Here is a 115,343-nt window from a genome sequence, read left to right as displayed (position 1 = left end):
GATCGAGGCGTGGTTGTGGACCCTCCCGCCGCCGAAGTGGCCGGAGGGCTGGAAGTTCGACGCGGGCCTCGCCGAGCGGGGCGCGCCGATCTATCGCCGTTATTGCGCGGACTGCCACGGCCTGCCCGAGGAGGATTTCCAGGGGCGTCGCGTCGGGACGGTCGTGCCGATCGGGGAGATCGGGACCGACCCCGAGCGGCTGAAGTCCTACACCGTCGACTTCATGAACAACCAGTACTCGCTCGGGGTCGACCAGGACTGGCGGTTCCATGCGTTCCGCAAGACGGGCGGCTACGCGAACCAGCCGCTGGACGGGATCTGGGCCCGAGCCCCCTACCTGCACAACGGGTCGGTGCCCACGCTGCGGCACCTCCTCTCCCCCGCCGCCGAGCGCCCGGGGCGCTTCCACGTCGGCGACGATGTCTACGACCAGGACGCCCTGGGCTTCTCGTGGGAGCGGGCCGGGCGCGGGGGCGTGACGTTCCCCGAGTTCGACGCGACCAGGCTGGGAGACTCCAACGCCGGGCACGAGGGCCCCGCCTACGGGACCGACCTGCCCGAGGCCGACAAGGCGGCCCTCCTCGAATACCTCAAGACCCTCTGACCCTCGCGCGCGCGACGCGGGAAGGAAGCCTGGCGATGAATGGGCCTCATGCTTGGTTCCGGCGGGCGATCTGGCTGGGGATCCTCGCGAACTGGTCCCTCGCCCTGCCCGCGATCTTCCTCCCGAACGCGGTCCTCTCGCTGGGCGGCCTGCCGTTGGCGCTGGAGACCCCGGTCTGGCCGGCGTTCGCCGCGCTGCTGCTGGCGCTGCTGTCGTGCTTCTACATCCCCGGGGCCGTCGACCCCGACCGCTACCGCGCGACGGCGATCATGTCCGTGCTGGCGAGGCTGGCCGGGGTGGTGTTCTTTTTGGTCCTCTGGCCGGATCGCTACCCGGCCTTCGGCTATCTCGACCTGGTCATGCTGCTGATCCAGGCCCCCCTGCTCTACCTGACCCTACGCGGGCGGCCGGAGGTCGTCCCCCCGGCCCTCCCGAGCGCGTATCCCGCCGAGGCCCGACCATGAGCGAGGAACCGAAGCCCCTGATCGTCCGCCCCGAGCGCCCGTTCCCCACCCGATGGGCCCTGGCCCTGACGACCCTGCTGATCGTGGGCCTGATCGGCGGGTTCGCGTGGTACCGGTTCTTCAGGACGGTGACGCCGCGCTACGACGACGACCTGGAGAACTACAAGTACGGCTCGATCGGCAACGTCCCGGCGGCGGGCGTCCCCTACTACATCTGGATGGTCCTGCCGCGCGTCTTCCCGGAGCACCTCCCCGGCAACGGCGGGTACGCCTCGCTGGGGATGCTCTGGGAGCCCGGCCACGAGGCCCCGGTCGGCTTCACGAAGATGACGGTCGGCTTCCCGAGGATCGCGCACAACTGCGCCGCCTGCCACACCGGCTCCTTCCGCAAGCAGGGCCAGGAGACCCCGACCATCTACCCCGGCGCCCCGGCCCACCAGTTCAGCCCGCAGGCCTACCTGCGCTTCCTGACGGCCTGCGCGCGCGACGATCGGTTCAACGCGGACGTGATCCTCCCGGAGATCGAGTACTTCGTCCCGCTCTCGGCGATCGACAAGATCCTGTATCGGTACGTCTTGATACCGCGAACCCGGGACGCCCTGCTGGAGCAGGGGAGGATCAACGCGTGGCAGGACAGCCGGCCCGATTGGGGCAACGGGCGGATCGACCCCTTCAACCCGGTCAAGTTCGGCACCCTCGGGGCCGACTACCACCAGGACAACGACGGCGTCTCTCGTTACGACACGGTGGGGAATTCCGACATGCAGCCCCTCTTCGGGCTCAAGGGCCGCGACGGCGGGCCGCTGCACTGGGACGGCCTGACAAGCTCGCTGGAGGAGGTCGTCATCAGCGGGGCGCTCGGCGACGGCACGGCGCTGAAGGATCTCGACTACCCGGCGATGAAGCGGCTGGAGCGGATCATCCTGGCACTCCCGACGCCCGCGTTCCCGTACGAGGACGACCCCGGATCGCCGTACAGGCGCGACGAGGAGGCGATCGGCCGGGGGGCCGAGGCCTATCGTAAGGCCGACTGCGCCCGCTGCCACTCGCCGGGGGGCGAGTTGACCAACAAGGTCGTCCCGCTGGAGGAGGTGGGCACCGATCCCGAGCGGCACAAGCTCTGGGGGCAGGCCGACGCCGATCGGTACAACTCTTACGCCGACCGCTACCACTGGGATTTCTCGAAGTTCGTCGGGACCAACGCCCCCGGCAAGGGCAACGGCTACGTCGCGCACGAGCTGGGCGGCATCTGGATCCGCGCCCCCTACCTGCACAACGGCTCGGTCCCCACGCTCCGGGACCTGTTCGAGCCGGTCGAGAAGCGGCCCAAATCGTTCTACCGAGGGTACGACGTGTATGACCCGATCAAGGCGGGCTGGGTCAGCGACGTCCCCGCCTCGCCGGACAACGACGGCCGCCCCTTCTTCCTCTTCGCCGTGGCGGACGAATCGGGCAACCCGATCAAGGGCAACGGCAACGGCGGCCACCTCTGGGGGGTGGACCTGTCCGACGCGGAGAAGGACGACCTGGTGGAGTATCTCAAGTCGCTATGAATCGGTCCCGCCGCCCGACGCCCCGCGCCGCGGGGAAGGCGGCGGGGCGGGTGCCGACAGGGCGGGCCCTCCCACCCTTCAACCACGCCGAAGCGATCGAGGAGCCGACGATGAGCAGCAGGCGGATGCGGCGAGCCTTGAAAGCGGCCTCCCTGGCGATGTTGCTCCCGTTGCTCTCGAACCCCCGCGCCGGCGCCCAGCCGGCGAGCGGCCCGGAGGACCTGGGACCGCGATTCGTCAAGGCGATCCAGGGGCCCGAGGACTTCGAGGCGGCGCGGGCGGCGCTCGTCGAGTCGGTGCGGCCGGACGCCCGCGCGGAGGACGGGGCCGCTCCCGTGGCCCGCCTGACCGAAGCCGTCTCCCCCTTCACGTTCCGGTCGCGCGGGATGCTCGACGCGCCCACCGCCATGGCCGCCGCCCCCGCGGCCGAATCGGACGAGGAGGCCGCCCTCCCCCGCGACGTGGAGGCCCTCTCCCGCGACCTGGCCCGGCTGGCGCCCCACCCGGTCAAGCAGGCGGTCAACGCCGCCGCGGTCCGGCGGGTCGGCCGCGCGGTCCCCGAGGCGCGGGCGTTCGCGCTGGTCCTCGGCGGCGAGCCGACCGAGGAGGCGGCTGTCGTCCTCGACTGGATGACCCACCCGTCGGTGCTCGTCTGCGGAGTCGCCCTGAACGATCGGGTCGGCGTCTGGCAGGAGCCCGTGGAGAAGGCGTCCGATCGCCTGGCGAGGACGTTGCGATCGACGGGGGCGATCTCGGTCCGGCAAGGGGGGACCGAGATCCAGATCGGGACGGGCTGGGTGATGGCCCCGGGGGTGGTGGCGACGAATCGCCACGTCGCGCTCTTCTTCGCCTCGCGGGCCTCGGGCGCGCCGAGCGGGTGGGCGATCTCCACCGGCGTGGACGGCACCCCGGTCCGGCCCACGATCGACTTCGGCCGGTTCCAGCCCGGCTGCGCCGAGGGGAGCCGGGCGTTCGACGTCACCGGCATCCTCTACGTCGAGGATAGCCAGAATCCCGACGTCGCGCTGCTCCAGGTCCAGGCGAGGAACGCCGCCGGCGACGCGATCCCCCCGCCCCTGCCGCTCGCGACTACGCAAGACAGGGACGCCCTCCGCGACCGGCTCGACAAGCGGACGGTCTACGTGGTCGGCTATCCCCAGAAGTCCAACTACTTCCAGACCGAGGAGGAGCGTCAGATCTATCAGGACGTCTTCGACGTCAAGCGGATCTCCTTCGGCTATCTCATGGACGGGAGCAGCGTGGACGGCCCCCTGCTCCACGATTGCCAGACGCTCGGCGGGAGTTCCGGCTCGCCCCTCTGCGACTTCTCGACGGGCGAGGTGGTCGGCCTGCATTTCAACGGCCAGTTCCGGGTGGCGAACACCGCCGCCACGATCTGGTCGATCCTGGAGAGGCCCGCCGTGGCGGCGATGTTGAGCGGCGTGGTGACGACCCCCAATCCGGTCGTCGGGCCGGCGGTCCCGCCCGAGACGCCCGGCTACGAGCAGCTCCCGACCCGACCCGAGCAACCCCCGACCCGGCCCGAGCAACCCGCGACCCGGCCCGAGCGGCCCGCGACGGGCGGCGTGCTGTCCACCCCGCCGACGGCCGACGGGCCGGCGGAGGCGGGCGAGGAGGGCGCGCACAAGCCGGCGGAGGCGGGCGAGGAGGGCGCGAACAAGCCGGCGAAGGCAGGCTCTAACAAGCCGGCGAAGGCCGAAGCGAGTTCGTCGGCCGTCGAATCGGACCCGCCGCGGGCGGAGGAGGCTGGCGCGGTCTCCCCTCCGAGCCAACCGGCCGCAAACGAGGCGGGCGCCTCGGCGCCGTCGATGGTGGCCTTCGACGAGTCGGGGGGGATGGTCGATCCGGCGGCGTTCGAGGCGATGCTGAACGGGTTCGGCGCGCCGCCGACCGACGTCTTCATCCTGGCGCACGGCTGGAACAACAGCCCCGCCGAGGCCCTCTCGTCCTACACCCGGATGATGGCCCTGGTCCGTCAGGCGGCCGACGCCGACGGCTCGCGCCCCGCCGGGTATCGCCCGATGGTCCTGGGCGTCCGCTGGCCGTCGAAGGCCTGGATCAACGACGACCGGGAGGAATCGGCCGTCGCGGGCGTGCTCGAGGCCGGGGCCGGCGGCCCGGCGGGGCGTTCCATCGACCCGCGGATCGTCGCGGCCCTGTACGAGAACATGCCCCGGAGCAAGGCGACGGAGGCGCAGTACAGCCGCGACATCCTCCGGATTCAAGAACTGCTGACCTTGCCCGAGCCGACCGCCGACGACCGTGGCGAGGCGTTCGCCATCTTCCGGCGCTACGCGATCGAAGGCCGATTCGTCGACGACGTGGACGGGGGCCAGGGAGGGCTGGAGTCGGGGCCCGCGCCGTTCGCGGACCCACGCCCCGAGGGGGGATTCTCGCTGCTGGACTCGGCGCGGGTCTTCACCTACTGGCAGATGAAGGGGCGGGCCGGCCTCGTGGGCCGCAACGGGGTCCGGGTGATGCTGGCCAGGCTCCAGGCCCGCTATCCCGGGGCTCGCATCCACCTCTTCGGCCACAGCTTCGGGACGAAGGTCGTCCTGGCCGCGGTCGCGGAGCGCGACCTCGGGCTCCCGCGGCCGGTCACCACGCTCGTGCTGATCCAGGGCGCCGTCTCCCTCGAGGCGATGTCCGAGCGGGTCACGGGGCGTAACGTCCCGGGCGCCTATCGGATGGCCCTCGACGATCGCCGCGTCGCCGGGCATGTCATCGTCACCTTCTCGCGGAACGACTCGGCGCTGAATGACTTCTACCCGATCGCCTCGCGGGCCGCCGGCCAGACGGGGGAAGTCGACGAGGCCGCCGTATCGAGGTTCGACGCGCTGGGCGCCGTCGGGGCCTACGGGGCCAACTCGGGGCTGATGCCGATGCAGCTGAGCCGGCAGCCGTACACCTTCGCGAGGAAGGTCGTCAGCGTCGACGGCGGCGCCTCGGCGGCGTTCATCGGCGGTCACAGCGATTTCTTCAACGCGAACGTCGCCTGGTTGTTCTGGTCGGCCGTGAAGGCGTCGTTCTGACCCCGACGCCGCCAGCGCCGGATGACCCGGGCGCTGGCGGCCGGCTCATCCCGGCTCGCCATCCCGGGCGATGGGCGAGCCCGTCCCCCGGCGAGGTCCCGATCAGGTCGAGAGCCCGTCCGACCTCCCTACGGATCGAGGAGTCACCGATGCGACCGTCAACTTTGAGAATCGTGGCGGCGGCCCTCGGCGCCCTCCTGACCGGCTGCAACGGCGGCGTCCCCCCGGACGAGGCGCTCGCGCGTGCCCGGGCGCGTGGTGGCGAGTTCTCCGACCTCGGGCCGGACTCGGATCCCGAGAAGTGGCGGAAGGCGGCCGAGGCCTACTACCCCCCCGCCTATCGCGACTACTTCGAGGACATGGACGCGATCGGGGCCACCGATCAGGTCGGCGCCCGCCCGCTCGGCCTCAAGGCCGAGGAGATCAAGGGGCGCAACGCCTGGGTAATGTGGACGGCCGGGAACGAGGCCTGGTGGGACTGGCTGGCGCGATACGGCTACGGCACCGTCGACCTGCTCAAGCTGATCGACGACCGCGAGCGCGAGACGCGGTTCGCCCGAACCGGCCTGATCAACGAGCCCGGCACCCGCCCGCCGACCCCGGAGGAGACCGAAGCGGCGCATGGGGTCCGCTACGCCAGGCCCGTCACCGAGCCGACCCCCGGCCAGGACGTCCACGTCGAGTATCGCAAGGACCGGGAGGACTGGGCGCCCCCCGATCCCTACGTGTACGGCTACCCGACCGGCGTGGTGGGCCTTCGCCTCTTCCCGAACCCCGATTTCGACGAGGGCGCCAGGCGCTCGTGGGATCCGAAGCTCTACTACTCGGACACCCCGGAAGGTCGCGAATACGCCACCCGCCCCGACACCGTCCGGCCGTTCCGCGTGGGCATGAGCTGCGGCTACTGCCACATCGCCCCCCACCCGCTGAAGCCGCCCCCCGACCCCGAGTTCCCGAAGTGGGGGAACCTGTCCAACAACGTCGGCAATCAATTCCTGAGGATGCGAGTCGCGTTCGGCAACGTGCTGCGCCCCGACAACTACCTCTACCACGTGTTCGACTCGTACATGCCGGGCGCGGTCGACACCTCCGGCCACCCGTCGGACAACAACAACAACCCCAACACGGTCAACTCGTTCTACGGGCTGCTGGGGCGGCTCGCCCGCGCGCGGAACAACCCGGCGGAGACGCTGGGCCCGGACTCCCTCGCCTACGTGGCCCGGTTCACGGACGAGGGGGCCTTCAACCCGAAGCACCTCGCGAGGGTCCTGCTGGACGGGTCGGACAGCGTGGGCCTGCACATCGCGCTGGCCCGGGTCTATCTCAACATCGGGACGCATCATCAGCAGTGGATCCGCACGATCAACCCGCTGCTCGGGTTCGCCGAGCAGGGCCAGTTCAAGCTCAAGGACATCGCGGGCAACTCGCTCTACTGGCACGCGATCCGGATCCGGATCAATCCCCTGGCCGCGTTCTTCAAGGTCTCGACCGACCCGATGCGGCTCAAGGACGTCCAGATCACCGGGCGGGATGGCGCGCCGCTGGACGAGGAGAGGCGCGAACTCTTGACGGCGCACCTCCGGGGGACGGGGCTCCCCTGGTACACCAAGCCGTCGGGAGACGGCGGGGACGCCGCAAAGGAAGACGGGCCGCCCGTGGTCGGCGACGCCGCGAAGGACTACTCCGTCGGCCGCCGGGTCTTCGCCAGGGGATGCATCGCATGCCACTCTAGCGTCCAGCCGGGCGACCTGCTCGCCCTCGAGGAGAAGCTCGTCCCCGGCGAGGACACGAAGTACCTCCCGCCGCTCGGCGAGCCTCCCCCGGCGGGCTGGGTGGGGACCCAGGCCGCCTGGGACGAGATGACGGGGGCGGCCCTCGCGGGACGGCGTCGCCTCCGGCTGACCCTGGACGACCGGGCGCGACTCGCCCGGGGGGACGGCACCCTCCCCCCCGCCTATGCCGAGTGGGCCGCCATGGCGGTCGAGCAACGCGAGTTCTGGGAGCATCAAGACCGGCTCTGGGACGCGGAGGGGAACCCGGTGCTCGACGCCGAGGGCCGCCCGAGGCTCGTGACCGTCCATAATTACATGTCGATCGACGAGCGGCTCCCGATCACGATCCCGCGCACGAACTCCGGCAGGGCGACCGCGACGAACTCCCTGCATGGCAGGGTCTGGGAGGACTTCGCGTCGGCGACCTACCAGGGGCTCGGCGAGGTCGGCCCGATCGAGTACCGAGATCCGTTCTCGGGCGCGACGAGGACATTCTCGCCCCCGGGCGGCGGGCCGGGTTACTACCGGGTGCCGACGCTCATCAGCATCTGGGCGACCGCCCCGTTCCTGCACAACAACGCGCTCGGCCTGTTCAACAACGACCCGACGGTCCGAGGGCGCCTCGCCGCCTTCGACGACGCGATCGGCCGCCTGCTTTGGCCGGACCGGCGCCGGTCGCCTTCCGATCAGGCCTACTGGCCCGGCGCGGGCTCCGCGACCGTCGTCTCCGACGCCTGGCATCGCGACAAGGACGCCGACGCGGCCGTCGCCGTCCCCGGTCGGCCTAGCTCGGCCGACCGCGCCGCGGCGGCCGACCAGCGCGAGCGCGACGGCGGCTGGATCTGGAGGACCACCGAGGAAAGCTGGCTGATGTTCTCCGCGCCGCACGTCCCGATGCTCGTCGGCGGGGTGGCCGGGCTCACTCGGTATCAGATGATGATCCTCGCGTGGGTCCCGGCGCTGGTCTTCCTCGGCCTGGGGGTAGCCCTGTTGTTGAGCGGCCGGACGGACCCCGCCCGCGAGCGGCGCGGGGCCACGTGGCTGGGGTGGCTGTTCGGACCATTCCGCTGGATCCTCGCCGTCGGTAGCTTCCTGCTGGCGATCGGGTCGGTCTACCTGGTCTGGCGATTCTGGCCGGCGGTCGTCCTCCTGGACCTCGGGACCGGCAACGCCATCACCGGTTTGAGGCTCCAGGCGATCCTCTTCCCGCTGGTGCTGTTCGGCTCGACGGGCCTGCTCCTCTCGCTCGGCCGGATCCGGGCCGGACGGGGGCGAGCGCTCCTGACGCGATGGGTCGGCGTCCTGTGCCTGGTGCTGTCGGTCGTCGCCGTGCTCGGCGTGGGCCGGACGCTCTCGGGCGTCGGCGAGTCTGTCAAGATCGGCCCGGTCCCCGAGGGCGTGCCGGTGAACGTCATCGCCAACTTCGACCCCCGGGCACCGAAGAAGGCCCGGCTCGACGCCGCAAGGGCCCTGGTCGACTACTTTTCCAGGCACCAGGAGGAGGCGCTCGCCGATCGATCCCAGGAGGCCAGGGACCGTCGCCGGGTGGAGTTCGAGCAGCGGGTGGCCCCGGTCCTGATGCGGGCGAGCAAGTGCCCGGACTTCGTCACCGACCGCGGGCACGACTACGCGTTCATGCGCGACCTGACCGACGGGGAGAAGGCCGAGCTGATCGCCCTGCTCAAGACCCTGTGACGCCGACTGGCGCGGCCGGCGGCCCGCCTCCACCCCCGGTTGCGAGCGACCGATCCATGAGCGACCTCCGCGACGACTGGAAGGACCCCGCCCGGACCCCGATCGACTTCCTGGTCGTGGGCGCCGGGGCGGGGGGCGCGCCGCTCGCGGCCAGGCTCGCCGAGCGCGGCTACACCGTGCTCGTGCTGGAGATGGGGCCGGGGGCGCCGGCCCATCCCCCCCCGGACTCGCGGGTCGACGTGACCGAGGTCCCCCTGCTCCACCCGGCCGCCAGCGAGGACCCTCGGCACGGGTTGCGATTCTTCGTCAAGCACTTCAACCACGATCCCGAGGGCAGCCGGGATTGGAAGAAATACCCCCGGCCGGAGGACGGCCCGCCGAGGGGCCGCGACGAGGAGGGGATCTTCTACCCGAGGGGCCAGGGGCTCGGCGGGAGCACCATCGTCAACGCCATGATCACGATCTGCGGCCCGCCCGAGGACTACGACGAGATCGCCGAGGCCACCGGGGACGAGAGCTGGCGCGGCGAGCGGATGCGCGCCTATTTCCAGCGGGTCGAGCTCTGCCATTACGCCCGCCCGTCCCTCTGGGCGCGGATCAAGGCCTTCTTCGGCAAGGGGGACGGGTGGGAGGAGGGCCGGCACGGGTTCCGCGGTTGGCTGGACGTCACGCTCTCGGACCTCCTGTTCCTGAAGCGCGACCGCGTCCTGCTGCGGGTCGTCCTCGCCGGCGTGGTGGGCGGCACCCGATCTGGGGCCGAGCGGATCGGGGAGCTGCTCCGGGCCGCCATCTCCGGCCGCTTCTTCCCGGCCCTGGACCCGAACCACTGGGAGACCCTGCGTCGCAGCGCCGAGGGAGTCTGCCGCATCCCGGTGGCCATCACCCCCAACGGCCGGCGTTCCAGCGCCAGGGACCGGATCCTCGCGGTCACAGACGCCCGCTCGCCGCACCGAGACCGGCTGATCGCGCGGTCCGGCTTCTGCGTCACCGGCATTATCCTGGAGGAGGGGCCGGCCGGAAGCCCCGGACCCAGGGCCGTCGGCGTCCGCGGCCTCCCCCGCGAGCACGTCTACGAGGCCGACCAGCGGGCCCCGCTCGGGGATCCGTATCCGGAAGACATGGAGGTACCCCTGTACTGCCGCCGCGAGGTGCTGCTATGCGGCGGCGCCTTCAACACGCCCCAGTTGCTCATGCTCTCCGGGATCGGCCCCGCGGACCACCTCCAGCAAGTCGGGGTCCAGCCCCGGGTCGACCTGCCCGGCGTCGGCCGGAACCTCCAGGACCGCTACGAGGTGCCGATCGTCACCACCGTGACCGACCGGTTCCGCAGCTTCGACGGCCTGGGCCTCTCTCCCTCGAACCCCGATCCGCACCTCCTCCGATGGATCGAGAACCCGGAGGAGTCGGCCTACCGACGCGGCATCTACTCCACCAACGGCGGCCTCCTGGGCATGTTCGTCCGCTCCCAGATCGAGGACTCCGCGGCCGACCTGTTCATCTTCGCGCTCGCGGGCCTGTTCGAAGGCTATTACCCGGGCTACTCCGACCCGGCCGCCCTGCTCCGGCGGCGCCCCGACGACTCGAACGCCTACAGCCGGACCATCACCTGGATGATCCTGAAGGCGCGGACCCGGAACCGGGAGGGGTACGTGCGACTGCGATGCAGGAACCCGCTGCGGCGGCCGGAGATCAACTTCCGCTTCTTCCCCACGCGCCCGGACGGGGAGCGGGATACGGACCTCGACGCGCTCATGGAGGGGGTGGGCGTGGTCGACCAGATCTACCGCGCCGGCAGGGAGCGAGGCGCGTTCGAGGAGCGAATCCCCCCGCGGAGCCTCCAGGAGGAGTTCGGCGGCGACGTCCGGGAATGGATCAAGCACACCGCCTGGGGCCACCACGCCAGCGGCACTTGCCGGATCGGCGCCGACGACGACCCGCGCGCGGTGCTCGACAGCCGGTTCCGGGTCCGCGGGGTCTCGGGCCTGAGGGTCGTCGACGCCTCCGCGTTCCCGCGGATCCCGGGGTTCTTCCTCGTCTCGAACGTCTTCACGATCGCCGAGAAGGCGGCGGACGCGATCTCCGAGGACCACCCGATCCCCGCCGGCGAGCTGCCGGCCGAGGCGAGGGCCGAGCTGGACCGCGTCCCGATCATCCCGTCGCGGCCCGACCTCGTCGCGCGCCGGGCCTACCCGGCCCGGATGGAACGGGCCGAGGCCGAGCTGGTCGCCGCGCGCCGTCGCGCGGCCGGGCTGGGCGAGCGGACGCATTGACACGCACCTTGCCGGGGGACGACCTTGGACCCATCACCACCACTCGCCGCGTCGGCCGCCGATCGGCCCTGGCTCCTGGACCTCCGGACGCCAGGGGCCGCCGGTGGGACGTCCGGGACGCCCGCCGAGGCCGTCGGCGCGCCCGCGGGTCTGCCCCCGGACACCCTGGGCGTGGCCCTCTCCGGGGGGGGCGTCCGGGGGGCCGCCTTCTGCCTGGGGGTGCTCCAGGCGCTGGCGCGGTCGGGCTGGCTCCGCCACGTCGACTATCTTTCGACGGTCTCCGGGGGCGGGTACGCCGGCTCGTTCCTCGGGCGGTATTTCGACGCGGCTCGCGGGCGGCCAGGCGAGCCGGAGCTGGTCCCCGGGGCCGTCCATCAACGCGTGGTCCGAGGGCTGGGCGACCACGACTCGGCGCCCGTCCGGTGGCTGCGAGAGCACGCCAACTACCTGGCTCCGGCGGCCCCGGGGGACGTGGCCGTCAAGGTCGCCGGGTTCCTGCGGAACCTGCTGACGGTCCACCTGGTGCTGGGTGTGTCGCTCCTCGCCCTCTTCGGGCTCCTCAACGCGGTGGCCTACAGCGACGCGTTCGTCGCGCTCGCGACCCGCGCCGACGACCTGATCGGCGGTCTCGCGCCGCTGGTCCGGCTGCTCCCCGGGGACGGGCCGAGGCCCTGGCTGGTCCTGTCGGAACTCTCATTGTGGCTCGCCGCCGCGCCGCTCATGATCGCTTACTGGCTCGTCTCCCAGGACGCGCCCGAGGCGTTCATCGCGGCCGTCCTCTTGGCGGCGGCGGTGATCGCCGCCGCGCTGACCGTCATGACCGGCGGCCCGCTGCCGCTGGCGGTCCTGGCCGCGGCGGTGCTGTGGGCGATCGGCTCGTGGGCCGCGGTCCGCCGGGCGGAGGGGCCGGCCGACCCCCGCAATCCCTACCGGCTGGCGATGGCCCGGGAGCACCTGACCCGGCGGCTGGCGACCTGGCTCGGCGTCACGCTCGGCCTGGCGGCCCTCGGCGTCGTCGACTGGGGGGGGCGATGGCTGGCCCTGCGGCTGATCGAAGGCGGCCCGACCGTCCGCCAGGTCGCCGCGTGGCTCGCCTCGGCCGGGACCATGGTCCTGGGATCGGCCACGCTTTTGAGGGGGGCGGTTCTCTCCCTGGCCGCTCGATCGCCCCGATCGGCGACCCTCCGACGCGCCGCGCGCCGCTATCTCTGGGCGGCGGCGCTGCTGCTCGGGTTGCTCCCGCCGCTGGTCGCCTTCTCCTTCGTCAGCCACGCTTCCTACGAGGCCGGGAAGGCCTACCACCAGGGCCTGGCGGTCACCGTCGTGGCCCTGGTGGTGAGCCTGCTCCTCGGATCGCGCGAATGCGTGCCGTTCGTCAACCGCTCGGGCCCGCTGGCCGACCACGCCGGCCGACTGGCCCGGACTTTTCTAGGGGCCGTCAACCCCGCCCGACGCCTGCACCCCGAGGGGAGGGACGTGACTCGAACGGCCGCCGGGGACGACGTGCCGCTGTCCCGATATCGTCCCCACCTGGCCGGCGGGCCCTTGCACTTGATCAATTGCGCGGTGAACGAGACGGTGGACGTGGCCTCCCATCGGTCGGCCCGCGACCGGCGGGCGGAGAACATCGCGGTCGGCCCGGTCGGGATGAGCGTGGCCCGAGACTGGCACGCCTTCTGGGTGGACCACCAGCCGCCCGACCGCGACCTCGATCCCCTCGACCCGGACGGCCCGCATCCGTTGCTGGGCCAGGCCGGCGGCCCTGTACCCGCGGAGTCGCTCGGCCTCCAGGACTGGATGGCGATCTCCGGGGCGGCGGTCGGCCTGGGTAAAGGCCGCGAGGCCGGGACGAGGAACAACCTCCTCCACATCCTCTCGAACGCGCGCCTTGGCTACTGGTGGGACTCCGGGCTGGACGCCCGCGATCGCGCGGATTCGCCGGTCAAGCGGGGGCGGGTCGCTCGCCTCGGAGGCCTGCTGGCGAGGCTGTTCCGGACCCAGCGGCTGCTCCTGGCGGAGCTGACCGGTCGGTTCGGCGGCCCGTGGAATCGCCATTGGTATCTGTCCGACGGCGGCTCCTTCGAGGTCACGGGTGCCTACGAACTGCTCCGTCGCCGCCTCCCGTTCGTCATGGTCTGCGACGCGGGCGGGGACGCCGCGCATCCCGGATCGGGCCTCGCGACGCTCGTCAGGCTCGCCCGGATCGACTTCGGCGCCGAGGTGATCGAGGTCCAACCGGACCCCGAGACGCTCCGGGCGCTCGGCGTCCCGGAGCGGGCGGTCGATCGACTCGGCGCGCCCGACGACCTTGTCGCGCCGGCCGACGGGCTGGCGCGCAAGCACGCGGCCCTGCTCCAGGTCCGGTATCCCGAGGCCCCTCCGGGGACCTCGCCCGCCCTCGACCCCTGGCTCGCTCGCCGATTGACCTGGGTCCTCTACCTCAAGGCGACATGCACAGGCGACGAGCCCGCCGACGTGAGGAGCTTCGCCGCGTCCCACCCCGGCTTCCCCAATGAGTCGACGCTGGACCAGGTGTTCGACGAGCCCCAATGGGAGAGCCATCGGAAGCTCGGCGAGCATGTCGGCGATCTCTTGTTCATACCCGGGGAAGGAGGTCATGCCCCCGCCCGCCGTCCCGCGGACCTCGGGGAGGCTTGCTCGCCCGATCATGCCCGCGAGGTGGAGCCGGCCAAGCTCCATTAGGGCGGATTCTCGTCGCTGGGCGTCTAACGAAAGCGACCCCCGCTCCTGGCGGGGGTCGCGTCGTTGCTGGCGGGGCGGCCAGTCGGAGGTGGTCGCGGAGGCCGCGGTCCAGGGCCATCATCGGTCGGTGGCGAAGCCGCCGGTTCACACGCCGATGACGCCGGTGCCGGTGCCGGTGCCGGTGCCGATTCCGATGCCGGTCGTCGGGACCGGGGTCGTGATGATCGGGCCGGTGATCCCGCCCAGGCCGTTGGCGTTGCCGATGAAGTTGTTGAATCCGGTCCCGAAGGCCGAGTTGAAGCCCGTCGGGGCCGTCCCGAAGCCGGGGAAGCCGGTCCCGGTCGTGGCGAAGCCGTTGTTGAAGCCGCTATTGAACGTCCCGCCCGTGAACTGCGGGCCGAAGACGCTCGGGAAGGTCGCGCCGTTCTGGAAGAACCCCGTGGGCAGCTGCGTGCCGCCGCCGGGCGTGGTGCCCAGGAAGGGGCCGACCACCCCGTTGAAGTTCTGGAACGCGCTCGTGAACCCGTTCTGGAACCCCGTGATGAACTCGTTCATCGTGAACGGGGTCGTGGACGGGCCAGTGCCCGTCGGGAAGACGCCGGTGAGCGCGTTGAAGAAGTTGCCGGTCGGCGTGCCGCCGGTCCTCGTCCCGAAGAAGCTGGACTGGAGCTGTGACCGGATCGGAGAGGAGTTGGGCAGGATCGACAGGATCCCATTGGCCTGATAGGCGGCCGTATTCAGGGCGTTCGCGTACTGCTGTTGGAACGCCTCGACGCCCTGGGCGTTGAACGCGCCGGTGGGGTCGAACAGGGTGCCCTGGGCGATGCCGCCGACGCTATTGGCCAGCGTGCCGAACGTGTTGTTGAGCTGCAACGCCGCCTGGTTCCCGAGGAACTGGGAGAGGGGCACCTGCAGGCCGGTCGTGGGATCGATCGCCTGCGAGGCGAGCCCCGGGGAACGCAGGAACGCCGAGACCTGCCGCGAATTCGCGGCGAAGTTCGAGTTGATCAGGCGGTCGAGCGAATTCTGGAGCAGGCGCGGCGAGGACGTCCCCCAGGGCGTGCCGAGCTGGCGGCCGATGCGGCCGGTCAGGCTGCGCAGGTCGTCGCCCATGAGCGACTGCTGGAGAGCGGGCAGCAGGCTCTGGGCCGAGCCCGGCAGGAGCGCGACCTGCGATGACAGCCCCAACGCGGTGGCGTTCAGGGCGCCGCCGACGTTGTTCCTGAAGTCGTCGATGGCCTGCTGCGTGGGCCGGCCGTTCGGGCCGAGATTGCCCGCCCCGTAGAGCGTGGCGATCTGGTCGTTGACGTATTGTCGCAGCGCGGTCTGGGCCGCGGTGAATTGCTGGCCGTAGGTCGTCGCGAGCTGTCTCGCCGTCAGATCGGACGGGGTGGACGGGCCGCCGGGTCCGCCGGGGCCGCCCGGGCCTCCGAGGGAGCCGCGAAGGATCGTCATCCAGCTCGGGATAGAACTCAAGACGACGCGCTCTTCCAGTGACGCGCCGACGATGCTCGGGCGGAAGGCGTTGCGATTGCTCCGGGGCTTGGCGCTCATGGTGGACTCCTGGGGGAACAACGGGCCATCCTTGAATACGAAGCGAGTGCCGACGCGTGGATCGCGCCGTCCCGATGATCGTTCGAAGTCGGGAAGCTCCATCGGCCGGCGAAGCGCCCGCCGGCCGATGGACGAGGATTCCGTCCAAGCACTCCGCGCGCCCTGGTCCTCCAAATGCGGGGCGATCCTCCGGCTTCGGCTCGCGAGCGAGGGGGGTTACATCGACTTGCCGAAGATCCTCCGCGCGGCTTCCTGCACGAACCCGGGCTCGACCTCGTCGGCGGCCGGCGAGGCGAGCTGGGGCTCGGCCGGGAGGGCCGGCAGGTCGGCGATCGTCGGTATCGGGTCGTTGGTGACGGTCAGGTCGGGGGCGCCGTCGGGATGCGGACCCTTCCAGATCTGGGAGATGGCCGAGATGTCTTCCTGGGTGAAGTTGTACAGGGTGTTGTAGAGGCCCTGCTCGATGTACTTCTGGGCCTCCGGGAAGGCGTGGTTGCTCAACTCCGGGATCGGGAAGAGCTTGACGACGTTGACCCCGGACAGCTCCTCGAGCGCCTTGGCGTAGGCGATGACGTGCGTGCTCCCGCGGACCAGCAGGAAGCCCGTCAGCTCGCGCACCGTCGGGTCGCTGGTGGTCTCGTAGACCTTCAGCTTGGTGGCCCGGGCGGCCGTCTCCAGGAAGAAGTTGTGCACCAGGTCCAGCCTGAGGTTGCCGCTCGACTGCACGTAGCTGCCATTCCAGTAGTTGCCCATCGAGTCGACGGGCAGGGCGCACTGGCCTGCATTGAAGAACTGGTACTTGTTATGAGCCTTCAAGGCCTCGGCCAGCGGCGCGGCGGTGGGGTCGTGGCCGCGAGTGGTGGTGCCCGTCAGCAGGAGGTTGATCGCGGAGGCGACCAGCTCGACGTGGCCCCACTCCTCGGCGGCGATGTTCGCGACCAGCTTGTAATAGGGCCCGTAGGCCTCGCGGTCTCGGAAGTTGATCGTCTGGAAGAAGTAATTCATCAGCGTGGACATTTCGCCCGCCTTCCCGCCCATCAGCTCCTGGACGGCCGCGGCCGCCTCGGACGATGGGTGCTTGGGGACGGGGAGTTGTGTCAGCAGCTTGTCGGCGCGGAAGATCATGGAAACGGCTCCTCGGGGGCGGGGCGTGGCTGCCGCGGACGCGGCGGAAACCTGGGATCGTCGCCCATTCGCCTAGCAAGCCAGGTTCCAAAGCCCGCTCCCACCGGGGCGTTTCCCCGGATTCCGGGATAATCCCAGCCTCCCCGGCCGAGGCCTCGCGACGGGATGCGGGGCCGGCGCTCGCCCTCTTGGGCTTCCCGGCGAGCCTTCGTTGGCGAGGCTCGGGCGGCCACGCCGCGGGATTCGTTGCCTATCGCGGCCACTCGCGGTTGACGCGGGGCCATCGCGCTCATAGAGTATTAAAGTTCCTTCACTTTCCGCGGAGGCCTCAAGGCCGATGACCCGGCGTGGCGTCGATTACGGGATCCTGATACTGGCGGCCCTGGTGGTTCTGCTGGGGTCGTTCGCCTCGCCGGCGCTTCAGGCCCTCGCGCACCCCGGGTCCGGTCGGGTGAAGGCGCCGCGGAGGGATCTGGCCCTCGCCGCGATCCGTCGCGCGTCGCAGTCGTGCGTCGTCCACGTCCCGCGCGTCGATCGGCCGTCGCCGGTCGGGCTGAAGGTGGAGTCGGAGGTCCGGGCCGAGGTCGACCCGACCGAGGAGTCCTCGTCGGCGTTGCCGCGTCTGGACGCGATCACCTCCTCGCGGCGCCGGACGAAGCGCGTCGCGACCCGCCCCGCCGAGGCCGTCGCGGCGCGGCCATTGCGCTGCTGACCCTCCCCCCGCCGACGCCTCGCCGTCGGCGCCGTCCTCGCTCCATCCCGGGCTTCCGCCACGCGCCCCGTCGCGTCGCGGCCTGAGCGTGGGGCTTGCGGTCGCGACCTCCCTCCCCGGGTCTCGACCTGGCTATTGGCCCCGGGCGACCTCCCCCGCCCGCCGACGTCACCCGTCCTCATATCCGCGCCGCGGGCCTCCATGGCTCGCGGTCCGTCTCGGAGCGTCCCGACCCATGAAGCGCCTGGTGCTCGCCTTGCTTTACCCGTTCCGCATGATCGCCCGGCGGCCCGTCACGACGCTGGCCCTGGGGGTCGCCCTGGCCGCGGGGGCCGTCGTCGGGGCCTCCAAGATGGGGGTGGAGGTCTTGCCGCCGGCGCTCGCTCGCGAGATGCACGCCTACACCGACGACCTGGGGGGGACCGCCGGGAAGTTGAAGGCCTACCTCGCGGCCCGGTACGAGCAGTACTTCGGGGAGTCTCACGAGGCCGCCCATCACGAACCTCACAAGATCGTGGTCACCAGCCCCCAGGTGAAGAACGTCACCCTCACGCAGAGTTACGTCTGTCAGATCCACTCGCAGCGCCACATCGAGGTTTGCGCCCTGGACGGGGGCTACCTGCAGGAGGTGCTGGTCAAGGAGGGCCAGGCCGTGAAGAAGGGGGATCTCATGTTCAAGATCCTCCCGGTGCTCTACCAGGCGAAGGCGGAGGCCGAGCAGGCGGAGGCCGAGCTGGCCAGGCTGGAGTACAACAACACCAAGATGCTGTCGGCCTCGCGGGTCGTCTCGCAGAACGAGGTGCTGCTGCTCCAGGCCAAGCTGGCGAAGGCCCAGGCCAAGGCCGACCTGGCGAAGGCCGAGCTGGACTTCACCGAGATCCGGGCGCCGTTCGACGGCATCGTCGACCGCCAGCAAACGCAGCTCGGGAGCCTGATCAAGGAGGGCGACGTCCTGACGACCCTCTCCGACAACGGCGTGATGTGGGTCTACTTCAACGTCCCGGAGGCCCAGTACCTGGAGTACATGGCCGCCCAGGGGCGCCACGAGCCGGAGCCCAAGATCGAGCTGGAGCTGGCCGGCGGCCGGAAGTTCGAGCAGCCCGGCAAGATCGGGGCGATCGAGGCCAACTTCAACAACGAGACCGGCAACATCGCCTTCCGCGCCGACTTCCCCAACCCTCACCGGCTGCTTCGACACGGGCAGACCGGGAAGGTGATCCTCAGCGAGGTCGCCTCGGACGCGGTCGTGATCCCGCAGCGGGCGACCTTCGAGATCCTCGCCAAGCGCTACGTCTACGTCGTGGACGAGGAGGGCAAGGCGAGGCAGCGCGAGATCCAGATCGAGAACGAGCTGGAGGACGTCTTCGTCGTCGACAAGGGGGTGGGCGCCGGCGACAAGATCATCCTGGAAGGCGCCGGGCAGGTGCGCGACGGCGAGAAGATCGAGTACGAGTTCGCCGCCCCCGAGCTGGTGCTGTCGAAGCTGAAGGACCGGGCGGAATAAGCCGCGCCCGCGCGGAGTTGCCATCGATTCGGGCCGGACGTCCGGCGCGGAACCACTCCCGACCCCACGAGTGCCATGTTCGCGAAGATCCTCCACCGTCCGGCGCTGGCGATCGTCATCTCGATCATCATCCTCTTCCTGGGGGGGCTGTCGATCGCCACGCTCCCGATCTCGCAATTCCCCTCGGTAGCCCCGCCCAGCGTGGTGGTGGCGATCTCCTACCCCGGCGCCAGCGCCAACGTGCTGGTCGACTCGGTGATGATCATCCTGGAGCAGGCGATCAACGGCGTCGCCGACATGCGCTACATGGTGTCGGCCGCCACGAGCGCCGGCGAGGCGGCGATCACGATCGTGTTCGAGCCCGGCACGGACCCGAACGTGGCGGTGCTGAACGTGCAGAACCGCATCCAGACGGTGAAGAACCGGCTCCCACCCCTCGTCGAGCGGGAGGGGATCATCGTGATGCAGAACATGTCCAGCATGCTGATGTACGTGAACGTCTACAGCACGCAGGAGGGGCAGGACCAGAACTTCCTCTACAATTTCGCCTTCGCCAACCTGGTGCCCGAGCTGAAGCGGGTGCGGGGCGTCGGCAGCGCCACGATCCTGGGGAACCGCCAGTACGCCATCCGGGTGTGGCTGGACCTGGACCGCATGCGGGCCTACAACGTCTCGGCCGAGGACGTCGTGAAGACCCTCGGCGAGCAGAGCATGATCGGCTCGCCCGGCCGGCTCGGGCAGGCGACGGGCGTCCGGTCCCAGGCGAAGGAATACGTCCTGACCTGGGTCGGGCGGTACAACCGGCCGGAGCAATACGAGGACATCGTCCTGAGGGCGAACCCGGACGGCGAGATCCTACGCCTGAAGGACGTCGCCCGCGTCGACCTGAGCGCCGCGTACTACGACATCTACTCGGACATCGACGGCCATCCGTCGGCGGCGATCGTCCTGAAGCAGCTCCCGGGCACGAACGCGTCGGCCGTGATCGAGGAGGTGAAGGAGAAGCTCAAGGAGATGAAGGAGGAGTCGTTCCCCTCCGGGATGACGTACGAGGTGAGCTACGACGTCTCCAGCTTCCTGGAGGCGTCGATCGAGCAGGTCGTCCACACGCTCTTCGAGGCGTTCGTGCTGGTGTCTCTGGTGGTGTTCCTCTTCCTGGGGGACTTCCGATCGACGCTGATCCCGACGCTGGCGGTGCCGGTCTCGCTGATCGGGGCGTTCTTCTTCCTGCAGGTGTTCGGGCTGTCGATCAACCTGATCACGCTCTTCGCGCTGGTGCTGGCGATCGGCGTCGTGGTCGACGACGCCATCGTGGTGGTGGAGGCGGTCCACGCCAAGATGCACGAGAAGCACCTCACGCCGTACCTGGCCACGCGGGAGGTGATGGGGGAGATCAGCGGCGCGATCATCGCCATCACGCTGGTGATGACGGCGGTGTTCGTCCCGGTGACGTTCATGACCGGGCCGGTCGGGACGTTCTACCGCCAGTTCGGGATCACGATGGCGACGTCCATCGTCCTCTCCGGCCTGGTCGCGCTGACGCTCACGCCGGTCCTCTGCGCGATGATCCTCAAGCCCCACACGGGGCGCAAGAGCTACTCGCCGCTGGCGATCTTCCTGAGGATGTTCGACCGGGGCGTCGAGAAGGTGACGGGGGGCTACGCCGCGTTCCTGCGCCCGGTGGTGCCGAGACGGCTGCTGACCATGGGGGTCGTCGGGGCGTTCGGGGTCGGGATCTTCCTCGTGAACTCGCACCTGCCGGCCGGCTTCATCCCGCTGGAGGACCAGGGGATGATCTACGCGGTGCTCCAGACGCCGCCGGGCTCGACGATCGAGTACACCAACAGCAAGTCGCACGAGCTCCAGCGGATCGCCAGGGACATCCCCGGGGTCGGCTCGATCTCCTCGCTGGCCGGCTACGAGGTGCTGACCGAAGGGCGCGGATCCAACGCGGGGACGTGCCTCATCAACCTGAAGCCCTGGGGCGAGCGCAAGCTGACCTCGAAGGAGATCATCGAGCGGCTGGAGCACGAGTGCCGCCAGATGTCCAACGTGAAGCTGGAGTTCTTCGAGCCCCCCGCGGTGCCGGGCTTCGGGGCCGCCGGCGGCTTCTCCACGCGGGTGCTGGACAAGACGAACTCGATGGACTACGCGCGGCTCGGCGAGGTGACCGACAAGTTCATGGCCGCCCTGGCGAAGCGCAAGGAGGTCAAGGGGCTGTTCACCTTCTTCGCGAGCAACTACCCGCAGTACGAGATCGTCATCGACAACGACGTGGCCATGCAGAAGGGGGTGTCGATCGGCAAGGCGATGGACAACCTCTCCATCGCCATCGGCAGCACCTGGGAGCAGGGGTTCGTCCGCTTCGGCCAGTTCTACAAGGTGTTCGTCCAGGCCCTGCCGGAGTTCCGCCGCTACCCGTCCGACCTGGAGAACATGTTCGTCAAGAACGACAAGGGGGAGATGGTCCCCTACTCGGCGTTCATGACGCTGAAGAAGGGGCAGGGCCTCAACGAGATCAACCGCTACAACCTCTACACGTCGGCCGCGATTCAGGGCGCCCCCGCGCCGGGGTACAGCAGCGGTCAGGCGATCCAGGCCATCCAGGAGGTGGCCGCCGAGACGCTCCCGCCGGGCTTCGGCCTGGGCTGGGAGGCCCTGTCCTACGACGAGGCGACGAAGGGGAACCTGGCGGTCTACATCTTCATGGTCGTCGTGGTCTTCGTGTACCTCGTGCTGGTCGGCCAGTACGAGAGCTTCCTGCTGCCGCTGTCGGTGATCATGTCGCTGCCGATCGGGATCTTCGGCTCCTTCCTGTTCCTGCGGCTCATGGGGCTGTCGAACGACGTGTACGCGCAGATCGGCCTGGTCATGCTGGTCGGCCTGCTGGGCAAGAACGCGATCCTGATCGTCGAGTTCGCGGTCCAGCGGCGGAGCGAGGGGGCGAGCATCGCGGAGGCGGCGATCGAGGGGGGCAAGCTGCGGTTCCGGCCGATCCTCATGACCTCCTTCGCGTTCATCGCCGGCCTGATCCCGCTGGTGCGCGCCACGGGCCCCGGCGCGATCGGGAACCGGACGATCGGCACCACCGCGGTCGGGGGCATGCTGCTGGGCACCACGATCGGCGTGCTGGTCATCCCCGGCCTCTATTACATCTTCGGCAAGCTGGCCGACGGCAAGAAGCTGCTCCAGGACGAGGTGGACGGCCCCCTGACCGAGGCGCTCAGCCACGGCGGGACGCCCGGCCACGACCCGGAGCATGGGACGGCCGGGCACGGCCTGGACGGCATGGAAGACGACGGGGAGAGCTACGACGAGGAGGGCGCGTGACGCGGCATCCCAACCCGTCTTGACCGCGCGGTCGGGATGCGTTAGACCGGCGACGATTCGATGTTCGTCGATGAATCGCCGGGTCCCCTCGCGCCTCGGGGCCGGTCCCCGTCCCCATCTCGACCGGCCCCCCACGATCAACCCACGGCCCGCCCGGCGCGCGACCCCCGACGGGGATCGCCGCGGGCGGCGCGACCAGGAATCCCCGCCCGGAGGGCGGGAAAGTCCGATGCCCATGGCTTCCTTGATCCCGCGGCGGAGCGCGGGCGGGGGGCCGGGCGGCGGAATTCTCCAAGGATGGAACGGATGAACCAGCCGGTGAGCCAGTCGGGTGGGAAGCTCTGGATGCGGGCGGCGGCGCTCGCCGTCGCGTGCGGCTTCTCGCTGATCCTGCCGTCTTGCGCGATACCCGCGCTGCGCAACGCCAAGCCGGGGCCGGGGGCGCTGCCCACCTACGACCTCCGCAAGACGGACCCTCAATCCGACCTGCCGCCGGTCTTCGAGGCGGCCGACAGCCCGGACAACTCGGGGCTGCTCCGCGTCGAGGAATTCTTCGACGACCCGGCCCTGGTCGGACTCGTGCGCTCCGCGATCGGCGGCAACCAGGAGCTGCGGATCATCACCGAGGAGATCCAGGTCGCCAGCAACGAGATCATGTCGCGCAGGGGGGCGTACCTCCCGTCGATCGACCCCGGCGGCCGCATCGCGATCGAGAAGACCAGCCTGTTCACGATCCCCGGCGTGACGATCCTGAACGACCCGTTCGAGCGCGGCCGCTTCCTCCCCGACCCCATCCCCGACTTCCTCTTCGCGCCGGCGATGATCTGGACGCCGGACATCTGGTGGCAGTTGCACAACGCCAGGGACGCGGCGATCCTGCGCTACTACGCCGCCGGCGAGGCGCGGAACGCGTTCGTCACCAACCTGATCGCCGAGGTCGCGAGCAACTACTACCGGCTGATGTCGCTCGACAATCGGATCGTCATCCTGGACGAGACGATCAAGATCCAGGAGCAGGCGCTGGAGATGGCCAGGTCCGTCAAGGAGGGCGCCCGCGGCACCGAGCTGCCGGTCCAGCGGTTCCTGGCCGAAGTCCGCAGGAACCAGAGCGAGAAGGAGATCGTGCGGCAGGACATCGTCGAGACGGAGAACCGGATCAATTTCCTGCTGGGGCGCAACCCCCAGCGCGTCGAGCGCTGGACGGGGGATTTCATCGACCTGAAGCTGCACCCGCTGAGCGTGGGCTTCCCCGCGGAGCTGTTGAGGAATCGGCCGGACATCCGCCAGGCCGAGCGCGAGCTGGAGGCGGCCGGGCTGGACGTGCTGGTCGCCCGAAAGCAGTTCTACCCGAAGGGCTTCATCGGCTCGAACGTCGGCTATCAGGGCTTCGACCCCCGGTTCATGTTCCTCACGCCCGAGGGGCTGATCGCGGGCGCCGCCGGCAACCTGGTCGTCCCGTTCATCAACCGGAAGGCGATCAAGGCCGAGTACCTCACCGCGAACGCCCGCCAGTTGCAGGCCGTGTATCGATACCAGCGGATCGTGCTGGAGGCGTTCGTCGACGTGGTCAATCGCCTGTCCCGCGTCGACTACTACACCCGCAGCATCGAGATCCGGCGCGAGCAGCTCGCGGCGTTGGAGGAATCGGTGCGGGTCGCCACGCGACTCTTCCAGTTCGCCCGCGCCGACTACGTCGACGTGCTGTTCGCCCAGCGGGACCTCAGGGACGCCCGGACGACGCTGGTCGAGACCAAGCAGGAGCAACTGGCCGCGGTCATCGAGACCTATCAGGCCCTCGGCGGCGGCAGCTACCTCTACTCGATCCCGGTCCCCAGGCCGATGCTGCCGTTCTGGGAGCGGATCCGGACGCGCAAGACACCGGCGCTCGATGTGAAGCCGGAGCCGATCGGCGAGCCGGTCACGCCGTCGATCCCCGGGCCCCCGCGGAGCCCGGCGGCCGAGCCGTTCACCGACCCGCTAGCGCCGTCGCCGGCCGACGACGCGCCCCCTCCCCCGCCGCCGGACGATCCGGACGAGCGCCAGGGCGGGCTCGGCCCCGCGGACCGGATCGAGATCCCGCCGCCCTCGCCGCCCGGAGGCCTGCCGGACGCGCTCCCGCCCGACTGATCCTCGGGAGAACGGCCCGAACCGTCGGGGGCTAAACGTCCCCGCCGGCCGGGGCGCGATTGCCGCGGGGGTCGTCTCCTGATAAGATAATGGAATGCAAATCACCTCGAAGATCGGGACGGCGACGCTCGCCTCCGGATTGACGGAACGCGACCCGACAAGTCGATCGGTCGAACCCGGCGAAGATCGGAGATTTGACGTGGACCATGCGCCCGAAAGCCCCTCCTCGGCGATCGGTCTCAAAGTCTTGATCGTCGACGACAACGTCGACTCGGCGACCTCGTTCGCCATGCTCTGCCGGATCGACGGCCATGAGGTCCGCACCGCCCACGACGGTGCCGAGGGGCTCGCCTTCGCCCGCGAGTTCGAGCCCGACGCCGTCTTCCTCGACATCAGCCTGCCGGACATGAACGGCTACCGCGTCGCCGAGCAGATGCGCCGCACCCCCCCGCTCGACAAGACGTTGCTCATCGCCATGACCGGCTACGGCGACGCCGAGCACGAGCACCGCTCGCAGCAGGCGGGCTTCGACCACCACGTCGTCAAGCCGGCCGACCACACTTACATCAAGCAGCTTCTCGACCGCCGCGCCGCGACCGGCTGCTGCTGAAGCCAAGCCGGGCCGGCCATCAACGCGACGCCTTCAGGGCATCGCGGGCCAATTCCAGCGCCCCGTGGACCACGACGGCCTCGCCTAGCTCCGCCGCGACGATGTCGAACGAGCCCCGGAACGGCGCGAACGCGCCGGCGTCGACCCGCGACCGGATGGGGGCGAACCACAGGTCCTCCCCCATCAGCGAGACGCCCCCTCCCAGGATGATGCGCGCCGGGGCGATCAGGGCGACCGCCTCGCACAGCGCGTGCGCCATGGCGTCATGGGCCTGCCCCAGCACCCGGAGGGCGTTCGGATCGTCCCGACGCGCCGCGTCCGCCACGTCGACGGCCGTGATGCTCGCGGGGTCGCCGCCCGACTCGTCCTGGACACCCCAGCGGCGGCCTTCGGCGTCGAGAGTCCGGGCGAGGTCCCTGGCGACGGCCCCGATTCCCCAGCCGGAGGCCACCTTCTCCAGCTCCGGCCACTCCGCCCCCGCGGGGGCGAGGTCGGAAGGGGGGACGCGCAGGTGGCCGATCTCGGCCGCGCCCCGCCCCGCGCCGCGATAGATACGGCCGTCGATGATCAACGCCCCGCCGATGCCGCTGCCGATCGTCAGGTACAGGATCGGCGAGCGGCCCCGGCCCGCGCCCAGGCGAGACTCGGCCAGGCCGGCGACGTCGGCGTCATTGTGGACCGAGACGAGCGGGACGCCCAGGGCCTCGCGGAACCAACCGGCCAGGGGGAAGCCGGTCCATCCCTCGACCTGGAACGAGGTCTCCGTCCGCCCCGACTCGGCGTCGACGGGCCCGCCGAAGCCGACGCCGACGGCCCGGACGTCGCCCGGCCGCAGGCCGTGTTCCTCGCCCAGCGCGGCGAAACCATCCTCGATCTGGGCGAGGATCCCCCGCGCGCCGTCGGCGGGGACGATCGTCCGCCGGATCAGGCCGTCGAAGCCTTCGGGGTGGCGGCTCAGGCCGAGCTGGAGCTTGGTGCCGCCGATCTCGACGCCGACGGCCCAGGGGTGGTGGCTTGGCATGTCAGGCGTGGGCCGTCGCGCGGTGCTTGGCGGCGAATCGGCGATGGAGGTCGTCGATCAGCCAGTGGAAGACGACCTGGTGGAGCGATTCCACGATCCCCATGTCGTCGATGCCGACGTGGAGGTTGTGCCTCCCCATCTCCTGGAGCTTGCCGCCGGAGAAGCCGGTGAAGCCGACGGTCTCCAGGCCGTTGGCCTCGGCCCACTCCACGGCGCGGAGGATGTTGGGGCTGTTGCCGGAGCCTGAGATGGCGATCAGGACGTCGCCGTGGGAGGCGAGGTTCTTCAGCTGTTCGATGAAGATCCGCTCATATCCCTCGTCGTTGGCCCAGGCCATGATGCCGGCGGTGTTGTCGGTGAGGCTCAGGACCTTCAGCCGCTTCTGGCCCTCGAAGTCGACCAGGGTGCACTTGGCGAGGTCCTCGCAGAGGTGCGAGGCGTTCGCGCCGGAGCCGCCGTTGCCGATGATGAAGACGAACCGGCCGGCGTCATAAGCCCGCTCGATCACGTCGCTGACGTTCTCGACCGAGCGGAGGTCGAGCCTGGCGATCTCGTCGCGCACCCGCGACAGGTAGTCCCCGGCCGAAAGCGTCTGTCCCAGCATTGTCGCCACTCCTTCCGGCGCGGTCTCCGTCCTTCTCCAGCGGCGGGATCATAGCAGCCGGGTCGAAAGCGTGTAAAGTGGACTCGGCCCCGCCCCACGACCCGCCCCCGGGAGATCGACGCCTAAGATGAGCGCCTGGTCCTCGATCGTCAGCCTCGCCGTCGTCGCCCTGGTCACCTTCGGGGGGCTGGCTTGCGGCCGGCATGCCCTGGCCCTGCCGCGCGGGCTGCCCCGCGCGCTGGCGGCGGCCGTGCTGGGATGGGCGTGGATCACCGTGGCGATGCAGCTCCTCGGGGCGCTCGGCCAGCTGCGCCTCGGCTGGATGGTGGGGTGGTCCGGCGTGCTGGCGCTGGCGGCGGGCGCCTGGGCGACGCGGCTCCGGGAATCCGACCCCGCCCCTCCCGCCCCGGCCGAGCCGACGGGATGGGAGGGCTGGGTCGCGCTCGGTCTGCTGCTCTGGACGGCGATCGTCTTCGGGCTCCCCTCGCTCCTCCTCCCGGTGAAGGTGGTGAGCGACGGCCCCATCTATCACCTGTACTTCGCGGCGAAATGGTGGAAGGCGGGGGGCCTGGACCTCGTCCCCGTGCCGTTCGGCGAGAGCGCGGCGACCTACTTCCCGGCGAATGGCGACGTCTGGTTCGCCTGGCTGATGGCGACCTGGGGGGGCGACCGGCTGGCGAGGGTGGGGCAGGCGCCGTTCTACGTGATGGCGTGCCTGGCGGCCTACGGCTGCGCCCGCGAGCTGGGGGCCGGGCGGACGGCGTCGCTGGTGGCGACCTCGCTGTTCGCGACCGGCGGGCCGCTGGTCTCGTTCAACTTCGAGGCCAACGTCGACACGATCTTCATGGCCGGCTATCTCGCCGCCGCTTACTTCTTCCTGCGGCACGGGCTCGGTCGCGACGGCTGGCCCGCGCTGCTGTTCGGGGGGCTGGCGGCGGGGCTGGCGCTGGGGACGAAGTCGGTGGGGAACCTCTTCGTCCCGCCGCTGGCGCTGGCGGGGGTCGTCGCGGCATACTGGAATTCCCGAAGGCTCAGGCCGACGCTCGCTGGCGCGGGGATCATGCTTGCGAGCGTCGCGACGCCCTCGGCGTTCTGGTTCGCCCGGAACGCGATCCTGACCGGCAACCCGTTGTATCCGCTGACGTTGAAGGTCGGCGGGGCGACGCTGCTGTCGGGCTGGTACGACCGCGACGCCATGACGCAAAGCGTCTACTACGTGCCCGTCGACCAGTGGCGGGCGTTGGTGGACATCCTGGCCGGCGTGCTGGACGCCCGGACGGTCCCGCTCTGGCTGGCGGCCGTGCTGGGGGCGTGGGCGATCGGCCGGGGGCGGCGGCCGGGCGACGGCTGGGTCTGGGTCTTCGCGGCCGGCGCGGTCCTCAACGTCGCGCTCTACTGGCTGTTCATCCCCTATCGGACGCAGCAGCGGTTCATGCTCCAGGGGGTGGGGCTGGCCGTCGTGCCGCTCGCGCGGCTGCTCGATCGCGGCCGGTGGCTGTCGATCCTGGCGACGGCCCTGCTGGCGCTCCACCTGCTGACGCCACAGACGTGGCCGTTCGGCCCGACGGACGCCGACGTGCCGTGGGATCTCCACCCGCGCATCCCCAACGCGGTGCCGTCGATCCTCGGGGTGTCCTCGGCTATGAACAGCGCGTCGGCGGCCGGACGGCTGGCCCTCGCGGGGCTGGCCGCGGCGCTAGCGACCTGGGCGTGGTCGCGTTGGCGATCCGCCCGGCGCGGCGCCCGGACGTGGACGGTCGCGACGGCCTCGGCGCTGGCCCTGGCGGGGTTGGGGGCGTTGTGGACGGCCCCGTTCGCGGGGGACCCTCGGCTCCTGTTCTTCCCGGCGTTCGGGGACTTCTACCTGGGCTGGATGGAACTGGACGCCCGATCTGGCCCAACGGGGTCGCGGGTGGCCTACGCGGGGACGAACATCCCTTACTATCTGATGGGGGCGAGGCTGCGGAACGACGTCCGGTACGTGAACGTCCAGGGCCCCCCCGACTGGCTGCTGCACGACTTCCACCGCCGGGCCGTCGCCGAGGGCCGAGGCTCGTGGCCCAACCCCCGGCCGGGCTGGGACCGCGAGGAGCCCGACTTCGACGCATGGCTTTCGAACCTTCGCGACGCCGGGATCCAACTCCTGGTCGTCACGCGCGTCAACCCGGCCGAGGGTGCCCATAACGTCGCCGACACGGAAGGGTTCCCCATCGAACGCCGCTGGGCCGATACCCGCCCCCAGGTCTTCGAACCCCTCTACGGAGCCCGCGAGGAAGACCCCTGGTTCCGCCTCTACCGCGTCCGTCCCCCGGCCGATTCGCGATGATCGGGCTCTGGCTCCGTTTGGCTTCGTTCGCGCGCCGGCGGTTCGGGTGAATTTGAATTAAGATGTTGACGATCAATGGCTTGCGAGTTCGCGGAGTTGGCTTCGTTCGTCGTATTCGAAGTGGTTTTCCAATCCCGCGAACGTAAGACGCGCGTCCCCTCTCCCGCCGGGAGAGGGTGGCCCAAAGGGCCGGGTGAGGGTCATCGGACGGTCGAGATAGCGGCGGTTCGCCCGTTCCACGCGCCGACATGCCGTCTGCGCTCCGACGACCCTCACCCGCCGCTGGCGCGGCTGGCCTCTCCCGGGGGGAGAGGGGACGGGATCGGGCCGGTGCCCTCGTCATGTCCTCGGTATCGGCCTTCATGCGGGCGGGCCGTCCCCGGGTCATCGATGCTGGCGAATTTTCAAAGAACCTCCGACTTGGGGAATGATCCGGGGGAGGTTCGGCGGGATTTCATGTTTCGAAAAGAATTCCGCGAGGGGGCCGGGGCTATCAGCCGCCGCGGCGGAGTTCGTAATACTGGTCGATGGCCTTGATGCGCTTGACGATCCGGGCGACGACGTAGCCGGCCAGGGCCAGGCAGGCGATGAAGACGTTGGCGAAGGGGAGCGCGTCCGGGCGGGACCATCCTAGCTGGCCCTGGCGCCATTCCAGCCCGGCCAGGGCGTGGAGGCCGGCGTAGCCAGCGATCGCCAGCGCGGTCGTGAGCCAGACGATCCCCTCGCGGAACCAGAGGCCGGACGCCGCGACCATCAGCGGGTAGCCGATCAGCAGCGGCGTGTCGAGGTCGCCCATGATCCAGACGAGCAGCGTCAGGCAGGTCATGTCGCCGAGGATCCAGGCCCCTCGCGTCGCGTCCGATTCCCGTCCCCGCCGCTTGAGTTGCTGGAACAGGAGCGTCAGCACGGCCCAGAGGCCCAGGACGACCTGGACCCAGGCGCGGGCGGTGGCGTCGGGCTCCAGGGATAGGAAGTGGTAGTTGACCTCGGTGAGCACGCTCATCAGGCCCAGGCCGGCGAGCCGGGCGGCGATCTCGGGCTCGCGTCGGACCCAGCGGCGGAGCTTCTGGACCGGGCCGGACGCCGCGATCACGTCCCCCTGGATGTACCGGGCCAGCTCGTCGGCCAGCGCGGCGGGGGTCGGGTAGCGGTCCGAGGGGGACTTCTCCAGGCACTTCAGGCAGATGTGCTCCAGCTCGCGGGGGACGTCCGGGCGGAGCTGGTGGGGGGGGATCGGGTCGCAGTAGATGGCCTGCATCACCGTCTCCATCGTGGTCCCCATGCGGAACGGCGGCCGGCCGGCGAGGATCTCATAGAGGATCGCGCCCAGGCCGTGGACGTCGGTGGCCGGGCCGATGGCCTTGCGGTCGCCGGAAGCCTGCTCGGGGGCCATGTAGCTGGGCGTCCCCAGGACCGCGCCCGAGGCCGTCAGTTCGCTGGACTGCGACGCCTGCCGCGCCAGGCCGAAGTCGGTGACGCGCGGGGAGCCGTCGCGGTCGATCAGGACGTTGGAGGGCTTCAGGTCGCAGTGGATGAACCCTTGCTCGTTGGCGTATCGCACGGCGCGGGCGAGGGTCTCGATCAGCCCGGCAGCGGCGATCGGGTCCTCGCGATACGTCTCCATGTGGTCGGCCAGCGTCCCCCCCTCCACCAGGCGCATGGTGAAGTACAGGAAGCCGTCCTGCTCGCCGACCTCGTGGATCGGCACGATGTTGGAGTGGTCGAGCCGGGCGGCGAGCGCGGCCTCGCGGCGGAAGCGCTCGCGGTCGGCGTCGCCGGCCAGCGCGCCGGAGAGGATCATCTTGAGGGCGACGGGGCGGTTCAGCGCGGTGTCGTGGGCGCGGTACACGATCCCCATGCCGCCGCGCGCCAGCTCCGCGACGAGTTCGTACTTGCCGAAGCGCTCGCCGCCGGCCGGCGGGGCCGACGACGAGGGGGAGGCAGGCCGACGCGGCTCGTCACCGGGGCGCAGGCCGACGGTCGCCTCGAAGGGCTCGCCGTCGGCCGCTCCCTCGTCGGCCCCCGAGTCGGTCTCCTCGCGGAAGAGCGGGCGCAGGGCGTCGGCGTGGGGGGGGAAGCGGCGGAGGTATTCGCGGAGGGAAGGCTCCTCGCCGACCGTTTGACGCAGCTCGATCTCCAGGGCGGCCAGCTCCTCGACGAGCGCCGGGCGGTCGGGATCTTCGGGGGGGCCGAGGTAGTCCTCGACGCGCGGCCGGGGGCGGGCCTTCCAGTCGGCCTCGAAGCGCTCGCAGGCGTCGTGGACCTTCCGCGCCACGGCGAGCGGGTCGGCGGCGTCCTTGCCGGGGGGCTTGGTCATGAGGCGTCCTCGTCCCGTTGCGACCAGGTCTTGCGGATCAGGTCGAGGCGTCGGGCGACGGTCCGCCGCGCGCAGCCGAGGCGCTCGGCGATCTCGTCGCTGGTGTAGCCCTCCATGCGACGGAGGGCGACCTCGCGCAGGCCGTCGTCGGGGAGGGCGTCGAGCAGGCGCTGGAACTCCTCGGCGACCATCGCGGCGAACTCCGGCGTCGGCTCGTCGCCGGCGATCAGCTCGAGGCCGCCGTCGCGGTCCAGCTCGCTCGCCTTCCGTCCCCCGCCGCGCTTGAGGCGGCGTTCGCGCCCGACCTGGGCGAACGCCTTGCGGGCCGTGATGACGACCATGAGCTTCCAGAGATCCTCGCGGTCGTCCAGCTTGGGGAACCGCCCCTTCGCCGCGCCCTCGCAGAAGCTGTTGAACGCCGAGAGCGCCGCGTCCTCCTCGTCCTCGTCGGCCCCGGCCTTGCGGAGCCCGCGCAACTTTGCCCGGGCCAGGACGACGAGCTTGCCGAAGTAGCGCTCCCAGAGCGGCTGCGCCGCGGCGAGGTCGCCGACCTTGAGGTCGCCGATCCAGTGCGTCACCGATCCGCGGTCGACCTCGTTCATCGCTCGGCCCGTGTGAGAGTTGATTGGAGTCGGGGAGCGGCTCGCCGCCCGACGCGAGTTCCCCCCTTCTCCCCTCGTGGGAGAAGGCGGCCGAAGGCCGGATGAGGGGGGCGTCGCGGCGGCGTCCGGTCCCGCGTCCCCCTCATCCGCCCCTCCGGGGCACCTTCTCCCACGATGGGAGAAGGGATCATGGCATCGGATTGGAGGGGGGTTCGAGTCCGCTCGCGCGCCGGCTCGCGCCATCCCTGGCATTCTACGCCACGGTTATGTCATCGGGTCGCCCGTCAGAATTCCTCGACGTGATTCTCGGCGACCTCGGCGGGGGCGAGGGGGCGTAGCGAGGCTTTGCGGACCATGCCGGCGGATTCCCAGGTCGCGAAGCCCAGGGGCTCGCTCGCCCGGACCTGGATGCGGGTGGAGAGGACGCGGTCGCGGATGTCGACCTTCACGACCTCCTTGTCGTCGATCCAGCAGCGGACGGCGTCGGCGGTGACGCGGACGCGGAAGCGGTACCAGACGTCGTCCTTGTAGCGGTGGCCGGTGGTGGTCTGGTTCTCGGAGGCGTCGGCGCCGTCGAGGCAGGAGAGGCCGGTGATGTTCCCCCCCCAGCCGCCGTTGACCAGCGTGACGAAGCCGTCGCCGACGGGGAACGTCGCGGCGGCGAAGAAGTCGTTGCCGGCTGTCCGCTTGGCCTCGTAGGTCAGCTCGTAATCGACCTTCGGCAGATCCTCGCGCGTGGAGGTGACGCCGGACATCGACCTGCCTTCCGGCAGCACGATCGCGCCGTCCTCGACGCGGACGTCCACGACGTCGGCCCCGTAGAACGGCGTCTTCTTCCAGCCGTCGAGCGTCTTGCCATCGAACAGCTCGATCGTCCCCGGCGGCTCGTCGGCGGCGATCAGGCCGAGGCAGGCGAACAGGACCACGGAAAAGGCTCTGGACATGATCGACTCCGTCGCGCGTTCGGGCTCGTTCTGTCGGCTCCGTTTAGCATCGACGATGCTACCCGAATCGGCGGCGGGGGTCGATTTCGCTCCGCGTCAAGCCGCGCGGAGCCCGGCGCGGATGCTCTCGGCGATCACCCTTCCCAGCCGCACCGGGACGGCGTTGCCGAGCTGCCGCATGCTCTCCGTCCAGGAGCCGAAGAAGGCGTAGTCGTCCGGGAAGGTCTGGATGCGGGCCGACTCGCGCACGGTGTAGTAGCGGACCCGGCCGTCGGCGAAGGACATCATGTTCTCGCCGCCGGGGACGCCGTGGTCGCCCGCCTTCAGCGTCTTCGACGGCTCGTCCAGCGGGCTGCCGGTATGCCCGGGGTACGACCTTGCGCCCGGGACGAGGCGGTGATTCAGGAACGATTCGGCCTCCCCGTGGGTCTCGGGCTCCGGGAGCCCCGCCAGCGCGTCGCGGACGGTCGACCAGGGCTCAAGCGGGGGGCCGGCCCCGGCGCGCGCGAGCTTCCCCAGGACGCGGGCCGGCGCGGTGGGACGTTCGCTGGTGGCGACCGAGTGACGATCCCAGTATTCGCCGGTCACCCACTTGTCCCGGAGGAGGGCGGCCTCGGAGTGGGTCGGCCCGGGGAACGACCAGTCGCGTTTCAGGTCGGAGCGGAAGCCGACGATGATCACGCGCTCGCGCCGTTGCGGCACGCCGTAATCCGCGGCGTTCAGGAGGCGGAAGACGACGCGATAGGAGAGGCCGCCTCGGCCCCCTTTTGTATGGTGCCGCTCCAGCCTTGAGAGGTGCGATCCCCATTCCTCGTCGGGCTTGTGGACGACCTCGGGATAGGTGATCTGGAGGAGGATGTATTCGAAGTACTTCGCGAAGGACTGCCGGAGGAGCCCCTTCACGTTCTCGAAGAGGATGGCCTTCGGCCTCAGCTCGCGGATCGCCCGGATGGCCTCGGGGAACATGTTGCGCGAGTCGTCGTGGCCCTTGTGCTTGCCGCCGATGGAGAACGGCTGGCACGGCGGCCCTCCCGCGAGCAGGTCGACTCCCTCGCCGTAATCCGCGTAGCGGACGGCCCGCGCGTCGGTCTCGAGGAGGGGCCAGGCGATCACGCCTCGGTCGTTGTTCGCTCGGATCGTCCCGCAGGCGTCGCGGTCCCGCTCGACGACCGCGTCATGCTCGAAGCCGGCCTGCGAGACCCCAAGGGCTAAGCCGCCCGCCCCGGCGAATAGCTCGATCGAACGCATGACTCATCCCAGGAAATCGCGGACGCGACGGGCGATCTCGTCGCGGTCCTTCAGCTGACATTCCCAAACGATCAGATAAGTCCAGCCCAGGGCCGACAGCGCCGCCTCGTTCCGACGGTCCCTCTCCTCGTTCCCCGTCAGCTTCTTGCCCCAGAATTCCTGCCGCGACTTCGGCATCCTGGTGCGCGAGCAGCCCGCCCCGTGGCGATGCCAGAAGCAACCGTGAATGAAGATTACCTTGCGGCGGCGTTTGAAGACGAGGTCGGGCTTCCCCGGCAGCGTCCGGTCGTGCAGCCTGTATCGATACCCCAGGGAATGCACGAGGCGTCGGACGACCATCTCCGGCTTCGTGTCCGTCGACCGGACAAGGCCCATCTGTTTGCTCCGCTCCTCCGGCGTGAGCGAGTCCGCCATGACGCACCTCCCGACGGGCCGAGAATCCACCGGGGCATTATAGTGGAAGGGGCGAGCCATCAGGGGAACGCGATCCCACCGGGAGGGAGACGATGCGGGGCGAGTCGATCGATCGTCGGCGGTGGCTGGGGGCGGCGGCCGTGCTGGTCGCGGGGGGCTTCCGGAGGGCGTCGGCCGCCCAGCAGGCTCCCGCGGCGCAGCCGGGGCCGGCACCGATCCGCGACGCCGACGAGGCCGAGGTGGAGAAGCGACTGCGCGAGGCGGGCTTCGATCGCTTCCGACGGCTGCGGTCGATCCATTACCTGGCGCTCGGCGACGCGGCGGATTCCTTCCTGCGCTCGACGCTGACCGACTGCGAGGGACTCCTGGCCGACTACGCGCGGCACCTCCGCGCGCGGGGGTTCGAGGTCAAGGAACCGGAGAAGCCGCTGCTGGTGACGGCGTTCGCCGACGACCGATCGTTCGGTCGGTATCTCGGGCTGCCCTCGCTGATGGAAGGGGGCGCGCAGGCCGTGGGAGTCTACGACCGCGCCAGTAACCTGTTGAGCGTCTTCGACTGGCGGAACGTCCCCCAAATCAGCCGCGCGGCGAATCGCAACGTCCAGACGATCGCGCACGAGGCGATGCATCAGCTCACGTTTAATACCGGCCTGCTCGACCGCGAGGCCGACGCCCCCGCCTGCGTCATCGAGGGCCTGGGGACCTACGGCGAGCCCCGCAAGGTGATGGGCCCCAGCGACCTCGGCCGGATGAACGTCCACCGCGCCGACGACCTGGCCAAGCTGCGACGCTCGATCCCGTGGATCCCCGCCCGCGAGTTGCTCACCGACGACCAGGTTATCCGCGCCGGCCTGTACGGCAAGGTGATGCTCGCCTACGCCGAGTCGTGGGCCCTCGTCCATCTCCTGTTCAACGACAAGGGCCGCCTCCCCGGCTTCCGCGATTACCTGGCCGCCCTCCGCCAGCGCAAGACTCCGGAACATCGCGAGGCCGACGCCCGCGCCCACCTCGGCGACCTTGACCAACTCGACCGCGATCTCCAGGCCCACGCGGTCCGCCTGGTGCGAGCGTTATGAACGCCCATCGGCCGCCGGGCGGGGTTTGCCAACCGCGGGAAGGACCGAATGGGATCGTGCATGGGTCGTCTTCCGTGAAGAGATCGCGGGCCGTGCCTAATGAGCCGTCGCTCGGTCCAACCGCTTGACAGAGAGGCGGGTTCTTCGATGGGGGAGCTTGATCTATCGGAAATCCGCCCTGCCGATGAAACCATGATGAATAAAATCGGCATGTTGCGGATTCGGGCCTGGGAATCGTTCTATCCCGAAATCGCGCGCCTGCGAATCTGGTTGGAGGATCTGGACCGTTCCGCCATGCACTGGGCCATCCTCAGGGATGGCGAGCCGGTGGCGGCGGCTCGGATGAGCATCCATGAGACGCTGGATAGCGTGCCCGATTCCGAGTCCTATCGTGGGGCCTTCAGAGAGCCATTGCCTTCTCCCATCGCTTCCTTCAACAGGCTGGTCGTCGAGCCGTCCTCCCGCAAGCAGGGCCTGAGTCGGAGGCTGGACCTGGCCCGGATGGACGCGGCGCGGCGGCACGGATGCCGTATCGCGATTGGGTACTCATCCGTCGACAGCCGAATATCGCGACTGGAGGAATTGGGCTGGTTCATCGTCGGCCCCGGAAAGCAGTCTCACGTGTTCTCGCACAGAGCAATTCCGACGATCCTTGCCCGTCATCACCCGGGTCCACCAGCACTAGGCCTGGCTCACGAACCAGTGGCCAGTGGCGGATGACGAGGAATGATCCCGTTTCGCGGCGGGCCCGATCGCCCTCCGGAAAATAATCGCACGGATTCCCGAGGCTGTCGCCACTAACGGGGGTAGTGGGCGCGCGGGGGAGGGCCTCGCGGCGGGGTGCATGTCGGGAGGCTGGGCGATGAGGCTGACTTTGCGGACCCTGCTGGCGTGGCTGGACGACAAGCTGCCGCCGGTGCAGGTGCGGGAGATCGGCAAGCAGGTGGCGGTGAGCCCCCTGGCGCAGGAGCTGGTCCAGCGGATCCATCGCGTGACGCGGCAGCGTCGGCTCACGATACCCCCCCCGTCGGGGGAGGAGGCCACCGACCCGAACCTCGTCGCGAGCTACCTGGACAACGACCTGAACGCCGAGCAGGTGGCGGAATACGAGAAGAAGTGCCTGGTCTCGGACGTGAACCTGGCGGAGGTGGCCAGCGTCCACCAGATTCTCAGCCTGCTGGGCCAGAAGGTGCAGGTCCCGCACCAGGCCAAGGTTCGGATGTACGGGCTGGTGAAGGGGCGCGAGGCCCAGCGGCCGGCCGACGCCGAAGCCGCCGCGCCGCCCCCCCAGCCGGCGTCGCAGCCGGTCGCCCCGTGGACCGCGCAGACGCCGCGTCGGAGGGATTGGGTCGAGCGATACGGCCCGGCCGCGGCCTGCCTGGGCGTCCTCGGCCTGCTCACCTGGTCGGCCTACGAGAGCCTGAAGCCCGACCCGGCGCGCGACGCCGTGCTCGTCGCCGCCGTGCCCTCGAAGGCCGGCGGCGCGCCGGACGGCTCGACCCCCGCCGTCGATCCAGTCGCCGCCCCCCGGGCGGCCGACCCCGCGCCAAGGGCCGCGGCCCCCGCGCCGGTCGTCGACGCGATGCCGGACGGGTTGGAGGCCGGTGACGAGCCCGATAACGAGGCCGAGACGGCGAACGCCGCGCCGGCGCCGGGCGAGGAGGCCGCGGCGCCGGTCGCCGTGCCGGCCGGTTCGTCGGCCGTCGTCGCCCGGCTCGACGGGATGCTCCTGGAGTACGACGCCGACCATCGCGAGTGGGTCCGCGCCCACGAGGGGGACGGCATCCACGCGGGCGACCGCCTGATGAGCACGCCGAATTCCACGGCGCGGCTGGAGGGGGGCGGCGGGCCCCTGACGCTCCTCGAGGACTCGGAGATCCGCGCGCTGGACGACCCCGCGGACGGCGGCGTGAACATCGAGCTGGTCCGCGGGCGAATCCTGGCGGAGACCTCGTCCCAGGCGCGCTCGCTGCACGTCGCCTGTCAGGGCGTGGGCGTCGAATTGCAGCGCCCGGCCGGCCTGGCGGTGGGCGTGGAGTCGGCCCGGCGCTGGGAATACGGCGTCGCCGCTCCCGTGGCGCCGGCGCTGGTCGTCCACGTGGCCGCCGGCGGCGAGCTGACGCTGAAGACCGCGAAGGCGACCCAGAAGGTGCAGGGCCCCGCCGTCGCCCGCGTCGACGCCGCCGGCGCGGTGACGACCGCGAAGGAAGCCGCCCCCGCCGAGTGGCTCTCGGGCCCCGAGGCGTCCGCCGAGCGGACCGCCGGCCGCGAGAAGTTCCTCGCCGAGTTCGCCGAGGACCGGCCCGTCCTGGCCGACGTCGTCTCGGCGACGGAGAGCGACGACCCCGACGTCAAGGCGGCGGCGGTCGCCATGCTCCGCGGCCTCGGCGACCTCTCGTTGCTGACGCCCATCCTGGAGCGCCCGGAGGACCCCGTCGCCCGTCGCGCCGCCATCGCCGCGATCCGCGAGGAGCTGGCGTCCGGCGAGGCGGCGGCCCGGCGCGCCTGGGACCAGATCGAGGCCGACATGGGCGCGGCCGACCGGGCCCGGCTCGCGAGGCTGCTGCCCGGGCTCTCGGCCAAGGACGCCACGCCGGAAGCGATCGAGGAACTCGTCGAATCGCTCTCCCCGCGCGAGCCCTCGCTGGCCGTCCGCGAGCTGGCGTACGACAACCTCCGGCGTTCGACCGGCCGGGAGGCGCCGGCCTACGACGCCGACGCGCCCGAACAAGGGTACGCGGCGTGGCGTAAGCTCCTGGAGGACGGCGCGTTGAAGCCCGTCGCCGGGAAGTAGCGGCGTCCGGCCCGCCCGGGGGACCTTGCGTTTCCTGGAACGGGGGCGGTTCGCGTGATATATTCCAGTCGCGGTGACTCGCGTGGCGGGTCGCCCTTTCCCGTCTCGTCCGGGCCCGGGGCGTCTCCGTCGCCCCGCGTCGGGCTCCCCCTTGAGTGTGGCCGCCTTGAATCCACGAGGGCCCTGCTACTGGAGCGCGCTGACGGGGATGCTGATCGCCGTGGGCGCGGGGACCGCGGCCCTGGGCCAGCAGCCGGCCGCCCCCCCCGCCCCGCCGGCCGGCGCGGTCGCCCCGCCGGCATCGGACTCGTCGCCCGCCGCCGTCGAGGATAAGCCGTCGAGGCGCTGGCCCAGCGAGGTCGTCATCCTCGAAGGGGCGGCCGACGCGGCCGAGTTCTGGAAGAAGCTGGCCGCGCCCGACTGGATCATCGCGCGACCGGCCCCCGGCAGGATCGGCGAGGCCCCCCGGGCCGAGGGCGGGGCGGCCGTCGCGAACATCGACGAGGTCCGCGTCTCCGGGGCGGTCGAGGGGGAGACGGCGCGGCTCGTCCTGGACATCCACGCCGAGCTCTTCGTCGACGGCCCGACGTGGGTGCCGCTGGGGCTCACCGTCCCCGTCGTCCCCTCGGCCCGGGAAGGGGACCGCGAACTGGACGTGCGACGGCCCGAGGGCGGGCCGTGGGAGGCCCGGCTCGAGGGCGCTCGCGGGCATCGGCTCCGGATCGAGGCCGTGGCCCCGGTCCGCGTCGGCTCCCAGCGGCGGACGCTGGAGCTGGCCGTCCCGGAGGCGTCGGCGACCTCGTTCGACCTGATGCTGCCGCGGCGCGCGATCGACGTGGACCTGGGCACGGGCGAGATCGTCCCGAAGCCCGAGCCGGTCGAGGGGCGAGGGCTGCGGTTGGCGGCGCATGTCCGGCCGCGCTCGCGGCTGGAGCTGAGCTGGAGCGAGCAGGACGCCGCCGGCCCCCGCGCCGCGCCGCTGTTGTCGGCCCAGGTGGAGATGGCGGTGGACGTGGACGCCGAGGGGGTCTCGGTGCGGTCGTCCTGGGCCGTTTCCTGCTCGCGAGGGGTGGCGCGCAGCCTCCAGATCCGGCTCGGCGAGGACGAAGAGGTCGCCGGGGTGCGGCTCAACGACCAGTTCCAGGCCTCCGGGATCGAGCGCTCCGGGGGGGCGAACCTGCTGACCATCCCGCTGTCGGAGCCGCTCCGAGCCGGGGAGTCGCGGCGGCTCGTCCTGGAGACGAGGCGGCCGATCGCCGGCGCGGGGACGTTGGAGTTCGCCGGCTACCCCCTGACCGACGCCGGCGAGCAATCCGGCTTCCTCGGGGTCACGCAGGGGCCGAACCTGTTCGTCAGCGTGTCGCGGGCGCGAGGTTTGCGCCGGATCGACCCGCGCGACCTCCCCACGGCGCTGAAGACGAGGCTGGGGACGGCGATCGCGATGCAGTTCGGCGAGCAGCCGTTCGAGCTGTCGCTGGGGGTCGAGCCGGCGCCGCCGCTGTTCCGGGTGGACGCCTCGGCGCGGCTGTCGATCGACCCGGACGGGGTGCGGAACGAGACGACGCTGGACGTGGAGCGGGTGCGCGGGACGCTGTACGAGATCGAGGTCGCGACCCCTCCCGGCCTGAAGGTCACGTCGATCGGCCCCGCGGAGCTGGTGGAGGCCGCCGCCGCCCCGCGGCCCGGCGAGGCGGGGGGGGGGGCGGGGGCGCGATCGCTGCGGATCCGCCTGACGCCCCAGGCCCGCGACCGCTCGGCGTTCGGCCTGACGCTCGTCGGGAGGCAGGACCCCGTCGAGCCGGGGGACGTCCGCCTGGGCCTGTTCGCCCCGCGGGGGGCGGTCGCGACCACGACGACGCTGGCCGTCTCGGCCGGGGTCGACGTCGCGCTGGAGCCGCTGGACGAGACGCTGGTGAAGGAGCCGGCGGCCGACCCGCCCGCGACCAGGGCCGAGGCGGGAGCCCCCCCGACCCTGCGGCTGCGCACCTCTCGCAACCCGACTGCGCTGGACCTGCGGCTGGAGCGTCGCGCGATGGCGATCCGCCGCGAGACGAGCCTGTCGGCGCGGGTCTCGCGACGCGCGATCGAGGTCAGGCAGGAGACGAACATCCGCGTCCGGCACGGCGCGCCGACCTCGCTGGTCGTGCTGACGCCGCCGGGCGTCGCGCCGGGGTGGGAGGCGTCGGACGGCCAGCGCCCGCTCCGCAAGGAGGAGCTTGACGAGCCTTCTTCCGGCGTCCGCCGGGCGCGGCTGACCTTCGATCGGCCCGTCTCCGACGCCTCGCTGACGTTCCACTTCCGCGTGCCGCTGGGCCGGCCGCTGACCTCGGAAGGGCCGACCGCGGCGCGGATCCCCTGGATCGCGATCGAGGCCGGCGAGCCCGGGCCCTGCACGATCGCGGTCGCGACGGACCCGGACGTGGCGGCGGCCGTGGACGACCCGGCCTGGTCGCGCGTGGAGCCCGTGGCCGACGGTCGCGAGCCGCTGGCCTACCGGCTGGAGCGGGACGACGCGGCCGACGCGCTGGCGGCGACGGCCCGGCTGGTCGAGCCGGTGGCGATGCCGGCGGTCGTGGCCTCGCGGGCCTTCGTGCGGTCGTCGCTCGACGCCGACGGCGGCCTGCGGGTCCGGGCGTGGTACGCGGTGGAGTCCCACCCGCGGTCGCTCTCGGTCGCGCTCCCCCCGGGCGCGAGCTGGCTGCGAGTGCGCGTGGACGGCCAGGCCGTCGACCGGATCGACGCGACCGGCGAGGGGGGGGAGACCCGGATCGACCTGCCGGCGGAGTCGGCCGAGCGGCCCGTGCTGCTGGACCTGGAATACCGCGCCCCGGCCGCCTCGGCGCGTCGGCCGTGGTCGGCGCCGACGCTGCTGGGGGGGGCGGAGGTGCTCCAGACGTACTGGCTGGCCCAGGTCCCCTGGACGCTGGTGGCCCCCGTCCCGCCGCGAGGCTGGACCGACGAGGGGCGATGGGCCTGGGACGGCTTCGCGGCCTCGCGCCGGCCGGTGGCGTCGGCGTCGCGGCTGGCGGCGTGGGCGGCCGGCCCCGCGGCGACGGCGGCCGCGCTCGACGAGACCCCGGAGGGGGACGACGCGGCGCGAGGGCTGCTCTACAGCCGCCCCGGCCCCCCGACGCCGATGGCCCCCCGGCTGGTCTCCCGCGCCGGCGCCGTGCTGGCGTGCTCCGGCCTGGCCCTGCTGGCGGCCCTGGCGCTGACGTTCTTCCCGTCGCGGGCCCCGTGGGTCGCGGGGGCCGCGGCGGTCGCGGGCCTGCCGGCGGCGATGTACCTGCCGGCGGGCGCCTGGGCGTTCGCCATGCAGGCGTCGGTCTTCGGGGTCGCGCTGGGGCTGGCGATCTTCCTGGGACGCCGGCTGGCGGCGCGGGAGGCGCCGGCTCCCGCCGGGGGCCCCTCGCGCGTGACGGCGGGGTCGAGCCTGGTCGCGCCGGGGTCGTCGTTCCGGTCGGCCTCGGAAGTCGGCTCGGACGACTCGACGGCGATCCGGTCGCGGCCGTCGACCACGATGGACTACCTGGCCGCTCCCCCGCCCCCCGGCCCGGATCCCGACGCCTCGCTCGCCACGCGCCGGCCGCGCGGGCTGCCGCTGGAGTGACGCCATGGTCGCCGACTTCCGACGCCGGCCCCTCGCGCCGAAGCTCCTGACGTCGCTCCTGCTGGCGGCCTCGCTCCTGTCGCCGGGCCTATCCCGGGCGCAGGAGGCGACCGAGGTGACGCGCGTCCGCATCCCGTCCAGGTTCGTCGCGGCGCAGTTCCCGCCGGACACCCCGCTGATGGCGCTCACGCCGGAGGCGTTCGAGGAGCTGCTCGCCCGGGTGGCGGCGGCCGACCGCGATCGCGCCCGCGGAGGCCCCCGGCTGGTCCGCGCGCGGCACTCGGCGCGGTTCAGCCCGGGGCTGCTGACGGGGAAGTCGGAGTTGGTGCTGGCGCCGGGGGCGGGGGAGTTCCGCGTCCCCATCGAGCCGTGGTCGCCGGCCATCCTCTCCGGCCCGAAGGCGGGGGCGGTGGTGGCGGCCTCCGCGTCGGGCGAGGCGTCCATCCTGGTCGAGCCCGGGGCGGACGGGCCGCCCGGCGAGGCGACCGTGACGGTGGAGTGGGAGCTACGATCGCGGCCCGACTCTCGTGGCCGCATCTTCGCCCTGGCGCTCCCGGGGGAAGACGCGACGACGTTCACGCTGGACGTCCCCGCCGGCTGGGAGCCGACCGGCGCGTCCGGGCATCGCGACGGGCCGACGCCGGGCGACGCCCCCGGGCGGGAGTCGTGGCGATTCTCCGGCCGCGTGGGCGCCGCCGACCTGCGCCTGACCCACCTGGCCGAGGCGCGGGAGTCCGCCAACCCCGCGCGGATCTGGGTCGCGGGCCCCACCCGGATCGACCTCCGGGCGGCGTCGGCGTCGGGCCCGGCCGCCAACTTCACGACCGATTGGACCCTCCAGGGGGACGAGCCGGGGGCCGACTCGTTCGCCGTCGAGATCGCCCCGGGGCTGGACCTGCTGGGCGTCGAGGGGCCGACGGTCCGCGAGTATCGGATCGAGGAGGGCTCGCCGCCTCGCGCCGTGGTCACGCTGGCGGCGGCCGGGTCGGGCCCGGCGGGGATCCGGTTCCTGGGCCACGCCCGCGCGCCGACGGAGGGGGCGTGGACCGTCCCGTCGATCCGGCCGCTCTCCCCGGCGACCTGGACCGGCGGCTCAACGACGATCATCCTCGACGACGGCCGGGTCGTCCGCGACTGCCGCGAGATCGACGGCCGCCGCGTCCCGCCGCCGGCCGACTCGCCGTCGGGCCTCGCCGTGATGGTGTTCGAGTCGGCCGCGCCGGGGCCGCCCGCCGAGCTGTCCTTCCGCCCCCCCGGCGCGACGCCGACGGCGACGGTCCTCGGCCGGCTGACTTTTCGCGAGGCGTCAACCCGGCTGGAGTGCGAGGTCGACGGCGTCGGGGCGACGGGGACCCCCACGGAACGGACGCTGGAGCTGCCGCCGGGCTGGGTCGTCGACCGCGTCGAGGTCGTCGGCTCGGAGGAGGTCGTCGCCTGGAACCAGTCGAAGTCGGACGACGGGTCGAGCCTGCTGCGGCTGGCCGTCGCGGCGTCGGGTTCGGCGCCGGAGGGGAGGACGATCCGGGTCGGGGCGACGGCGACGGATTCGCCGCGTTTCCCCCGGACGATGGCCCTGCCGCGGGTCCGGCCGACGGGATGCCGGATCGCCGACGAGGCGTGGATCGTCCGCGCGACGGGCCGCGTCGAGGCGACGCCCGGCGAGACGAAGGGCCTGGCGTGGATCGACCCGTCGCGCGCGCCGAACCTGCTGCCGCCGACCCCGCCGGCCGACCTGCGGACGCTCCTCGCCTGGCGCTGGACCGCCCCGGACGGGACGGCCCCGGTGGAGGTGCGGCTCGCGGAGCCGACGCCGACCGGGAGGGTCCACGTCCGGGCGCGGGTGAACGGCGATGGCAGTCGGCTCGACGTCGCCGGCCGCGCCGAGTCGACCTCGGCCGCGACGGGGGCGATGTTGTGGATCGACTCCCGGGCCGAGGAGCTGGCGGCCTGGTCGTTCGTGAGCGCGGCGACCGGCGAGGCGATCGCGCCGGCGATCCTCCCCGACCGCCTGCGCCGGCGGCAGGGCTTCCCGGAGGGGGGCGTCGCGGTGGAGCTGCCGGCCGGGGCGAGAGACGACGGCCGGGTCGCGGTCGAATTCCGGGCGTCTTACCCCTGGGGAGGGTCCGGTCGGGTGCCGCTGGTCGCCCTCCCCCCCGCGACCTCGCCGACCGGCGTGGCCGTGGTGGAGACGCCGAGTCCCATGCGCTCGCTGATCGAGGGCGAGGGGCTCGGCCGGGTCGAGGCCGCGCTCGCCGATCGCCTCGCCCCCGGCCCCGAGGGGGACGCGTCCCCCCCCGGCTGGTCGGCGCGGGCGCTGACCTACGCGCCGGGGGCTCGGATGTCCCTGCGGACCGAGGGCCTGCGGCCGGAGCCCTCGCCGGGGCTGATCCGCGGGGCTCGGCTGGCGACGCGGACGTTCCCGGGGGGCCGGTCGCTCAACCGGCTGCGGCTCCTGGTCGCGGCCGACCAGACGGCGTCGCTGACGTTCCGCATGCCGGACGGCGCGAAGCTCGCGGCGGCGCGGGTGGACGGCCGCCGGGCGACGCCGGCCGTCGAGGGGGACGCGGCCACGATCCCCCTCCCTTCCGGCCCCGGGGAGCGCGCCCGGGCCGTCGAGCTGGACTACCGGGCGGAGCCGTCGGGGCCGGTGGACGCCCGCCGGCTCCGGCCCGTCCTGCCCGACTTCGGCGTCCCCTGCCTGTCGTTCTCCTGGGAGCTGGCCCTCCCCGCCGGCGAGTCGGTCGTGGATCCGGGGCCGGGGCTCGCGCTGGAGGCGGCCGACCCCAGGCCGGCGTGGCCCTTCGAGGTCCTCGGCTTGGCGCGCCGGCGCTGGCCCGGCGAGCGCCCGGCCGCCCGGTCGCCGCGCGAGGACGTCCTGCGCCGGCTCGATGACCTGCTGGGCGCGGCCCCGTCGGAGGATCTGACGTTCGCCGACCTGTTCACGCGATGGGACGCCGGGCCGACCCCGGTGGTGATCGACCGCTCGGCCCTGGCCGACGAGGGGGTCGGCCCGCGCACCCGGTGCGGCTCGCCCCCCGCGGCCGGGGCCGTCTGGCGATCGGTGCGGATCCTCCAGCGCCTCGGGCTGACGATCGCGGTTGTGGACGACGCGCTGGTGGTGACCTCGCGCCGAGTGGCCATGTCCTCGGCGGGGCCGGCGACCTGGCGGGGCGCGGTGGGCGAGGCCCTCATGTGGGGCGAGGACGAGGCGGATCGCTTCCAGTCCGCGTCCCGATGGCGCGGCGAGCCCTCGGCCGAGGGGGACGCGGGCCGACGCCCCGACGCGCCGGGGCGGGAGACGTGGCGGCTGTGCGCGACCTCGTGGCCGGGGCCCGACGCGGTGGTCGTCACCGCGGACGACGCCGCCCGCGCCGTGATCGGCTGGGGGGCGGCGCTGGCGGTCTTCGCGATCGGCCTGCGCCGGGCGACGGCGCCGCGACGCGGGCTGATCGCCCCGCTGGGGCTGATGGTCGCGGCGGTCGTCGTCCACGACTGGTGGGAGGGCGTCCCGCCCGAGCCGACGGCGGGCGTCTTCGCGGGCGCCTTCGCCGTCCTGATGGTCCGGCTGGGCCGGCTGCTCCGCGCCACGCTCCGGGGACCCCGGGCCGATGCCTCTGCGGCGCCGACGGCGATCGGCTCGACGCTCGTCGGCCGCCGCGCCTTCCGGGTGGGGGTCGGGCTGCTGGCGGCCTTCGGGCTGTCGCGGGCGGTCGGCTCGCAGGCCCCCGGGCCGGACGCGCCGATCCTCGCCCTGATCCCCTACGACGGCGAATTCGACCCCGACGCCCCCCCCTCGCGCGTGATCCTCCGCCGAGAGGACCACGACCGCCTGCGCGAGCGCGCCACGCCGCCGCCGGGGCCGCTCGCCGACGGCGGGCCGATCGTCGTCGGGGCGGAGCATCGCCTGGAGCGGGGGGACGGCCCGAGCCTGACGGTCGTCAGCGAGTACGCGCTGCGCCCCGGCGAGGCGGCCTCGCGGTTCGTCTTCCCGGTCGGCGACGTTTACGACATCGGCGCGACCGTCGACGGCGTCCGCGCGCCGGTGATCGTCGAGCCGGGGGGCGCGTCGGCGGCCGTGGTCGCGCCGGCCGGCGCGACCCGGGTGTCGCTGCGTCGATCCGCGACCCCGACCCGCGACGGGGATCTGGAGGCCCTTGAGCTGGAGGTCAACCGCGCGCCGTTCGCCAGGCTGACGCTGGAGCAGCCGGCGGGCTCGGCGCCGCCGCGGGAGCTGGCGGCGCGGGGCCGGGTGGTGGCGACGGGGGACCGGCCCATCGAGGCCTTGCTCGGGCCCGTCGACCGGCTGAGCGTCTGCTGGTCGGCCCCCGGGCCGGCGGCGACGGAGCCTTCCGCGACCGTGGAATCGCTGATGCTCTGGGATCTCGACCCGGCCGGCGAGCGCGTCCGCGCCCGCCTGACGTACCGGCCCCGCCGTCGCACGTCCACGATCGCGATCGGCCTGGAGCCCGGCCTGGTGCCGCGGGCGGTCGACATCCCCGGGCTGGTCGACACGACCTGGGGCGGGACGCCCGAGAACCCGGAGTGGATCGCCCACGTCGACCCGCCGCTGCCGGAACGGGCGACGATCTCCCTGGATTTCTGGCGGCCCCTGGATCGGGTCGCGCCCGCCGGCGAGCCCGGCTCGGCGGCCCTCCGGTTCCCCCGCGTGGAGCCGCTGGGGGTCGATCGCGAGTCGGGGCTGCTGGCCGCGCGGCGGCCCGGGCGCTGGTCGGGACGGCTGACGCCGTCGCGCGAGGCCGAGGCCGTGGAGGACGAGACCTTCGTCCGCGCCTGGGGCGCGCTGCCGGACGACGCGCTCACCTTCGCCGGGACGGTCCGCCACAACGGCCGCGAGCCGGTCGAGTTCCTCACCGGGCCGATCCCCTCGCGCTCGCGGCGCCGGCCCGCCGTGCGGGTCGTGATCGACTCGGGGCGGATCGACTGGCGGTGCGACCTGGAGGTCTCGGAGATCTCCGGGCTCATGGACCGCCTGGATGTGGACGTCCCGGGAGAGCTGGTCGTGCTGGGGATCGAGTCCCTCGGCCTCACCGACTGGAGTCGAGAGCCGGGGGGCCCCCTGCGGGCGCGGTTCGACCGGATCGACCTGAAGTCGCGTCGGACGGTGCGGATCCGCGGCTGGATCCCCGTCTCGCGGCTCGTCCCCGGGCCGGGCCCGCGCCGGCATCGCCTGCGGCTGCCGTGGGTCGACCCGGGCGACGGCGCGGGCTCGGCCGGGACGCTGGAGGTCTTCGCCCGCGGCGCGGTGGAGCTGGCGACGACGGCCGGAGGGGCGTCCGAGGCGGCCACCGTCGCCGAGGAGGTCCAGGCACCCTCCGGCGGGCCGTGGATCCGCAAGGTCTACCGGGTCGACGACCCGAAGCGGGTCGGGGAGCTGTCGTGGGCGCCGTCGCCGCCGCGATCGAACGTGACCATCGGCAGCCAGTTGACGATCCACCCGGACTCGGCCGAGTGGGTGGCCGTCCTGCGCTACGACGTCGTGGGGGGGCCGCTCGAGGCGATCCAGCTGCGCCTCCCCCCCGAGTGGGCGGCCCGTGGCCGGATCCAGGCGGCGGGCCGGGACCAGCCGCTGGTGGCCGAGTCGCACGAGGGCTCGACCGACTGGACGATCACCCCGGACCGCCCGGTGTGGGGGTCGCGGCGGCTTGTGCTGCGCTCGCGGCTCCCCATCCAGCCGGGGCGCGAGGTGGCGTTCCCGACGGTCGCCCCGCTGGGGCTGGGGGTGGTGGACGCCTCGCTCGCCCTGGTGTTCGCCACGTCCACCCTGCCGGCGATCTCCGGGACCGCCGGGCTGCGCTCGATCCCCTACGCGTCGCGGTTCCAGGACGCGGAATTCGGCGGCGCGATCGGCCTGGCGCCGAGGGCGTACCACGTGGATCGCGAGGGCTGGACGCTCACCGTGCAGGCGCCGCCGGGCGAGCCGACCGGGCCGGCCGGCAAGGACTCGTCGGCCGGCGTGAGGTCGGCGGACGTGTCGGTGGTCGTCCGGCCGGACGGATCGGCGCTGGGGCTGGCGGAGTACCAGGCGGAGCCCAGGACCGGCCGATTCCTGACCGTCGCCCCGCCGGGGGGGGCCCGGCTGATCCGCGCGGCGGTCGACGGCGCGGCGGTCGGTCCGCTGCTGGACGCCGAGGATCGCTGGACGATCCCGCTGGGGGACTCGACGGCCCGCCAGGTCAGCCTCGTCTGGTCGGCCGACCCGCCCCCGCCGGGCGCGCGCGGGCCGGCCCTCCCTCGCGCCGGCGACGGCCGCGCGCCGGCGCTGGTGACCGTCCACGCGCCGCCGGAAGCGACCGTCCTGTCGACGCTCGGCGGGCTGGAAGGCGCGGGACCGGAGCGGATCCACCTGGAGCGGGCCGACCGGATCGCCGCTCGGGCGCTCGACCTGGTCGCGGAGATGGACCGCGGCTCGGGGCGCGACCGCGCCCGGCTCGTCGCCCTGCTGATCGACCACGAGTCGACGCTGCGCGAGGCCGAGCACGCGCTGCTGGCCGCCTCGCGCGGCCCCGACCGCGCGCGCCGCGAACGCGCCACGCGCGACCTGGAGGTGGTCAAGACCGCCCGGGATCAGCTGGCCGAGTCGCTGCGGGCGGCGGGGATGGAGGAGGCCATCGCCTGGGCCCGCGAGGCGCTCGGGCTGCCGGTCGAGCCCGGCGCGATCGCGCCGACGGCCCCGGTCGCCCCCGAGGCGACCGACCGCGAGCGGATCCGCCTCCTGGGGCGGCCCGCCTTCTTCGTCGGCGTCTCTCCCGGGCTGGCCGACCCGCCCGCCCGCCTGGAGCTGTCGCCCGACCGCGCCGAGGGCCTGGGCGCCGTCAGCGAGAGCCGGGCGCGGTCGCTGCTGCTCCTGGCGCTGCTGCTGGGCCTGGGCCTGGCGGGGCTGACCTCCGCCCGGCAGGCCGGGGCGCAGTGCCTCATCGCCGCCGCGTGCCTGTCGCTCGCGGCGGTGGCCGGGGGGCCGCTGGCGCTCGGGGCCTCCGCCGCCGTCCTGATCGTCGGCTGGCTCACCCGCCCGCCGGCCCCGCGCGGGGGCGGGGCCGGGGCGTGGATCTGAGCCGGTCCCGCCTCGCGGTCAGCCCACCAGCTCGGCGATCGGCGTGCCGCCGTCGACCACCTTCATCGGGCGTCCGCGGGGCGTGGTGTACTGGGTATCCATGCCGATGCCCATCGCCTTGGTCATGGTCGCGATCATGTCCATGACGCCGACGGGGCGGTCGGCCACGTCGACGCCGTCCCTGTCGGTCGCGCCGATGACCTGGCCCGAGGCCATCCCCGCGCCCCCCATGACGATCGACCAGCTCCGCGGCCAGTGGTCGCGGCCGGCGTTCTGGTTGATGCGCGGCGTCCGGCCGAACTCCCCCATCCAGACGACCAGCGTGGAATCGAGCAGGCCGCGGTCGGCCAGGTCGGCCGTCAGCGCGGCCATCCCCTGGTCCAGGTCGGGGAGGAGGCGGGTCGAGAGCGCCTCGAAGTTGTCGGCGTGGGTGTCCCAGCCCCCCATCGCCACCTCGACGTAGGTCACCCCCTGCTCCACCAGCCGGCGGGCCAGCAGGCAGCCCGAGCCGAACGAGTGCCGGCCGTACAGGTCGCGCACGGCGTCGGGCTCGGAGTCGAGCTTGAAGATGTCCTTGTACTTCGAGTTCATCATCCGGATCGTCTTGGCGTAGACCGCCTTGTGGTCCCGCGCGGGGGCCGCGTCGCGCTGGCGGATGAACTCGTTCTCGACCCGGCCGAGCATCTGGAGGCGGCGGTCCATCCGGTAGGCGTCCACGTCGCCCGGCGGGGCGAGGTTGGCGATGGTCCCGTTTGGGTCCTGGACCATGAACGGCGTGTACGACATCCCCAGGAAGCCCGCCCCCTGCCCCGGCGTGTTGATGGAGACACAGTGCGGCAGGTCGAAGTCCTCCATGCGGCTCCCGATCTCGAACGCGGCCGTCGAGCCCCAGCCGGGGTGGACGACGGTCGGGTTCGGGACGTAGCCGGTGTGCATCAGGTACGTCCCGCGCTCGTGGTTGCCCTCCTTGGAATCCAGCGAGCGGATGACGTTCAGGTGGTGCATCTGCCGGGCGGTCCTGGGCATGTGCTCGCTGATCATGACCCCGGAGGCGGAGGTCGCGATCGGCTTGAACGGGCCGCCGTTCCTCTCGCTGTCGGGCTTGAGATCCCAGATGTCCAGGTGGCTGGGGCCCCCCGACATCCAGAGCAGGATGCAGCTCTTGGGCTTCTTCCGGCCGGGCGCGGCGGCGTGCGCCCGCAGGTCGGCGAAGAATCGCGCGGCCGGGATCCCCAGCGCGGTCGCCGCCAGGTGGCCCATGAAATGGCGGCGGCGCATCCCCCGGGGGGTGATGATCGGTGGCGTCATGGCGAGGGCTCCCGCGGGGCTGGCGGCGTCCGGGCCGGTCGGTGTCAGTGGTTGAGGATGAACTCGTTCGAGTTGAGCAGCGCCCAGAAGAGATCCTGGAGGAACGGCATGGCGTCCGGGTACGACTCCAGGTATCGGACGGCCGAGGAGGATTCGGCGGAAGTTGGGCGTCGGCTCAGCGCGGCCATGTAGAGCTGGTCGACCATGAACGCCGCCGGCCGTCGCGACCGCCGCGCCTGCTCCAGCGCGTCGGCCAGGAAGCTGCCGGGCTTGCCGGAGAGGGCGTCGCGCATCAGGTCGCCGTTCATCATCATGAGCGACTGCGGGATGGTCCCCTGGAAGCTGGTCGTCTCGTCGTCCTCGTCGTTGCCGAACGTGAACAGGAACTGGCGCATCCAGGACTCGCGGCGGGCGTCGTCCCGGCCGGTGCCGGGGCGGTGGGCCGCCGTGGCGGTCAGCAGCGAGTCGAAGAGCTGCTCCGGCGACATCGGCCTCAACGCCATGACGCTGAACAGCTCGTCCTCGGGGTGCTCCTTCTTCGCCGGGCGGACGCTCGACGCCTGGTACGCGGCCGACGAGGTGATCCAGCGGATGAGCTGCTTCACGTCGTGGCCGCTCGCCCGAAACTCCTCGGTCAGCGCCTCGAAGGCCTCCTCCAGCACGGGGGGGTTGTGGGGGCCGATGTCGTCGACGGGGTTGACGAAGCCGCGGCCCATGAAGTGGGCCCACGCGCGGTTGACCGTCGCCTGGGCGAGCATGTCGCTCTCCGGGTCGACGATGAGCTTGCCCAGCTCGACGCGGCGGAGGGCCTGCTCGGGGTTGTCGACCTTCCGGCCGTCGATGAACCGTGGGAACGCGACCCCCATCATGCCGTTGCGGCGGTCGAAGCGGGCGAACGCGCCGGTGGGGACGTCGGACAGCTCGACGTGGTCGACGCGCTCCAGCCCGGCGGCGTCGGCGACGCGCTTCTCCTCGACCTTGAGTCCGCGGTAGAAGGCGTTGACGCCCCAGAAGTCGGCCTGCTTCCAGTCGTTCTGGGGGTGGTCGTGGCACTGGACGCACTGGAGCTGCCGGCCCAGGAACAGCCGCGTCGACCGCGACGTCAGCGGGACGGCGTCCCCCTCCAGGTGGGCGATCGTGTAGTTGACCGCGCCGTTCTCCTTGTTCGACCCGGTGGCCGTCACCAGGTCGTACACCACGTCGTCCCAGGGGCGATTGGCCGCGATCTGCTTGCGGAGCCACGAGGCCAGGGCGTCGCGGTCGACGTTACGCTCCTGCCGGCCTCGCCCCAGCAGGAGGTTCGTCCAGACGGTGGCGAAGTTCTTCGGGTAGTCGACGTGCTCCAGCAGGTGGTCGACCAGCCGCGCCCGCTTGTCGGCCCCCTTCGCCGCGAGGAACTCGCGGGCCTCGGCGACCGTCGGGATCCGGCCGAGGATGTCCAGGTACGCGCGCCGCAGGAATTCCTCGTCCTTCGCGGGGGGGGCCGGCTTGAGTTCGGCCTCTTGCCAGGCGGCCCTGAGCGGCGGGTCGAGGAAGGACGCGACGTCGGCCGACCCCCGGCTCGCCCCGGGGGACGGGGCCTCCGGGCCGTCGGCCGCGATGCAGCAGGCCGCGGCGACCGCCACGATCCCCGCCGTCAATGCCGCGCGGCCCGGGAACCGATGCGCCCGAGCGCCGACCTCCACGCGATGCAGGGGCATGAGACGCCCTCCCAACGGCTTGTATCGCGACCCGACGACGTGCCCCGCGGCGCGCCGGGACGCCGCATCCTCTAATCTTTACACTACGCCGCGAAAATCAAGGCGTGACCCCGCCCGGAAATCATCGAACCCGGACGGACGCGGGACCTTGGAGGGGATCGGCGGCCGCCCTCGCCTGGTCCGGATCCAACCAATTCCGTCCGCGCCTGCGGCGGAGTAAGTCGCGTGGGCCGAGTCGAGCCACGGCTCGCGTAAGTCGAATCATACCATGAATCAGGGGCTTCATCCGACACAGGGGATGGTGGGCTCGGCCACCGCGACGAGCGGGCAGCCCGACGGGCCGACGACGCGGCGTCGCGGCCTACCGATCCCCATCGACTTCCGGCGTGGGTGGGCGCCGGCTCGGCCCGTGCCGTCGCCCGCGCCGGCGGCGTTGCTTCGCGCCAGCCTCTCGCGCATAATGAACCCCTTCCGCCGGATCGACGTATCGACGCCGTGGCGACGCGGCGCGCGGGCGATCCCGACGCACGGGCGCGGCGGCCTCGCGGGCCGACGGACGCCCCGCCTCGGCGCGACGCGGCCCCCCCGCTCGCGCCGCGACGCCAACGACGACGATCGACAAGGCCAGAGAGGGACGCATCGGCATGTCTACGCCGGTCATGATCGAAGCCGACGGTCTTTGCAAGCAATTCGGGTCGTTCCTGGCGGTCCGCGACGTCACGTTCTCCATCCCCCAGGGCCAGGTGGTGGCGTTCCTCGGCCCCAACGGCGCCGGGAAGTCCACCACGATGAAGCTGCTGACCGGCTTCATGGCCCCCACCCGCGGCCGGTCGCGCATCGCCGGGATCGACGTCCAGGACGACCGCATCGCCGCCGCCGAGCGCCTGGGCTACCTCCCGGAGAACGGCCCCCTCTACACCGACATGACCCCCACCGGCCTGCTCCGGTTCTTCGGCTCGGCCCGGGGGCTCGCCGGGTCGAGGCTGCGGGACCGGATCGACGCCGTGGTCGACCTGTGCTCGCTGGGCTCGGTCGCCCACAAGGCGATCGGCAAGCTGTCGAAGGGGTATCGCCAGCGGGTCTCGATGGCGCAGGCGATGCTCCACGACCCCGAGGTCCTAATCCTCGACGAGCCCACCAGCGGCCTAGACCCCAACCAGATCCGCGGCGTCCGCGCCCTGATCCGGGAGCTGGGCAAGACCAAGACCGTCCTGGTCTCCACGCACATCCTCCAGGAGGTGGAGCCGGTCGCCGGCCGCGTCCTGTTCATCCACGACGGCAAGATCGTCTTCGACGGCCCGCCCGCCGGCCTGGCGAAGCACGGCGGCACCCTGGAAGAAGCCTTCCACCAGCTCACCGCCCAGCCCGTCTGACGCCGGCGCGGGCGGCCCCGCGCCGCCCCCGGCGATCGACCCGAACCCGACACCGACGACCCAGGAGAGGTGTACCCCGGTGGCCACGCTCCAGACCAAGCCCGACAGCACGACCGCCGCGCCCCGCCCGGCCCGGCGCGGGAGCCCCCCGTTCCGGCCGCACGTCATCGCGGCCGTCTTCCGGCGGAACTTCCAGGCCTACTTCAGCAACCCGGCCGGCTACGTCTTCATCACGCTGTTCGTGCTGATCAGCTCCGCCGTCGCGTTCTGGCAGGACGAGTTCTTCACGAACAACCTGGCGAACCTCGACCAGCTCAACAAGTACATGCCGTACTTGCTGCTGTTCTTCGTCCCCGCGATCACGATGAGCCTCTGGGCCGACGAGCGCCGGCAGGGGACCGACGAACTCCTGCTGACCCTCCCCGCCCACGACCTCGACGTCGTGCTGGGCAAGTACCTCGCGGCGCTGGGGATCTACACGGTCGCCCTGCTCTTCTCCACGAGCCACCTGCTGGTGCTGTCCTACCTGGGCAAGCCGGACCTGGGCGTGATGTTCTCCACGTACCTCGGCTACTGGCTGATGGGGGCGATGCTGATCGCCGTGGGGATGGTGGCGTCGCTCCTCTCCTCCAACGTGACCGTCGCGTTCATCCTCGGCGCCCTGTTCTGCGCCGCCCCGATCTTCATCGGGTCGCTGGGCTCGCCGACGGGGGCCAACCTGCGGCGGCAGCTCGAGGGGTGGTCGGCGCCGGCGATGTTCCGCGACTTCGGCGCGGGGGTGGTGCCGCTCTCGGGCGTCTTCTACTTCGTGTCGCTGGCCGCGGCGATGCTCTACCTGAACATGCTGCTGCTGGGCCGCCGCCACTGGGCCGGCGGCGAGGCCGGCAAGGGCCGCGGCGTCCACGCGGCCATCCGCTTCGCGTCGGTCCTGCTGGCGCTGTTCGCCCTCAACCTGCTGCTCGAACGCCAGGGCGTCCGGGCCGACGTCAGCGCCGAGCGCCTGCACACGCTCTCGCCCGAGACCCTGAGCCTGATCGCCCAGATCCCCGACGACCGCGCCGTGCTGATCGAGGCCTACTACAGCCCCGAGGTCCCGCGCGAGTACGTCGAGACCAAGGCCGACCTGCTGGCGCTCCTGAAGGAGTTCCAGGCGCGGAGCCGCGGCAAGATCCAGCTCAACCTGATCCCCACGGAGACCTTCTCCACCGAGGCCCGCGACGCCGAGAAGCGGTTCGGCATCGAGCCCCGCCGCGTCTTCTCGACCGAGCAGGCCCGGCAGAGCTCCACCGAGATCTTCCTGGGCGTCGCGTTCACGTCGGGCCTGGAGGAGGTCGTCATCCCGTTCTTCGACCGGGGCCTGCCGGTGGAGTACGAGCTGACGCGATCGATCCAGGTCGTCTCGCGAAGCGGCCGGAAGAAGGTGGGGATCCTCTCCACCGACGCCAAGCTCATGGGGGGCTTCGACCAGCGCAGCTTCGGCCAGACGCCGGAATGGTCGATCGTCACCGAGCTGAAGAAGCAGTACGAGGTCAGCTCGGTCTCGCCCGACACGCCGATCGCGTCGGACCTGGACGTCCTGCTGGTGGCCCAGCCGTCGTCGCTGACGCAGCCGCAGGTCGACAACCTCACCGCGTTCGTCAAGCAAGGGGGCGCGACGCTCCTCCTGATGGACCCGTTCCCGGTCGACAACCCGCAGATCGCCCCCGAGGTCCCCAAGCCCCCGCCGGGCGGGCCGTTCGGCGGCGGCCAGCCCCCGGACCAGAAGGGGGACCTGACCCTGCTGCTCCAGCTCATCAACGTGGAGTGGCCGACGACCGAGATCGTCTGGAACCCGTACAACCCCCACCCGCAGCTCGCCGACATGCCGCCGGAGGTGGTCTTCATCGGCCCCGACCCCTACGCGGTCGACGCCTTCAACCCCGACCAGCCCGCCACGTCCGGCCTCCAGGAGGTCGTGGCGCTGTTCCCCGGCCTGCTCCGCGCCCGCAACGGCGGCGCGGGGCCCGAGGTCACCCCCCTGCTCCGCACGAGCGACAAGGGCGGGATCATCAACTGGGATGACGCCGTGCAGCAGGGCTTCATGGGGGTCAGCGGCGTCAATCCCCGCCGCCGCCACTTCGCCAGCGGCCAGGCCTACACCATCGCCGCCCGCGTGAAGGGCGCCCCCGCGGCCGACAAGAAGGCCGACGCGCCCGAGGGCGAGGAGAAGAAGGCCGACGAGGCGCCGGCGACGATCAACGTCGTCGCCATCGCCGACCTCGACATGGTCTCCGAGCAGTTCTTCGAGATCCGCCGCCGCAAGATCGAGAACCTCGACTTCGACAACGTGACGTTCGTCCTCAACTGCGTCGACGTCCTGGCCGGCGACGAGTCGTTCGTGGCCCTGCGCAAGAAGCGGCCCGTGCATCGGACGCTGACCGCCATCGAGTCCCAGACCGGCCGGTTCCTGGACGACCTCCAGCGCGAGACCAAGCTCGCGGAGGACGCCGCCAAGGACAAGCTCGACGACGCCCAGAAGGCGTTCGACCGGCAGGTGGAGCAGGTGCGCTCCCGCGCCGACCTGGACGATCGCACCAAGGAGATCATGCTGGCGAACCTCCAGGAGGTCGCCCAGCGCCGGCTCGACGTCGAGAAGCGGAAGATCGAGGACGAGAAGCTCAACCGGATCCGCGAGGGCCGGGCCGAGTCGGAGCGCAAGACCCGCGCCATCCAGAACCAGGTGCGCTGGCTGGCCGCCGGCATCCCGCCGCTGCCGCCGATGGTCCTGGGCCTGCTCGTCCTGCTCGGCCGGCTCCGCCGCGAGAACCTCGGCGCCAGCCCCAAGCGGCTGGCCCCCTGAGCCGTCGCGTCGCCCCGACCCGAACCCAACGAAGACAGCAGCCGAACCGATCCGTAGAGGACCGACGATGAGCGAGCTATCGAAGACCGGGCTCTTCGCGGCCGTCGCCCTGGCGCTGACCAGCCTGGCGATGGTCGCGACCCGAGACCGCGCCGTGCGGACCGAGGCGTTCAACGACCAGGGCCAGGCGTTCTTCCCCGAGTTCCAGGACCCCCTGGCCTGCACCGACCTGGAGGTCGTCGACTTCGACCCCTCCACCGCCACGGCCTCGCGGTTCCAGGTGAAGTTCGAGAACAACCGCTGGGTGATCCCCTCGCACTACAACTACCCCGCCGACGCCCGCGACCGCCTCTCCAAGACGGCCGCGGCGCTGATGGACCTCACCAAGGACACCATCCGCTCCGACTCCCCCGACGACCAGGAGACGATGGGCGTCATCGACCCGCTGGACACGAAGTCCACGGCGCTCAAGGGCCGGGGCAAGCGCGTCACCCTGCGCGACGCCTCCGAGAAAGTGCTGGCCGACTTCATCATCGGCGAGCCGATCAAGGACCGCTCGGGCCAGTACTACGTCCGCATTCCCGACCAGAAGCGGATCTACGGCGTCAACCTGAAGGCCGAGCCCTCCACCCGGTTCGCCGACTGGATCGAGACGAACCTGCTGAAGCTGGAATCGACCCAGATCCGCAAGGTCGAGTTCGACAACTACAAGGTCAACCTCGAGCAGGGCTACCAGAAGGGGGAGATCCTCGACGTGACGCGCGAGGACGCGGCCGGCCCGTGGGCCCTCTCCGGCGGCGTCCCCGAGGGGAAGGAGCTCGACGAGGACAAGCTCCGCTCGCTGACGAACGCGCTGGCCGACCTGAAGATCGTCGGCGTCCGGCCCAAGCCCGCGGGGCTGACGCGCGACCTGAAGCAGACCGAGGACCGGAAGATCACGCTGTCGGCCTCGGCCGTGGCCTCGCTCCAGGGCAAGGGCTTCTACATGACCCGCGACGGCCAGCTCCTGTCCAACCAGGGGGACGTCCGCGTCGCCTGCGACGACGGCGTCGTCTACACCCTGCGCTTCGGCGAGGTGGCCCTGGGCGTCGGCGACGAGCTGACCCGCGGCGAGTCCGACGAGGCCGAGAAGCAGGACGACGCCGAGGCGAAGGACGAGCCGAAGTCCCAGCCCGCCGGCGACAACCGCTACCTGATGGTCACGGCCGCCTTTGATGAGTCGCTCATCCCGGAGCCGAAGGACGAGTCGCGGGCCGAGTCCGCCCCCCCCGCCCCGGGCGAGCTGCCGGAAAACGTCATCGCGCCCGACCCGATCGAGGAGAAGTCCAGGAAGGATCGGTACGAGCGCGAGAAGGCCGACTTTGACAAGAAGGTGGAGGAGGGCCGGAAGCGCGCCCAGGAGCTGACCGACCGCTTCGCCGCGTGGTACTACGTCACCCCCGGCGACAGCTTCCGCTCGATCAACCTCGACCGCGCCTCGCTGGTCACCGACCCCAAGCCCAAGGCCTCCAACATCCCCGGCCCCGGCGGCCCGGGGGGCGGCTTCCCCGGAGGGTTCCAGCTCCCGCCCGAATGAGCGAGCCCGGCGCGCCGATCGTCCTCCTCCCGAGGGGGCGGGACGATCGGCGTTTCCGCGCGCCCCGTCAATCCTCCTCGTCGTCGGCCCTCTCCAGGCCCAGGCTGTAGCCGGGGCGTCCGGTGTCGGCGACGACGGCGGCGTGGACGGAGCCGTCGGGATGGAAGCCGTCCGGGAGCAGGCAGAGGTCGATGGTCCGGCCGCCCGTGGCTTCGAGGGTCAGCGATTCGCGGTCGCCGATCCGGGCGCGGGGGAGCCGGAAGATCGCCACGTGGACGGCGCCCATCGCGTCGAGTTCCACGGCCAGCCCAGGCGCGATCACCTCGCCGACGGCGTCCTTCAGGTCCCCGGTCAGTCGCTCGTTCTCGACATTCATCCGCTCGGCCCTCCTCGGTCTGGAACCGGGGCATCATACGGCATCGGCCGGCGGCGCCGCCACCCGGCGGCGAACCTCCGGACGCCCCGCGAGTCTGGTTTTCGGCCCCGGTGGGCGTGTCGACGAACCCGCGAGTTATGGTAGACTGTCGCATCCGACCGGGGACGATCGGGTATCTAGGATTCCAACATGTGCGTCGCCGACAATCGGCCGGCGCGACTCGGCGACGCCTAGCCGAGCCTGGGGACGTGGTGATGGCCAACGATTCGAAGACTCCGACCGCTTCCAGGGCCCCCGCCCGACCGGGGACCGACCGCCACGTCCTCTCGGCCCTGGTCCAGAACACCCCCGGCGTGCTCGCCCACGTCTCGGGGATGTTTGCGTCGCGCGGGTACAACATCGACAGCCTCGCCGTCGGCGAGACCGAGAACCCGCTCCTCTCCCGGATCACGGTCGTGGTCCAGGGGGACGATCGCTACCTGGAGCAGGTGCGAAAGCAGCTCGAGAAGATCGTGACCGTCGTGAAGGTCCACGACATCTCGCGCGAGGACTACGTCGAGCGCGACCTGATGCTGGTGAAGATCCGGGCGAAGGCCGAGGACCGGATCCAGGTCCAGTCGCTCGTCTCGATCTTCCGCGGCCGGGTCGTCGACGTCACCCCCGACACGCTGATGATCGAGATCTCCGGCCAGGAGAAGAAGATCGACGCCTTCGTCGAGGCGGTCCGCGAGTACGAGATCCTGGAGCTGGCCCGCACGGGCCGGATCGCCCTGGTCCGCGGCGTCCCCCGGTTCGACGACCCGGACGAGCCGGTTCGGGCGGCGCTCGAGGAGGCCGCCCCGGTCGTCCACGGCCACTCGGAACTCTGATTCCGTCCCCGGACGGGCCTGGCCGAGGCGTCGTCGAGACGCCCGACCCGGGCCCATCCCATTCCCCCCTGACCTCCCCACCCGAAGCAGAAGACGCCCCCGAGGAGACCGAGATGCCCGCGCAGATGTACTACGACCAGGACGCCGATCTTTCGCTGCTGAAGGGTAAGACGGTGGCGATCATCGGCTATGGCAGCCAGGGGCACGCGCACGCCCAGAACCTGCGCGACTCGGGCTGCAACGTGGTCGTGGGCCAGCGCCCCGGCTCGGCCAACTACGACCTGGCCGTCGACCACGGCTTCAAGCCGGTCTCCGCGGCCGAGGCCGCCGAGGCGGGCGACCTGGTCAACATCCTGATCCCGGACGAGTTCCAGGGCGAGGTCTACAACCAGGACATCAAGCCGAAGCTGAAGCCGGGGAACGTCCTGCTCTGCTCGCACGGCTTCAACATCCACTTCGGCCAGGTCGTCCCGCCGAAGGGGGTCGACAGCGCCCTCGTGGCGCCCAAGGGCCCCGGCCACCTCGTCCGCAGCGAGTACGTCCGCGGCGGCGGCGTCCCCTGCCTCATCGCCACCGGCGACGGCTGCTCCGAGCAGGGCGAGAAGCTGGCCCTGGCCTACGCCAAGGGGATCGGCGGCACCCGCGCCGGCGTCCTCCGCACCACGTTCGCCGAGGAGACCGAGACCGACCTGTTCGGCGAGCAGGTCGTCCTCTGCGGCGGCCTGGCGGCCCTGGTCAAGATGGGGTACGAGACCCTCATCGAGGCCGGCTACCAGGAGGAGAGCGCCTACTTCGAGTGCGTCCACGAGCTGAAGCTCATCGTCGACCTGATCTATCAGGGCGGCCTGGACTACATGCGCTACAGCATCTCCAACACGGCCGAGTACGGCGACTACGTCCGCGGCCCGCAGATCATCACCGAGGAGACCCGCGCCGCGATGCGCAAGGCCCTCGCCGAGATCAAGTCGGGGCAGTTCGCCCGCGACTTCATCCTGGAGAACAAGGCGGGCAAGCCGGCGTTCCACGCGATGCGACGCCAGGAGCGGTCGCACCCCGTCGAGAAGGTCGGCAAGCGGCTGCGGGCTCTGATGCCCTGGATCAACGCCAAGACCGTCGACTGAGCCGGGAAATCAAGCCATGTCCCGCTACTGGGAGTGCCCGTCCTGTCGGGCGCTCTTGACCCGCGAGCGGCTGGAGGCCACGTCGGGCGTCTGCCCCTATTGCGACGCCCGCGTCGGCCCGGCCGCCGAGTTCGCGGACCCCGACGCCCTACCGGTCGAGGCCGCGGCGGCGCGCCCGCTCCCCCCGGTCGCGGTCCCGGCGACGATCGCCGGGAAGCTGGGCATGGCGGCGTGGCTCCTGGTCGAGCAGCTCCCGCTGATCGCCGGGCTCGTCATCCTGTTCAAGCTGCCGGCGAACGCGGGGCTCGAGATCATCATCGAGCGCCGCGGCGAGGCCGCGCACCCGCTCGCGCCGCTGCTGCTCAAGCTGGCGGTCGAGCTGTTCTTCGACCCGATCGTGACGGCCGCCGTGCTGGTGACGATGGCCGCCCGGATGTCCGGCCGGGCGACGACGTTCCCGGTCGCGCTCCGCGCCGGGCTCGACTCGTGGTGGTGGCTGCTGGCGGCCAGGGTCGTGAAGCAGTTGACCATCATGGCGGCGGGCTTCGGCCTGCTGTTCCCCGCGCTCGGGCCGCTCCGGATTCTCTTCGTGTTCCCGATGCTGTTCCTGGTCGTCCGCTACGCGCTGGTCGACGAGGTGACGGTGTTGGACCACGCCCCGGTGCTGGACTCGCGACGGCGCAGCTCCGAACTGGTGTCGAGACGGGCGTTGACCGTCGTCGCCGCCGGGTTCGGCTCGCTGATCGCGCTGGTGCTGGTCATCCAGGCCATCGGCGGATGGGCGGAACGAGTCGGCCTGATCGAGGATCCGATCGCGCGCGGGGCGTCGACCACGCTGTTCGACGTCCTGGCCGTCTATAATACGATCGTGCTCTTCCTGATCTACTGGGAAGCCCGGACCGGCCCCGAGGGCGCGACCGCTTTCAAGCCGGCCGTCGAGGAAGAGGTTCTGTAGCCCGCCCAGGTCGCGGACGGGCCGGGAGGCCGCCCCTCGCGGGCGGCTCGTCATCATGTCCGAGCCCAACTATCACATCGACGAGAATTGCATCGACTGCGACCTCTGCCACGAGACCTCGCCGGAGATGTTCGCCCGCGACGAGGAACTGGGCCGCAGCTTCGTCGTCCGCCCCCCCGCGGACGAGGAGGAGCTGGCCCTCTACCGCGAGGCCGCCGAGGCCTGCCCCGTCGAGGCCATCCGCGAGGAGGAGGACTGACCGCCCCAACGGCCTTCCCCCCGGGAGGGGGAAGGTGGCCCGGAGGGCCGGATGTGGGGGGGACGAGCGACACGAGCATTGGCATTCGGAGGGGCTTTCCGCCCCGCCGGCCCGGGCATTGCTCCGAAGCCCGAGGCTCCGCGGGCGAGCACCCCCTCATCCGACCGCTTCGCGGTCTGTCTTCCCCCTCCAGGGGGGAAGACCGTCTCCCGCCACGCGGTCAGAAGGTCGGGATGTCGACCCGGCTGCCGCCGTTCATGGCGGACTCGTGGGCGCAGAGGCCGACCATGGTCCAGTTGGCGGAGGTCTCGGCGTCCGGGAGGGCCGCCCGCTCGCCCTTGACGGCGCTCAGGAAGGCGTGGACCAGGTGGGGATGGCTGCCGCCGTGGCCGCCGCCCTGCAGGAACGACAGGTGGTCGGCGTCCTCGATCGCGGCCGGCTGGGTGAAGCGGCGGATCCCCTCGGGGAGCAGGTGGGCGTAGTCGGGGACCTTGACGCGCTTGGGGATCTCGGGCTCCGCGAGCGGCGCCTGGGGGGTGCTCTTGGTGTGGATCACCGGGTCCTCGCCCTCGACCTGCTGCCACTCGAAGCTCTTGCGGCTGCCGGTCGCGTCGAAGCTCTCGCGGTACTGGCGGGCGACGTCGAAGAGGCTGCGCGTGACCTCGGCGACGACGTCGGAGTCCTTGATCGTGAACGTGGCCGACTCGACGGCGAACGGGCTGTTGTACTTGGCGACCAGCTCGTCGCGGATCCGGCCGGAGCCGTGGCAGACGACGCTCTCGGCGTGCTTGCCCAAGAGCGCGAGGCACGGGCTGACGCAGTGGGTGGCGTACCACATCGGGGGGAGGCCCGGCCAGTACTCCGGCCACCCGTCCATGTCCTGTTGGTGGCTGCCGCGGAGGAACTGGATGCGGCCCAGCTCGCCCTTCTGATACAGCTCCTGCACGAACAGGTACTCGCGGCTATAGACCACGGTCTCCATCATCATGTAGACCTTGCCGCTGGACCGCTGGGCCTCGACGACCTTCTTGCAGTCCTCGATGCTGGTGGCCATCGGCACGGTGCAGGCGACGTGCTTGCCGGCGTTCAGCGCCTCGATGGACATCCAGGCGTGGTCGGGGATCGGCGAGTTGATGTGGACCGCGTCGATCTCGGGGTCCTTGAGCAGCTCGCGGTAGTCGCGATAACGGCCCTTGATCCCGTAACGTTCGCCGCACTCGTCCAGGCCCTTCTGGTCGCGACGGCAGATGGCGGCCATCTCGGCGCCGGGGTAGTTCTGATAGATCGGGATGAACTCGGCCCCGAAGCCGAGGCCGATGATCGCCACGCGGATGGGCTTTTCGCTCGCCATCGTCTTAAGGTTCCCCTGGTTGTCGTCGCATTCGACCGTGTGAGAATGGACTCCGAGCGGAGTAAGGTGCAGGATAGTGGGGCCTGGAGTCAAAGGCAAGCAAGCCGCGAGGATCGATCCCCATGCCCGAGTTCTCTCCCTCCCGCCCCGTCCGCGTCGGTTTCATCGGCGTCGGCGCGGTGACCGCCTACCACCACCTGCCGGGCCTGCGCCTGGACCCCCGGGCCGAGCTGGCCGCCATTTGCGACGCCGACCCCGCGCTGCTGGCGAGGCGCCAGGCCGAGTGGGGCGTGGAGCACGCGACGACCGACCCCCTGGCCCTCTGCGCCGACGACCGGATCGACGCCGTGGTGATCGCCACGCCCAACGACACCCACCGGCCGATCGCCGTCGCCGCCGCCGAGGCCGGCAAGCACGTCATGGCCGAGAAGCCCCTGGGCCTGAACGCGGCGGAGGTCGGCGACATGTACGAGGCGGCCCGCGACGCCTCCGTCGTCCACATGACGGCCTTCACCTACCGCTTCGCCCCGGCCATGCGGTACATCCGGAGCCTGGTGAAGTCCGGCGCGCTGGGGGAGCCCCGCCACTTCCGCTCGCAGCGGTTCCTGGATCTGCCGGAGACGAGCTGGGGGTGGCGCCAGTACAAGGACCGCGCCGGCGCCGGCGACCTGTTCGACATGACCATCCACCGGATCGACTTCGCCATCGACCTGATGGGGCCGATCGCCCGGGTCTGCGGCGCCACCGCCCGGTTCGCCCCCCGCGACAAGACGGCCGACGGCCAGCCGTGCAAGCCCTCGGAGGTCGACGACTGGTCGGCCCTGATCGGCGAGTTCCAGTCCGGCGCCACCGGCGTCTGGGAGGGGACCACGCTGGCGAAGGGCTATCACCGCGAGGGCTTCGGCCACGAGTGGGCCGAGATCAACGGCTCGGAGGGCTCGGCGGTCTACCGGCTGCACGAGCCGAACGTCGTGCTCCTGGGGAAGACCGGCCAGGACCTCGCCCCCGTCGACGTGCCCGCCGAGTTCCTCAAGCCGGCGGACAGCCCCCGCGACCCGTTCGACGGCGCCCCCGCGACCGTCTTCCGCTATGACCTGATGTGGGAGTTCATCTCCGCCATCGTCGAGGGCCGTCCCGCCGTCCCGAGCTTCCTGGACGGCCTCAACGCCCAGATCATCGCCGACGCCGTCCTCGACTCCCACCGCCGTCGCGCCTGGGTCGACACCCCCACCGCGCCGGAGTGAACCCAGACCGGGATCCGTCGACCCCCCGAGGGCCCCGCCGTGGCCGATAAGCCCCGCGTCTTGATGTGCCCGCCGGACTATTTCGGCGTGGAGTACGAGATCAACCCCTGGATGAGCGTCGCCCGGGGGGTGGACCATGCGCGGGCGGCCGCCCAGTGGGGCGCGCTCCGGGACACGCTGGGGGAGCTGGGGGCGGAGGTCGAGCAGATGGCCCCCGTCGCCGGGCTCCCGGACCTGGTCTTCACGGCCAACGCCGGCCTGGTGTATCGGGACGTGTTCATCCCGTCGCGGTTCCGGTTCCGCGCGAGGCAGGGGGAGACGGCCCACTTCGAGGCGTGGGCGCGGTCGCGGGGGTTCCGGGTCGAGCCGCCCCCCGACGGCATGAGCTTCGAGGGCGCGGGCGACGCCCTGTTCTGCGGCGCGACGCTCTTCGCCGGCTATCGCTTCCGAAGCGACGTCCAGAGCCACCAGTGGGTCGGCGAGCGGCTGGGGGTGGAGGTCCTGCCGATGGAGCTGGTCGACCCCCGGTACTACCACCTCGACACCTGCTTCTGCCCCATCGCCCCGGACGCGGCCATCTACTATCCGGGGGCCTTCGACGAGTACGGTCGCGCCGTCATCCGCGCCCGGATACCCAGGCTGATCGAGGTCCGTCCCGAGGAGGCCCACGGCTTCAGTTGCAACGCCGTGGTCGTCGGCCGGACGGTCGTCCTGAACCGCGGCGCGCCGAGGCTGGCGGAAGACCTCAGGGCGATGGGGTTCGAGGCCCGTCCGCTGGATTTCTCCGAGTTCATCAAGTCGGGGGGCTCGGCCAAGTGCCTGACCCTGCGCGTCGATGGCGAGGAGGCCGCGGCGTGGCGGGACCCCGACTCCCCCCCTTGACGCTGGCCGGGCGTGGGGCCACGATGAACCTCGGGGGCGCTCGCGGGGCGGACCGCGCGCCGCCCCGGATGCAATCCATGAAGGCGGCCATGGCGGATCGCGACCCGACGTTGCAGGAGCCTCGACGATCCGAGGGCCGGGCCGCCTGCTCGAACTGCTCGCGCGTGCTGATCTTCTCGGGCGACCCCCCGCGCTTCTGCGGCTACTGCGGCGCGGCCCTCTCGCCGGATTCCGTGACCGATTCCGGCGGCGGCGAGGAGACGATCGCCGCGGGGAGCACCGTCGGGATGCCGACGGTCGGGGAGACCGCCGAGTACGTCCCCGGCAAGTCCCGATCGACGCCCGACGAGGGCGCCTTCCCGGATCGGGTCGCCGGCTACCACCTGCGCCGGCGCCTGGGCTCCGGGGGGATGGGGACGGTCTTCGAGGCGTTCGACGAGCAGCAGGGGCGGAACGTCGCGGTCAAGCTGATCGCCCCGCGAAACCTGGACTCCGATCAGGCGCTCGACCGCTTCCGGCTGGAAGGCCGGACGGCCGCGGCGGTCACCCATCCTCGCTGCGTGTTCGTCCACGCGGTCGACGAGGAGTCGGGGCTTCCTTATATCGTGATGGAGCTGATGCCGGGCGACACGCTCCAGTCGCTCGTGGAGGGGCGCGGCCCGCTGCCGCCGGCCGTGGCGATCCCCAAGATCCTCGACGTGATGGAAGGCCTCGCCGAGTTCCACCGGCTGGGGATGATCCACCGCGACGTGAAGCCGTCGAACTGCTTCCTGGACGAGGGGGGGCGGGTCAAGATCGGCGACTTCGGCCTGTCCAAGTCGATGGAGGGGGGGGCCGACCTGACCCGGACCGGCGCGTTCCTGGGGACGCCCCTGTACGCCTCGCCCGAGCAGATCAAGCGCGAGACGCTGGACGAGCGGACGGACGTCTACTCCGTGGCCGCGACCCTCTACTTCCTCCTGACCGGCCGCCCCCCGGTCCGGGCCCGCGACGCCGCCGAGGCGCTGGCGCGGATCGTCTCGGAGCCGCCGCCGCCGGTCCGCGAGTTCGCGCCCGGCGTCCCCCGGGCGCTGGAGGCGGCGATCCTCCGGGGGCTGGACCGCGACCGCTCGCGACGCTGGCGGGACCTCCGCGAGTTCCACGAGGCCCTGCTGCCGTTCCTCCCCGAGCGGGTGGACATCGGCTCGATCGGCCTGCGGGTCGGCGCCTACCTCGTCGACCTGACGCTGTTCCACGTCGCGACGTGGGCGGCCATCGCCCTCGTCTTCTTCCTGCATCGAGGCCGGGCGCTGGAGACCATGGGGTTCATGGAGCGGCACGGCTGGACGATCGAGCTGGCCGCCACGGCCGGCTGGATCGGGTACTTCACCGTCCTGGAGGGGCTGCTCGCGTCGTCGGTGGGGAAATGGCTGGTGGGCCTGCGGGTCTCCCGGATGGAGGTCGGCGACCCGCCGGGGCTCCGGCGGGCGCTCGTCCGCACCCTGGCGTTCGTGCTCCTGGCCGGCCTCGGGAGCGTGGCCTGGCACGGGCTCGTGTCGTCGCAGACGCGGGTGATGGACATGCTGATCCCGTCGCCGCGACTGGCCGCGCTCAACCTGGTGGGGCTGATGATCCTGGCGGCGCCGATGCGGCAGCCGACCGGCTTCCGCGGCATGCACGAGCTGGCGAGCGGGACGCGGGTGGTCCGGGTCGTCCCCGCGCGAGGCGTCCGGCGGCTCCACGCCTCGCGAGGCTTCCGCGCCGGCCGTCGCCGCGACCGGGGGGCGGGGGCGAGGGCGCCGGAGGTCGTCGAGACGTTCCAGGTCGGCCCGTACGTGGTCGACGGATCAATCGCGACGACCCACGGCCGCCGGGTGTTCGCCGGCCATGACGGCGCGCTGGGGCGTCGCGCGTGGCTGGTCCTGCGCGATTCGGGCTCGACCCCGCCCGACCCCCGCCGGTGCGCCCTGGACCGGCTCACCCGACCGCGCTGGATCGGCGGCGGCGACCTGCCCGACTCCCGCTGGGACGCGTTCACCGCGCCGGCCGGGCGGCCGTTTCGCGACCTGGCGGGGCACGGCGGGCTCGCCTGGCGAGACCTCCTGCCCATCCTGCTCCAGCTGGCCGAGGAACTCGAGGCGGCGCGGGGGGATGGCACGTTCCCCGACTCGCTCTCCCTGGACGACGTGTGGGTCCAGGAGGACGGCCGGGTCCAACTGGTCGACCCGCTGGACTGGGGCCGCCCCGCTCCCGGCGACGCCCCCGCCGCGGCCGACGGCGAGGAGCCCCGGGCCCTCGCGTTGCTGGCGGACGTGGCCCGAGCGGGGCTGGGGGCCGCCCGCCCGGGGGGCCGGATCCGCCGCGCCGTGCCGCGACACGCGCGGGAGATGCTGGACAGGCTGCTCGGCGACCGGCCCGCCTACGCCCGGCTCGCCCACCTGCGGGCCGACCTCATCGCCGCCGCGTCCCGCCCCACCGAGGTCGGCGTCGCGCGGCGGGGCCTGCAACTGGCCATCCAGGCGGTGCTCATGACGCCCACCCTGCTGCTCCTGGTGGGGTTCAGCTGCCCCGAGCTGGACCCCGACCTGATGCCCTGGGACATGGAGATCATGGCCGCGATCCCGGTGATCTGGCTGGCCTGGTCCTTCCTGGCCCGCGGCGGGATCAGTTATCGGCTGGCCGGCCTGTGCCTCGTCGGCCCCGACGGCCGCGTCGCCGGTCGCTTCGTCTGCGCCTTCCGGGCGCTGCTCGCGTGGTCGATCCCCGTCGGGCTGTTGCTGGCCTCCGAGTCGATCCAGGACCATGCCCCGGAGGCGATCGCCTCGGCCTGGTCGTTGTGGTTGGCGGGCGTCTTCGCGCTCCTGGCCGCGCTGGCCGTCGCCCTGATCTTCCCCGGCCGCGGTCCCCACGACGCCATCGCCGGCACGGCCGTCGTGCCGATCTGAGGTTGGCTTCGTTCGTCATCGCCGGTCCGGCGATTCGGTGCTGGAAGTGGAGGCACCGGAGGGTTTTGCGGCGAATATCGGTTGGCTTTGTTCGTCGAACTCGATGTTGTTTTCGAGCGCCCGCCTCGGCCGCGAGCCTCGCGGGATGACGGTCCGGGCCTGGCCTCGCTCAGTCCCTTCTCCCGGCGAGCTGACGACCCGACACTGATTCCGGCATGGTCGCGAAGCGGGGTGCCGCCGCGAATCTCCTCCCTTCCCCCCTCGTGGAAGAAGGTGCCCCGCAGGGGCGGATGAGGGGGGCGCGCGCGACCGGATGCCGCCGCGACGACCCCCTCATCCGGCCTTCGGCCACCTTCTCCCACGAGGGGAGAAGGGACGCTTGGCGACGGCGAGCCGTGGGCCCGGATGCCATCCCGAAAGTATTGGGTCGTCGGCTCGCCGGGAGAGGGGTCGCGCGTTGGACGTTCGTTGACCGGTCTGGCTTGCTGACCGCGTTCGAGTTGCCAAGGAGCGGAGACGGTCGTCTCACGGGTATGCTCCGCAACCCGGCGGCGGGGATTTCAGGAAAGCGCGGAAAGCTCCCGAGGTCTTTCAGGGGGAGGCGTGAGGGTCGCCGAGGGGGACGATCGGGATGGGGGCGAGCCGACCGACGCCGCGGGCCTCGGCGGAGTCGGGCGGGGCGCCGGCCTCGATGGCGTCGGCGGCGCGTTCCAGGGCGGCGAACTTGGCGTCGCGCAGGGCGGGGTCGAACGAGGCGGGGCCGGTGATCTGGTATGACATCATGCCCCAGTGGCAGGCGTAGCGCCAGACGTTGGGGTCGAGCCTGAAGAAATGGCGGCCGGTCTCCGTCGGGTCGACGGTCGGCTCGGGCGAATCGGCGGGCCAACCGAAGGCGCGGCGGGCGTGGAGGCCGCGCAAGACCGCCTGGGCCAGCGCGACCTGGCCGCGGTACGAGGGGTGCATCGCGTCGAGGAACAGGCGGTCGTCGAGCAGGCCGTCGGGGCTGACGGCGTGGAGGTATGCCTGGCCGTCGATGTAGACGCAGTCGCGACGGCGAGCCAGCTCGCGATAGGCTTCCTGGAAATCGGTCGGGGCGCGCTGGGGGTAGCCGTCGGCGTCGCGGGCGATTCGGGCGTGCTCGTAGGCCTCGGCCGCCTCGCCGCGATCGGCCAGCAGCCGAGACAGCCGCCACCGCGCCATCGCGAATCGCGGGGCGCGGGCGACGAGCGCGCGATAGGCGGCGAGGGCCGCGTCGGGGTCGTTGGTCTCCAACTCCCTCGCCGCGAGGAAATCGCGTTCGAACCGCGATCGCTCGACGCGGGGCGTCTCGGGGGGCAGATACGAGCGGTTGGGGTCGTAGTCGAAATCATTCGCGGGGGGGGCGATCAGGACGAGGATGGCGCCGACTTCGTCGGCATAGGCGGCGATCGCCTCCAGGCGGCGGCGGAAGTCGGCCAGGATGCGGTCGTATTCGTCGTCCGCGTAGGCGGGCACGTCGATCAGGGTGCGTCGGCCGTTCGCGGGGGGCGGGATGGCGATCCGGCATTTTTCCATGTTGCGCCGGATCAGCGAATGGAGCCACGACCAGCCCACGGCGCGCGAGGTCAGGCGCTCGATCGCGGTGGGCTCGCCGTCGTCGTGGTAATAGCGGCGGTCGCGCGAGTGGGGGATCCGCGCGGAGAATTCGTTGTGGCCGCAGTAGACGATCAGGACGGCGGGGCGATGCTTGATCCCGGCGAGTTCCCGATGCTGGCGTTCGAGCGTGTGGCCCGAACTCGCCAGCACCTCGGCTTCGAACTCGCGGCCGGGGATCGCCCGGCGAAGCTCCCTGGCCACGACTCGCCCGAGGTCGAACCAGCGCTCGAACGGCACCCCGGCGGCGCTCGACTCGCCGATGACCGCGATGCTCACGCGATCGCCATCGTCGGGGAACGTCGTCGGCGGCAGGATGTCGTCAAGCCTGGGCATCTTCTGGCGGACGAGCCGTTCGGTGCGAATCTCCCCCGCTGGGACGGCCGAGGCCCGCCCCTGCCTCGCGAGGATGACGGCCGACGCCCCTTCCAACGCCACGGCGCCCAGCGCGACCGAGCCGCACAGCACGCCGACCCGGAGCCATCGCCGGCGATCCCCCGCCTTCACCCCGCGGATCGTGAGCGGGAGCGCGACCACCAGCGCCGCCAACGTCGCCGCGTAGGCGAGGTCCAGCACCCACAGGAACCCCAGGCCGATCGCCCAGTACACCCACCGCGGCGCGTGGTCATGGACATAGAGCGTCCCTAGGATCGCCCCCAGGACGACCGGGGCCAGGAAGAAGGTTAGCTTCGCCAGCGAGCGGAGCGATCGAGTCGGCGAGACCGTGGGAGCGGTGGCCATGGCGGCTCGGGTTCGGTGTCTGAATGTTGACCGTGAAGGTTCCGAAGCCATCATAACGTCCTCGCCCCCCGGAGGGGCAAGGTGCCTCGGAGGCCCGGTTGTGGAGAGGGACGAGCCGGGCGGCCGACGACACTGCGAGGGGACCGAGCGGTGGTTTCGAAACCCGAATCACCTCGCGCGTCTTCGCCCCTCCGACTCCTTCGGACTTCGGGCTTTCCCACGAGGCGGGAAGGCCGCTCCCGGCCCGGCGTTCATTCCATCCCATAGCGCCGGAGCTTCTGACGGAGCGTGCCGCGGTGGATGCCTATCCGTTGAGCGGCGAGGGCCTTGTTGCCGGACTCGCGGCGGAGGACGGCGCGGAGCATCGGGGGCTCGACCTGGGCGAGGAAGCGGTCGTACAGCGAATCGGCGCCTTCGGCGTCGGGGTCCGGGAGGGCCGCCAGGGCGGCCTCGGTCCAGCGGGCGATGGCGGGGTCCAGGCCGTCGACGCCGGCCGACTCGGGGGCCAGCGAGGCGGCCGCCGGCGGCAGGTGTTCGGGGAGGATCGGGCAGCCGCGGGCGAGGATCACGGCGCGCTCGATGGCGTTGCGCAGCTCGCGGACGTTGCCGGTCCAGGGGCGCCGGCGCAGCTCGGCGAGCGTGTCGGGGCGGAGGTCGGCCGCGCGGCCGCGGGATGGGTCGGCCAGGGCGATGAAGTGGCGGGCCAGCTCCGGGATGTCCTCCGGCCGATCGCGCAGCGGCGGGATGTGGATCGGGAAGACGCTCAGGCGGAAGTAGAGGTCCTCGCGGAACTGGTTGTCGGCCATGAGGCGGTGGAGCGGGCGGTTGGTGGCGGCGAGGAAGCGGACGTCGATCCCGCGCGGGCGGGCGTCGCCGACGGGGGTGACCTCGCGGTGCTCGATCGCCCGCAGCAGCTTCACCTGCATCCCGAGCGGCACGTCGCCGATCTCGTCCAGCAGCACCGTCCCGCCGGCCGCCAGCTCCAGCAGCCCCTTGCGGTCCTGGCTCGCGCCGGTGAAGCTCCCGCGCACGTGGCCGAACAGCTCTCCCTCCACCAGCCCCGGCGACAGCGCGGCGAGGCAGACCGGCAGGAACGTCCTCGCGCCGCGAGGGCCGTTCTGGTGGATCGCGCGGGCCACCAGCTCCTTCCCCGTGCCGCTCTCCCCCGTGATGAGGACCGGGACGTCGGTCGGGGCGACGAGCGCGATCTGCTTGAACAGCGCCTGCATGGGCGGCGACGAGCCGACCAGTCCCGTCCGCGCGGGGCCTTCGTCGTCCTTCGCCCGACCCTTCCGGCCGGGCTCGGCCGATTCGAGCGCGCGGCGGACGACGGCCCCGGCCTCGTCGAGGTCGAAGGGCTTGACCAGGTAGTCGAACGCGCCGGCCTCCATCGCGCGGACCGCGGTGTCGAGACTGCCGAAGGCGGTGATCACGATGATGGGGGCGTCGCCGATGCGCTCGCGGAAGGCGGGCATGGCCGTCAGGCCGTCCATGCCGGGGAGGCGGACGTCCAGGACGACGGCGTCGAACGGGCCGGAGCGCGCGGCGTCGAGCCCCTCCTCGGCGGAGGAGGCGACGGCGACGTCGTGGCCGAGGTCGCCCAGATATTCGCCGAAGGCCCAGCAGATGCTGGCCTCGTCATCCACGATCAGGACGCGGCTCATCGCGGGTCTTCGCCTCCTCGGGCGCGGTCGCGGGGATCGTCAGGCGGAACCGGGTCCAGCCGCCGTCGCGGCCCCAGGCCAGGTCGCCGCGGTGGGCCTCGGCGACGCGACGCGCCAGCGCCAGGCCCAGGCCAACGCCCTCGGGCTTGCCGGTGACGAACGGGTCGAAGATCGTCGGGGCCAGTTCCGGCGAGGGGCCGGGGCCGTCGTCGCCCACCTCCAGGACGATCGTATCCGCGCCGGCGAGCAGGCGGAAGCCGACGCGCCCCCCCGGCCCCGCCGCGTCCATCGCGTTCCACGCCAGGTTCAGGAGCGCGGCCCGGACGCTCGACTCGTCGACCTCCGCCACGGCGGGCTCGGCGGGGGTCTCCACCTCCAGCGAGACGCGCGCGTGGCGGGCCGTCGGGCCGAGCAGGTCGGCCACGTCGCGCGTCAGCGCGGCCAGGTCGCGCGGGCGGTTCGGGCGCGTCTCCAGCCGGCCCAGGGTGAGCAGCCCGCGCACCTGCTCCTCGGCCAACTCCAGTTGCCGGGCGGCGACGCCCAGGCTGGTGTCGCGCGCGGTCGCGGCGCAGCGCTTGCCGTGCAGTTGCACCCCCAGCCGCGCGCCCGTGAGCGTGTTGCGGAGCTGGTGCGCGAAGCCGGCGGCGAGTTGCGCGAGGAGTTGCGTGCGCTCGGCCTCGGCGATGGCCCGGCGCATGTCGCGGAGCTGTCGGCTCATGGCGTTGACGGAGGCGATGAGGTCGGCGATCTCGTCGCGGCCCTCGCCCGGGTCGATCTCGGCGAAGTCGCCGTCGGCGATCCGCGCCACCTGCCCGCGCAGCCGATGCACGCGACGGCCGAGGCGGCCGGCGAACCACCGCGCGGCCATCGCCGTGAGCGCGATCGCCGCCAGCCCCAGCCCGACGGGCGCGGCGGCGACGTCCCACAGCGCGGCGCGCCAGTTCGATTCGGGATACAGCACCAGCAGCGACGCCCCGGCGGGGGCGCGGAGTTTTGCCCCGTAATAGGGCCGGCCGGCGACCGAGAGCGTCGGCCATTGCCGCCACGACTCGAACCCGGGGCGGCGGAATTCCGGCGCGTCGACGGCGGCCGGCACGGCGGCGGCGAGGGCGTCGTCGCTGGCCGCGGCGACGCGCCCGCCGGAGTCGCGCGCCACGAAGTGCGCCCCGGAGAGCCCGTGCATCTGCCCGAGCACCCGCGAGGTCAGCGGGAACGACGAGCGGTCCAGCACGTCGATCACCGCCGCCAGCCGTTCCACGTTCCGACGCTCGTCCCGCGCCGCCGCCAGCCAGACCCCCGCCGCCGTGGTCGCCGCGATCGTCGCCGTCTGGATGACGACGATCGGGATCAGGATCTGACGATGGATGGGGATGTTCATGTGGTTCGGGGGCCGGGCGTCACGCCCGCCCCGCCAGCTCGGCCGCCAGGCTGCGGAGGAACGGCTCGACGTCGGTGACGATGCCCACGGTCTGGAAAGAGCCGCGATCGGCGAGCTTGGTGACGGTGGCCGGGTTGATGTCCACGCAGACGACCTTCACCCAGGCCGGCAGGAGGTTCCCCGTGGCGATCGAGTGCAGCGCCGTGGCGATGCAGAGCGCGAAGCCGACGCCCTTGATCGCCTCGCGCATCCGGTCCTGGGCGACGAGAGCGTCGGTGACGACGTCGGGCAGCGGGCCGTCGTCGCGGATCGAGCCGGCGAGGACCATGTCGACCCCCTGCTTGACGGCCTCGTACATGATGCCGGAGGTCAAGGCCCCCTGCTCCACCGCCTGCCTCAGGCCGCCGATCCGCCGGATGGCGTTGATGGCCCGCAGATGGTGTTCGTGGCCGTGCTCGATCGACTCGCCGCGCGCGATGGAGACGCCCAGGCTGGTGCCGTAGAGGGAGTGCTCGACGTCGTGGGTGGCGAGCGCGTTGCCGGCGAACAGCGTCTGGATCCAGCCGTCGCGGATCAGCCGGGCGACGTGCGGCGCCGAGCCGGTGTGGGCAATCGCGGGGCCGCCGACGAGCAGCACCTTTTTCCCCGCCGCGCGGGTCGCGCGGATGCCCTCGGCCACGGAGCGGAGGCTGACGGCCTTCGGCTTCTCGCTGGAGACGTTCGACGACATGAAGCCGAACGGCGAGCTTTCGCGCGGGCGCTCCTCCGGCGTCACCCGGACGCCGCGATGGCCGACGACGATCGGGTCGCCGAGCTTGACGTGGACCATCGGGATGCACCGCGCGCGGCCGGCCCGCTCGTCGAGGAGGATGCCGCAATCCATCTCCTGGTCCTCGACGTCGATCCAGCGGCCCCCCACGCGAACCTGGGTCTTCTGGTTCGTGGTGCTGTAGAAGTCGACCGGGAAGGCCGAGGCGACGTCCGCCGGCTCCACCCTGGCGTCCTGGGCGTGGACCGGGCTGGCGCCGTGCTCCACGAGGTCGGCGATGATCTCGGCCACCTTCTCGGGCGTGTCGCCCCTGATCTCGATCCGCGCGTAGCTGGGGTCGGCTCGCCGCGCCCCGATCTTGCATTCGTGGATCTCGAACGTCCCCCCCATCTGGAGGATGCGGTCGAGGATCTTGGGGAGCAGCAGCGAATCGACGATGTGCCCCCGGACCTCAACCTCGTCCGCCGCGCCGGCCTTCGTCTCCCCGGTCGCCATCGCGATGCCTCCTCGCGCGGAAAGTCCGTCGTCGCCCATCTGGAAGCCATTGTAGCGGCCGACCGCGCCGGGGCGAGTCCGCGGGGACGCCCGTGGTTGCCCGCCCGCGCGCCGAGCGTTAGAATTCCCCCGTCTCCAGGATCCCTCGCCCGCCCGCCGGGAGCCATGCCATGTCGACCGCCTCGCAGGCCGCCGCGACGCTCGACGACCTCTACCGAACGGAGGGGAAGGCGGAGTTGATCGGCGGGAGGATCGTCCACCTCATGCCCACGGGATTCCGGCCGGGCCTCATCGGCGGGCGGATCTATCGCGCCCTCGACGACCACGCCGCCGCGGCCGGCGATGGCGTCGCGCTCCCCGACAATGTCGGGTTCGTCGTGCGCGAACTGGCCTCGGGACGCCGGTCGTTCTCGCCCGACGCCGCCTACTACATCGGTCCGCTCCCCGACGACGACATGGAGTTCATCCAGGGGCCGCCGACGCTGGCCGTGGATGTCCGGAGCAAGACCGATTACGGCCGCTCCGCCGAGGCCGAGCTGGCCGCGAAGCGCGCCGACTATTTCGAGGCCGGCGCGCTCGTCGTCTGGGACGTGGACCCCAAGGCCGAAGCGGTATACGTTTACCGGGCCGACTCGCCCGACGAGCCGACGACGTTTGCTCGCGGCCATGAGGCCGACGCCGAGCCGGCGGTCCCGGGCTGGCGGATGGCGGTGGATCGGATCTTCGGCTGACAAGCCGTGACCAGCCGCGAGAGGGAGACGCGCGCGGCATCTCGGCCCTATCCCGAACGCCCGACGTTCGGCCACCCCCATATCGTACCGAGGGTCAGAACCGCGTTCAGCCGCGTTCGGCCTTCCAGGTCGCCTTCATGCTTGCGTATTTGGGCCTCGCTTCCGCCTTACGCCAGGCTTCGTAAAAGATTCGGGCCGACTCGGCCTTCTCCGGGTCGCCCGTGCCTTTCTCCAGCGGCCGCTTGTCGTCCGGATCGTATTTCCGCCCGCCCTTGTAGTTCGTGTAGCGGCGGGCGCGGGTGAAGCCCATCTGGAGGTACTTGCGGGCCATGTCCGCCCCGACGAAGTCGTCGGCCTTCAGGTAGGCGAGGAACTTCCGGTAGATGGCCCTGCTGCTCTCCCGAGCGATCTCCGGCGTCTTGAACCGCCAGAGCGGAGCCAGCTCGCCCTTGTACGGCTCGCAGATGAGGACGCCCTGCTCGCCCTTGCCGACGCGGTACCGCTCCGGCTCGGCGCGGTAGTCCACGTCGGGACGCCAGTGGTATGCGTCCTTGTCGAAGTTGAGGTAGCTCGGCTTCATGCCAGGGCTCGGGGCAAATCCCGGGCCGACGCCAACGCGAGCGGCCGGCGCGCCCCGATGACGAGGCGCGCCGGCCGTGGATTTTCTCGGGACGCCCTCGCCCGGGGTCAGGGGGCGACGTGGGCGGTGGCGGTCAGGTCGAGGGGGGGCTCGCCGGGGATGTCGGTGGTGACGCGGAAGACACGCTGGAGGTCGCCGCGGGTGGTCCCCTCGTCGGGCTTGTAGGCGACGGTCAGGATGTGCATCGGCTTCTTCTTGCCGTCGTAGGGCTCGATGGAGAAGCCGTCGCCGACGCCCTCGACCGAGGTGATGGCGAAGGGCTGCGACGCGCGGATGATGAACTTGCCCTGCTTCCCCTCGGCCGAGGCGATCTCGCCCATCGTCAGCAGCGAGGGGGACGCCGTCAGGTCGCCGCGGATCCAGCCGGTGACGGGGACCGGGATGCTGCGGGTCTCGCGGTCGTTGCTGATGAGCCGGATCTCGTCGCGGAGCGGGCCCGAGGGGGCGTCGGGCTTGATGCCGACGTCCAGGCGGTAGGACACCGCGCCGGTGGCGTCGCGCTTCGTCTCCACGAGCTGCGCCGTCAGGGCGCGGCTGCCGGAGACCATGCGTTCGAACTTCCAGTTCGCGGCGTTGATGCGGTCGATCGTCAGGGTGAGCGTGGGGGCCTGGCCCTTCACGACGGTCCCGAAGTCGATCGAGCCGGGGTTCAGCACGACGTCGGCGAGGATGTGCGAGGTGACGTGCAGCCGGACCTCGGCCTCGCGACCGCTGGCCGTGACGAGCGAGGCGTACAGGATCGTCGCCTTCTCGCCCAGGAAGTTCCGGGTGTCCATCTCGGCCTGGATCGTGGCCGACTCGCCCGGATTGACCGTCGAAGCGCTCGCCTGGCCGCTGGTGCAGCCGCACGACGGGCGCAGGTTGAGGATGGTGACGGGCTCTTTCAGCCGGTTCACCAGCACGAAGTCGTGCTTGACCTTGGCCCCTCGCGGGACCGGGCCGAAGTGGTGGTTGCGTTCGGCGAACAGGGAGTCGGCCCAGCCGGCCGCCTCGACAGTCGCCGCGCCGATCGTCATCGCCGCAAGGCAGCCCGCCAGGGCCGCCGTCATCCCGCGCCGAGTCATCATCGCCTCCCGCGATACCAACCCCGGGCAAATCGCCCTTGCGCGAAGGGGCCTCCGGCCCCCTCCATGACCTCCTGTATCGACGCCCCCGGCCGGTCGATTCAGCGATCCGGTCGCCCCGAGCGCTCCCCCCGGCCGCGTCGTTCGCATTGTGTCGAATACGCCGGCGGCGCGGGGTCGTCCGAGAGGCGTCCCGCCTCGCCGGGGGGGGCTTATGAGAGTCTTCCCCCCTCGCGGGGGATGACGGACCGCGAAGCGGTCAGGAGAGGGGGACGCCGAGCCGTCGCGCCGTCGGGATACGGCAGCCCGCCCCGACCGGCTCCGAGTCCCGGCGGCGGTCTCGCTTACCCCCCACTTCCGGACCCGCGGGCCACCTTTCCCCATCTTCGGGAAAAGGCCGTTATGATGGAACTCGCGAATCCCCCCGCCCCAAACCGATCGAGCCCCGCCCATGCCCCCCTCCCCCGCATCGCGCCACGCCGTCCATGTCGAGGGCGTCGGCGTCTACCGCGCCGGCCGCTGGATCCTCAAGGACGTGGATTGGACCGTCCCGTCTGGGGCTTGCGTGGCGGTGCTGGGCCCGAACGGCAGCGGCAAGAGCACGCTCACGCGGGTGATCTCGGGATACCTGTGGCCGACCGAAGGCGAGGTGGAAGTCCTCGGCGAGCGGTTCGGCGAGGTCAACATCCACGAGCTGCGCGAGTCGCTCCGGCTGGTCCAGCCGACGGGCATGGCCGAGCCCGACGCCGAGATGACGGCGCTCGACGTGGCGATCACCGGGGCGTTCGGGACCGTCGGCCTCTACGCGGCGATCGGCGACGACCTGCGCGCCGAGGCGCTACGGTTGCTGGAGGCCGTCGGGCTCCACGCGGCGATCCGCACGCCGTACCGGAACCTCAGCAGCGGCGAGCGAATCCGCTGCCTGATGGCCCGCGCGATGGTCCGCAAGCCCCGCCTGCTCCTGCTGGACGAGCCGACCTCGGGCCTCGACCTCCTGGCGCGCGAGCAGGTGCTCGCGACGATCGAGTCGCTCCACGCCGAGCCCGACCCGCCGACCGTCGTCCTCATCACGCACCACCTGGAGGAACTGCCGCCGGCCGTCTCGCACGTCGTCGTGCTCCAGGATGGGCGGGTCGCCGCCCAGGGGGCGCCCGAGGACGTGCTGACTTCGGCCCTCCTCTCCGAGGTCTACCACTGCCCCCTGGAAGTGGTCCGGTCCGACGGGCGATTCTATTCTCGCGTCAGCCCCGGCGCGTGGGCGTCGCTCCTGGCGCGCTCGGGGCGTCCTTGAGACGACGCCGCCCATCACGAGGAGAGCCACCATGACCATGCGACGAGCCGCCTTCGCGATCGCCCTCTCGGCCCTCGCCCTCCCCCTCGCCCGCGGCGAGGAGCCCAATTACGAGCGGATCCGCGACGTCGTGTACGGGCGGAAGTACGGCGCGGCGCTGACGATGGACGTCATCAAGCCGAAGGCCGACGCCAACGGGGCGGGGATCCTGTTCATGGCGAGCGGCGGGTTCGTCTCCTCGCCGGACATGATCCAGCCTCCGATCTTCCAGCCGCTCGTCGATCGCGGCTACACCGTCTTCGCGGTCGTCCACGCCTGCCAGCCGCGGTTCCAGGTCAACGAGATCGTCTCCGACGTCAACCGCGCTGTCCGGTTCATCCGCGCGCACGCCAAGGAATACGGCGTGGACCCGGACCGGATGGGGGTCTACGGCGGGTCGGCCGGGGGCCACCTGTCGCTGATGCTCGGGACCGCCGGGACGGACGGGGACCCCACGGCCGCCGACCCGGTCGAGCACCAGTCCAGCCGCGTGCGGGCCGTCGCCTGCTTCTTCCCGCCGACCGACCTGCTCAACTGGGGCGAGCCGGGGGCGGAGCGGATCCACGCCACCGACCACCTCCCGCCGTTCCGCGCCGCGTTCGACTACCGCGAGCTGGACACCGAGGAGATGCTCTGGATCCCGATCATCGACGAGGACCGGCTCCGCGAGCGCGCCCGCGCCGTCTCGCCCATCACCCACGTCACGGCCGACGACGCCCCCACGCTCATCATCCACGGCGACGCCGACGAACTGGTCCCGCTCCAGCAGTCGGAGTCGTTCAAGGCGAAGCTCGACGAGGCCGGAGTGCCGAACAAGCTGATCGTCCGCCCCGGCATGACCCACTCCCTCCCGACCCTCGAGGACGACCTGAAGCTGTTCGCCGACTGGTTTGACGAGCACCTGAAGCCGTCGAAGTGATGGCGCGAGCTTCGAAAAAGGCCATCCTAACGGCCTTCCCCCCCTGGAGGGGGAAGGAAGGTGGCCGGATGAGGGGGGGACGAGCGGCACGAGCATCGGCGTCCGAGAGGGCCTTCCAGGGCCGTCGGTCTGGGCGGCGTCGCGAAACGCGTAACCTCCCGGGCGGGCTCCCCCTCATCCGACTCCTTCGGAGTCTGTCCTCCCCCGCCAGGGGGGAAGATCGTTTTCATGCGGGTCGACTCCGGCTCCATAACCCCCGCCAGGCTCGGTTGACAGGATCCGGAGACGCGGCTACATTCCCGCCGCACGTCGCGTCCGTGAGGCGCGGACGGGTGGACGAGGCACCACGAGACGACAACCGCGAGACAATCGCCCTGTCCGACGATCACGGTCGAGGCGCGCGTTCGGGCGATCCCACGGATGGCGAACGCACTCCGGCGCGCGTTCCTCTTTGACGGGCGAGGGTGAATCATGGACGACGTCCCCGCCGGTCCGGCGAGCGCGGAGCCGGGGAGGCCGTCGCTCTCGGTCGTCGTGCCCGTGCACAACGGGGGCGAGGACTTCGGGCGATGCCTCCGCCGGCTTCGTGAATCTTCCTGGGCCTTCGATGAATGGATCGTCGTGGACGACGGGTCCACCGACGGCTCGGGAGACCTTGCGGCCCGCTTCGGCGCGGTCGTCCTGACCCACGACCGCCCGCTGGGCCCGGCCGCGGCGCGGAACCTCGGGGCCGAGGCCGCCACGGGCGACCTGGTCTTCTTCCTCGACGCCGATGTCGCCGTCCACCCGGACGCGATCGCCCGCGCGATGTCCCGCTTCCTGGCCGATCCCGGGCTCACCGCCCTGTTCGGCTCCTACGACGACCGGCCGACGGCGCCGGGCCTGGTCAGCCGGTTCCGCAACCTGCTGCACCACTACGTCCATCAGCGCGGCGACTTCGTCGACGACGCCCGACCCGCCCACACCTTCTGGACCGGCTGCGGCATGATCCGCCGGGCCGACTTCCGCGAGTTCGGCGGCTTCGACCCGCGCCTCTACGCCCGGCCGTCCATCGAGGACATCGAGCTGGGCTATCGCCTGACCCGCGCCGGGAGGAAGATCCTCCTGGCTCGCGACGTCCTGGCGACCCACATGAAGCGCTGGACCCTGTTCGACATGGTCCGCACCGACGTCTTCCGCCGCGGCGTGCCGTGGATGCTCCTGATGAAGCGGAGCGGGACCGTCGAGACCGATCTGAACGTCCAGTTCGGCCAGAAGCTCTCCGTGGCGGCGACCGGCGGGCTGATGCTGGCGACGGCCGCCGCGACGGCCGCCCCCTCGGCCGGGTTCGTCGCGGCGGGCTGCGCGGCGGCGGTGGTCGCGCTCAACAAGGATCTGTACCGCTACCTGGCGAGCCGGCGCGGGGCGGCGTTCGCGGCGGCCTCGTACCCGCTGCATCTGCTCTATTTCGCCTGCTGCGGCGCGTCGGTGGTGATCGCCCTGACGCGCTGGCACCTCGTCGACCGCCGCGCCCGCGCGACGGCCGAGGGCCGCGTCGACCGCGGCGGGCGGCCCATCCCCGCGCCGGCATGGCGCCGACTGGCACGGAGGCTCCAGCGATGGACGACTCGATCCGGGTAGCCGTGGCGCGGGGCGACCGCCGCCGGGGCGCCGTGGCGCAGGCGCTGGCGCTGATCGCCGAGGACGTCCGCGCCGCCGTCGGCCGATGCGGCGCCGCGGTGGTCGCGCCGACGCTCGACGAGCTGGGCCGCGGGTGGGCCTCCACCGACCGCGACGCCCTCTCCGCGACGGTCGACGCGCTGGCGGCGGCCGGCGCCGACGCGATCGACGTGGTGGCCTCCAAGGCCGACGGCAGGCCGTCGGCCCGCTCCTGCTTCGAAAGCCTGGAGTACGTCGCCGAGACGCACGGCCGCCCCGTCGCGTATCACGACCTGGACGCCGAGCCCGACGCCTGGACCTCGCGCGAGGTCGGCGGGCGGCCGGCGCGGGTCTCGAAGCTGTTCGCCGAGTCCGGCTGCCGCGTCTCGCTGGCCGTCGCCCGGACGCACGGGACGTTCCGCCTGGGCCTGGCGCTCCCCGGGCTGGCCTCGATCGTCCATCCCGACGACCGATGGCCGGAGGACGACGCCCTCGCCCGCCGCGTCCCGGCGCGGCTGGCCTCGGCCTGCTCGGCCCTGGAGACCTGGCGGGGCCGGATCGCCCGGGGCTGGCTGAAGGTGCGTTCGATCGGCGGGGGGATGCGGCCCACCGGCGCCGAGCGGCGCAGGCTCGACCGCGCCGGCTTCGCCGTGGAACGCCTGGCCGCGCTGGCCGCGGTCGCCGCGCCCAGGATCAGCGTGGTGGACGGCTTCGGCGGCATGCACGGCCAGGGGCCCCGGCTGGGGACCAGGCTCCGGCTGGGGACGGTGATCGCCGGGACCGACCCCGTGGCCGTCGACGCCGTGGCCGCCGCGATCATGGGCTTCGACCCGCTGGACGTCGCCTATCTGAGACGGGCGCAGGCCGCCGGCCTGGGGGTCGCCGACCTGGCCGGCATCACGATCGTCGGCGAGCCCTGGTCGCAGGTGCGCCGGCGCTGCCGACGTCACGCCTCCGACCGCCTCCTCCGCCTGGTCGCCGCCGGCCCGGCCGACCTCGAAGGCGCCGCCGCGCCCCACTTCGCCCGACGTCGCCGCCGATCCCGGCGGTCGTCGCGCGTCTGAACCGGACCCACCGCCAGGACGCCGCCATGCGCATCGGTTTCGACGGGACGTGTTTGGCCAATCGCCGCGGCTTCGGCCGGTTCGCGCGGCGCATCCTCTCGGCGTTCGCCCCCATGGCCGCCGCGAGAGGACACGAGGTCGTCGTCGCCGTCGACTCCCCCTCCGCGGGGAGCGTCGAGATCCCTGGGGCGGCGACGCCCCTGGTCGTGGGCCTTCGCGCGGCCCCGAGCGCCGCGGCCTCGGCGGGGGGCCGCCGCGGCGTGCTGGACATGCTGGCGATGGGGCGCGCCGTCTCGCGCGCCCGGCTCGACCTGATGTATTTCCCCGCGACGTACAGCTTCTACCCGGTGTGGAATGTCCCGCGCGTCGTCGTCACGATGCACGACACGCTGACGATGGAGCACCCGGAGTTGGTCTTCCCCTCGTGGAAGGGCCGGCTGGCGTGGTCGCTCAAGGAGGCCGTCGCGGTCCGATCGGCCGACCGGATCGTCACCGTCTCCGAGACCTCCCGGCGCTATCTCCTGAGCCGGCTCCGATGCGGGCCGGATCGCCTGCGCGTCGTCTCCGAGGCCGCCGACTCGATCTTCGGGCCGATCGTCGACGAGGCCCGCGCGACGGCCGCCCTGGCGCGATACGGCGTACCGGCCGGGGCGCGCTACGTCCTGTACGTCGGGGGCCTGAGCCCGCACAAGAACCTGCCGCGGCTGGTGGAGGCGTTCGCGAAGGCCGCCGGCCCGGCCGACCTGCTGGTTTTGACGGGCGACTTCCACGACGTTTTCCACACCCACGTCCCGGAGATCCGCGCGGCCATCGCCCGCGTCGGCCTGGAGGACCGGGTCGTGCTGACGGGCTTCGTGCCGGACGAGGATCTGGCCGCGCTCTACGGCCGGGCTCATGCGTTGGCGTTCCCCTCGCTGCTGGAGGGGTTCGGCCTGCCCGCGGTGGAGGCGATGGCCTGCGGCTGCCCCGTCGCCGCCAGCCGCGCGGGCTCGCTCCCCGAGGTCGTCGGCGACGCGGGCATCCTCTTCGACCCGCTCGACGTCGATGACATCGCCCGGGGCTTGGGCGAACTCCTTCATGATCCCGCCCGCCGCGACGAGCTTTCCGCGCTGGCGCTCCGCCGCGCCTCCACCTTCGACTGGGATCGATCGGCCGCAACCCTCCTGGCCTGCGTCGAGGAGTTCGACCGCGGCGAGCGGAGGTCGCGCCGACGCCCCGGCTTCCTCGATCCGGCGTCACGCGGCGACGATCGGGGTTGTAAGGAGAGTGCCCGGTCGGGCATCGTAAAGGCCGGTCGCCAGGACGATGACTGCCCAGGCTAGAGATGGACGGACCCCCGGAGCCACCCCCTTGTTGCCCACCCTCCTTTTCTACGCGGCGTTCGCGATCGGCGAGGCGGCATGCATCGTCTACGCCATCAACATCTTCCACTCCTACCCCTGGCGCGTCCGGTGGACCGAGCGGGCGACGCTCGTCGCGCTGGCCGTCCTGGGGGTGGTCTCGGCGGAGCTGACGCGGCGATACTGGATGACGCCGGTCTCGGAATGGCCGCCGGCGCTGGTCGCCTTCGCGGCCGGGTGCTGCCTGATGGCCCTGGTCGTGCTGCCCGCGGCGACGTTCGCCCGCGCCCGACGCATGCGGCGGTCCGGATCCGTCGAGGGGGAGCGCCGGGACTCCCTCCTCCAGGATCCGCCCGAGTCGTACGTCGGCGGCGGCCGCCACGCCTGGATGTTGAGGTTGCCGGGGAACACGTCGCGGAACCTGGAATCGCGCGACTGGAGCGTCCCCATCGCCGCGCTGCCGGAGGAGCTTGACGGCCTCTCGATCCTGCACCTGACCGACCTGCACTTCTCGCGGGCGTACAGCAGGCGCTACTTCGAGGCCGTCTTCGCCGCGGCGGCCGACATGCCGGCCGACATGGTCTGCGTCACCGGCGACCTGATCGACGATCCCGAGTGCATCGAGTGGATCGAGCCGTTGCTGTCCGGCCTCCGCGGGCCGTTCGGGCGGTTCGCGATCCTGGGGAACCACGACCACCACCACGACGTCGACGCGATCGCCGCGGCGATTGCCGCCGCCGGCTACGAGACGCTCGACGGCCACGTCGTCACGACGGAGATCCAGGGGCGTCGCCTGGCGATCGGCGGGACGTGCGCCCCTTGGGGCCCCGGCATCCCCGACGACGCGATCCCCCACGCCGACTTCTCGCTGCTGCTGAGCCACACGCCCGACCTGGTGTACAAATCGGCGCGTCAGGGCTGGGATTTCATCCTCGCCGGCCACAACCACGCCGGCCAGGTCCGGCTGCCGGTCGTCGGCCCGCTCCTGATGCCCAGCCTCTACAGCCGCCGGTTCGAACACGGCTTCTTCCGGGTCCCCCCGGCGCTGATGTACGTGGGCCAGGGGGTCGGCTGCAAGCACCCGATCCGCTACGGCTGCCATCCCGAGATCGCCCGCTTCACCCTCCGATGCGTCCCGCCCGTCGCCCCCCGCGCCCGGATCGCCCGCGACCGCGCGGTCGTCGAGCCGATCTACCAGGAGTCCTGAGCGCCACTGGCCCGGCGGTTTCGGGGAGGGTACGATCCCGTCCTCCCCGATCCGACAACCCCGAGGCCCAGCCATGACCCGAATCCCCCCCTCCCTCTCCCTCTCCCTCGCCCTGCTCCTGCTCGCCCCCTGGACGACGCACGCCGAGGAGGCCGTCTCCTGGCGGGACGCGCGGACGCTGACGCTCGAAGGCCGCGCCTGGGACGAGCCCGCGCTCAAGGCTCCGTTCGACCGGCTCCCGGCGAAGGCCGAGGGGGTCGCCCGGCCGCCGGTTTGGGGGCTGTCGCGGGATTCCGCCGGCATCGCCGTCCGGTTCGTGACGGACGCGCCGGAGATCCACGCCCGCTGGACGCTCAACAAGGACCGCCTCGCCATGCCCCACATGCCGGCCACCGGCGTCAGCGGGCTCGACCTCTACGCCCGCGACGCCGACGGCGCCTGGCGCTGGGCGGGCGTGGGGCAGCCGACGGAGCAGACGAACACCAGGGCGCTGGTGAAGGGGATGGACCCGGGCCGTCGGGAGTACCTGCTGTACTTCCCCTTATATAACGGGTTGTCGACGGTGGAGATCGGCATCCCGTCCGGAGCGAGCATCGAGCCGGGGCCGCCGCGCGAGCCGGCGTCGGCCAAGTCCGTGGTCTTCTACGGGACGTCGATCACGCAGGGGGGATGCGCCTCGCGCCCGGGGATGGTGCACACCGCGATCCTCGGCCGTCGGCTCGACCGGCCGGTCGTCAACCTGGGATTCAGCGGCAACGGCACGATGGACCAGTCCATCTCCGACCTGCTGGTGGAGATCGACGCCGCCCTGTACGTCGTGGACTGCCTCCCCAACATGGGGGCCGACATGGTCGCCGAGCGGACCATCCCGCTCGTCAGGACGATCCGAGCGGCGCGGCCCGACGTCCCCATCCTGCTCGCCGAGGATCGCGCCTACACCGACGGCCGGTTCCTGGAGTCCCAGCGCCGGAGGAACTCGACTAGCCGCGCCGCGCTGAGAGACGCGTACGAGAAGCTCGTCGCCGAGGGGGTGACCGGGCTGTACTACCTGGAGGGGAACGCCCAGCTCGGCGACGACGGCGAGGGGACCGTCGACGGTTCCCACCCCACCGACCTGGGCTTCGTCCGCATGGCCGACGCCTTCGAGCCCGTCATCCGCGAGGCGCTGAGGGGATCGAACCCCTGACCCTTTTCAGCGGGGGTCGTCGTCGAACTTGAGCTTGGAGAGGGTCGGGCGGCAGAGTTCCAGGAGCTGGAGGTCGCCCAGCTCTTCCTCCACGGCCTCGCGGGTCGGGTGCTTGAGGGAGACGCGGACCTCGTCGACGAGGAACTCGGTGAACTTGTCGCGGGCGCGGTGGAGGATCTGGCGGAGGTTGCCGGCGGTCATCGGCCGGCCGATCCGCTTCGCCAGCTCCTCGGCGAGTTCCGGCGAGCGCATCTGCGGGCGGGCCAGCCGCAGCCGCATCACCTTGTGGAACGGCTTGCCGGTGTTCTCCTCGTAGGCCCGCAGCGAATCCCACGAGCGGGCCAGCAGGTCCTGGCGCCAGCTGAAGAGGAATTGCTTGTCGAAGTCGCCGAGGCCGACGTCGCCGACGATGTCGGCCTCCATCGCGGTGTCGAGCTGGGACGCGCCCTTCCGCTTGCGGAAGTGGTCGACCATCAGGTTGCGCAGGGCCCGCTTGAGGTAGTCGCGGAAGCGGCCCCGGGTGGGGTCGAAGTGGCGGAACTTCCCCTCCAGGAACTTGACCGAGAACTCCTGATTGAGGTCGCGCGCGACCTCCGCGTCGCCCACCACCTTCAGCAGGTAGCGGTGGACGGCGCCGGAATAGCGGAGCATCAACAATTGCCTGGCCGCGTCGGCCTGCTCGGGGGTCCCGTTCTGGGCCTGGTAGAGCAGGGTCGTCTGGGTCAAGAGCTCCGAGAGCTTGGCTTTCGAGTCGCCGACTTCCAAGGCCCTGCTCCTTGATGCAAGTCGTTGCGTGGCAAGGTCAAGATGCTTCGATCCCGGTCGCGACCGCGACGAAATTGGCGATGGGGCCGAAACGATTGGCCTTGGGCGGCGTAATGGCTTGTGGGGGGAGACGTCGATCGACGCCCCGCCCCATCATACCGATGGAGGACGCGCCATGGACCACCCGAGCCTGACAGCCCAGCGCCGAAGCCGGACTCGCGGGATCCTGGGTCGCGCTTCATCCCGCTATCATCATACACTCCGCCGGGCCTTCCTGGCCTGTGCGTCGTCGCGGGAGGCGTGCCGATCGCTCGGCCGCCGGCTGTCGACCGACGCCCGGGCCGGCGTCGACGCGGCGATCGCGCTCTGCCTGCTGGCCTTCGCGCCGTCGCGGCGACCGGCCCTCGCGCCGATCCCGCCGGCCTGCTCATCCGCGAGCTTTCGGCGGTCGCGGACGAGGCATCGGAGATGAGCCGCCTCGCGGCCCGGTCTCCTTCGAGATAACGAGTTTCGACTCCTTCGGACGCGTCCCCGAGACGTCGCGCCGGCGGTCCGCGCCGCGAGGGCCATCGATCGGCCCCCGCGCCGAGGCCGCCGCGCCAGGGGAGGCCGCGCGCCGACGGGTCCAACGCGGACCACCCGGATCGGGAAAGGAACAACAGGCGAGATGAACACCGCCGAACGCACCATTGACCGCCGCGACGAGCTCTCCAACCGCGTCCTCCTCGGCCGCTCGGACGTCGAGCTCCTGACCCCCGAGGAAGAGCGCCGGCTGCTGGTGGAGCTGGACGGCCACCGACGCCTGCTCGCCGCCGCCTCCGCCGAGATGGGGGGCGAGGCCGGCGAAGAGTTCGATATGCGGGACTTCGTCCGCGCCGCGCTGGGCTCCGGCCCGCCGGCCAGCGATGAGGAGGCCGTCCTGCGGGCCGTGGCCGCCGCCTACAACGCGACCCGCGGCCGCCTGGCGATGGCCAACCTGCGGCTGGTCGCCCACGTCGCCCGCCGCTTCAACGACCGGGGCCTCTCGGACTCCGACCTGCTCCAGGAGGGGTTCTGCGGCCTGCTCACGGCCATCGACCGCTACGACGTGTCGAACACGACCCGGCTGGCGTCCTACGCCGTCTGGTGGATCCGCCAGGCCCTCCAGCGCGCGGTGGCCGCCGGGGCCTACCCCGTGCGGCTCAACCCGCGGCACCTCCAGAAGCTGGCCGAGGTTTCCCACGAGGCCGAGGCCCTCGCCCCCTCCCGACGCGCCCGCTCGGCGTCGGCCGAGGCGACCCTGAAACAGATCCACGCGGCCACCCGTCCCGCCCTGTCGCTCGACGCCCCGCTCGGCGACGAGGGGGGCCGGCTGATGGACGTGCTCTGCAGCCCGGCCGACGAGGAGGTCGACGAGTTCGACCGCGAGGAACGGCTGGCCGCGCTGCTCGAACGGCTCAAGCCCCGCGAGCAGACCGTGCTCCGGCTGCGGTTCGGCCTCGACGGCGGCGAGAGCCACTCGCTCAGCGAGGTCAGCCAGGTCCTGTCCGTCTCCAAGGAGCGGATCCGGCAGATCCAGGACGCCGCGCTGGCCAAGCTCCGCGTCCTCGCCGACGCGCCCGCCCTCAGCGAGGTCGGCTGAACGACGCTCCCCCCGACGGCCGCCCCCGGCGCGGCCGTCGGCCCTTTCGGGGCGGCCACCGCCTCTGGGTTCGTTCGCGCCGGGACGTTTTCGTGGAAACGCATGCAAAATGTTTTCGTGAAAAGTCTTGCGTCGAAATCGAGTTGGCTTCGTTCGTCGCTTTCGAAATGTGCTTTTTGTGTCCGGCGAGCGTGAAACGCGCGTCCCCTCTCCCGCCGGGAGAGGGTGGCCCGAAGGGCCGGGTGAGGGTCGCCGGGTTTCGATAATCGCGACGGCCCACGACGGCGCGGCCGGCGCGATCCCCGAGGCGTGACGGCCCTCACCCGCCGCTGGCGCGGCCGCCTGCTCCCGGGGGGAGAGGGGACATAATCGGGCCGGAGGCCCTCTTCGTTCGTGACGCGCGCGGTCGCCCGTTGGGCCCCGCGGGCTTCCACCGATTCCGGGATGTCAAGGAGCGGAGCCATCGATCCCCCCCATGCTCCGCGGCGAGGAACGCGGGATTTCATGTTTCCCGATTTCTTTCGCGATCCGCGCCGACTCGGCGAGGGCCGCGCGGTCGGGCTCGGGCCGGCTTGTCGGGGATTGGGGGAGAATCTATAGTGCTATGAGGCTCGCGGGGCCCGGCGTCCCGGATCGCCCAAGGGTCGGGCGCGTTGCGACTTGGGGGCGGGGCGGCAGGATGGGAGAGGCGATGGAGCGAGGGGACGCCGCCACGCGCGTCGTGGTGCTGGGCTCGACCGGGTCGATCGGCCGCAGCGCCCTGGACGTGATCGCCGCCGGCGGCGCGCCGGGATTGCGGGCCCACGGCCTCAGCGCGCACTCCAGCTGGGAGCGGCTGGCCGAGCAGGCCCGATCGGCGTCCCCCAGGTTCGTCGCGCTCACCGACGACGGCCCGATCGCCGAGGTCCGATCGGCCCTGCGGGGGACCGGCGTCGAGGTCCTCTCCGGCCGCGACGGCGTGCTCAGGATGGTGACGGACGAGGCCACCGATCGCGTGCTCGACGCCATCGTCGGCGCCGCCGGGCTGGAGGGCGCCTGGGCGGCGCTCGAGGCCGGCAAGACGGTCGCCCTGGCGAACAAGGAGACGCTCGTCGTCGCCGGCCCGCTCGTCATGGACCTGGCCCGCCGAAGGGGCTCGACCCTCCTCCCGGTCGACAGCGAGCACTCGGCGATCTTCCAGGCCCTCAAGTCCGGCGGCACGCGCGAGGTCAAGCGCGTCGTCCTCACGTCGTCCGGCGGCCCCTTCCGCGGCAAGACCCGCGCGCAGCTCCGCGACGTCACCCCCGAGATGGCGCTGAAGCACCCGACCTGGAGCATGGGGCCGAAGATCACCATCGACTCGGCCACGCTGATGAACAAGGCGCTCGAGGTGATCGAGGCCCGCTGGCTGTTCGACCTGGACCCCGACCGGATCGAGGTCGTCATCCACCCGGAGAGCACGATCCACTCGATGGTCGAGTTCGTCGACGGCAGCGTGATCGCCCAGCTCTCCCCGCCGGACATGCGGCTCCCCATCCAGTATGCCCTGACCTACCCCGACCGCCACCCCTGCCCAGGGCCCCGGCTCGATTTGACGAGGCCGTCGGCGCTGCATTTCGAGCCCCCCGACCGCGAGACGTTCCCGGCGCTCGACCTGGCGTACGAGGTGATGCGCCGGGGGGGGACCGCCGGCGCGGCCCTGAACGCGGCCAACGAGGTCGCCGTGGGGCGGTTCCTGGCCGGCGAGATCGGCTTCCTGGACATCCCCCGCGCCTGCCGGGCGGCGCTCGACCATCACGAATACGACCCCCGCCCGACGCTCGACCTGCTGTGGAAGGTCGACGCGCGGGCACGCCTGGAGGCGCAGCGTTGGACACCCTGATCTGGCTCTTCAACATCGCCAAGGTCGCCCTCGGGCTCGGCTTCGTGATCTTCGTCCACGAGCTGGGGCACTTCCTGCTGGCGAAGTGGAACGGCGTGAAGGTGGAGAAGTTCTCCATCGGATTCGGCCGGACCATCTTCGGCTTCACCCGCGGCGAGACCGAGTACGTCCTGGCGGCGATCCCGCTGGGGGGCTTCGTCAAGATGCTGGGCGAGGGGGGCGAGGCCGGCGAGGGGCCGCCCGACCCCGAGGCCGCGAGCGACCCCCGGGCGTTCAACAACAAGTCCATCGGCGCGCGGATGGCCATCATCTCCGCGGGCGTGGTGATGAACCTGATCCTGGGGTTCGCCTGCTTCGCGTACATCTTCGGCCAGGAGCGCGAGGTCACCGCCGCGAAGGTCGGCTCGGTGCTCGCCGGCTCCCCCGCGTTCGAGGCGGGCCTGCGGCCCGGCGACGAGATCGTCGCCATCGACGGCCGGCGCGACGTCGGGTTCAAGGATCTCATGGTCGCGGTCAACCTGAGCAGCCGCGGCCAGGTGATCGAGTTCGGCGTCGATCGCCCCGGCGAGGATCGCGAGCTGACGATCCCCATCGAGCCCCGCCGCGAGGCGAGCGCCGACCGCCCCACCATCGGGGTCCGCCCGGCGTACTCGCTTGACGTCGGCGACGACCAGCCGACGCCCGGCGCGACCGAGCCGATCGCCCTCCCCTGGCCCGCCGACAAGCGGGCCGAGATCCTGACCATCGAGGCCGCCGCGCCGGCCGGCGAGAGCCCCGCGCCAGTGGCCTCGTACGAGGACTTCCGCCGCCTGTCGGCCCGCCATCGCGACAAGGCGATCGACCTGGTGCTCCGGCCGCGGACCTTCGCCGGCAAGGAGGTCCCGGGCCTGGACGGGACCGTGACCGCGACGGCCCCCCCCAGCCGGTTCGTCGACTTCGGCCTTCGCTTCGCCCCCGGCCCGATCACCGCGATCCGCAAGGGCTCGCCGGCCGACGCCGCCGGCTTCAAGCTCGGCGACGCGATCGTGAAGGTCGACGGCCGCGACGATCTCGACCCGATGCGGCTGCCGCTGGAGGTCTTCGACCGCGCCGGGGAGCCGACGACGTTCCACGTCCGCCGCGAGGGCTCCGACGAGCCGATCGAGCTGACCGCCACCCCCGACGACGCGCCGCCGAGCCAGCCGCTGCCGATGGAGGATCTGGAGATCCCCGGCCTGGGGCTCTACATGGCCGTCCCGACGACCGTCGCGACGGTCGTCCCCGACTCGCCCGCCGACAAGGCCGGGATCAAGCCGGGCGACGTGATCGAGTCGGTGACGATCCCGCCGGTCAAGGGCCGGGCGCGCGAGAACGACCCGTCGAAGGAGTTCTGGCTCCTCGGCCGCCCCCAGACGTTCGCCTTCGGCGAGAAGGCCGCCAGCTGGCCCGCGGCGTTCGACTTCCTCCAGACGCTCCCCCTCCAGGAGGTGACGTTCAAGGTCAAGGGTCGCGAGCAGTCGGTCGCGATCGCGCCGGCGCCCGTCGACGGCTGGTACACCGCCGAGCGCGGCCTGCGCTTCCTGGAGGCGCACAAGACCATGCCCCCGCTGGGGCCGGTCGACGCGCTGAAGGAGGGGCTGAACGAGACGATCGACAGCGTCGGGATGATGTACGCCTCGCTGCGGAGCCTGGCGACCGGGCGCGTGAGCACGAACCAGCTCGCCGGGCCGATCGGCATCGGGCCGATGGCCTACGCGGCGGCGAAGGCCGGCGTCAACGAGTTCCTGTACTTCCTGGCGTTCATCAGCATCAACCTGGCGGTCCTGAACTTCCTGCCGATCCCCCCGCTGGACGGCGGCCAGATGATGTTCCTGATCGCCGAGAAGGTGCGCGGCCGGCCGCTGCCGGAGTCGGCGCTGATCGCCGGGACGTACTTCGGCCTGCTGCTGGTGCTGGGCCTGATGGTCTTCGCGACATATCAGGACATCTACCGGCTGCTGTCGGGCTACTTCTTCTGATCCGAGCCGGGGGAGGCGAGCGGTGGCCGAATTCGGGGGACGCGTCGCGACCGAAACGGGGCTGGGGCTGGACGAGGCGCTGCGGCGGCTGGAGTCCGGCGAGGCGGCCGTCGACGTGGTGGGGACGAGTCCGGTCGACCTCGCCGCCGTCGTGGCCTTCGCCGCGCTGGGCGCCGAGGGCTCCGATGGCCCGCCGCTGGTCCGCCGCCCCCCCGAGCGGCCCCGGCTGGTCGCGGCCGTCTCCGAGGAGGCGCTCGCGGCCGTCGCCCCCCGCGCGCCCCGCCCGGCGCGGCTGGCTCTGCTGGCCGGGCTGCTCCAGGCGCTGGACGCCTGGGACGCCAGCCACGACGCGGCGCAGGAGGCCGAGGACCGGGGCGAGCGCGAATTCTCCGCCTACTGGCACGGCGTCGCCCATCGCCGCGAGCCCGACGCCGGCAACGCCTCGTACTGGTTCCGTCGCGTCGGCCGCCACCCGCTGTTCCCCGCGCTCGGCGAGGCGGCGCGATCCCTCGCCGGGCCGGAGGGCGCGATCCCGATCGGCTCCGGAGGTTGGGACCCCTTCGCCATGATCGACCTCTGCTCCCGCGCCGGGCGCGGGACCGACCGGGAACGGCTGGCGCGTCGGCTCCAGCGCCTGGAGATGGCGATGCTGCTGGAAGCGACGGCCGCGGCGCTGGGCTGAGGTCCGGGCCGATTGACTCGGCCCGCGCGGGGGTTTAGTATCCGGCTTGACCTTTCCCCCAGCGGTCGTAGAGATCCCGGAGCGTGCGAGACATGGCCCTCGAGAATCCCAGCGGCGGTTCGATCAAGAGCGTTTTGCAAGAGACCCGGATCTTCCCGCCCCCGCCCGAGTTCGCCAAGAACGCGCGCTTCAAGAGCCTCGACGAGTACCAGGCCGTCTGGGACCGCGCCAAGGAAGACCCCGAGGCCTTCTGGGCCGAGCAGGCCGAGTCGCTGTCCTGGTCCCGCAAGTGGGACAAGGTCCTCGACTGGCAAGAGCCGTTCGCCAAGTGGTTCGTCGGCGGCCAGATCAACGCGTCGTACAACTGCGTCGACCGCCACTGCGAGGGGCCGAACAAGAACAAGGCCGCGCTCATCTTCGAGGGCGAGCCCGGCGACCGTCGCGTGCTCCGCTACCAGGACCTCCAGCGCGAGGTGAGCAAGTTCGCCAACGTGCTGAAGGGGCTGGGCGTGAAGAAGGGCGACGTCGTCGCCGTCTACATGCCGATGATCCCCGAGCTGGTCGTGGCGGTGCTGGCCTGCGCCCGGATCGGCGCGCCGCACACGGTGGTCTTCGGCGGCTTCAGCTCCGAGGCCCTGGCGGGACGCATCAACGACAGCAAGGCCAAGGTGCTGGTGACGGCCGACGGCGGATGGCGGCGCGGCAAGATCGTCCCGCTGAAGGCCAACGCCGACGGCGCGGCGGCCGAGTGCCCGTCGCTGGAGTCGGTCGTCGTCCACAGGCGCACCGGCCATGACATCGACTGGACCGAGGGCCGCGACCACTGGTGGCACGACCTGGCCAAGAAGGCCTCGGCCGACTGCCCCCCCGAGCCGATGGACAGCGAGGACCCGCTGTTCATCCTCTACACGTCCGGATCGACCGGAAAGCCGAAGGGGATCCTCCACACCACCGGCGGCTACCTCCTGCAGTCCGCCCTGACGACGCGCTGGGTCTTCGACCTCAAGCCCGACGACACCTACTGGTGCACCGCCGACGTCGGCTGGGTCACGGGGCATTCGTACCTCGTCTACGGCCCTCTCGCCGAGGGCGCGACGTGCGTGATGTACGAGGGCGCCCCGAACTGGCCGGACGAGGCCCGCTTCTGGAAGATCATCGAGGATTACCGCGTCACGATCCTCTACACCGCCCCCACCGCCATCCGCGCGTTCATGAAGTGGGGCGAGCAGCACCCGAAGAAGCATGACCTCTCCAGCCTCCGCCTGCTGGGCTCGGTCGGCGAGCCGATCAACCCCGAGGCCTGGATGTGGTATCGCGACGTGATCGGCGGCGGGCGCTGCCCGATCGTCGACACGTGGTGGCAGACCGAGACCGGGGCGATCATGATCTCCCCCCTGCCCGGCGCCACGCCCACCATCCCCGGCTCGGCCACCCGGCCGCTGCCGGGCATCGTCCCGGCCGTCGTGACCAAGGACGGCAAGGAGGTCGGCGACAACGAGGGGGGCTTCCTGGTCATCACCAAGCCCTGGCCCGGGATGCTGCGGACGATCTTCGGCGATCCCGAGCGGTACAAGAACCAGTACTGGAACGACGTGCCGGGCGTCTACTTCTGCGGCGACGGCGCCCGCCGCGACGAGCACGGCAACTTCTGGATCCTCGGGCGCGTCGACGACGTGCTGAACGTCGCCGGCCACCGGCTCTCCACGATGGAGATCGAGAGCGCGCTGGTGAGCCACCCGGCCGTCGCCGAGGCCGCCGTCGTCGGCAAGCCCGACGACATCAAGGGCCAGGGCATCGCCTGCTTCGTCACGCTGGAGTCCAGCCAGAAGCCCAGCGACAGCCTCAAGGCGGCCCTCAAGGCGCACGTCGCCAAGGAGATCGGCGCCCTCGCCCGGCCCGACGACATCCACTTCACCGACTCGCTGCCCAAGACGCGCAGCGGCAAGATCATGCGGCGGCTGCTTCGCGACGTCGCCGCCGGCGTGGAGAGCACCGGCGACACCTCCACCCTGGAAGACGTCGGCGTCCTGGCCATGCTCCGCCAGCGCGAGCAGCAGGCGCAAGACGAGGAGTGAGCGCCGACCGCGTCGCCGCCGCCTGGCGCGATCTCGCCGGCCAATTGGGCCTGGCCGACGATCGCGCCGGGGCGATCGCCGCGTTCCTCGTCGCCGAATACTCGGGCCCGTCCCGATACTATCACGGCCTCGGCCACGTCGCGCGGATGCTCGACGAGGCCGAGGCCTTGCCGTTCGCCGACCGCGAAGCCGTCGAACTGGCCGTCCTGTTCCACGACGTGATCTACGACCCCGCTCGGCGTGACAACGAAGCTCGGAGCGCCGCGGCCCTGCGCGAGCGCCTGGGCGGATTCGTCGCGGCCCCCCTCCTCGACCATGCCGAGGCGATGATCCTCGCGACCCGCCGCCACGAGCCGACCGGCGACCCGGACGCCGACCTGTTCCTCGACCTGGACCTGGCGATCCTCGCCGCCGCCTGGCCCGATTACGCGCGCTACGCCGACGGCATCATGCGCGAGTACGCGCCGATCCACGGCGAGGCCACCTACCGCCGCGGACGCCTGGAGTCGTTCCTCGGACCGATGCTCGCCCGCGGCCGGGTCTTCCCGACCGACCGGTTCCGCCCTCGCGATCCCGTCGCGCTCGCCAACATGAGGCGGGAGGCGGATGCGCTCGACGCGGGGCCTACGACCCGTATTCCTTGAGCTTCCGGTAGAGCGTGCGCTCGCCGATGCCCAGCATCTTCGCGGCCTCCTCGCGGTTGCCGCCGGTGAGCTTGAGGGTCTCGGTGATGTAGTGGCGCTCGATGTCGTCCAGCGACTTGCCGACGAAAGCATCGACCCCCGCGTGGGCCTCGGTCGTCGCGCCGGCGGCACCGGATTGGAGATCCTCGGTCAGGTCGTCGACGTCGAGGACGCCGTCGAAGTCGATGACGACCATGCTCTCGATGACGTTCCGCAGCTCGCGGACGTTCCCCGGCCACGAGTAATGCCGCAGGATCTTCCGCGCAGCCGGGGTGATCGACTGGATCTTCTTATCGTGCGAGGCGGTGAATTCCTTGAGGAAGTGATCGATCAAGAGATCGATATCCTCGCGGCGCTCGCGCAGGGGGGGGAGGCGGATGCTGACCACCTTGAGGCGGTGGTAGAGGTCCTGCCGGAACGCGCCGGTGGAGATGGCCTCGGCCAGGTCGCGATTGGTGGCGGAGATGAGCCGGACGTTGACCTTGATCGGCTCGTTGGTCCCCACGCGGACGATCTCGCCGTTCTCCAGGGTCCGTAGGAGCTTGACCTGCGTCCCCATCGGGATGTCGCCGACCTCGTCCAGGAACAGCGTGCCGCCGTTGGCGTGCTCGAACCAGCCCTTGCGCTCGCGGTCGGCGCCGGTGAAGGCCCCCTTCACGTGGCCGAACAGCTCGCTCTCCAGGATGTTGTCCGAGAGCGCGGCGCAGTTCAGGGCGACGAACGGCTTGTAGCGTCGCGGGCTGTTGTTGTGCAGGGCCTTGGCGACCAGCTCCTTGCCGGTGCCGCTCTCGCCGGTGATGAGGACGGTGGCCGACGTGGGGGCGATCTGCCGCAGCCGGGCGACGACCGTGTGCATCGCGGGGGAGTTGCCGATGACCCCCTCGAAGCCGAACTTCTCGTTGAGCTGGCGTTGAAGCTCGATGTTGGAGCGGGCCAGGCGCTGGGACTGGGACGCCTTGTCCACGACCATGCGCAGCTCGCCGATGTCCAGCGGCTTGGTCAGGTACGTGGTGGCGCCGGCTTGCATGGCGGTGACGGCGGTCTTGATGGTGCCGTGGCCGGTGAGGATGACGACCTCGGCGTCGGGCAGCTCGCGCTTGGCCTTGGCGAGGATCTCCAGGCCGCCGACGCCGTCCATGATGAGGTCGCTGACGATGATGTCGAACGACTGCTCCTCGATGAGGCGCAGGCCCTCGCGCCCGCTGGTGGCGACGACGCACTCGTAGCCGACGCGCGCGAGGCTCTCGGCGACGGCCTCGGCGTGGGGCTCGTCGTCGTCGACGACCAGGACGCGGATCTGCTGGTCCATCGGTCCGCCTAGGCTCCGTGTCAGGCGGCCGGGAGGCGGATCGAGAACCGCGAGCCCCGGTTGGGGACGCTGTGGACCTCGATCGTGCCGCCGTGGGCCATGATGATGTTGCGGGTGGTGGGGAGGCCCAGGCCGGTCCCCCCCTTGCGCGTGGAGAAGAACGGGTCGAAGATCTTGGCGACGACGTCCTCGGGGATGCCGCGGCCGGTGTCGACGACGTCGAGGGCGACCTCGCCCCCCTCGCGGCGGGTGGTCAGGATCAGCTCGCCGCCGTCGGGCATGGCGTGCTCGGCGTTGAGCATGAGGTTGAGGACGGCCTGCTTGAAGGCGTCCGCGTCCAGCAGGACGCGCGGGAGGTCGGCCGCGAAGCAGGTGCGGACGACGACGCCGCGGGTGGACGCCTGGGGCTCGTAGAAGTCGCACAGCTCCTCGACGACCGCGTTGAGGTCGGTCGGGGCGATGCGGAGGTCCTGCAGGCGGGCGAACCGGAGGAAGTTCTCCAGGATGTCCTGGAGCCGCCGGGCCTCGTGCTTGAGGCGCTGGATCCGGGCTCCGGCGCGGCGCTCGCGGGGGGTCTCGGGCTCGTGGAAGTCCTCGGCGAGGAGGTCCAGGTTGAGCGTGAGGGTGGACAGCGGGTTGCGGATCTCGTGGGCCAGGCCGCCGGCGAGCTGGGCGATCTGGGCGTTCTGCTCGCGGAGGCGGCGGGCCACTTCGGGCTCGGACGCGAGGTCGACGAGCGGGGCGACGGCGGTCGAATCGAGGGCGGTACCGGCGATGGGATGGGCCATGATCGGTTGCGCCGGGGGCTGGATACGCGGGACGCGGGCGGCCCCGCGAGGGCCGGGATGCCGATCCTCGCGGGGCCGATGGACGGGGATTGTGTCGGGCTCAGCGCGGGCCGCGGGGCCCGCGATCGCCGCCGCCGCCGTAGCCACCGCCGCCGCCACGGCTGCCGCCGCGGTCGCCGCCGCCGTCGCGTCGCGGGGGGGGAGGGCCGCCGGCGCCGCGCTCGGGGGTGCCGGCGGGGCGGGCCCGGCCGGCGAACTCGTCGGGCAGCTCGCGCTCGGCCAGGGCGGCCTTGCGTGAGAGCTTGACGCGGTCCTGCTCGTCGACGGCGATGACCTTGACGAGCATCGTGTCGCCGACGTGGCAGAGGTCGGAGACGGCGGCGACGTAGCCCGAGGAGAGCTCGGTGACGTGGACCAGGCCGTCCTTGCCGGGGAGGATCTCGACGAAGGCGCCGAACTCCTTGATGGAGGTGACGCGGCCCTCGTAGATGCGGCCGACCTGGACCCCCTCGGTCATGGCGAGGATCTTGTCGCGGGCGGCCTCGGCCCCGGCGGCCTCGGTGGAGGCCAGGGTGACGACGCCGCTGTCGTCGATGTCGATCTTCGCGCCGGTCTCGTCCTGGAGGCGGCGGATGGTCTTGCCGCCGGGGCCGATGAGCAGGCCGATCTTGTCCGGGTTGATCTGGATCTGGATCAGCCGCGGGGCGTTGGTGGAGATCTCCTCGCGGGGCCGCTTGATGGAGCGGAGCATGGCGCGGAGGATTTCCAGGCGGGCCTCGTGGGCCTGCTCCAGCGTCTCGCGGACGATCTCCTCGCTGATGCCGAGGTTCTTCAGGTCGAGCTGGATGCCGGTGACGCCGCGCTGGGTGCCGGCGACCTTGAAGTCCATGTCGCCGTAGTGGTCTTCCTCGCCGATGATGTCGGTCAGGAGGACGTGGCGGCCGGACTGGTCATCCTGGACAAGGCCGATCGAGATGCCGCCGACGGGGTCGCTGATGGGGACGCCGGCGTCCATGAGGCTGAGGGTGGCGCCGCAGACCGAGGCCATCGAGCTGGAGCCGTTGGACTCCAGGATGTCGGAGACGACGCGGATGGTGTACGGGAACTTGCCGGGCGCCGGCAGGATGGAGGCGACGGAGCGCTCCGCCAGGGCGCCGTGGCCGATCTCGCGGCGTCCGGGGCCGCGGATCATGCGGATCTCGCCCACGGCGAACGGCGGCATGTTGTAGTCCAGCATGAACTTCTTGCTGTACTCCTCCATGATGCCGTCGACCCGCTGCTCGTCGGCGCCGGTCCCGAGGACCGTGGTGACGAGGGCCTGGGTCTCGCCGCGCTGGAAGATGGCCGAGCCGTGGGCGCGGGGGAGTACGCCGACCTCGCACTTGATGGCGCGGAGGTCGCGGGGGCCGCGGCCGTCCGGGCGCTTGCCGGAGAGGATCAGGTCGCGGACGACGACCTCCTCGACGGCGTGGAAGACGGTCTTGAGCCGGTCCTTGGTGACGGGGACCGGGGTGTGCGCGTCCTCGCCGGGGCCGCCGGGGGGGACGGCGGCGGGCTCGCCGTCGGCGGGGATCAGGTCGGCGATCGCCGCCTCCAGGATCTCCTTGGTGGCGGCGTTGCGCTCCTGCTTCATGACGATCTGCTTGACCTCGCGGAGGCGATGGCCATAGCGTTCGAGGAGCAGGGCCTTGAGGCCGTCGGGCGGGGCGGGCCGGTGCTCGGGGCGATCGTGCCCGGCGGCTTCCAGCAGGTCGTACTGGAGCGCGATCAGCTCCTGGTTGATCCGGTGGGCCTCGATGATGGCGTCGCCCATCTCGGACTCGGGCAGCTCCTCGCCGAAGCCCTCGATCATGACGATGGCGTTGGCGGTGCTGGCGACGATGAGGTCGAGGTCGCTCTGGGCGACTTCCTCGGCGGTGGGGAACGGCACGAGCTGGCCGTCGACCCGGGCGAGCCGCACGGCGCCGATGGGGCCGAGGAACGGGGCCTTCGCCAGCATGAGCGCGGCGGAGGCGCCGACGATCGAGATGACGTCGGGGTCGTTCACGCGGTCGGCGGAGATCGGGCCGGCCTGGATCTGGACCTCTTCGCGGTACCAGTCGGGGAAGAGGGGCCGGATCGGGCGGTCGATCAGGCGGGCGGTGAGGATTTCCTTGGTGCTGGGCCGGCCTTCACGCTTGATGAAGCCGCCGGGGAACTTGCCCGCGGCGTAGACCTTCTCGCGGTAGTCGACGGTCAGCGGGAAGAAGTCGAGGCCCTCGCGGCCCCCGCCGGCCATGGCGGTGACCAGCGACATGGTGTCGCCGATCCGGACGACGACCGCGCCGCCGGCCTGCTTGGCGAATCGGCCGGTCTCGAGGCTGATCGTGCGACCGCCGACGACGCGCTCGACGACCTTGCGGTTGAAAGGCGAAGTTGACATGCAAATTACTCTGGATGGGAGGCGGAGTCTTGGGATGCGTGGCGATGGGCGGATGGATCTCGGGCGAGGCCGCGCGGGGGGGCTCCCCTGGAGGGGGCGCCGAGGGGCCGCCCGCGCGACGAGCGCCGTCGGGGCGGTCCGGATGCGAAGAAGGCCGGACCGAGAGGCCCGGCCCGTTCGCGATCGGCTCGGTGGGCCGATCGCGGGGATCGGCGCGGCTTCGGTTCCGGGGGGTCGGCTCGCCGGTGGGCCGGCGGGCGCGGGGGCCCGCTTACTTGCGGATGCCCAGGCGGCCGATGACCTCGAGATACTTCTTCCGGTCGTGGAGCCGCAGGTACTTGAGCAGGCCCGACCGCTTGGAAACCATCATCAGCAGCCCGCGGCGGCTGGCGTGGTCCTTGCTGTGGGTCTTGAAATGATCGGTGAGGTCGTTGATACGGGCGGTCAGGAGGGCGATCTGCACCTCCGGAGAGCCCGTGTCGTGCTCGGCCCGGCTGAAGGACCCGATCAGTTCCTGCTTCTTCTCCTTCGTGATCGCCATCGCTCGCCCCAATACTCCGGCCTTCGCGGTGGAAGCCGTTCTAGTGATACCCTCTGCACTTCAAGTGAACCAGGATAGGCGAATCGGCGTCCGATTACAATCCCATCCCCCTCGTTTCGCCCCCCCCGCCGCCGGGCCGCCGCGCGCCGCCGCCACGACCGCCAGGATCAGCGCCGGTTCTCGCGGATGGCCTCGCCCGGGGGGCCCCAGGTGAACGCGTGGAACGCGGTCCGCCAGCGCGCCTGGATCCCCAATCTCGACGGCCCCACCGCGGGGATCGAGGCCAGGACGATCAGGACGGCGCCGCCGATCCACGCACGCCTCAGGGCACCGGCCCTCGGGGTCGTGGCGTGATCGTCGGAGGGGACGCGCGGCCCCGGACGGATCAGGCTCACCAGGGCGATCGCGCCGCCGAGGGCGGTGATCGCCAGGCCGGGGAGGAAGCCGGCCGGCGAGTACCGGAAGACGACACGGTGCTCGCCGGGCCCCACGAGGACCGCGCGGAACGCGACATAGGCCGGATGGATGGTCGCCGGCTCGCCGTCCACGGTGGCGGTCCAGCCGGGGTCGAAGGTGTCGGCGAGCACGAGGTAGGCGGGAACCTCGGCGTTCACCGCCACGACGACCTCCTCGGGCGCGTCGACCACGATCGTCGCGGAGCCGGCTGCCTCGGCGTCGGGACCGAGCGGGCGGCCCGGATCCTCGACGATCAGCCGGTTCTTGAGGTCGGGCCCCAGCCGGTCGATGGCGGCGATGGCCTCGGCGCGGTCGTCGGCGTACAGAGGGCGGCCTTCCAGCCGGGCGCGCGGTCGGGCGTCGGGGTTGGCGTGGAGGAACGCCTCGCCGACGCGCTCGTTGGGGGTGAAAGTATCCCGCCCGGCGCGGCCGGCGAGGATGTGGCTGACCGAATCGATGTCGAACCGCCCGGCGCGGTACTTCGCGTGGTCGGTGTAGTCGAGGCTCCGCTGGGAGATCATCGGCGTGATCCCCTTCGACCCCGCCAGGCCCCACGCCGCCGGGAGGCTCCAATCGAGCGCGTCGCGGGCGGGCATGAAGTCGATCGGCTCGGAGGCGTAGCCGGGCTCGCCGGAGCCGCGGTCGCCCATCCCGAAGACGCGGACGAAGGTGGGATCGGCCTTCAGCCGCCTCGCGCTCTCGGGGGGTTCGGTCCAGTAGGACGGCGGGACCGTCACCACGTCGACGGCGTGGGCCGACAGCAGGTCGACGATGACCAGGACTGGCAAGATCGAGGCCAGCGCCGCGCGGCGACGGGCCGAGGCCGACGACGCGGCGGCGCGGGCGATCGCCAGCCCGCCGACCACCAGCGAGGCGTTGCGGATCACGGCGGTCGCCACCTCGCGCGTCAGCCATCGCGAGCGGTCCTGGAGGTAGGCGTTGGTCGTCGGCCGGGCGTCGGTCCAGATCGGGTGGTAGGCGTAGGCGAGGATCGGCAGCGAGACCACGACCAATGCCAGCACCAGGCCCGTCGCCCCCTTGAGGCTCACCGCGCCGGGGCGTCGCAGCCGTTCCGCCCCCACGGCGGCCAGGCCGGCCACCCCCAGCGAGACCAGCAGGTGCAGCCGCGCGGGCTCGCGCGAGCTGCCGGCCACCGGGATGCGGTTGGCGTAATCGAACAGGAAGGTGAACCGGCCGAGCATCAGCAGCGCGCCGGTGATCGTCAGGATGACCAGGCCCGTCGTCCAGCGATCGCGCGCCCCCGGGCCCGACGCCCCCACGATCGCCAGGCCCAGCGCGAGCAGGCCGAGGTAGGCGTTCGTCTCGTGGTAGGGGTAGTAGCCGTCCATCCAGTCGGTGTCGCGGGCGCGGGTGCCGTAGGCCTCGCGCATGACGAGGGTCGGCAGCAGCTCGGGGCTCCACGAGCCGTACACGAGTTCCTCGTAGCTCAGCCCGCCGGCCCGGGGGGAGCGGTCGAGCAGCTCCTTCGACGGCATCCACTGCACGGCGGAGATCAAGACGCCCAGCGCCAGGAGGCCGAACGTCCGGGTCAGCACGGAGCGGGCCTCGGCCCTCGTGGCCGACGTGCAGGCGCGGTGGAGGGCGACGATCCCGACGATGCCCGAGGTCAGGATGAAGTCCTGGAGGTGGCCGGCGAAGACCGCCCAGGCCAGCGCGAACCCGCCCAGCGCGGCGCCCCGCCATCGGCCGGCGCCCCACGACCATTCGAGCGCCCAGACGACGAACGGCACGCTCGCCAGGGCGTTGATCATGCTGGTGTGGTAGAGGTGGGCCCAGGTGAACCCGCCGAAGCCGAAGACCACGCCCCCCGCCAGCGCCCCGACCGGGCCGACGTGGCGTCGCAGCCAGCCATGCGTCCCCGCCCCCGCCAGCCAAATCGACAGGACGGTGTCGAGGTTGATCGCCTTCCAGGTCTCCATCCAGGGATAGAGCAGGTATTTCAGCGGGTGGAGATAGCCCGCCTGGCTCTCGCTGAACAGGGGCATCCCGTTATAGAGGAGGGGGCACCAGCGCGAGAACCGACCTGCCTTGAGCTCCTCGGCGAAGAAGTGGCGGTAGGGGTAGTTGATCTCGGTGATGTCGAAGTAGAAGAACGCCCCGCGCAGGAAGACGGCCTCGCGGAAGACCCAGCAGACGGCGACCGTCCACGCGGCCAGCGCGACGAGGTCGCCGACGCCCCATCCCGGGGGCTGGAACCAACTCGACCGGGCCTCGTCGGCCGTCTCTTCCGGGTGCGGCACGGAGCGTCCTCGCTGCGAATCAGTCGACGTTCACCGGGGGGGCGACGGGCCACGTCGCGATCGTCGTCCCGCGCCCTCGGAACAGCACCTCGCCGCCGGCCTCGAGCGCCTCTCGCAGGAAGTGTTGGTCCTGGAGCGTCGGCCGGGCGATCAGGATCGTCGGCCGCCCGCCGGGGAGGTCGCGCGACCACTCGGGGTATCGATCCGGGTAGATCGGGTATGGCGTGCCGCGGACCGGGCGATCGGCCAGGAACGCCAGGCGGTAGACGTCCCAGTAGCCGGCGGTGAAGGCGCCGACCTCGGGATGCTCGTCCAGCCATCGGAGCGCCGGGTCGTCGACCGGGCGGCGGACGACGGAGCCTCGCTCGTCGACCCACCCCAGACGACGATACCACGCCAGCGAGTCCGCCGCGAACGCCAGCGCGAACGCCGTCGCGATCCCGGCCGCCGCCAGCTTCCCCCCGGCCCCTCGCGCGGCCAGCGCGTCCATGACCATCCCGAACCCCAACGCCCCCGGGATCAGCCACAGGACCAGGTAGCGCTGATTGTCGGCGTCGAAGATGTTCCGGTTGACCACGAACCCCGCGAGGATCGCCGCCGACGAGACCAACAGGCCCAGGGCGATCGCGCGTTCGACGGGCGTTCGGGGGTCGTCCGACGGGGAGGCTCGCCGGACGACCCGCCATTTGAGCGCCGTGAACGAGGCGGCGAACATCAGCAGCCCCAGGGCCGTGGTCGCGATCGCGATCGCGCCGGCGTCGCCGCGGCCGGGCCGCGTGAGAGGGGACCCGCCGCCGATCAACTCCGGGTCGGGGTCGGCCTCCAGGCCCGGCAGGCGATGCCCCGCCACGATGCGCGGAAGGCAGTCCAGGAAGAGGATCCGGGCGTGATCCCGGAGTAGCTCCGGGTCGAGGCTCCACGCGAACTGGCCGCCGTACGCGTCGTAGGGTTCGAGCCATCGGCCGATCGGCTTGGGGGCCTGGCCGATCGCGAAGCCCGCCGCGAGCGCCAACATAAAGCCCAGCGCCGAGCGGCGCGTCCAGGCCCCGCGCGTGGCGACGGCGAGGACCAGCCCCGCCGTGGCCATGCCGACGATCGTCATCAGGAACATGGAGTCGTGCCACATCCCGAGGCCGAGCCAGAGGCCCAGAAGCGCCCCCCCGCCCTTCCCCCCGCGCCTGGCGAACCAAGCGAACATCGCCCACGCCCAGGCGCTCCAGGCCGCGGCCAGCATGTGGCCGCCGGTGACGCGGCCGGTCAGCCAGATCGTCCCTGTCGACGCGAACGCCAGCGGCACGAGGGACCACGCCGCGACCTTCGGCCCGCGACACGCCCAGGCCGTCGCGAACACGCCGCAGATCAGCAACAGATACGCGACCGTCCCGCCGGAGGCCAGCGTCTCGGGCGTCACCCCCCAGACCTTTGCCTGCGGATAGCTCAGCAGCACCGCGCCGGTCCCCATGTAGGGCGTGCCGGGGTACTGCCAGCGCCAGCGGCCGTCGACGGCCTCTCGCAGCGTCATGCCGTCGACGGCCAGGTCGCTGTCGAGGTGCGTCGGCGCGTTGACGATCAGCGGCGCGCGGACGAACGCGCTCCACGCCAGGGCGAGCGACAGCGCGAGCAAGGCGACGGCGGCGGCGCGTTTCAAGGGAAGATGTCCGACACGAGGCAGCGGAAGCCGGGGAGTTCCGGCTGATCGTCGATCGCGTCGCCGTCGTCGAAGACGGCGGGGGGCGTGCGGGAGTCGCGGAAGACGGCCACCGAGCGCGTTTGGGGATAGACGAGCCAGACCGCCAGGCTCCCGGCGGCCAGGTACTCGACGACCTTCTCCAGCAGCTCGATCTTGCTGTTGCTGGGCGAGACGACCTCGATCGCCACGTCCGGCGCGACCGTCAGCAAGTTCGGCCCCAGCTTCGTCCGGGGATGGCGGGCCTCGCTGTAAAAGCAGACGTCCGGTGCCCGGACTGTGTCGGGGTTGCGCCGGGTCTGGACCGCTGTGTCATTGGAAAGGCTGTAGCCGTAGCCCGACTCCCGCTCGTAGACGAAGAAGAGGCCGGCCAGGCGGGAGCAAGCATAGCCATGGTCGGAGTACGGCGGCGACAATTCCACGATCTCCCCTCGGACGAGTTCGAATCGGCCGTCACCCAGTTTGGCCTTCATGAACTCATCGGCGGTCATCAGGCGTGCGGCGGGAGCCACGGCCATAGCGGGCCTCCTGGGCGGATCGGGTTCAGTCCTCGAAGATTTCCGCGGCCATGCAGCGGAATCCGGGGAGTTCGGGCTGGTCGTCGATCGCGTCGCCCTCGGCGAGGGTCGTCGGGTCGGCGCCGTCGCGGTGGATGGCGACTGTTCGGTCGTCGGGCCGGACGACCCAGACGGCTAGCGCGCCGGCCGCCAGGTACTCCTCGACCTTCTCCTGGACCTCGGCGCGGCGGTCGTTGGGGGAGACGACCTCCACGACGACGTCCGGCGCGACGGGCGGCAGCTTCACCGGCGCCCCGGGGGAGGAGCGTCGCGCCTCCCTCGGCCAGCGGGCGTAGCTGAAGTACTGGACGTCGGGGCCCCGCAAGGTGTCCGGGCCGCGACGGGTCCGGACCGCGCCCTCCCCGGCGGCGCGGCCGTGACCCGTCCGTTGTCCATAATTCCCGAGGAGGAGCGTGATATTCGCGCAGGCCGCGGCGTGCGGATAGAAAGGCGGCGACAAGCGGACGACCTCCCCTCGGACGAGTTCGAAGCGGCCTTCGCCCAGGTCGGCGTTCATGAACTCCTCGGCCGTCATCAGCCGGGGGCGCGAGGCTGTGGACATCGGGGCCTCCTCTCGGGTCGGGGAGCGTCGCGTCGCTTCTCGTCGGGTCAGACCGCGCCGGCCATGGCCTCGAGCTGGACGACGGAGCGGGTCTGCTCCTTGGCGAGGTAGTCGCGGCCGTACTTGATGTGGATGTGGTCCCAGGGGAGGAACTCCTCGATGGGCCGCTCGCGCTCGCGGTACGAGGCGACGTCGATCCCCATCTCCTCGAAGGTCTCCCACCACAGCCGGGGCTGGAAGTACTCGGTCCAGGCGTCGAGCCGGGCACCGCGACGCCAGGCCTCCTCCATCGCCAGGCCGACGCGGCGGTCGCCCCGGGTGAGGATCCCTTCCAGCATGCTGCGGTCGATGTCGTGGACCTTCACCGTGACCGACCGCAGGCGGACCCGCGACCTCAGGTACTTGTGGGCCCACTGGAAGTATTCGCGGGGCCTCATCCCGTTCCACTGGTAGGGGGTGTGGGGCTTGGGGACGAAGTTGGAGACGCTGGCGGTCACGTCGGCGTAGCGGCCGGTGACCTCCTTGCCGATGCGGGCGATGGTCTCGGCCATCTCGATGATGCCGTCGAGGTCCGCGGGGCGCTCGCCGGGGAGGCCGCACATGAAGTAGAGCTTGACCTTGCGCCAGCCGCGCCGGAACGCCTCGGCGGCGCCGTCGTACAGGTCCTTGTTGTCGATCGGCTTGCGGATCTGGGTCCGCATGTCGTCGCGGGCGACCTCCGGCGCGAGGGTCAGGCCGCTGCGCCGGCCTTCCTGCAAGAGCGCGGGGATCTTCTTGAGGGTCTCGGTGATCCGCAGGCTGGGGAGCGAGATCTTCACCCCCAGCGGCGTGAAGACCTCGGACATGCGGGTGACGAGGTGCTCGAATTCTGGGTAATCGCTGGAGGAGAGCGAGAGCAGGCTGATCTCGTCGTAGCCGGTGTTGCGGTACGTCTCCAGCGCGGCCTCGACGATCGTCTCGACCTTGCGATACCGCAGGGGTCGCTTGATGACCGTGCTCTGGCAGAATCGGCACTGCCAGGGGCAGCCGCGCATGATCTCGATGGCGATGCGGTCGTGGGCCGTGTCGATGAACGGGACGACGGGCTTGGTCGGCAGCGGGATGCCGTCCAGATCCTGGATCACGCAGGGCTTGATCGCGGCCGGCACGTCGTCGCGGGTCGGCCGGATCGAGGCGATCGTCCCGTCGTCGTTGTACGCGGGCTCGTAGAACCGGGGAACGTAGGCCCAGTTCACGGAGGCGGCGATCCGGGCGAGCTTCTCCTCGCGCGTCAGCCCGGATCCCTTCATCGCTCGCCACTGGTCGCAGACGTGCGGCAGGCTGGGCTCGCCGTCCCCCATGACGAACAGGTCGATGAACGGGGCGAGCACTTCCGGGTTCTGGCCGGTCGGGCCGCCGGCGATGACGAGCGGGTCGTCGTCCGAGCGGTCCTCGGCGCGGAGGGGGATCCGGCCCATGTCCAGGATGGTCAGGACGTTGGTGTAGGAGACCTCGTACTGGAGCGAGAAGCCGACCACGTCGAACTCGCTCAGCGGCGTGAAGGTCTCCAGCGAGTACAGCGGCAGGTCCTCGGCCCGCATCGCGGCCTCGAAGTCCGGCAGCGGGGCGAAGACGCGTTCGGCGGCCCAGCCGTGCAGGTTCATCAGGTTGTAGAGCATGTGGAAGCCGTGATGGCTCATGCCCAGCGAGTAGGTGTCCGGGAAGGCCAGGCAGAGCGTGCCGGCGACCTGGGAGTGGTCCTTCACGACGACGTTCAGCTCGCCGCCGACGTACTGGGCGGGCGTCCGGACCTTCGACAGCACCCGGGCGACCACGGCGTCCTTCAATTCCTGATTCAGCATCATTCCCCCCGTGGGTCGTTCGAACAAGCCGGGATTGGTCGGTCGCGCGGCGTGGGCGTGAGGTTCGGGCCGATCGCGAGCCGGGGCGTGGCATGGCGTGGGCCCGTCGGCCTCGCCCCGAGGACGGGTCATGACCTGAATTCTAGCGGAGACGGCCGTCGGAAGGCCAGCCGGCCCGGCGCGTCCGGGGTCCTCGCGACTATAATTACGCGGGACGCAACAGGACCCCGAACGTCGAGAACCCTTCGCCATGGACCGCCCGAGAGTCGCGCTTACGATGGGGGACGTCGCCGGCGTCGGCCCCGAGCTGATCGCCGCCGCCTGGGGACGCCCCGAGCTTCACGCTCTTTGCGCGCCCATGGTCGTCGGGAGCGTCGAGGTCCTCCGGCGCGCCATGGCGCTCCGTTCCGACGACGGGTCGCCTTCGATCCGGCCGATCGCCTCTCCCGAGGAGGCCGACCCGTCCCCCGGCCTGATCCCATGCCTCGAACCGCCGAACGCGGCCGATGTCTCGGCCGTGGAGCCCCGGACGGTGGACGCCCACGCCGGCCGCGCGGCCCACGACTACCTCGTCCACGCGATCGACATGGCCCTCGCCGAAAGGGTGGACGCCATCGCGACCCTGCCTCTTAATAAGGAGGCGTTAAGGCTTGGCGGCGTGCCGCATCCGGGACACACCGAGATCCTGGCGGAGCGATGCGGGACGCCCGATCACGCCATGATGCTCTACCTGCCGACCGCCCGGCACAAGGACGACCCGCGCAAGCGGCAGGGGCTGGGGGTGGTCCACGTCACGCTGCACATGGCCTTGCGCGACGTCTTCGCGGCGATCACGGTTGAATCCGTCGCGGCCAAGATCCGCCTGGCGGACCGCGCGCTCCGGCCGCTGACCGCCGGCCGACGGCCGCGCATCGCGGTGGCGTCGCTCAACCCCCATGCCGGCGAGCACGGGCTGTTCGGCGACGAGGAGATCACGACCATCGGCCCCGCCGTCGACCTGACCCGGGCCGAGGGGTTCCACGTCTCCGGTCCGTTCCCCAACGACACGCTGTTCCGAGACGCCCTGACGGGGACCTACGACGCGGTCGTCGCCATGTACCACGACCAGGGGCACATCGCGCTGAAAACCGTCGGCTTCTGGGAGGGGGTCAACGTGACGCTCGGCCTGCCGATCGTCCGGACGAGCGTCGCCCACGGCACGGCGTTCGACATCGCCTGGGGGGCGATCGCCGACCCGTCGAGCCTCCTGCAAGCCGTGCGCGTCGCCGCCCTGATGGTCGACCGGAACCGGGGCCGGGGACCCGCCTCGTCAGAGGGCTAGCCTGAGCAGGACGGCGGTTAACACGCCGAACGGGATAGCCGCGACCATACCGACCAGGATGGCCCGCGCCCAATCGGGCTGGACGCGGAACCAGGCGAGCGGGCCCGGCTTGACGCCCCTGTCGAGGTAATACTCCTCGCGGAGCACCTTGCGACGCCAGATGGCCCCGGCGCAGGCGTCGACGACGGCTCGAAGCCACGCGGCCCCTCGCCGACCCGCCGCCGATAAGACTCGTCGAGACCGTCCGTACGCGCCCCGGGCCACCCAGTAGAGGTTGGGACCGGCCATCAGCCCGTTGCGAAGGACGCCCAGCAACCGCTCCCTCCGCGCCCGAGCGGCTTCGAGGCGCATCCGCTCGGCCTCCTCCTTGCGTCGTCGGACCTCCAGCGGGTCGACGGCGGCCTCCAGCACGACGAAGTATGGATGCGATGTTGGGCCGAAGCGCATGGGCGGCGGCGCGTCCAATGAGAGCGTCGTGGCGAAATCGCCGTATCCCATCGCGAGCCTGACCGAGACGTCGTAAAGGGCCAGCACCCGCGAAAGGTCCTGGACGCGGCGGTGCATCTGGTACAGGTCGAGTGGCCGAGTCAGCCACGCGAGCGCGACGACGAGCCCCGCGGCCCCGGGGAGGAAAAAAGCCGTGAGGGACGCGATGACGGCGGGCGACGGCTCCCCCGGCCCGACATGCTGGGCCAAGGCCACGCTGAAACCGCAGCCCAAGGCCAGCGCCGACGCGGCGAGGAGCATGAAGACGATGCTGCCGACCGTGGTGGTCCTCAGGAACTCGCCCCGGGAGATCTTCGGGCATCGGTGGACGACGTTGAGCACGTCGAGCCACATCGCCCGCGTGATCCCCAGGTGGGCCAGGACCGGGTGGACGTGGAGCCGGAACCGACGGTCGACCGCGCGGACATGGAGGTGGGCTCGCATGTGATGAGGGAGATTGATGTCGTAGAGCGGGGCCGGAGTTCCGCCGCTACCGCCGTCTCCTCCCCCCTCGCTCCCCCCCATCGTCGACCAGACGCGCGCCGGGGGGGCGGCGGCGAGGCGACGGCGGTAGGCGGCCTTCGCGTCCTCGAACCGCGCGGCGTGGACGGCGAGCGGGCGGCCGTAGCTCGGGTCGTGGTGAATATAGCCGCCGGCGACCCGCCCGCAGAACGCGACGTAGGCCCGACTGTCGAGGATGTGCCGGTGCCAGATCTCGTCCACCAGCCGGCTCGGCGTGATGGGGCCCTCGCCGAGGAGGAGGAGTCGGAGGAAACGCCCGTACTCGCGGGCCGCGAGGTCGGGATCCTCGTCGATCAGCCGGGCGGCCTCCCCGGCCCAGGGGTCCGTCGAGGAGGGCCCGCTCGCGAGCGCCCGCCGGGTCAGGGCGACGAGCCGCGAGAAGTCCTCGGCCTCCAGCGCGTTCAGATCCGGGGTCGCGTGGGGGGCCGGGCGGAACAGCTCGACCCGGGCGTCGACGAGGCTTCGGTTGTCGCCCGAGGGCCCCGGCCGGTGGAGATACCCCCCCGCCAGCGCGAGGCAGTGCCCGACATAGGCCCGCGTGTCGAGCATGTGCCGATCCCACGCGCGGACGACCATCGGCGACGGGGGCGACGGCACCCGACCCAGGGCGGCCGTCGCGCGGAAGAACGGCTCATACTCGGCGATGGCGAAGGACGCCGACTCGCGGTCGGCGAATCCATCCTCGACGATCATCCGTTCGATGGCCCGGTCGAGCCCGAGCGATCCGGCGTGGGGCGTGGCGCGAGTGGCGATCATGGTCTTCACCGACGACCGGGCCGACTGGGGCGCGAGAGGTGAAGGCCATGATATCGAGAGATGAATCAACCCTCAATATGAGGGCCACGGCTCAGCCCGCCCGGAAGCCGGTGCGGGGGCGCCTGGGGGGCGTGGGCTCCTCGTCGTCGGGGGCCGGGCCTTCTCCGGGGGGCGTGGGCTCGGGGCCGGGCATGCCGGGGAGTTCCTCGATGATGGTCGGCTGGCGGAACTGGAGGCCGCCGGACGCCTGGAGGTCCAGCAGGTCGTCCAGGGCGTCCTGGATGTCGTGGATCTCGCGGTGCATGTCGGTCAACTCGGCCCAGATCCGGTCGAGCGGGTCGTCCGAGCCTTCCTTGTCCGTCAGCACCAGGAGGTTGTCCTCCGGGACGAGCCGATACGTCATCTCCACCTGGTCCAGCAGGAGCTTCAGGCCGGTCTGGAGGCGGGCGGACTTCAGGCCCAGTTCGACCGTGTCGTCCTTCTTGACGTCCAGCCGCTCCAGCGCGGCGATGTCCAGGACCACTTCCCCGCCGAGGTCGGCGGAGAGCCTGCGGGCCACCTCCTCAAGCGTCGTCGGCCGGGCGAAGTCGAAGGAGTAAGGCCGCAAGAGAGCGTCCTGGAGCGAGGGCCCGTCTCCCCTCGGGGCCGGGGCCGGGGCCGCCGTGGCCGGCGCTGCGGGGAGGGGCTCCTGCGTCGCCTTGCGGGCGTGCAGCGGGATTCGCGAGGCGGCCAGCAGGCCGATCACCAGCCCCACCAGGGCGAAAAGCGCGTTGCGTGACCTCATCGCTCGACCCTTCCCATTCGGCCGCGAGGACTTCCGCGCCAGGGGCGCCCGGGCGCGACGCGGACGATTGTAACCGCCGCGGTCGGATCAGTCGACGACTCCTCGCGCCACCGCCGCGTCGACCTCGGCGGGCTTCGGGAAGCCGAACCGCGGCAGGTCGAGCACCAACGCCGAGGCGGCCGACGCCCTCGTCATCGCCTCGCGGATCAGCCCGACCTCCGCGGCGCAGGATTCCGGCCGCCAGCCTCGATCCAGGAGGGTCATGAGGAAGGTCGACGCGAACGCCTCGCCCGCGCGATTGGTGTCGCGTGGAGGGCGAGAGCGGGGGAAGGCCGGGACCTTGACCGTCCTGGCCGCGCCTTCCGGGTCGGTGAACCGCGCCTCGGCCCCCGCCGCGCCGTCGGTCACCACCAGGATCGACAGCCGCGCGGCCACTTCGTCGCGATCGGCCGTCATCTCCCATTCGCCGCGGTTGCAGCACATCACGTCCACCGGCGCGATCAGCCGGAGGATCGGAAGCTCGCGGTCCAGCGCGTTCCGCGTCGCCGGGGCGAAGACACGCAGCCGCGTTCCGGGGGCCTTCAGCAGATCCGCCGCCAGCCGATTCGGCAGGCCGGCGACGATCCGGACGTCGCGCGGTTGGGCCAGGTGCGGCGCGAAGTCGTCGAACGTGAGCGATTCGGACCCGTCGCGGAAGCCGATGGCCAGCTTGTCGCCGAAGGGGCCGCTGGTGACGAGGAGCGTCCAGTCGGCCGGGCTGTCGCGACGGACGACGCGGGCCTCGATCCCCTCTCGCCGCAGGAGGCCCTGGACGGTCCCGCCGATCGGATCGCCCGTGGCGCCCAGGATCGTGACGAGTTCGCCGCCGGTCGCCGCGGCGAAGCCCGCCCCCATGCCGCCGAGGTCGTCCTCCCACGCCTCGGCCCGGACGTGGCGCGGCTCGCCCTGTTCGAGGCCGATCGGCCGATCGAGGGATACGACGCCGCGATGGCCGGGCCAGTCGGCGGGGATCTCGATGGCCAGGGCGCCGACGGGGTCGATGAGCCTCAGGTCGAGCGGGCTCCCGAACCCGGGCCGGCCGCCGACGCTCTGGTCGAGGGGGGGCCGATACGGGGGGCGCAAGGGCGAATCGACGCGGAGGATCCGGTCGAGGTAGGCGGGGCCGAAGACGATAACGCGGCCGGGCATGGTCGACACTCCATCGTTGCGGCCTGGGGCGGCGGGAACGCGGGAGCCTCCGTGTTCAGCCGCGACGCCGCGAGTCTATAATACGGGGATTGCCCGCCGTGGCTCCCCCGCGTCGTGTCCAAGGAGAGTAGGGTGTCGGTCGATATCGAATCGGACGTGGAATCATTGGATCACCCCGTGGACAACGCGCCGGTGCGGTCGATGGCCCACCACGGGCTCACCGTGGAGGGGTACTCGCGCGCCGCCGTGCAGACGTACTGGCGGGTCCCGGAGCTGAAGGTGGGCTTCGACCTCGGCGCCCAGCCGTGGTCGTTCATGACCACGCCGAACTGGTTCGTCTCGCACTCCCACCTCGACCACATCGCGGCGCTGCCGGTGCTGATCGCCCGGCGTCGGATGATGAAGATGGAGACGCCGACGATCTACCTCCCCACGGAGGCGGTCGAGGGGGTCAACATGCTCCTGCGCGCCTACCAGCGGCTCGACCGCGGCCGGATGCCGGTCAAGCTCGTCGGCGTGGAGCCCGGGCAGGAAGTCGCGCTGTCGCGCGAGCTGGTCGTCCAGGTGATGGCGACCCGCCACACGATCCCCTCGCTGGGCTTCCTGGTCTGGGAGCGCCGGAAGAAGCTGAAGCCCGAGTACCACGACCTCTCCGGGGAGCAGATCCGCGACCTGCGCCTCTCCGGCGTGGAGGTGTCGTCGGAGATCCGGATCCCGAAGGTGGCCTACATGGGGGACACCGCCCCGGCCGGCCTGGACGCGAACCCGGAGGCGTACAAGGCCCAGATCCTCATCATGGAGATGACGTTCGTCGCGCCCAACGAGCGGGCGTCGGTGATCCACAAGTACGGCCACACCCACCTCGACGACATCATCGCCCGCGCCGAGCGGTTCGAGAACGAGGTCATCGTGGCCTCCCACTTCAGCACCCGCCTGCACCCCGATCACATCCAGCGTATCGTCGACCGCCGCCTGCCGGACTCCCTCCGCTCGCGGCTCAGGGTCTGGCTCTGACAACCCCCGCCCCGACGAATGAAGCCACGGCCGCCCGTGGCTTCGTTCGCGCGCCAGGGTTTCCGCGGTGTCGACGTAAGTATTTGTCGAGCATTCTATTGCGGGAATAGTGGTTGGCTTCGTTCGTCGAACTCGATCGAGTTTTCCCTGACCTTCCCGGATTCTGGCGGCCATCATCACGGCCGGCCTGGGAAGCCAAGCGAGACGGCCGTCGGGATTCGCGACGACCGGTCGAGCCGGCGTCTGGACTCCGATCGCGCCCTGCACGTCGTCCCCCCCGCCTGACCGCTTCGCGGTCTGTCCCCCCCCGCGAGGGGGGAGGCCGTTCATGAAACCTTTCCCCCGGAGAGGGCGGAGGTCGTTCGCCTGGTAACACCGCTGCCGGGTAGTACGGACACGCCTCGGTCCCGCGGTGCCAGGTCCCTTCACTGTCGCCGAATTGTCAAGGAACGATGATCCAACACGGACAATCACCTCGCCTCGTCCCCGGATTTCATGTTTCCGGCCCGAATTGGCCCATCGAACTGGGATTGAGACCCTGGGAGCGAGCGTGGGTTCGACGTCGGAGCGCGGCGCGCCCTTTGCCTGGTCCCAACTCATCCGCCAGGAGGCGGGCACCATGGAAGATAGACACCCTTGGAGGTGATCAATGGCCGCGCAGAATAGGGGCAGGACGGGCGGCGACGAGGAGAACTACGACGACTCGGGCCGCGCCCATGACAGCCGAGGTCGGTTCACGGGCGACACGGAGGGGGGAAGTCGCGGTGGCGGCGGCGGTGGCGGAGGCGGGTCGGAAGGCTCGGGGTCGGGCCGGTCGCAGGGTGGCTCTTCGTCGGCCTCGGATCGCGACGAGCGGGGCCGGTTCACGTCGGATGACGACGACGACGATCGCGGGTCGCGGGGCGGGAAGGGCGGCGGGTCCGGCGGCGGCCAGTCGCGATCCGGCGGCGGCGGTCGCGGGTCGGAAGGCTCGCAGGGGGGGCGGTCGCAGGGGGGATCCAACTCCTCCTCGACCCCGGATCGCGACGAGCGGGGCCGCTTCACCTCGGATGACGATGATGACGACGGCGGCTCTCGGGGGAAGAAGGGGGGCGAGTCCGGCGGCGGCGGCCAGTCGCGATCCGGCGGCGGGGGCGGCGGTCGCGGGCGCGGGTCGTCGGGCCGGTCCCGTCGGCGCGGTAGCGTCCTGAGCCGGGCCATCCGCGTGCTGGATGAGATCGAGTCGCGGCTCCACGAACTCCGCGAGGAGCTGGAGGAAGAGGAGGAGGACGACGACAATTCCAGGTCGAAGGGGCGCGAGGGCGCGCGGTCCTCTCGCGATCGCGACGACGATGATGAGGACGACCGCTCGGGCGGCGGCCAGGGCCGCGTGACCAACCCCGAGACCGACCGTCGCCTGAAGCAGAACCGCGACGACTGATCGCGCGCCGCGGCCGAGGCGCCCGGACGCGAACGAGCCGCGGGGGGGGGGGGGGGGGGGGGGGG

The 115,343-nt window shown here is 71.7% G+C and carries 78 protein-coding genes (1 of these 78 running past the window's edge); 46 read left to right on the top strand and 32 right to left on the bottom strand.

Translation table 11 applies throughout. The features are described from left to right. From WG209_RS06595 to WG209_RS06565, 7 genes are all read left to right on the top strand, one after another. Positions 1 to 604, top strand: partial view of a hypothetical protein gene (locus WG209_RS06595; RefSeq protein ID WP_337174227.1) — the end only. 941 nt of this gene lie to the left of the window's left edge; only the last 604 of its 1,545 coding nucleotides appear in the window; its start codon lies beyond the left edge, outside the window; its stop codon occupies positions 602 to 604. Positions 605 to 639: 35 nt separating this feature from the next. Continuing rightward, entirely contained in the window at positions 640 to 1,068 is a 429-nt protein-coding gene (locus WG209_RS06590; protein WP_337174226.1) for a hypothetical protein, read from the top strand. Further along, positions 1,065 to 2,621 (top strand): hypothetical protein, encoded by a 1,557-nt coding sequence (locus tag WG209_RS06585; RefSeq protein ID WP_337174225.1) that lies wholly within the window; start codon positions 1,065 to 1,067, stop codon positions 2,619 to 2,621. Before WG209_RS06590 ends, WG209_RS06585 begins: the two co-directional genes overlap by 4 nt. A 110-nt stretch (positions 2,622 to 2,731) precedes the next feature. Continuing rightward, positions 2,732 to 5,674, top strand: coding sequence for a trypsin-like peptidase domain-containing protein (locus WG209_RS06580; RefSeq protein ID WP_337174224.1), 2,943 nt, complete (start codon positions 2,732 to 2,734; stop codon positions 5,672 to 5,674). A gap of 149 nt (positions 5,675 to 5,823) precedes the next feature. Continuing rightward, entirely contained in the window at positions 5,824 to 9,141 is a 3,318-nt protein-coding gene (locus tag WG209_RS06575; protein ID WP_337174223.1) for a hypothetical protein, read from the top strand. A 56-nt stretch (positions 9,142 to 9,197) separates the two neighbouring features. Continuing rightward, positions 9,198 to 11,411 (top strand): GMC oxidoreductase, encoded by a 2,214-nt coding sequence (locus WG209_RS06570; RefSeq protein ID WP_337174222.1) that lies wholly within the window; start codon positions 9,198 to 9,200, stop codon positions 11,409 to 11,411. 24 nt (positions 11,412 to 11,435) lie between these two features. Next, complete coding sequence (locus WG209_RS06565; RefSeq protein ID WP_337174221.1) at positions 11,436 to 14,114, top strand: hypothetical protein; 2,679 nt, start codon at positions 11,436 to 11,438, stop codon at positions 14,112 to 14,114. Positions 14,115 to 14,258: 144 nt separating this feature from the next. On the opposite strand, the gene WG209_RS06560 is transcribed toward WG209_RS06565, so the two are convergent. Next, on the bottom strand, positions 14,259 to 15,668 hold the full coding sequence (locus WG209_RS06560; protein ID WP_337174220.1) for a hypothetical protein: 1,410 nt from the start codon (positions 15,666 to 15,668) through the stop codon (positions 14,259 to 14,261). Positions 15,669 to 15,884: 216 nt separating this feature from the next. Beyond that, the gene (locus tag WG209_RS06555) at positions 15,885 to 16,793 is read right to left on the bottom strand and encodes a manganese catalase family protein (RefSeq protein ID WP_337174219.1); all 909 of its coding nucleotides are present in this window, start codon (positions 16,791 to 16,793) and stop codon (positions 15,885 to 15,887) included. A 337-nt stretch (positions 16,794 to 17,130) separates the two neighbouring features. Between WG209_RS06555 and WG209_RS06550 the strand changes: the two genes are divergently transcribed. The 5 genes from WG209_RS06550 (at position 17,131) to WG209_RS06530 (ending at position 25,076) form a co-directional block, all read left to right on the top strand. Beyond that, positions 17,131 to 17,505: a hypothetical protein gene (locus WG209_RS06550; protein ID WP_337174218.1), complete on the top strand. Its 375-nt coding sequence runs from the start codon at positions 17,131 to 17,133 to the stop codon at positions 17,503 to 17,505. A 235-nt stretch (positions 17,506 to 17,740) separates the two neighbouring features. Then, complete coding sequence (locus WG209_RS06545) at positions 17,741 to 19,009, top strand: efflux RND transporter periplasmic adaptor subunit (RefSeq protein ID WP_337174217.1); 1,269 nt, start codon at positions 17,741 to 17,743, stop codon at positions 19,007 to 19,009. A 75-nt stretch (positions 19,010 to 19,084) separates the two neighbouring features. Beyond that, entirely contained in the window at positions 19,085 to 22,339 is a 3,255-nt protein-coding gene (locus WG209_RS06540) for an efflux RND transporter permease subunit (RefSeq protein WP_337174216.1), read from the top strand. 306 nt (positions 22,340 to 22,645) lie between these two features. Continuing rightward, a complete protein-coding gene (locus WG209_RS06535; protein WP_337174215.1) occupies positions 22,646 to 24,466 on the top strand; it encodes a TolC family protein in 1,821 nt (606 codons plus the stop codon). Between the two features lie 247 nt (positions 24,467 to 24,713). Further along, positions 24,714 to 25,076 carry a response regulator gene (locus WG209_RS06530; protein WP_337174214.1) on the top strand — a complete coding sequence of 121 codons (363 nt, stop codon included), beginning with the start codon at positions 24,714 to 24,716 and terminating at the stop codon, positions 25,074 to 25,076. A 19-nt stretch (positions 25,077 to 25,095) separates the two neighbouring features. Here the strand turns inward: WG209_RS06530 and WG209_RS06525 are convergent, their stop codons facing one another. Together WG209_RS06525 and WG209_RS06520 are read right to left on the bottom strand one after the other, a co-directional pair. After that, positions 25,096 to 26,097 (bottom strand): ROK family protein, encoded by a 1,002-nt coding sequence (locus tag WG209_RS06525; protein ID WP_337174213.1) that lies wholly within the window; start codon positions 26,095 to 26,097, stop codon positions 25,096 to 25,098. A gap of 1 nt (position 26,098) precedes the next feature. After that, entirely contained in the window at positions 26,099 to 26,701 is a 603-nt protein-coding gene (locus tag WG209_RS06520; RefSeq protein ID WP_337174212.1) for an SIS domain-containing protein, read from the bottom strand. A 127-nt stretch (positions 26,702 to 26,828) separates the two neighbouring features. Here WG209_RS06520 and WG209_RS06515 point away from each other — a divergent pair, with 127 nt between their 5' ends. Continuing rightward, on the top strand, positions 26,829 to 29,027 hold the full coding sequence (locus WG209_RS06515; RefSeq protein WP_337174211.1) for a phospholipid carrier-dependent glycosyltransferase: 2,199 nt from the start codon (positions 26,829 to 26,831) through the stop codon (positions 29,025 to 29,027). 493 nt (positions 29,028 to 29,520) lie between these two features. On the opposite strand, the gene WG209_RS06510 is transcribed toward WG209_RS06515, so the two are convergent. The 5 genes from WG209_RS06510 to WG209_RS06490 all read right to left on the bottom strand — a co-directional run bounded on the left by WG209_RS06510 (position 29,521) and on the right by WG209_RS06490 (position 34,552). Beyond that, the gene (locus WG209_RS06510; protein ID WP_337174210.1) at positions 29,521 to 31,344 is read right to left on the bottom strand and encodes a serine/threonine-protein kinase; all 1,824 of its coding nucleotides are present in this window, start codon (positions 31,342 to 31,344) and stop codon (positions 29,521 to 29,523) included. Next, positions 31,341 to 31,946, bottom strand: a complete 606-nt coding sequence (locus WG209_RS06505) for an ECF-type sigma factor (protein ID WP_337174209.1) — start codon at positions 31,944 to 31,946, stop codon at positions 31,341 to 31,343. The genes WG209_RS06510 and WG209_RS06505 overlap by 4 nt, the downstream gene beginning before the upstream one ends. Positions 31,947 to 32,230: 284 nt before the next feature. Then, complete coding sequence (locus WG209_RS06500) at positions 32,231 to 32,890, bottom strand: DUF1080 domain-containing protein (protein ID WP_337174208.1); 660 nt, start codon at positions 32,888 to 32,890, stop codon at positions 32,231 to 32,233. 96 nt (positions 32,891 to 32,986) lie between these two features. Continuing rightward, on the bottom strand, positions 32,987 to 34,138 hold the full coding sequence (locus WG209_RS06495; protein ID WP_337174207.1) for a DNA cytosine methyltransferase: 1,152 nt from the start codon (positions 34,136 to 34,138) through the stop codon (positions 32,987 to 32,989). Between the two features lie 3 nt (positions 34,139 to 34,141). After that, the gene (locus WG209_RS06490; RefSeq protein WP_337174206.1) at positions 34,142 to 34,552 is read right to left on the bottom strand and encodes a very short patch repair endonuclease; all 411 of its coding nucleotides are present in this window, start codon (positions 34,550 to 34,552) and stop codon (positions 34,142 to 34,144) included. A gap of 92 nt (positions 34,553 to 34,644) precedes the next feature. On the opposite strand from WG209_RS06490, the gene WG209_RS06485 reads away from it, so the two are divergent. From WG209_RS06485 to WG209_RS06465, 5 genes are all read left to right on the top strand, one after another. Then, a complete protein-coding gene (locus tag WG209_RS06485; protein WP_337174205.1) occupies positions 34,645 to 35,628 on the top strand; it encodes a DUF1570 domain-containing protein in 984 nt (327 codons plus the stop codon). 147 nt (positions 35,629 to 35,775) lie between these two features. Then, positions 35,776 to 36,348, top strand: a complete 573-nt coding sequence (locus WG209_RS06480) for a GNAT family N-acetyltransferase (protein WP_337174204.1) — start codon at positions 35,776 to 35,778, stop codon at positions 36,346 to 36,348. Between the two features lie 142 nt (positions 36,349 to 36,490). Next, entirely contained in the window at positions 36,491 to 38,422 is a 1,932-nt protein-coding gene (locus tag WG209_RS06475; protein WP_337174203.1) for a hypothetical protein, read from the top strand. 166 nt (positions 38,423 to 38,588) lie between these two features. Further along, positions 38,589 to 42,032, top strand: a complete 3,444-nt coding sequence (locus WG209_RS06470; RefSeq protein ID WP_337174202.1) for a hypothetical protein — start codon at positions 38,589 to 38,591, stop codon at positions 42,030 to 42,032. 4 nt (positions 42,033 to 42,036) lie between these two features. After that, positions 42,037 to 49,104 carry a hypothetical protein gene (locus WG209_RS06465; RefSeq protein WP_337174201.1) on the top strand — a complete coding sequence of 2,356 codons (7,068 nt, stop codon included), beginning with the start codon at positions 42,037 to 42,039 and terminating at the stop codon, positions 49,102 to 49,104. A gap of 18 nt (positions 49,105 to 49,122) precedes the next feature. On the opposite strand, the gene WG209_RS06460 is transcribed toward WG209_RS06465, so the two are convergent. Next, positions 49,123 to 50,412: a DUF1501 domain-containing protein gene (locus WG209_RS06460; protein WP_337174200.1), complete on the bottom strand. Its 1,290-nt coding sequence runs from the start codon at positions 50,410 to 50,412 to the stop codon at positions 49,123 to 49,125. Between the two features lie 44 nt (positions 50,413 to 50,456). Then, a complete protein-coding gene (locus WG209_RS06455; RefSeq protein ID WP_337174199.1) occupies positions 50,457 to 52,112 on the bottom strand; it encodes a DUF1549 domain-containing protein in 1,656 nt (551 codons plus the stop codon). A gap of 644 nt (positions 52,113 to 52,756) precedes the next feature. On the opposite strand from WG209_RS06455, the gene WG209_RS06450 reads away from it, so the two are divergent. The 3 genes from WG209_RS06450 to WG209_RS06440 all read left to right on the top strand — a co-directional run bounded on the left by WG209_RS06450 (position 52,757) and on the right by WG209_RS06440 (position 57,900). After that, on the top strand, positions 52,757 to 53,485 hold the full coding sequence (locus tag WG209_RS06450; RefSeq protein WP_337174198.1) for an ABC transporter ATP-binding protein: 729 nt from the start codon (positions 52,757 to 52,759) through the stop codon (positions 53,483 to 53,485). Between the two features lie 79 nt (positions 53,486 to 53,564). Next, positions 53,565 to 56,324 (top strand): Gldg family protein, encoded by a 2,760-nt coding sequence (locus WG209_RS06445; RefSeq protein WP_337174197.1) that lies wholly within the window; start codon positions 53,565 to 53,567, stop codon positions 56,322 to 56,324. A gap of 67 nt (positions 56,325 to 56,391) precedes the next feature. Continuing rightward, the gene (locus tag WG209_RS06440) at positions 56,392 to 57,900 is read left to right on the top strand and encodes a DUF4340 domain-containing protein (protein WP_337174196.1); all 1,509 of its coding nucleotides are present in this window, start codon (positions 56,392 to 56,394) and stop codon (positions 57,898 to 57,900) included. 67 nt (positions 57,901 to 57,967) lie between these two features. Here the strand turns inward: WG209_RS06440 and WG209_RS06435 are convergent, their stop codons facing one another. Further along, a complete protein-coding gene (locus tag WG209_RS06435) occupies positions 57,968 to 58,276 on the bottom strand; it encodes a hypothetical protein (protein ID WP_337174195.1) in 309 nt (102 codons plus the stop codon). A gap of 254 nt (positions 58,277 to 58,530) precedes the next feature. Between WG209_RS06435 and ilvN the strand changes: the two genes are divergently transcribed. The 4 genes from ilvN (at position 58,531) to WG209_RS06415 (ending at position 61,480) form a co-directional block, all read left to right on the top strand. Continuing rightward, the gene (gene ilvN, locus WG209_RS06430) at positions 58,531 to 59,145 is read left to right on the top strand and encodes an acetolactate synthase small subunit (RefSeq protein WP_337174194.1); all 615 of its coding nucleotides are present in this window, start codon (positions 58,531 to 58,533) and stop codon (positions 59,143 to 59,145) included. Positions 59,146 to 59,258: 113 nt separating this feature from the next. After that, the gene (ilvC, locus tag WG209_RS06425) at positions 59,259 to 60,266 is read left to right on the top strand and encodes a ketol-acid reductoisomerase (protein ID WP_337174193.1); all 1,008 of its coding nucleotides are present in this window, start codon (positions 59,259 to 59,261) and stop codon (positions 60,264 to 60,266) included. Between the two features lie 16 nt (positions 60,267 to 60,282). Continuing rightward, positions 60,283 to 61,221 (top strand): hypothetical protein, encoded by a 939-nt coding sequence (locus WG209_RS06420; RefSeq protein WP_337174192.1) that lies wholly within the window; start codon positions 60,283 to 60,285, stop codon positions 61,219 to 61,221. Positions 61,222 to 61,276: 55 nt separating this feature from the next. Beyond that, positions 61,277 to 61,480, top strand: a complete 204-nt coding sequence (locus WG209_RS06415) for a ferredoxin (RefSeq protein ID WP_337174191.1) — start codon at positions 61,277 to 61,279, stop codon at positions 61,478 to 61,480. Positions 61,481 to 61,700: 220 nt separating this feature from the next. On the opposite strand, the gene WG209_RS06410 is transcribed toward WG209_RS06415, so the two are convergent. Next, positions 61,701 to 62,831, bottom strand: a complete 1,131-nt coding sequence (locus WG209_RS06410; protein WP_337174190.1) for a Gfo/Idh/MocA family oxidoreductase — start codon at positions 62,829 to 62,831, stop codon at positions 61,701 to 61,703. A gap of 122 nt (positions 62,832 to 62,953) precedes the next feature. On the opposite strand from WG209_RS06410, the gene WG209_RS06405 reads away from it, so the two are divergent. The 3 genes from WG209_RS06405 (at position 62,954) to WG209_RS06395 (ending at position 67,881) form a co-directional block, all read left to right on the top strand. After that, positions 62,954 to 64,075: a Gfo/Idh/MocA family oxidoreductase gene (locus WG209_RS06405; protein ID WP_337174189.1), complete on the top strand. Its 1,122-nt coding sequence runs from the start codon at positions 62,954 to 62,956 to the stop codon at positions 64,073 to 64,075. 39 nt (positions 64,076 to 64,114) lie between these two features. After that, positions 64,115 to 64,957 carry an arginine deiminase-related protein gene (locus tag WG209_RS06400; protein WP_337174188.1) on the top strand — a complete coding sequence of 281 codons (843 nt, stop codon included), beginning with the start codon at positions 64,115 to 64,117 and terminating at the stop codon, positions 64,955 to 64,957. 77 nt (positions 64,958 to 65,034) lie between these two features. Next, positions 65,035 to 67,881 (top strand): protein kinase, encoded by a 2,847-nt coding sequence (locus tag WG209_RS06395; RefSeq protein ID WP_337174187.1) that lies wholly within the window; start codon positions 65,035 to 65,037, stop codon positions 67,879 to 67,881. Positions 67,882 to 68,472: 591 nt separating this feature from the next. Here the strand turns inward: WG209_RS06395 and WG209_RS06390 are convergent. The 4 genes from WG209_RS06390 to WG209_RS06375 all read right to left on the bottom strand — a co-directional run bounded on the left by WG209_RS06390 (position 68,473) and on the right by WG209_RS06375 (position 74,560). Next, on the bottom strand, positions 68,473 to 70,254 hold the full coding sequence (locus WG209_RS06390; RefSeq protein WP_337174186.1) for a tetratricopeptide repeat protein: 1,782 nt from the start codon (positions 70,252 to 70,254) through the stop codon (positions 68,473 to 68,475). A gap of 251 nt (positions 70,255 to 70,505) precedes the next feature. Next, positions 70,506 to 71,918: a sigma-54 dependent transcriptional regulator gene (locus WG209_RS06385; RefSeq protein WP_337174185.1), complete on the bottom strand. Its 1,413-nt coding sequence runs from the start codon at positions 71,916 to 71,918 to the stop codon at positions 70,506 to 70,508. After that, positions 71,893 to 73,296 carry a HAMP domain-containing sensor histidine kinase gene (locus WG209_RS06380; RefSeq protein ID WP_337174184.1) on the bottom strand — a complete coding sequence of 468 codons (1,404 nt, stop codon included), beginning with the start codon at positions 73,294 to 73,296 and terminating at the stop codon, positions 71,893 to 71,895. Before WG209_RS06380 ends, WG209_RS06385 begins: the two co-directional genes overlap by 26 nt. Before the next feature lie 19 nt (positions 73,297 to 73,315). After that, positions 73,316 to 74,560 carry a TIGR00300 family protein gene (locus WG209_RS06375; RefSeq protein ID WP_337174183.1) on the bottom strand — a complete coding sequence of 415 codons (1,245 nt, stop codon included), beginning with the start codon at positions 74,558 to 74,560 and terminating at the stop codon, positions 73,316 to 73,318. A gap of 170 nt (positions 74,561 to 74,730) precedes the next feature. On the opposite strand from WG209_RS06375, the gene WG209_RS06370 reads away from it, so the two are divergent. Continuing rightward, on the top strand, positions 74,731 to 75,291 hold the full coding sequence (locus WG209_RS06370; RefSeq protein WP_337174182.1) for a Uma2 family endonuclease: 561 nt from the start codon (positions 74,731 to 74,733) through the stop codon (positions 75,289 to 75,291). Positions 75,292 to 75,397: 106 nt separating this feature from the next. Here the strand turns inward: WG209_RS06370 and WG209_RS06365 are convergent, their stop codons facing one another. Together WG209_RS06365 and WG209_RS06360 are read right to left on the bottom strand one after the other, a co-directional pair. Further along, positions 75,398 to 75,871, bottom strand: a complete 474-nt coding sequence (locus tag WG209_RS06365; RefSeq protein WP_337174181.1) for a DUF4385 domain-containing protein — start codon at positions 75,869 to 75,871, stop codon at positions 75,398 to 75,400. Between the two features lie 107 nt (positions 75,872 to 75,978). Further along, positions 75,979 to 76,998, bottom strand: coding sequence for a DUF1573 domain-containing protein (locus tag WG209_RS06360; protein ID WP_337174180.1), 1,020 nt, complete (start codon positions 76,996 to 76,998; stop codon positions 75,979 to 75,981). 448 nt (positions 76,999 to 77,446) lie between these two features. Between WG209_RS06360 and WG209_RS06355 the strand changes: the two genes are divergently transcribed. The 7 genes from WG209_RS06355 (at position 77,447) to WG209_RS06325 (ending at position 85,679) form a co-directional block, all read left to right on the top strand. Then, a complete protein-coding gene (locus WG209_RS06355) occupies positions 77,447 to 78,286 on the top strand; it encodes an ATP-binding cassette domain-containing protein (protein ID WP_337174179.1) in 840 nt (279 codons plus the stop codon). Between the two features lie 31 nt (positions 78,287 to 78,317). After that, the gene (locus WG209_RS06350) at positions 78,318 to 79,244 is read left to right on the top strand and encodes an alpha/beta hydrolase (RefSeq protein ID WP_337174178.1); all 927 of its coding nucleotides are present in this window, start codon (positions 78,318 to 78,320) and stop codon (positions 79,242 to 79,244) included. 471 nt (positions 79,245 to 79,715) lie between these two features. Beyond that, entirely contained in the window at positions 79,716 to 80,864 is a 1,149-nt protein-coding gene (locus tag WG209_RS06345; protein ID WP_337174177.1) for a glycosyltransferase family A protein, read from the top strand. Further along, positions 80,843 to 81,946 (top strand): DUF362 domain-containing protein, encoded by a 1,104-nt coding sequence (locus WG209_RS06340; protein WP_337174176.1) that lies wholly within the window; start codon positions 80,843 to 80,845, stop codon positions 81,944 to 81,946. The genes WG209_RS06345 and WG209_RS06340 overlap by 22 nt, the downstream gene beginning before the upstream one ends. Before the next feature lie 53 nt (positions 81,947 to 81,999). After that, positions 82,000 to 83,268, top strand: coding sequence for a glycosyltransferase family 1 protein (locus WG209_RS06335; protein WP_337174175.1), 1,269 nt, complete (start codon positions 82,000 to 82,002; stop codon positions 83,266 to 83,268). A 31-nt stretch (positions 83,269 to 83,299) separates the two neighbouring features. Continuing rightward, complete coding sequence (locus WG209_RS06330; protein WP_337174174.1) at positions 83,300 to 84,493, top strand: metallophosphoesterase; 1,194 nt, start codon at positions 83,300 to 83,302, stop codon at positions 84,491 to 84,493. 73 nt (positions 84,494 to 84,566) lie between these two features. Then, entirely contained in the window at positions 84,567 to 85,679 is a 1,113-nt protein-coding gene (locus WG209_RS06325; RefSeq protein ID WP_337174173.1) for an SGNH/GDSL hydrolase family protein, read from the top strand. A 6-nt stretch (positions 85,680 to 85,685) separates the two neighbouring features. On the opposite strand, the gene WG209_RS06320 is transcribed toward WG209_RS06325, so the two are convergent. Next, positions 85,686 to 86,444: a sigma-70 family RNA polymerase sigma factor gene (locus WG209_RS06320; RefSeq protein ID WP_337174172.1), complete on the bottom strand. Its 759-nt coding sequence runs from the start codon at positions 86,442 to 86,444 to the stop codon at positions 85,686 to 85,688. 175 nt (positions 86,445 to 86,619) lie between these two features. Between WG209_RS06320 and WG209_RS06315 the strand changes: the two genes are divergently transcribed. The 7 genes from WG209_RS06315 to WG209_RS06285 all read left to right on the top strand — a co-directional run bounded on the left by WG209_RS06315 (position 86,620) and on the right by WG209_RS06285 (position 95,324). Then, positions 86,620 to 86,916 (top strand): hypothetical protein, encoded by a 297-nt coding sequence (locus WG209_RS06315; protein ID WP_337174171.1) that lies wholly within the window; start codon positions 86,620 to 86,622, stop codon positions 86,914 to 86,916. Positions 86,917 to 87,111: 195 nt separating this feature from the next. Further along, a complete protein-coding gene (locus tag WG209_RS06310) occupies positions 87,112 to 88,065 on the top strand; it encodes a sigma-70 family RNA polymerase sigma factor (protein WP_337174170.1) in 954 nt (317 codons plus the stop codon). A 691-nt stretch (positions 88,066 to 88,756) separates the two neighbouring features. Then, positions 88,757 to 89,926 carry a 1-deoxy-D-xylulose-5-phosphate reductoisomerase gene (gene dxr, locus WG209_RS06305; RefSeq protein WP_337174169.1) on the top strand — a complete coding sequence of 390 codons (1,170 nt, stop codon included), beginning with the start codon at positions 88,757 to 88,759 and terminating at the stop codon, positions 89,924 to 89,926. Further along, positions 89,914 to 91,923: a site-2 protease family protein gene (locus WG209_RS06300; protein ID WP_337174168.1), complete on the top strand. Its 2,010-nt coding sequence runs from the start codon at positions 89,914 to 89,916 to the stop codon at positions 91,921 to 91,923. The genes dxr and WG209_RS06300 overlap by 13 nt, the downstream gene beginning before the upstream one ends. 22 nt (positions 91,924 to 91,945) lie before the next feature. Next, positions 91,946 to 92,605 carry a hypothetical protein gene (locus WG209_RS06295; protein ID WP_337174167.1) on the top strand — a complete coding sequence of 220 codons (660 nt, stop codon included), beginning with the start codon at positions 91,946 to 91,948 and terminating at the stop codon, positions 92,603 to 92,605. Positions 92,606 to 92,697: 92 nt separating this feature from the next. Continuing rightward, positions 92,698 to 94,680 carry an acetate--CoA ligase gene (gene acs, locus WG209_RS06290; protein ID WP_337174166.1) on the top strand — a complete coding sequence of 661 codons (1,983 nt, stop codon included), beginning with the start codon at positions 92,698 to 92,700 and terminating at the stop codon, positions 94,678 to 94,680. Then, positions 94,677 to 95,324 (top strand): hypothetical protein, encoded by a 648-nt coding sequence (locus WG209_RS06285; RefSeq protein WP_337174165.1) that lies wholly within the window; start codon positions 94,677 to 94,679, stop codon positions 95,322 to 95,324. The genes acs and WG209_RS06285 overlap by 4 nt, the downstream gene beginning before the upstream one ends. Here the strand turns inward: WG209_RS06285 and WG209_RS06280 are convergent. From WG209_RS06280 to WG209_RS06240, 9 genes are all read right to left on the bottom strand, one after another. After that, positions 95,305 to 96,672: a sigma-54 dependent transcriptional regulator gene (locus tag WG209_RS06280; protein ID WP_337174164.1), complete on the bottom strand. Its 1,368-nt coding sequence runs from the start codon at positions 96,670 to 96,672 to the stop codon at positions 95,305 to 95,307. The two genes, WG209_RS06285 and WG209_RS06280, sit on opposite strands and share 20 nt — an antisense overlap. Positions 96,673 to 96,692: 20 nt before the next feature. Further along, positions 96,693 to 97,460 (bottom strand): ATP-binding protein, encoded by a 768-nt coding sequence (locus WG209_RS06275; protein WP_337174163.1) that lies wholly within the window; start codon positions 97,458 to 97,460, stop codon positions 96,693 to 96,695. Between the two features lie 100 nt (positions 97,461 to 97,560). Then, positions 97,561 to 99,882, bottom strand: a complete 2,322-nt coding sequence (gene pnp, locus WG209_RS06270; protein ID WP_337174162.1) for a polyribonucleotide nucleotidyltransferase — start codon at positions 99,880 to 99,882, stop codon at positions 97,561 to 97,563. A gap of 271 nt (positions 99,883 to 100,153) precedes the next feature. Next, positions 100,154 to 100,423, bottom strand: a complete 270-nt coding sequence (rpsO, locus tag WG209_RS06265) for a 30S ribosomal protein S15 (protein WP_337174161.1) — start codon at positions 100,421 to 100,423, stop codon at positions 100,154 to 100,156. Between the two features lie 167 nt (positions 100,424 to 100,590). Beyond that, complete coding sequence (locus WG209_RS06260) at positions 100,591 to 103,140, bottom strand: YfhO family protein (RefSeq protein ID WP_337174160.1); 2,550 nt, start codon at positions 103,138 to 103,140, stop codon at positions 100,591 to 100,593. Between the two features lie 19 nt (positions 103,141 to 103,159). Next, positions 103,160 to 104,788 (bottom strand): hypothetical protein, encoded by a 1,629-nt coding sequence (locus WG209_RS06255; RefSeq protein WP_337174159.1) that lies wholly within the window; start codon positions 104,786 to 104,788, stop codon positions 103,160 to 103,162. Beyond that, positions 104,785 to 105,345 (bottom strand): Uma2 family endonuclease, encoded by a 561-nt coding sequence (locus tag WG209_RS06250; protein WP_337174158.1) that lies wholly within the window; start codon positions 105,343 to 105,345, stop codon positions 104,785 to 104,787. The genes WG209_RS06255 and WG209_RS06250 overlap by 4 nt, the downstream gene beginning before the upstream one ends. Before the next feature lie 25 nt (positions 105,346 to 105,370). Then, positions 105,371 to 105,946 carry a Uma2 family endonuclease gene (locus WG209_RS06245; RefSeq protein WP_337174157.1) on the bottom strand — a complete coding sequence of 192 codons (576 nt, stop codon included), beginning with the start codon at positions 105,944 to 105,946 and terminating at the stop codon, positions 105,371 to 105,373. A 47-nt stretch (positions 105,947 to 105,993) separates the two neighbouring features. After that, a complete protein-coding gene (locus WG209_RS06240) occupies positions 105,994 to 107,790 on the bottom strand; it encodes a TIGR03960 family B12-binding radical SAM protein (RefSeq protein WP_337174156.1) in 1,797 nt (598 codons plus the stop codon). Positions 107,791 to 108,037: 247 nt separating this feature from the next. Here WG209_RS06240 and pdxA point away from each other — a divergent pair, with 247 nt between their 5' ends. Continuing rightward, a complete protein-coding gene (gene pdxA, locus WG209_RS06235; RefSeq protein WP_337174155.1) occupies positions 108,038 to 109,108 on the top strand; it encodes a 4-hydroxythreonine-4-phosphate dehydrogenase PdxA in 1,071 nt (356 codons plus the stop codon). Here pdxA and WG209_RS06230 read toward each other — a convergent pair. The 3 genes from WG209_RS06230 to WG209_RS06220 all read right to left on the bottom strand — a co-directional run bounded on the left by WG209_RS06230 (position 109,097) and on the right by WG209_RS06220 (position 112,844). Then, entirely contained in the window at positions 109,097 to 110,872 is a 1,776-nt protein-coding gene (locus tag WG209_RS06230) for a hypothetical protein (protein ID WP_337174154.1), read from the bottom strand. The two genes, pdxA and WG209_RS06230, sit on opposite strands and share 12 nt — an antisense overlap. A gap of 91 nt (positions 110,873 to 110,963) precedes the next feature. Beyond that, positions 110,964 to 111,656, bottom strand: coding sequence for a hypothetical protein (locus tag WG209_RS06225; RefSeq protein WP_337174153.1), 693 nt, complete (start codon positions 111,654 to 111,656; stop codon positions 110,964 to 110,966). Positions 111,657 to 111,743: 87 nt separating this feature from the next. Beyond that, positions 111,744 to 112,844, bottom strand: coding sequence for a PfkB family carbohydrate kinase (locus tag WG209_RS06220; protein ID WP_337174152.1), 1,101 nt, complete (start codon positions 112,842 to 112,844; stop codon positions 111,744 to 111,746). A 132-nt stretch (positions 112,845 to 112,976) separates the two neighbouring features. Here WG209_RS06220 and WG209_RS06215 point away from each other — a divergent pair, with 132 nt between their 5' ends. Continuing rightward, positions 112,977 to 113,858 carry an MBL fold metallo-hydrolase gene (locus WG209_RS06215; protein WP_337174151.1) on the top strand — a complete coding sequence of 294 codons (882 nt, stop codon included), beginning with the start codon at positions 112,977 to 112,979 and terminating at the stop codon, positions 113,856 to 113,858. 649 nt (positions 113,859 to 114,507) lie between these two features. Next, a complete protein-coding gene (locus WG209_RS06210; RefSeq protein ID WP_337174150.1) occupies positions 114,508 to 115,278 on the top strand; it encodes a hypothetical protein in 771 nt (256 codons plus the stop codon). The last annotated feature ends 65 nt before the right edge of the window (positions 115,279 to 115,343 follow it).

Source organism: Paludisphaera sp. (assembly GCF_037189885.1).
Taxonomy (GTDB): domain Bacteria; phylum Planctomycetota; class Planctomycetia; order Isosphaerales; family Isosphaeraceae; genus Paludisphaera.
This window is presented reverse-complemented; position numbering and strand designations above follow the sequence as displayed.

Coding starts and splice junctions, on each gene's coding strand:
- WG209_RS06435 (WP_337174195.1), bottom strand. CDS start 58,276: ATGAATGTCGAGAACGAGCGACTGACCGGGGACCTGAAGGACGCCGTC.
- WG209_RS06585 (WP_337174225.1), top strand. CDS start 1,065: ATGAGCGAGGAACCGAAGCCCCTGATCGTCCGCCCCGAGCGCCCGTTC.
- WG209_RS06580 (WP_337174224.1), top strand. CDS start 2,732: ATGAGCAGCAGGCGGATGCGGCGAGCCTTGAAAGCGGCCTCCCTGGCG.
- WG209_RS06420 (WP_337174192.1), top strand. CDS start 60,283: ATGTCCCGCTACTGGGAGTGCCCGTCCTGTCGGGCGCTCTTGACCCGC.
- WG209_RS06405 (WP_337174189.1), top strand. CDS start 62,954: ATGCCCGAGTTCTCTCCCTCCCGCCCCGTCCGCGTCGGTTTCATCGGC.
- WG209_RS06230 (WP_337174154.1), bottom strand. CDS start 110,872: ATGATCGCCACTCGCGCCACGCCCCACGCCGGATCGCTCGGGCTCGAC.
- rpsO (WP_337174161.1), bottom strand. CDS start 100,423: ATGGCGATCACGAAGGAGAAGAAGCAGGAACTGATCGGGTCCTTCAGC.
- WG209_RS06540 (WP_337174216.1), top strand. CDS start 19,085: ATGTTCGCGAAGATCCTCCACCGTCCGGCGCTGGCGATCGTCATCTCG.
- WG209_RS06515 (WP_337174211.1), top strand. CDS start 26,829: ATGAGCGCCTGGTCCTCGATCGTCAGCCTCGCCGTCGTCGCCCTGGTC.
- WG209_RS06575 (WP_337174223.1), top strand. CDS start 5,824: ATGCGACCGTCAACTTTGAGAATCGTGGCGGCGGCCCTCGGCGCCCTC.
- ilvC (WP_337174193.1), top strand. CDS start 59,259: ATGCCCGCGCAGATGTACTACGACCAGGACGCCGATCTTTCGCTGCTG.
- WG209_RS06275 (WP_337174163.1), bottom strand. CDS start 97,460: ATGGCCCATCCCATCGCCGGTACCGCCCTCGATTCGACCGCCGTCGCC.
- WG209_RS06245 (WP_337174157.1), bottom strand. CDS start 105,946: ATGTCCACAGCCTCGCGCCCCCGGCTGATGACGGCCGAGGAGTTCATG.
- WG209_RS06450 (WP_337174198.1), top strand. CDS start 52,757: ATGTCTACGCCGGTCATGATCGAAGCCGACGGTCTTTGCAAGCAATTC.
- WG209_RS06350 (WP_337174178.1), top strand. CDS start 78,318: ATGACCATGCGACGAGCCGCCTTCGCGATCGCCCTCTCGGCCCTCGCC.
- WG209_RS06340 (WP_337174176.1), top strand. CDS start 80,843: ATGGACGACTCGATCCGGGTAGCCGTGGCGCGGGGCGACCGCCGCCGG.
- WG209_RS06475 (WP_337174203.1), top strand. CDS start 36,491: ATGAGGCTGACTTTGCGGACCCTGCTGGCGTGGCTGGACGACAAGCTG.
- WG209_RS06280 (WP_337174164.1), bottom strand. CDS start 96,672: ATGGACCAGCAGATCCGCGTCCTGGTCGTCGACGACGACGAGCCCCAC.
- WG209_RS06455 (WP_337174199.1), bottom strand. CDS start 52,112: ATGCCCCTGCATCGCGTGGAGGTCGGCGCTCGGGCGCATCGGTTCCCG.
- WG209_RS06510 (WP_337174210.1), bottom strand. CDS start 31,344: ATGACCAAGCCCCCCGGCAAGGACGCCGCCGACCCGCTCGCCGTGGCG.
- WG209_RS06395 (WP_337174187.1), top strand. CDS start 65,035: ATGAAGGCGGCCATGGCGGATCGCGACCCGACGTTGCAGGAGCCTCGA.
- WG209_RS06490 (WP_337174206.1), bottom strand. CDS start 34,552: ATGGCGGACTCGCTCACGCCGGAGGAGCGGAGCAAACAGATGGGCCTT.
- WG209_RS06485 (WP_337174205.1), top strand. CDS start 34,645: ATGCGGGGCGAGTCGATCGATCGTCGGCGGTGGCTGGGGGCGGCGGCC.
- WG209_RS06375 (WP_337174183.1), bottom strand. CDS start 74,560: ATGGCGACCGGGGAGACGAAGGCCGGCGCGGCGGACGAGGTTGAGGTC.
- WG209_RS06415 (WP_337174191.1), top strand. CDS start 61,277: ATGTCCGAGCCCAACTATCACATCGACGAGAATTGCATCGACTGCGAC.
- WG209_RS06225 (WP_337174153.1), bottom strand. CDS start 111,656: ATGAGGTCACGCAACGCGCTTTTCGCCCTGGTGGGGCTGGTGATCGGC.
- WG209_RS06380 (WP_337174184.1), bottom strand. CDS start 73,296: ATGAACATCCCCATCCATCGTCAGATCCTGATCCCGATCGTCGTCATC.
- WG209_RS06360 (WP_337174180.1), bottom strand. CDS start 76,998: ATGATGACTCGGCGCGGGATGACGGCGGCCCTGGCGGGCTGCCTTGCG.
- WG209_RS06590 (WP_337174226.1), top strand. CDS start 640: ATGAATGGGCCTCATGCTTGGTTCCGGCGGGCGATCTGGCTGGGGATC.
- WG209_RS06500 (WP_337174208.1), bottom strand. CDS start 32,890: ATGTCCAGAGCCTTTTCCGTGGTCCTGTTCGCCTGCCTCGGCCTGATC.
- WG209_RS06495 (WP_337174207.1), bottom strand. CDS start 34,138: ATGCGTTCGATCGAGCTATTCGCCGGGGCGGGCGGCTTAGCCCTTGGG.
- WG209_RS06365 (WP_337174181.1), bottom strand. CDS start 75,871: ATGAAGCCGAGCTACCTCAACTTCGACAAGGACGCATACCACTGGCGT.
- WG209_RS06355 (WP_337174179.1), top strand. CDS start 77,447: ATGCCCCCCTCCCCCGCATCGCGCCACGCCGTCCATGTCGAGGGCGTC.
- WG209_RS06550 (WP_337174218.1), top strand. CDS start 17,131: ATGACCCGGCGTGGCGTCGATTACGGGATCCTGATACTGGCGGCCCTG.
- WG209_RS06310 (WP_337174170.1), top strand. CDS start 87,112: ATGAACACCGCCGAACGCACCATTGACCGCCGCGACGAGCTCTCCAAC.
- WG209_RS06460 (WP_337174200.1), bottom strand. CDS start 50,412: ATGACGCCACCGATCATCACCCCCCGGGGGATGCGCCGCCGCCATTTC.
- WG209_RS06525 (WP_337174213.1), bottom strand. CDS start 26,097: ATGCCAAGCCACCACCCCTGGGCCGTCGGCGTCGAGATCGGCGGCACC.
- WG209_RS06390 (WP_337174186.1), bottom strand. CDS start 70,254: ATGGCCACCGCTCCCACGGTCTCGCCGACTCGATCGCTCCGCTCGCTG.
- WG209_RS06545 (WP_337174217.1), top strand. CDS start 17,741: ATGAAGCGCCTGGTGCTCGCCTTGCTTTACCCGTTCCGCATGATCGCC.
- WG209_RS06465 (WP_337174201.1), top strand. CDS start 42,037: ATGGTCGCCGACTTCCGACGCCGGCCCCTCGCGCCGAAGCTCCTGACG.
- WG209_RS06480 (WP_337174204.1), top strand. CDS start 35,776: ATGGGGGAGCTTGATCTATCGGAAATCCGCCCTGCCGATGAAACCATG.
- WG209_RS06210 (WP_337174150.1), top strand. CDS start 114,508: ATGGCCGCGCAGAATAGGGGCAGGACGGGCGGCGACGAGGAGAACTAC.
- pdxA (WP_337174155.1), top strand. CDS start 108,038: ATGGACCGCCCGAGAGTCGCGCTTACGATGGGGGACGTCGCCGGCGTC.
- pnp (WP_337174162.1), bottom strand. CDS start 99,882: ATGTCAACTTCGCCTTTCAACCGCAAGGTCGTCGAGCGCGTCGTCGGC.
- WG209_RS06505 (WP_337174209.1), bottom strand. CDS start 31,946: ATGAACGAGGTCGACCGCGGATCGGTGACGCACTGGATCGGCGACCTC.
- WG209_RS06520 (WP_337174212.1), bottom strand. CDS start 26,701: ATGCTGGGACAGACGCTTTCGGCCGGGGACTACCTGTCGCGGGTGCGC.
- WG209_RS06240 (WP_337174156.1), bottom strand. CDS start 107,790: ATGATGCTGAATCAGGAATTGAAGGACGCCGTGGTCGCCCGGGTGCTG.
- dxr (WP_337174169.1), top strand. CDS start 88,757: ATGGAGCGAGGGGACGCCGCCACGCGCGTCGTGGTGCTGGGCTCGACC.
- WG209_RS06570 (WP_337174222.1), top strand. CDS start 9,198: ATGAGCGACCTCCGCGACGACTGGAAGGACCCCGCCCGGACCCCGATC.
- WG209_RS06410 (WP_337174190.1), bottom strand. CDS start 62,831: ATGGCGAGCGAAAAGCCCATCCGCGTGGCGATCATCGGCCTCGGCTTC.
- WG209_RS06345 (WP_337174177.1), top strand. CDS start 79,716: ATGGACGACGTCCCCGCCGGTCCGGCGAGCGCGGAGCCGGGGAGGCCG.
- ilvN (WP_337174194.1), top strand. CDS start 58,531: ATGGCCAACGATTCGAAGACTCCGACCGCTTCCAGGGCCCCCGCCCGA.
- WG209_RS06385 (WP_337174185.1), bottom strand. CDS start 71,918: ATGAGCCGCGTCCTGATCGTGGATGACGAGGCCAGCATCTGCTGGGCC.
- WG209_RS06220 (WP_337174152.1), bottom strand. CDS start 112,844: ATGCCCGGCCGCGTTATCGTCTTCGGCCCCGCCTACCTCGACCGGATC.
- WG209_RS06250 (WP_337174158.1), bottom strand. CDS start 105,345: ATGGCCGTGGCTCCCGCCGCACGCCTGATGACCGCCGATGAGTTCATG.
- WG209_RS06555 (WP_337174219.1), bottom strand. CDS start 16,793: ATGATCTTCCGCGCCGACAAGCTGCTGACACAACTCCCCGTCCCCAAG.
- WG209_RS06535 (WP_337174215.1), top strand. CDS start 22,646: ATGAACCAGCCGGTGAGCCAGTCGGGTGGGAAGCTCTGGATGCGGGCG.
- WG209_RS06440 (WP_337174196.1), top strand. CDS start 56,392: ATGAGCGAGCTATCGAAGACCGGGCTCTTCGCGGCCGTCGCCCTGGCG.
- WG209_RS06370 (WP_337174182.1), top strand. CDS start 74,731: ATGTCGACCGCCTCGCAGGCCGCCGCGACGCTCGACGACCTCTACCGA.
- WG209_RS06315 (WP_337174171.1), top strand. CDS start 86,620: ATGGACCACCCGAGCCTGACAGCCCAGCGCCGAAGCCGGACTCGCGGG.
- WG209_RS06325 (WP_337174173.1), top strand. CDS start 84,567: ATGACCCGAATCCCCCCCTCCCTCTCCCTCTCCCTCGCCCTGCTCCTG.
- WG209_RS06560 (WP_337174220.1), bottom strand. CDS start 15,668: ATGAGCGCCAAGCCCCGGAGCAATCGCAACGCCTTCCGCCCGAGCATC.
- acs (WP_337174166.1), top strand. CDS start 92,698: ATGGCCCTCGAGAATCCCAGCGGCGGTTCGATCAAGAGCGTTTTGCAA.